The organism is Mycobacterium gordonae (assembly GCF_002101675.1).
GTDB classification, from domain to species: Bacteria; Actinomycetota; Actinomycetes; order Mycobacteriales; family Mycobacteriaceae; genus Mycobacterium; species Mycobacterium gordonae.
Genome location: NZ_LQOY01000207.1, coordinates 57,672 through 173,014, shown reverse-complemented (window position 1 = coordinate 173,014; position 115,343 = coordinate 57,672). Strand labels below are relative to the sequence as shown.

At 67.4% G+C, this 115,343-nt stretch carries 83 protein-coding genes and 4 pseudogenes (2 of these 87 cut by a window edge); 54 read left to right on the top strand and 33 right to left on the bottom strand.

Annotation, left to right across the window (positions count from 1 at the left end; translation table 11 throughout):
• From tig to AWC08_RS26520, 8 genes are all read left to right on the top strand, one after another.
• Positions 1 to 347, top strand: partial view of a trigger factor gene (gene tig / locus AWC08_RS26555; RefSeq protein WP_069435284.1) — the end only. Its footprint begins 1,156 nt before the window's first position; 347 of the gene's 1,503 nt are visible here — the last part of the coding sequence; the start codon falls outside the window, past its left edge; its stop codon occupies positions 345 to 347.
• Positions 348 to 454: 107 nt separating this feature from the next.
• Entirely contained in the window at positions 455 to 1,045 is a 591-nt protein-coding gene (locus tag AWC08_RS26550; protein WP_065137444.1) for an ATP-dependent Clp protease proteolytic subunit, read from the top strand.
• Positions 1,042 to 1,686 (top strand): ATP-dependent CLP protease proteolytic subunit ClpP2, encoded by a 645-nt coding sequence (gene clpP2, locus AWC08_RS26545; RefSeq protein WP_142283823.1) that lies wholly within the window; start codon positions 1,042 to 1,044, stop codon positions 1,684 to 1,686. The genes AWC08_RS26550 and clpP2 overlap by 4 nt, the downstream gene beginning before the upstream one ends.
• A 342-nt stretch (positions 1,687 to 2,028) precedes the next feature.
• Positions 2,029 to 3,309: an ATP-dependent Clp protease ATP-binding subunit ClpX gene (clpX, locus tag AWC08_RS26540; RefSeq protein ID WP_065137443.1), complete on the top strand. Its 1,281-nt coding sequence runs from the start codon at positions 2,029 to 2,031 to the stop codon at positions 3,307 to 3,309.
• A 375-nt stretch (positions 3,310 to 3,684) separates the two neighbouring features.
• Positions 3,685 to 5,631: a 2-oxoacid:acceptor oxidoreductase subunit alpha gene (locus AWC08_RS26535; protein WP_142283822.1), complete on the top strand. Its 1,947-nt coding sequence runs from the start codon at positions 3,685 to 3,687 to the stop codon at positions 5,629 to 5,631.
• Between the two features lie 7 nt (positions 5,632 to 5,638).
• Positions 5,639 to 6,757, top strand: a complete 1,119-nt coding sequence (locus AWC08_RS26530; RefSeq protein WP_174900791.1) for a 2-oxoacid:ferredoxin oxidoreductase subunit beta — start codon at positions 5,639 to 5,641, stop codon at positions 6,755 to 6,757.
• A 12-nt stretch (positions 6,758 to 6,769) separates the two neighbouring features.
• Positions 6,770 to 7,363 carry a molybdenum cofactor guanylyltransferase gene (gene mobA / locus AWC08_RS26525; protein WP_065137441.1) on the top strand — a complete coding sequence of 198 codons (594 nt, stop codon included), beginning with the start codon at positions 6,770 to 6,772 and terminating at the stop codon, positions 7,361 to 7,363.
• Between the two features lie 630 nt (positions 7,364 to 7,993).
• Positions 7,994 to 8,557, top strand: a complete 564-nt coding sequence (locus tag AWC08_RS26520) for a transglycosylase family protein (RefSeq protein WP_065137453.1) — start codon at positions 7,994 to 7,996, stop codon at positions 8,555 to 8,557.
• 71 nt (positions 8,558 to 8,628) lie between these two features.
• Here the strand turns inward: AWC08_RS26520 and AWC08_RS26515 are convergent, their stop codons facing one another.
• The gene (locus AWC08_RS26515) at positions 8,629 to 9,798 is read right to left on the bottom strand and encodes an FAD-dependent oxidoreductase (RefSeq protein ID WP_069433584.1); all 1,170 of its coding nucleotides are present in this window, start codon (positions 9,796 to 9,798) and stop codon (positions 8,629 to 8,631) included.
• A gap of 86 nt (positions 9,799 to 9,884) precedes the next feature.
• On the opposite strand from AWC08_RS26515, the gene AWC08_RS26510 reads away from it, so the two are divergent.
• From AWC08_RS26510 to proB, 12 genes are all read left to right on the top strand, one after another.
• Positions 9,885 to 11,141 carry a saccharopine dehydrogenase family protein gene (locus AWC08_RS26510; RefSeq protein ID WP_069433585.1) on the top strand — a complete coding sequence of 419 codons (1,257 nt, stop codon included), beginning with the start codon at positions 9,885 to 9,887 and terminating at the stop codon, positions 11,139 to 11,141.
• Positions 11,142 to 11,243: 102 nt separating this feature from the next.
• Entirely contained in the window at positions 11,244 to 11,831 is a 588-nt protein-coding gene (locus tag AWC08_RS26505; protein WP_065137452.1) for a DUF937 domain-containing protein, read from the top strand.
• A gap of 98 nt (positions 11,832 to 11,929) precedes the next feature.
• On the top strand, positions 11,930 to 12,580 hold the full coding sequence (locus AWC08_RS26500) for a LysM peptidoglycan-binding domain-containing protein (RefSeq protein WP_069433586.1): 651 nt from the start codon (positions 11,930 to 11,932) through the stop codon (positions 12,578 to 12,580).
• Positions 12,581 to 12,651: 71 nt separating this feature from the next.
• Positions 12,652 to 15,300 (top strand): valine--tRNA ligase, encoded by a 2,649-nt coding sequence (locus AWC08_RS26495; protein WP_085088447.1) that lies wholly within the window; start codon positions 12,652 to 12,654, stop codon positions 15,298 to 15,300.
• Positions 15,300 to 16,733 (top strand): bifunctional tetrahydrofolate synthase/dihydrofolate synthase, encoded by a 1,434-nt coding sequence (folC, locus tag AWC08_RS26490; RefSeq protein WP_085088444.1) that lies wholly within the window; start codon positions 15,300 to 15,302, stop codon positions 16,731 to 16,733. The genes AWC08_RS26495 and folC overlap by 1 nt, the downstream gene beginning before the upstream one ends.
• A complete protein-coding gene (locus AWC08_RS26485) occupies positions 16,730 to 17,107 on the top strand; it encodes a DUF4233 domain-containing protein (protein ID WP_069435514.1) in 378 nt (125 codons plus the stop codon). The genes folC and AWC08_RS26485 overlap by 4 nt, the downstream gene beginning before the upstream one ends.
• A 137-nt stretch (positions 17,108 to 17,244) precedes the next feature.
• Entirely contained in the window at positions 17,245 to 17,655 is a 411-nt protein-coding gene (gene ndk / locus AWC08_RS26480) for a nucleoside-diphosphate kinase (RefSeq protein WP_055577884.1), read from the top strand.
• A gap of 298 nt (positions 17,656 to 17,953) precedes the next feature.
• Positions 17,954 to 20,926 (top strand): ribonuclease E, encoded by a 2,973-nt coding sequence (gene rne, locus AWC08_RS26475; protein WP_069435515.1) that lies wholly within the window; start codon positions 17,954 to 17,956, stop codon positions 20,924 to 20,926.
• A gap of 203 nt (positions 20,927 to 21,129) precedes the next feature.
• A complete protein-coding gene (rplU, locus tag AWC08_RS26470) occupies positions 21,130 to 21,441 on the top strand; it encodes a 50S ribosomal protein L21 (RefSeq protein WP_069435516.1) in 312 nt (103 codons plus the stop codon).
• A gap of 13 nt (positions 21,442 to 21,454) precedes the next feature.
• Positions 21,455 to 21,721: a 50S ribosomal protein L27 gene (gene rpmA, locus AWC08_RS26465; RefSeq protein ID WP_065137432.1), complete on the top strand. Its 267-nt coding sequence runs from the start codon at positions 21,455 to 21,457 to the stop codon at positions 21,719 to 21,721.
• A gap of 52 nt (positions 21,722 to 21,773) precedes the next feature.
• The gene (gene obgE, locus AWC08_RS26460) at positions 21,774 to 23,216 is read left to right on the top strand and encodes a GTPase ObgE (RefSeq protein WP_085088441.1); all 1,443 of its coding nucleotides are present in this window, start codon (positions 21,774 to 21,776) and stop codon (positions 23,214 to 23,216) included.
• Positions 23,213 to 24,319, top strand: a complete 1,107-nt coding sequence (gene proB / locus AWC08_RS26455) for a glutamate 5-kinase (protein ID WP_065133818.1) — start codon at positions 23,213 to 23,215, stop codon at positions 24,317 to 24,319. Before obgE ends, proB begins: the two co-directional genes overlap by 4 nt.
• Here proB and AWC08_RS26450 read toward each other — a convergent pair.
• Complete coding sequence (locus tag AWC08_RS26450; RefSeq protein ID WP_065133817.1) at positions 24,316 to 24,960, bottom strand: TetR/AcrR family transcriptional regulator; 645 nt, start codon at positions 24,958 to 24,960, stop codon at positions 24,316 to 24,318. The genes proB and AWC08_RS26450 overlap by 4 nt on opposite strands.
• 66 nt (positions 24,961 to 25,026) lie before the next feature.
• Here AWC08_RS26450 and AWC08_RS26445 point away from each other — a divergent pair, with 66 nt between their 5' ends.
• Together AWC08_RS26445 and AWC08_RS36800 are read left to right on the top strand one after the other, a co-directional pair.
• A complete protein-coding gene (locus AWC08_RS26445) occupies positions 25,027 to 26,286 on the top strand; it encodes a cytochrome P450 (protein ID WP_069435460.1) in 1,260 nt (419 codons plus the stop codon).
• A 182-nt stretch (positions 26,287 to 26,468) separates the two neighbouring features.
• Positions 26,469 to 26,615 (top strand): hypothetical protein, encoded by a 147-nt coding sequence (locus tag AWC08_RS36800; RefSeq protein ID WP_156781225.1) that lies wholly within the window; start codon positions 26,469 to 26,471, stop codon positions 26,613 to 26,615.
• Here AWC08_RS36800 and AWC08_RS26440 read toward each other — a convergent pair.
• A complete protein-coding gene (locus AWC08_RS26440; RefSeq protein ID WP_065133815.1) occupies positions 26,599 to 27,432 on the bottom strand; it encodes an NAD-dependent protein deacetylase in 834 nt (277 codons plus the stop codon). The two genes, AWC08_RS36800 and AWC08_RS26440, sit on opposite strands and share 17 nt — an antisense overlap.
• An 83-nt stretch (positions 27,433 to 27,515) precedes the next feature.
• Between AWC08_RS26440 and AWC08_RS26435 the strand changes: the two genes are divergently transcribed.
• Positions 27,516 to 29,558: an NAD(+) synthase gene (locus AWC08_RS26435; protein ID WP_085088438.1), complete on the top strand. Its 2,043-nt coding sequence runs from the start codon at positions 27,516 to 27,518 to the stop codon at positions 29,556 to 29,558.
• A gap of 186 nt (positions 29,559 to 29,744) precedes the next feature.
• The gene (locus tag AWC08_RS26430; RefSeq protein ID WP_069435153.1) at positions 29,745 to 30,950 is read left to right on the top strand and encodes a Fic family protein; all 1,206 of its coding nucleotides are present in this window, start codon (positions 29,745 to 29,747) and stop codon (positions 30,948 to 30,950) included.
• A gap of 42 nt (positions 30,951 to 30,992) precedes the next feature.
• On the opposite strand, the gene AWC08_RS26425 is transcribed toward AWC08_RS26430, so the two are convergent.
• Positions 30,993 to 31,868, bottom strand: a complete 876-nt coding sequence (locus tag AWC08_RS26425) for a ribokinase (RefSeq protein WP_069435152.1) — start codon at positions 31,866 to 31,868, stop codon at positions 30,993 to 30,995.
• Between the two features lie 69 nt (positions 31,869 to 31,937).
• Here AWC08_RS26425 and AWC08_RS35840 point away from each other — a divergent pair, with 69 nt between their 5' ends.
• The 6 genes from AWC08_RS35840 to AWC08_RS26395 all read left to right on the top strand — a co-directional run bounded on the left by AWC08_RS35840 (position 31,938) and on the right by AWC08_RS26395 (position 39,758).
• On the top strand, positions 31,938 to 32,390 hold the full coding sequence (locus AWC08_RS35840; protein ID WP_065133811.1) for a hypothetical protein: 453 nt from the start codon (positions 31,938 to 31,940) through the stop codon (positions 32,388 to 32,390).
• A gap of 136 nt (positions 32,391 to 32,526) precedes the next feature.
• Positions 32,527 to 34,707, top strand: a complete 2,181-nt coding sequence (locus AWC08_RS26415; RefSeq protein ID WP_069435150.1) for an adenylate/guanylate cyclase domain-containing protein — start codon at positions 32,527 to 32,529, stop codon at positions 34,705 to 34,707.
• Positions 34,707 to 36,155 (top strand): mechanosensitive ion channel domain-containing protein, encoded by a 1,449-nt coding sequence (locus AWC08_RS26410; protein WP_069435149.1) that lies wholly within the window; start codon positions 34,707 to 34,709, stop codon positions 36,153 to 36,155. Before AWC08_RS26415 ends, AWC08_RS26410 begins: the two co-directional genes overlap by 1 nt.
• A complete protein-coding gene (locus AWC08_RS26405) occupies positions 36,155 to 37,414 on the top strand; it encodes a glutamate-5-semialdehyde dehydrogenase (RefSeq protein ID WP_065133808.1) in 1,260 nt (419 codons plus the stop codon). The genes AWC08_RS26410 and AWC08_RS26405 overlap by 1 nt, the downstream gene beginning before the upstream one ends.
• A 23-nt stretch (positions 37,415 to 37,437) precedes the next feature.
• Entirely contained in the window at positions 37,438 to 38,313 is an 876-nt protein-coding gene (locus AWC08_RS26400; RefSeq protein WP_065133807.1) for an AAA family ATPase, read from the top strand.
• Positions 38,313 to 39,758, top strand: coding sequence for a vWA domain-containing protein (locus AWC08_RS26395; RefSeq protein ID WP_085088434.1), 1,446 nt, complete (start codon positions 38,313 to 38,315; stop codon positions 39,756 to 39,758). Before AWC08_RS26400 ends, AWC08_RS26395 begins: the two co-directional genes overlap by 1 nt.
• A 73-nt stretch (positions 39,759 to 39,831) precedes the next feature.
• On the opposite strand, the gene AWC08_RS26390 is transcribed toward AWC08_RS26395, so the two are convergent.
• Complete coding sequence (locus tag AWC08_RS26390; RefSeq protein WP_142283827.1) at positions 39,832 to 40,824, bottom strand: class I SAM-dependent methyltransferase; 993 nt, start codon at positions 40,822 to 40,824, stop codon at positions 39,832 to 39,834.
• A 221-nt stretch (positions 40,825 to 41,045) separates the two neighbouring features.
• Between AWC08_RS26390 and AWC08_RS26385 the strand changes: the two are divergent.
• The 6 genes and pseudogenes from AWC08_RS26385 to AWC08_RS26360 form a co-directional block, all read left to right on the top strand.
• A pseudogene (locus AWC08_RS26385) lies at positions 41,046 to 42,509 on the top strand (PE family protein); the annotation flags it as partial.
• 102 nt (positions 42,510 to 42,611) lie between these two features.
• Positions 42,612 to 43,277, top strand: coding sequence for a nicotinate-nucleotide adenylyltransferase (gene nadD / locus AWC08_RS26380; protein WP_083271421.1), 666 nt, complete (start codon positions 42,612 to 42,614; stop codon positions 43,275 to 43,277).
• Entirely contained in the window at positions 43,274 to 43,657 is a 384-nt protein-coding gene (gene rsfS / locus AWC08_RS26375; RefSeq protein WP_065133804.1) for a ribosome silencing factor, read from the top strand. Before nadD ends, rsfS begins: the two co-directional genes overlap by 4 nt.
• Entirely contained in the window at positions 43,654 to 44,325 is a 672-nt protein-coding gene (gene gpgP, locus AWC08_RS26370) for a glucosyl-3-phosphoglycerate phosphatase (protein ID WP_069435357.1), read from the top strand. The genes rsfS and gpgP overlap by 4 nt, the downstream gene beginning before the upstream one ends.
• Complete coding sequence (gene octT / locus AWC08_RS26365) at positions 44,312 to 45,079, top strand: diglucosylglycerate octanoyltransferase (RefSeq protein WP_069435358.1); 768 nt, start codon at positions 44,312 to 44,314, stop codon at positions 45,077 to 45,079. The genes gpgP and octT overlap by 14 nt, the downstream gene beginning before the upstream one ends.
• Complete coding sequence (locus AWC08_RS26360; protein ID WP_069435359.1) at positions 45,067 to 45,897, top strand: DegV family protein; 831 nt, start codon at positions 45,067 to 45,069, stop codon at positions 45,895 to 45,897. The genes octT and AWC08_RS26360 overlap by 13 nt, the downstream gene beginning before the upstream one ends.
• 10 nt (positions 45,898 to 45,907) lie before the next feature.
• On the opposite strand, the gene AWC08_RS39230 is transcribed toward AWC08_RS26360, so the two are convergent.
• The 3 genes from AWC08_RS39230 to AWC08_RS37510 all read right to left on the bottom strand — a co-directional run bounded on the left by AWC08_RS39230 (position 45,908) and on the right by AWC08_RS37510 (position 59,295).
• The gene (locus tag AWC08_RS39230; protein WP_069435360.1) at positions 45,908 to 47,449 is read right to left on the bottom strand and encodes a PecA family PE domain-processing aspartic protease; all 1,542 of its coding nucleotides are present in this window, start codon (positions 47,447 to 47,449) and stop codon (positions 45,908 to 45,910) included.
• Positions 47,450 to 47,807: 358 nt separating this feature from the next.
• A complete protein-coding gene (locus tag AWC08_RS26350) occupies positions 47,808 to 53,942 on the bottom strand; it encodes a PE domain-containing protein (protein ID WP_085088431.1) in 6,135 nt (2,044 codons plus the stop codon).
• 91 nt (positions 53,943 to 54,033) lie between these two features.
• On the bottom strand, positions 54,034 to 59,295 hold the full coding sequence (locus tag AWC08_RS37510) for a PPE family protein (protein ID WP_244906543.1): 5,262 nt from the start codon (positions 59,293 to 59,295) through the stop codon (positions 54,034 to 54,036).
• 371 nt (positions 59,296 to 59,666) lie between these two features.
• On the opposite strand from AWC08_RS37510, the gene bla reads away from it, so the two are divergent.
• Positions 59,667 to 60,590 (top strand): class A beta-lactamase, encoded by a 924-nt coding sequence (bla, locus tag AWC08_RS26340; RefSeq protein WP_069434110.1) that lies wholly within the window; start codon positions 59,667 to 59,669, stop codon positions 60,588 to 60,590.
• Positions 60,591 to 60,607: 17 nt separating this feature from the next.
• Here bla and AWC08_RS26335 read toward each other — a convergent pair whose 3' ends face one another.
• The 6 genes and pseudogenes from AWC08_RS26335 to AWC08_RS26310 form a co-directional block, all read right to left on the bottom strand.
• Positions 60,608 to 63,517: an MMPL/RND family transporter gene (locus AWC08_RS26335; RefSeq protein ID WP_065133797.1), complete on the bottom strand. Its 2,910-nt coding sequence runs from the start codon at positions 63,515 to 63,517 to the stop codon at positions 60,608 to 60,610.
• On the bottom strand, positions 63,514 to 63,969 hold the full coding sequence (locus AWC08_RS26330) for an MmpS family transport accessory protein (protein WP_065133819.1): 456 nt from the start codon (positions 63,967 to 63,969) through the stop codon (positions 63,514 to 63,516). The genes AWC08_RS26335 and AWC08_RS26330 overlap by 4 nt, the downstream gene beginning before the upstream one ends.
• A gap of 168 nt (positions 63,970 to 64,137) precedes the next feature.
• Positions 64,138 to 65,195 (bottom strand): annotated as a pseudogene (locus AWC08_RS26325) (NAD(P)H-dependent amine dehydrogenase family protein).
• A 50-nt stretch (positions 65,196 to 65,245) separates the two neighbouring features.
• Positions 65,246 to 66,355, bottom strand: coding sequence for an acyltransferase PE (pe, locus tag AWC08_RS26320; RefSeq protein ID WP_069434109.1), 1,110 nt, complete (start codon positions 66,353 to 66,355; stop codon positions 65,246 to 65,248).
• An 83-nt stretch (positions 66,356 to 66,438) separates the two neighbouring features.
• Positions 66,439 to 69,450 (bottom strand): MMPL/RND family transporter, encoded by a 3,012-nt coding sequence (locus tag AWC08_RS26315; protein ID WP_069434108.1) that lies wholly within the window; start codon positions 69,448 to 69,450, stop codon positions 66,439 to 66,441.
• A gap of 141 nt (positions 69,451 to 69,591) precedes the next feature.
• Positions 69,592 to 71,013 carry a condensation domain-containing protein gene (locus AWC08_RS26310; RefSeq protein ID WP_065133793.1) on the bottom strand — a complete coding sequence of 474 codons (1,422 nt, stop codon included), beginning with the start codon at positions 71,011 to 71,013 and terminating at the stop codon, positions 69,592 to 69,594.
• Between the two features lie 329 nt (positions 71,014 to 71,342).
• Here AWC08_RS26310 and AWC08_RS26305 point away from each other — a divergent pair, with 329 nt between their 5' ends.
• The gene (locus tag AWC08_RS26305) at positions 71,343 to 82,382 is read left to right on the top strand and encodes a type I polyketide synthase (RefSeq protein ID WP_085088423.1); all 11,040 of its coding nucleotides are present in this window, start codon (positions 71,343 to 71,345) and stop codon (positions 82,380 to 82,382) included.
• Here the strand turns inward: AWC08_RS26305 and AWC08_RS26300 are convergent.
• The 6 genes from AWC08_RS26300 to AWC08_RS26275 all read right to left on the bottom strand — a co-directional run bounded on the left by AWC08_RS26300 (position 82,379) and on the right by AWC08_RS26275 (position 86,662).
• Positions 82,379 to 82,801, bottom strand: a complete 423-nt coding sequence (locus AWC08_RS26300; protein ID WP_065133087.1) for a PPOX class F420-dependent oxidoreductase — start codon at positions 82,799 to 82,801, stop codon at positions 82,379 to 82,381. The genes AWC08_RS26305 and AWC08_RS26300 overlap by 4 nt on opposite strands.
• 16 nt (positions 82,802 to 82,817) lie before the next feature.
• Positions 82,818 to 83,930 (bottom strand): acyl-CoA dehydrogenase family protein, encoded by a 1,113-nt coding sequence (locus tag AWC08_RS26295; RefSeq protein ID WP_069435094.1) that lies wholly within the window; start codon positions 83,928 to 83,930, stop codon positions 82,818 to 82,820.
• 7 nt (positions 83,931 to 83,937) lie between these two features.
• Positions 83,938 to 85,095 (bottom strand): acyl-CoA dehydrogenase family protein, encoded by a 1,158-nt coding sequence (locus AWC08_RS26290; protein ID WP_069435093.1) that lies wholly within the window; start codon positions 85,093 to 85,095, stop codon positions 83,938 to 83,940.
• A 111-nt stretch (positions 85,096 to 85,206) separates the two neighbouring features.
• Positions 85,207 to 85,467 (bottom strand): DUF3618 domain-containing protein, encoded by a 261-nt coding sequence (locus AWC08_RS26285; RefSeq protein ID WP_069435092.1) that lies wholly within the window; start codon positions 85,465 to 85,467, stop codon positions 85,207 to 85,209.
• Positions 85,454 to 85,864, bottom strand: coding sequence for a phage holin family protein (locus AWC08_RS26280; RefSeq protein WP_069435091.1), 411 nt, complete (start codon positions 85,862 to 85,864; stop codon positions 85,454 to 85,456). The genes AWC08_RS26285 and AWC08_RS26280 overlap by 14 nt, the downstream gene beginning before the upstream one ends.
• 15 nt (positions 85,865 to 85,879) lie before the next feature.
• Positions 85,880 to 86,662 carry an SDR family NAD(P)-dependent oxidoreductase gene (locus tag AWC08_RS26275; protein WP_065133092.1) on the bottom strand — a complete coding sequence of 261 codons (783 nt, stop codon included), beginning with the start codon at positions 86,660 to 86,662 and terminating at the stop codon, positions 85,880 to 85,882.
• A 141-nt stretch (positions 86,663 to 86,803) separates the two neighbouring features.
• Between AWC08_RS26275 and AWC08_RS26270 the strand changes: the two genes are divergently transcribed.
• Genes AWC08_RS26270 through holA form a run of 3 tightly spaced genes read left to right on the top strand, consistent with a single transcriptional unit; the run spans position 86,804 to position 90,156 of the window.
• Positions 86,804 to 87,625, top strand: a complete 822-nt coding sequence (locus tag AWC08_RS26270) for a ComEA family DNA-binding protein (RefSeq protein ID WP_065133093.1) — start codon at positions 86,804 to 86,806, stop codon at positions 87,623 to 87,625.
• 44 nt (positions 87,626 to 87,669) lie between these two features.
• Positions 87,670 to 89,166: a ComEC/Rec2 family competence protein gene (locus AWC08_RS26265; RefSeq protein ID WP_069435095.1), complete on the top strand. Its 1,497-nt coding sequence runs from the start codon at positions 87,670 to 87,672 to the stop codon at positions 89,164 to 89,166.
• Between the two features lie 30 nt (positions 89,167 to 89,196).
• Positions 89,197 to 90,156, top strand: coding sequence for a DNA polymerase III subunit delta (gene holA, locus AWC08_RS26260; RefSeq protein ID WP_142283826.1), 960 nt, complete (start codon positions 89,197 to 89,199; stop codon positions 90,154 to 90,156).
• Between the two features lie 36 nt (positions 90,157 to 90,192).
• Here the strand turns inward: holA and rpsT are convergent, their stop codons facing one another.
• Positions 90,193 to 90,456: a 30S ribosomal protein S20 gene (gene rpsT, locus AWC08_RS26255; RefSeq protein WP_065120287.1), complete on the bottom strand. Its 264-nt coding sequence runs from the start codon at positions 90,454 to 90,456 to the stop codon at positions 90,193 to 90,195.
• Between the two features lie 141 nt (positions 90,457 to 90,597).
• Here rpsT and AWC08_RS26250 point away from each other — a divergent pair, with 141 nt between their 5' ends.
• Genes AWC08_RS26250 through AWC08_RS26240 form a run of 3 tightly spaced genes read left to right on the top strand, consistent with a single transcriptional unit; the run spans position 90,598 to position 94,117 of the window.
• Positions 90,598 to 92,292 (top strand): circularly permuted type 2 ATP-grasp protein, encoded by a 1,695-nt coding sequence (locus AWC08_RS26250; RefSeq protein ID WP_065133095.1) that lies wholly within the window; start codon positions 90,598 to 90,600, stop codon positions 92,290 to 92,292.
• The gene (locus AWC08_RS26245; protein ID WP_069435089.1) at positions 92,292 to 93,278 is read left to right on the top strand and encodes an alpha-E domain-containing protein; all 987 of its coding nucleotides are present in this window, start codon (positions 92,292 to 92,294) and stop codon (positions 93,276 to 93,278) included. Before AWC08_RS26250 ends, AWC08_RS26245 begins: the two co-directional genes overlap by 1 nt.
• Complete coding sequence (locus AWC08_RS26240) at positions 93,278 to 94,117, top strand: transglutaminase family protein (protein ID WP_069435088.1); 840 nt, start codon at positions 93,278 to 93,280, stop codon at positions 94,115 to 94,117. The genes AWC08_RS26245 and AWC08_RS26240 overlap by 1 nt, the downstream gene beginning before the upstream one ends.
• A gap of 7 nt (positions 94,118 to 94,124) precedes the next feature.
• Here AWC08_RS26240 and AWC08_RS26235 read toward each other — a convergent pair whose 3' ends face one another.
• The 3 genes and pseudogenes from AWC08_RS26235 to AWC08_RS26225 form a co-directional block, all read right to left on the bottom strand.
• Positions 94,125 to 94,454, bottom strand: coding sequence for a PE family protein (locus AWC08_RS26235; RefSeq protein ID WP_069435087.1), 330 nt, complete (start codon positions 94,452 to 94,454; stop codon positions 94,125 to 94,127).
• Positions 94,455 to 94,606: 152 nt separating this feature from the next.
• Positions 94,607 to 95,983 (bottom strand): annotated as a pseudogene (locus tag AWC08_RS26230) (PE family protein); the annotation flags it as partial.
• 95 nt (positions 95,984 to 96,078) lie between these two features.
• Positions 96,079 to 96,921: a ribonuclease Z gene (locus AWC08_RS26225; RefSeq protein ID WP_069434934.1), complete on the bottom strand. Its 843-nt coding sequence runs from the start codon at positions 96,919 to 96,921 to the stop codon at positions 96,079 to 96,081.
• A 141-nt stretch (positions 96,922 to 97,062) separates the two neighbouring features.
• Here AWC08_RS26225 and AWC08_RS26220 point away from each other — a divergent pair, with 141 nt between their 5' ends.
• A complete protein-coding gene (locus AWC08_RS26220) occupies positions 97,063 to 97,491 on the top strand; it encodes a CBS domain-containing protein (RefSeq protein ID WP_065133101.1) in 429 nt (142 codons plus the stop codon).
• A gap of 96 nt (positions 97,492 to 97,587) precedes the next feature.
• Here the strand turns inward: AWC08_RS26220 and AWC08_RS26215 are convergent, their stop codons facing one another.
• Positions 97,588 to 98,199 carry a type II toxin-antitoxin system PemK/MazF family toxin gene (locus AWC08_RS26215; protein WP_069434935.1) on the bottom strand — a complete coding sequence of 204 codons (612 nt, stop codon included), beginning with the start codon at positions 98,197 to 98,199 and terminating at the stop codon, positions 97,588 to 97,590.
• Here AWC08_RS26215 and lepA point away from each other — a divergent pair.
• Positions 98,193 to 100,130 carry a translation elongation factor 4 gene (lepA, locus tag AWC08_RS26210; RefSeq protein WP_372513476.1) on the top strand — a complete coding sequence of 646 codons (1,938 nt, stop codon included), beginning with the start codon at positions 98,193 to 98,195 and terminating at the stop codon, positions 100,128 to 100,130. The two genes, AWC08_RS26215 and lepA, sit on opposite strands and share 7 nt — an antisense overlap.
• 2 nt (positions 100,131 to 100,132) lie before the next feature.
• Positions 100,133 to 100,873, top strand: coding sequence for a sensor domain-containing protein (locus AWC08_RS26205; RefSeq protein WP_232008075.1), 741 nt, complete (start codon positions 100,133 to 100,135; stop codon positions 100,871 to 100,873).
• A gap of 7 nt (positions 100,874 to 100,880) precedes the next feature.
• Here AWC08_RS26205 and AWC08_RS26200 read toward each other — a convergent pair.
• Positions 100,881 to 102,785, bottom strand: a pseudogene (locus AWC08_RS26200) (glycoside hydrolase family 15 protein); the annotation flags it as partial.
• Between the two features lie 248 nt (positions 102,786 to 103,033).
• Between AWC08_RS26200 and AWC08_RS26195 the strand changes: the two are divergent.
• The 5 genes from AWC08_RS26195 (at position 103,034) to AWC08_RS26175 (ending at position 107,377) form a co-directional block, all read left to right on the top strand.
• A complete protein-coding gene (locus AWC08_RS26195) occupies positions 103,034 to 103,237 on the top strand; it encodes a hypothetical protein (RefSeq protein WP_142283821.1) in 204 nt (67 codons plus the stop codon).
• A gap of 349 nt (positions 103,238 to 103,586) precedes the next feature.
• A complete protein-coding gene (locus tag AWC08_RS26190; protein WP_069434938.1) occupies positions 103,587 to 104,627 on the top strand; it encodes a sulfate ABC transporter substrate-binding protein in 1,041 nt (346 codons plus the stop codon).
• The gene (gene cysT / locus AWC08_RS26185; RefSeq protein ID WP_065132637.1) at positions 104,624 to 105,493 is read left to right on the top strand and encodes a sulfate ABC transporter permease subunit CysT; all 870 of its coding nucleotides are present in this window, start codon (positions 104,624 to 104,626) and stop codon (positions 105,491 to 105,493) included. The genes AWC08_RS26190 and cysT overlap by 4 nt, the downstream gene beginning before the upstream one ends.
• A complete protein-coding gene (cysW, locus tag AWC08_RS26180; RefSeq protein WP_065132636.1) occupies positions 105,490 to 106,302 on the top strand; it encodes a sulfate ABC transporter permease subunit CysW in 813 nt (270 codons plus the stop codon). Before cysT ends, cysW begins: the two co-directional genes overlap by 4 nt.
• Positions 106,303 to 106,324: 22 nt before the next feature.
• Positions 106,325 to 107,377 carry a sulfate/molybdate ABC transporter ATP-binding protein gene (locus AWC08_RS26175; protein WP_065132635.1) on the top strand — a complete coding sequence of 351 codons (1,053 nt, stop codon included), beginning with the start codon at positions 106,325 to 106,327 and terminating at the stop codon, positions 107,375 to 107,377.
• On the opposite strand, the gene AWC08_RS26170 is transcribed toward AWC08_RS26175, so the two are convergent.
• From AWC08_RS26170 to AWC08_RS39745, 5 genes are all read right to left on the bottom strand, one after another.
• Positions 107,378 to 107,614 (bottom strand): DUF6480 family protein, encoded by a 237-nt coding sequence (locus AWC08_RS26170; RefSeq protein WP_083271344.1) that lies wholly within the window; start codon positions 107,612 to 107,614, stop codon positions 107,378 to 107,380.
• Between the two features lie 121 nt (positions 107,615 to 107,735).
• On the bottom strand, positions 107,736 to 108,449 hold the full coding sequence (locus AWC08_RS26165; protein ID WP_069434939.1) for a sirohydrochlorin chelatase: 714 nt from the start codon (positions 108,447 to 108,449) through the stop codon (positions 107,736 to 107,738).
• Positions 108,446 to 109,186, bottom strand: coding sequence for a phosphoadenylyl-sulfate reductase (locus AWC08_RS26160; RefSeq protein WP_065132633.1), 741 nt, complete (start codon positions 109,184 to 109,186; stop codon positions 108,446 to 108,448). Before AWC08_RS26160 ends, AWC08_RS26165 begins: the two co-directional genes overlap by 4 nt.
• Positions 109,183 to 110,853: a nitrite/sulfite reductase gene (locus AWC08_RS26155; RefSeq protein ID WP_069434940.1), complete on the bottom strand. Its 1,671-nt coding sequence runs from the start codon at positions 110,851 to 110,853 to the stop codon at positions 109,183 to 109,185. The genes AWC08_RS26160 and AWC08_RS26155 overlap by 4 nt, the downstream gene beginning before the upstream one ends.
• Positions 110,854 to 110,965: 112 nt before the next feature.
• A complete protein-coding gene (locus AWC08_RS39745) occupies positions 110,966 to 111,067 on the bottom strand; it encodes an Ms4527A family Cys-rich leader peptide (protein WP_353806648.1) in 102 nt (33 codons plus the stop codon).
• A gap of 150 nt (positions 111,068 to 111,217) precedes the next feature.
• On the opposite strand from AWC08_RS39745, the gene hemW reads away from it, so the two are divergent.
• Positions 111,218 to 112,390: a radical SAM family heme chaperone HemW gene (gene hemW, locus AWC08_RS26145; RefSeq protein ID WP_085088417.1), complete on the top strand. Its 1,173-nt coding sequence runs from the start codon at positions 111,218 to 111,220 to the stop codon at positions 112,388 to 112,390.
• 2 nt (positions 112,391 to 112,392) lie between these two features.
• Here hemW and AWC08_RS26140 read toward each other — a convergent pair whose 3' ends face one another.
• Together AWC08_RS26140 and AWC08_RS26135 are read right to left on the bottom strand one after the other, a co-directional pair.
• Positions 112,393 to 113,634 carry a sodium-dependent bicarbonate transport family permease gene (locus tag AWC08_RS26140; RefSeq protein WP_065132630.1) on the bottom strand — a complete coding sequence of 414 codons (1,242 nt, stop codon included), beginning with the start codon at positions 113,632 to 113,634 and terminating at the stop codon, positions 112,393 to 112,395.
• 287 nt (positions 113,635 to 113,921) lie between these two features.
• A complete protein-coding gene (locus tag AWC08_RS26135) occupies positions 113,922 to 114,131 on the bottom strand; it encodes a hypothetical protein (protein ID WP_069432837.1) in 210 nt (69 codons plus the stop codon).
• Between the two features lie 337 nt (positions 114,132 to 114,468).
• Here AWC08_RS26135 and AWC08_RS26130 point away from each other — a divergent pair, with 337 nt between their 5' ends.
• Positions 114,469 to 115,343: the 5' portion of a salicylate synthase gene (locus AWC08_RS26130; RefSeq protein WP_069432836.1), read on the top strand. Its footprint extends 481 nt past the window's final position; the window shows 875 of its 1,356 coding nt (coding positions 1-875); the start codon lies at positions 114,469 to 114,471; its stop codon lies beyond the right edge, outside the window.

Below are 115,343 nucleotides of genomic sequence, written 5' to 3'. Positions count from 1 at the left end.
TCGAGCCGCAGCAGCTGTTCGCCTACCTGCAGGAGAACAACCAGCTCGCCGCCATGTTCGCCGACGTGCGGCGTGGTCTGGCCGTCGCGGCGGTGATCGAGAAGGCCACGGTCACCGACACCGACGGCAATCCCATCGACACCAGTGAGTTCTTCGGTAAGCGGCACGCGGACCACGACCACGAGCACGACCATGACCATGACCATGACCATGACCATGACCACGGTGACGAGGTCGACGAGGTCGACGAGGTCGACGAGGTCGAGGAGCTCGACGAGGTCGACGAGGCTGACGAAGCAGACCTCGGATCAGAGCAGGCCGACACCGCCGATGAACCCACCGCATGACGCTGTGAGCGAACGCGCCCGTTTCAGGGGGTCAAAGGGCGGGTCCGGTTGGTTAGTGTCGGTGCAACAAGCGATATGAGAAAGCAGGTAACCCGGTCGTGACTGACATGCGTGGGAACTCGGTGGGTCTGAACCTCACGGACTCCGTCTATGAGCGCTTGCTCTCCGAGCGCATCATCTTCCTGGGGTCGGAGGTGAACGACGAGGTCGCCAACCGGTTGTGCGCGCAGATTCTGCTGCTCGCCGCCGAGGACAGCGACAAGGACATCAACCTCTACATCAACTCGCCCGGTGGCTCGATCAGCGCCGGGATGGCGATCTACGACACCATGGTGCTCGCGCCCTGCGACATCGCCACCTACGCGATGGGTATGGCCGCCTCGATGGGGGAGTTCCTGTTGGCGGCCGGCACCAAGGGCAAGCGCTACGCGCTGCCGCACGCCCGCATCCTGATGCACCAGCCGTTGGGCGGCGTCACGGGTAGCGCGGCCGACATCGCCATCCAGGCCGAGCAATTTGCCGTCATCAAGAAAGAGATGTTCCGGCTTAACGCCGAGTTCACCGGCCAGTCCATCGAGCGCATCGAGGCCGACTCCGACCGCGACCGCTGGTTCACCGCCCCCGAAGCCCTGGAGTACGGCTTCGTCGACCACATCATCACTCGCGCCGCCCACATCAGCAACGGAGAAGCCCAGTGAACCCTCTGAACCCGCAGACCCAGCCGCAGGCGCGCTACATCCTGCCGTCGTTCATCGAGCACTCCAGCTTCGGCGTCAAGGAATCCAACCCGTACAACAAGCTGTTCGAGGAACGCATCATCTTCCTCGGTGTCCAGGTCGACGACGCGTCGGCGAACGACATCATGGCCCAACTGCTGGTGCTGGAGTCCCTGGACCCCGACCGCGACATCACCATGTACATCAACTCCCCGGGTGGTGGCTTCACTTCGCTGATGGCCATCTACGACACCATGCAGTACGTGCGCGCCGACATTCAGACGGTGTGCCTGGGTCAGGCCGCCTCGGCGGCCGCGGTGCTGCTGGCCGCCGGAACCCCGGGCAAGCGGATGGCACTGCCCAACGCGCGCGTGCTGATCCACCAGCCGTCCCTGTCAGGGGTGATCCAGGGGCAGTTCTCCGACCTTGAGATCCAGGCCGCGGAGATCGAGCGGATGCGCACCTTGATGGAGAGCACCCTGGCCCGTCATACCGGCAAGGACGCGGCGACGATCCGCAAGGACACCGACCGGGACAAGATCCTGACCGCCGAAGACGCCAAGGACTACGGCATCATCGACACGGTTCTCGAGTACCGGAAGCTCTCCGCGCAGAACGCCTGACCGCTCAACAGACGCAAAATCGCCCCGGAGCGCAAGATCCGGGGCGATTTTGCGTCTGCTCGCGGGCCGGGGCCACGGTAGGGTTGGTGCCGTGGCAGCGTCATTGGCGTAACGACCGCGACACGCCAGAGACACGTATTGCGCGTCTCGGCCAGTTGCGGACGCCGCCGGAGGATATGTTGCATTCACAACGAGAACTACCCATCGCAGTGAGCACCAGCAAATACCAAGGAAGCTATTCGGCGTTATCGGTCGCGACAGGCCGTGACAAACGGGTAGCGTCGTGGGATACACGCGGCAGGCAAGACGAACGGCGACACAGGAAGTAGGCCCTGAGGCATCATGGCGCGCATCGGAGACGGCGGTGACTTGCTGAAGTGCTCGTTCTGCGGGAAGAGCCAGAAGCAGGTCAAGAAACTCATCGCGGGCCCCGGGGTGTACATCTGCGACGAGTGCATCGACCTGTGTAACGAGATCATCGAAGAAGAGCTCGCTGACGCCGACGATGTGAAGCTCGACGAGCTGCCCAAGCCCATCGAAATCCGGGACTTCCTGGAGGGCTACGTCATCGGGCAGGACACCGCCAAGCGCACGCTGGCTGTCGCGGTCTACAACCACTACAAGCGCATCCAGGCCGGCGAGAAGGGCCGGGACTCCCGGTACGAGCCGGTCGAGCTGACCAAGTCCAACATTCTGATGCTCGGTCCCACCGGCTGCGGCAAAACCTATCTGGCCCAGACGCTGGCCAAGATGCTCAATGTGCCGTTCGCGATCGCCGACGCCACCGCGCTGACTGAGGCCGGCTATGTCGGTGAGGACGTCGAGAACATCCTGCTCAAGCTCATCCAGGCCGCCGACTACGACGTCAAGCGCGCCGAGACCGGCATCATCTACATCGACGAGGTCGACAAGATCGCCCGCAAGAGCGAGAACCCGTCGATTACCCGCGATGTCTCCGGTGAGGGCGTTCAACAGGCGCTGCTGAAGATCCTGGAAGGCACCCAGGCCTCGGTTCCCCCGCAGGGTGGTCGCAAGCACCCGCACCAGGAGTTCATCCAGATCGACACCACCAACGTGCTGTTCATCGTGGCGGGCGCGTTCGCGGGCCTGGAGAAGATCATCTACGAGCGCGTCGGCAAGCGGGGTCTGGGCTTCGGCGCCGAGGTGCGCTCCAAGGCCGAGATCGACACCACCGACCACTTCGCCGAAGTGATGCCCGAGGACCTGATCAAGTTCGGCCTGATCCCCGAGTTCATCGGGCGCCTCCCGGTGGTCGCCTCGGTCACCAACCTCGACAAGGAATCGTTGGTCAAGATCCTTTCGGAGCCGAAGAACGCTCTGGTCAAGCAGTACACCAGGCTGTTCGAGATGGACGGGGTGGAGCTCGAGTTCGCCGACGACGCGCTCGAAGCGATCGCCGACCAGGCGATCCACCGCGGCACCGGTGCCCGTGGTCTGCGCGCCATCATGGAGGAAGTCCTGCTGCCGGTGATGTATGACATCCCGAGTCGCGACGACGTCGCCAAGGTGGTCGTCACCAAGGAGACCGTCCAGGACAACGTGCTGCCGACGATCGTGCCGCGCAAGCCGTCCCGCTCGGAGCGTCGCGACAAAAGCGCCTGACCGGCAGAAGATCAGTCTGCGAAGTCGATGACCGCGGACGAAACGGGTGCCCCGGCGACGCGGTGTCGCGGCGAGGGGCCATCGAAGAAACGCGCCGCTTTTGGTACCGAAAACGGGGCTGGATGCCGCCACGCCGATAAAGTGACCAATACCACAGTTGCGATGCTGTCCCCGGCCGGCGCCAGCCTGACATCGGCTTTTACCTGCATACTCGCCGGTAACAAGTTTAAGAGGACGGCTGTACACCCTTAGAGAAGTGTCATAATTGGTACTTCCAGTGACATCAATCGTGACAGCGGAGACGGCACTCCGGCGCGCGTAATCTGGAGCTGCAGCGGAGTGCCTGTCCGGATATGCAAGTTGGAAGGCGGAGACGTGAATCCGAACGGCAACGGCGCCGGGGAAGAGTCTCAGAACGGGTCCGGTCGGCAGCGCCTGGAAAATGTTGTCATCCGATTCGCGGGAGACTCCGGCGACGGCATGCAGCTGACCGGCGACCGATTCACTTCGGAGGCGGCGCTTTTCGGCAACGACCTGGCCACCCAGCCGAACTACCCCGCCGAGATCCGTGCTCCCGCAGGGACCTTGCCCGGCGTCTCGTCTTTCCAGATCCAGATCGCCGACTATGACATCCTGACCGCAGGGGACCGGCCCGACGTCCTGGTGGCCATGAACCCCGCTGCGCTGAAGGCCAATATCGGGGACCTGCCGCGCGGCGGAATGGTGATCGCGAACTCCGACGAGTTCACCAAGCGCAATCTCACCAAAGTCGGCTACGTGACCAACCCGTTGGAGTCCGACGAACTCGAGGAATACGTCGTGCACGCGGTGCCGATGACCACGCTCACCCTCGGGGCCGTCGAAGCGATCGGGGCTACCAAGAAAGACGGCCAGCGCGCCAAGAACATGTTCGCCCTCGGTCTGCTGTCGTGGATGTACGGGCGGCCGATCCGCACCAGCGAGACCTTCATCAGGGAGAAGTTTGCCCGCAAGCCCGACATCGCCGAGGCCAATGTGCTGGCGCTGAAAGCGGGTTGGAACTACGGCGAAACCACCGAGGCGTTCGGCACCACCTACGAGGTGTCCAAGGCGTCGTTGCCGGCCGGCGAATACCGGCAGATCTCCGGCAACACCGCGCTGGCCTACGGCATCGTCGCGGCCGGCCAACTCGCCAGCAAGCAGGTGGTGCTGGGCAGCTACCCGATCACCCCGGCCTCGGACATCCTGCACGAGCTGTCCAAACACAAGAACTTCAACGTCATCACGTTCCAGGCGGAGGACGAGATCGGCGGCATCTGCGCCGCCATCGGCGCCTCCTACGGCGGTGCGCTCGGCGTCACCAGCACATCGGGTCCCGGTATCTCGCTGAAGTCCGAAGCGATGGGTCTGGCCGTGATGACCGAGCTCCCGCTGATCGTCATCGACGTCCAGCGTGGCGGACCGTCCACCGGTCTGCCGACCAAGACCGAGCAGGCCGATCTGTTGCAGGCGCTGTTCGGCCGAAACGGGGAGTCGCCGGTCGCGGTGCTGGCGCCGCGCTCTCCCTCCGACTGCTTCGACACGGCCCTGGAGGCGGTTCGGATCGCGGTGTCGTACCACACCCCGGTGATCCTGCTGTCCGACGGCGCCATCGCCAACGGCTCCGAGCCGTGGCGCATCCCGGACGTGAATTCGCTCAAGCCGATCAAGCACATTTTCGCCAAACCGGGTGAACCCTTCGAGCCCTACGCCCGGCACCGGGACACGCTGGCCAGGCAGTTCGCGGTGCCCGGCACCCCGGGCCTCGAGCACCGCATCGGTGGGCTGGAAGCGGCCAACGGATCCGGCGACATCTCCTACGACCCCACCAACCACGACCTGATGGTCCGGATACGCAAGGCCAAGATCGACGGCATCAGCGTCCCGGACCTCGAAGTCGACGACCCGACCGGTGATGCCGAGCTGCTGCTGCTCGGCTGGGGAAGTTCGTACGGTCCGATCGGCGAGGCCTGCCGGCGCGCGCGCCGCCGTGGCACCAAGGTGGCACACGCCCACCTGCGCTACCTCAACCCGTTCCCCGCCAATCTGGGCGATGTGTTGCACCGCTACCCGAAAGTGGTGTGCCCGGAGATGAACATGGGCCAGCTGGCGATGTTGTTGCGCGCCAAGTACTTGGTCGACGTCAAGTCGGTCACCAAAGTCAAGGGTGTCTCGTTCCTAGCCGACGAGATCGGACGATTCATTCGGGCAGCGCTGGCCGGCAGGTTGAACGAACTCGAGCAGGACAAGACCATAATCGCCAGATTGTCGGCGGCCCACGTCGAAGCGGGGGTCAGCGCATGATGGTCCGATGCGAAGCGATGAGGAGGACGCGGCGCTCATGACCAGCCTGATCGGCACCGACCTGGGAGTAACTCCCAAAGTGAACAAGAACGACGGGGTCCCCAGGCTGTCTGATGAAGACCAGCCACAAAAGGGCAAGGACTTCACCAGCGACCAGGAGGTGCGCTGGTGCCCGGGATGTGGTGACTACGTCATCCTCAACACCATCCGCAACTTCCTGCCCGAACTCGGGCTGCGCCGCGAGAACATCGTCTTCATCAGCGGTATCGGCTGTTCCAGCCGGTTCCCCTACTACCTGGAGACCTACGGATTCCACTCGATCCACGGCCGTGCGCCGGCCATCGCCACCGGCCTGGCCCTGGCCCGCGAGGACCTGTCCGTCTGGGTGGTTACCGGCGACGGTGACGCCTTGTCCATCGGCGGAAACCACCTGATCCACACGCTGCGCCGCAACGTCAACATCACCATCCTGCTGTTCAACAACCGCATCTACGGACTCACCAAAGGCCAGTACTCGCCGACCTCAGAGGTGGGCAAGATCACCAAGTCGACGCCGATGGGTTCGCTGGACCACCCGTTCAACCCGGTCTCGCTGGCGCTCGGGGCCGAGGCGACGTTCGTGGGGCGCGCGCTGGATTCGGATCGCGCCGGACTGACGGAGGTGCTGCGGGCCGCGGCCCAGCATCGCGGTGCCGCACTGGTCGAGATCATGCAGGACTGCCCGATCTTCAACGACGGCTCCTTCGACGCGCTGCGTAAGGAGGGCTCCGAAGAACGGGTGATCAAAGTCCGCCATGGGGAACCGATCGTGTTCGGCGCAAACGGCGAGTACTGCGTGGTGAAGTCGGGCTTCGGTCTCGACGTGGCCAAGACGGCCGATGTGGCCCAAGAGGAGATCGTGGTGCACGACGCCCACGGCGACGATTCCGCATACGCGTTCGCGTTGTCGCGGTTGTCGGACCAGAACCTCGATCACATGGTGATGGGCATCTTCCGCGACATCAGCCGACCCACCTACGATGACGCCGCTCGCTCGCAGGTAGAGTCCGCCCAGAATTCGATCCCATCGGATGAAACCGCGCTGCAGTCACTGCTGCGCGGGCGTGATACCTGGACCGTGGACTGAGGGGCAGCGTAAGTGGCTGAAGACGTTTCACTGGCCGGCGTCGTCGTCGCCGGCGGCGAATCGCGCCGGATGGGCCGAGACAAGGCCACCCTGCCGCTTCCCGACGGGTCGGGCACGATGGTGGAACGGGTGGTTGACGTTGTGTCGCAACGCTGTTCGCCGGTTTACGTGATGGCCGCGCCGGGCCAGCCACTGCCCGCGCTGTCGGTTCCCATCCTGCGCGACGAGGTGCGCGGGCTGGGTCCGTTGCCGGCGACCGGACGGGGGCTGCGGGCCGCAGCGGCGGCCGGCGCACGCTACGCGTTCGTCGCCGCTGTCGACATGCCTTCGCTCACAGCCGATTTGATCGACGAGCTGTTCCGCCTCGCCGTCGAGACCAACGCCGAGGTGGTGATGCCGTGGGACGGCCGCAGTCACTACCTGGCCGCGGTGTACCGCACGGATCTGGCCGACCGCATCGATGCGCTGGTGGCGGCCGGGGCGCGCAAGATGAGCGACCTCATCGACGCCTCGGACTCGCAGCAGATCGTGCTGACCGACTCCGTGGCGCTGACGAACGTCAACGCGGTTGACGATCTGCGGACACCGGTTCGTCCGGGCCGTTAAGACCTTTCCTTCGTGCCGCCGCCTCTCGCGCGGCCGGGCATTGTTTCCAGGAATTTGTGCGATCGGGCACAATTTTCAATTTGTGACGCCGATTTGCAGGGCGGCGAATTGTGTGCCATGTCACGCCGCACTGTTATCCGCTCGCGTTGTTGGTCGTGCGTCAGATAACGAAATTCGGTGGCGCAGCTCACAATATATGCGTGATTAGGCTCACGAAAGCGCAAATGTGGCAACGGATTGCGGGCAGCCTGTAACAGTCGTCTGACCTGCGCGGACCGCGGGGGTGAGTGGGCGTGACCGGTTCGTTATCGGTCCGGTATACCCATTCTGTCGAGGTGACGAATCCAAATCGTTATCGTACGGTCCTCTTAGCCCGAAAATGGGCACAAATTAGTAACCACGAAAATTGAATCCACGGACCCGCGTGTGAGCGGATGTGGGAGACGGCGCTGAATACCGGTGCCGCCCCACGGGCGTCGGCCAGCGGCCGCGCCGGGCAATCAGGCCCTTCGCTGTCGTGCCGAAACGAGACGGCACGCCCTGAAGCATCTCAGCGTCATTGACGCACCAAGCAACACCAACCCGCTGCGGCGGGCTGGCTTCAGCGCGCGCGCAACGAAAGGAACAGTGTTGAAGAACGTCCGCAAGACGCTCATTGTCGCCGCGATTACCGGAACCCTCGTGACCGTGCCGACCACCGGCATCGCTCATGCGGATGTCCAGGGCGTGGACCCCAACGTCGCTCCCGGCTTCGACCCAGGCCAGCCGGCTCCTGACGCGCCGCCGGCCCCGGAATTGGTGGGGTTCGACCCGAACCTGCCGGCGCCTGACGCGCCGCCGGCCCCCGACGCCCCTCCGGCCGACGCGCCGCCGGCACCGGAGCCCGCTGGCTTCGACCCGAACCTGCCGGCGCCTGACGCCCCGCCGGTGAACGAGGTGCCCGCGCCCGCCCCGGTCAAGGCGTACAGCGTGAACTGGGACGCGATCGCGCAGTGCGAGTCCGGTGGCAACTGGGCGATCAGCACCGGCAACGGCTACTCCGGTGGCCTGCAATTCACGGCGGGCACCTGGCGTGCCAACGGCGGCAGCGGCTCGGCGGCCAGCGCCAGCCGTGAGGAGCAGATCCGTGTGGCCGAGAACGTGCTGCATTCGCAGGGCATCGGCGCGTGGCCGGTCTGCGGCCGCCGCGGCTGATCAGCTGAGCAGCACCACACCCGCTAACGCTTCAAGCGAATGCCGGGCCTTCGGGCCCGGCATTCGTCGTCTCATGCCCGGTTGGCATCGCCGACGGTCGGCAGCACGAACGCCGGGCGGCCGGCCACCGACGCCAGGTGCCGGGTGAACGCGGCGTCCGGGATGAGCGCGCTGGTGCGGCTCAGCGCGGCGCTGAGGAATGCGGGACGCAGGTTGATGACCCGGCCGAGCATCGCGGACTCACGCACTACAGCTGAGGTCCGCGACCGGCGGAAGTCGGCGAAGGCGGCGAAGGCCGCCGGCAGGTCCGCGACACGTTCGACGAACGCCCCCAAGATCGCAGCGTCCTCCAAACCCTGGCAGCCACCCTGCCCGAGATGCGGGCGCATCGGGTGCGCCGCGTCCCCGACGACGACCACCGGCCCGCGGGCCCAACGACGGGCCGGCTCGCGGTCGTAGAGGTCGTTGCGCAACAGATCGTCGGGAGTTGTCGCAGCCAGCACGTCGGGAACCGGTTCCGGCCAGCCGGCCAGCTTGGCTCGAAGGTAGGGCAGGTCAGCATCGGTGGCCGACCGCCCCTCTGGGGCGCGTTCGGTGGTGTACCAATACGTCAGGTCAGGCCCGCACGGGATGTGGCCGGTCTCCACCCCGGGACCAAGCGTTGCTCCGGCGAGGTCGGGATCCATCCCACAAGCAGCTATGCCGCGCCACGCGGTGTAACCGGCATAGCGATAGCGCAGTGGACCGTTGAGGTGGCGAGCCACCATCGAACCGATGCCGTCGGCGCCGATCACCGCGTCCGCGCAGCGCACCGCCCCGTCTGACAATTCGATCCGGATTCCGTCGCCGCTGGGCTCCAATTTCGAGGCTGCCAACCCGTATTCGACGCTGATGTCAGCTGCTGCGGCGGTCAGTATGTTGCGCAGTGCCGAACGCCGCAGCACCACCAACGGCTCCCCGAGTGCACTGATCAGGGACTCGGTCGCGGGACGGCGCAGCCAGGAACCGTCCCGCCAGCGCAACGCACCGGTCGCGACGCGGGCGCCCGCGTCGCGCACCTCATCACCAAGCCCCAGTTCGTCCAGGGCCGCCAGCGCGTTGGGCCAGATGCTGATGGCCGCACCGGGCGTGGTGTCGGTGCGCTGCTCGACGATGCTCACGTCGTAACCACGCCGCCGCAACGCCACTGCGCTGGCCAACCCGGCGATGCCCGCTCCGACGACAACAATTCGTTGCGTCATTCCGCGGAAAATAGTCGGGCGGCGGGGTCTGTTCAAGGACCGGCTGCCCGACGAGGCCCGGCGGCGGCCAGGGTAGCGTCGGTCGGGTGACCGAGACGCCACGCGAATTCGACATCATCGTCTACGGGGCAACGGGCTTCGTGGGCAAGCTGACCGCCGAGTATCTCGCCCGGGCCGGGGGAGACGCGCGCATCGCCCTGGCCGGGCGGTCGACGGAGCGCCTGGACGCGGTCCGCAAGACGTTGGGACCCGCCGCTCAGGACTGGCCCCTGATCTCCGCCGACGCCACTTCCGAGTCGTCGCTCAAGGAGATGGCCGCCCGCACCCAGGTCGTCATCACCACTGTGGGTCCTTACACCCGCTACGGCCTGCCCCTGGTGGCCGCGTGCGCTGCGGCCGGCACCGATTACGCCGACCTGACCGGTGAGGCCAACTTCGTGCGCGAGAGCATCGACCTCTACCACAAGCAGGCCGCCGACACCGGCGCCCGGATCGTGCACGCCTGCGGATTCGACTCCGTCCCGTCGGACCTGACGGTCTACGCACTGTTTCGTGCCGCACGCGACGACGGTGCGGGCGAGCTTGGTGAGACGAACTTCGTGGTCCGCTCTTTCCGCGGCGGGTTGTCCGGCGGCACGTTCGCGTCGATGACCGAGATCCTGCGGCTCGCCTCGAGTGACCCCGAGGTGCGCAATCAGCTCAGCGACCCGTACACGCTGACCACCGACCGCGGTGCCGAGCCCGAGCTGGGCCCGCAGCCCGATCTCCCATTGCGTCGCGGCGGACAGCTCGCACCGGAACTGCGCGAGCTGTGGACCGCCGGATTCGTGATGGCGCCGTACAACACCCGGATCGTGCGGCGCAGCAACGCCCTGCTCGACTGGGCCTACGGCCGCAACTTCCGCTACAGCGAGTCGGTCAACCTCGGTTCTTCACCCGTCGCGCCGGTGGCGGCCGCCGTCGTCACCGGATTGAGCAACGCGGTGTTCGGACTGGGCAGCCGCTACTTCCGGCTGCTCCCGCGGAAACTGGTGGAACGGGTGGCTCCGAAGCCGGGTACCGGGCCGAGCGCCAAGGCCCGCGAGCGCGGCTTCTACAAGGTCGAGACGTACACCACCACGACCTCCGGCGCCCGCTACGTGGCGCGCATGGAGCAGCGGGGCGACCCCGGTTACAAGGCCACCTCGGTGATGTTGGGGGAGTGCGGCCTGGCGCTGGCCAAAGACCGTGACAAGCTCTCCGATCTGCACGGGGTGCTGACGCCGGCCGCGGCCATGGGTGACGCGCTGCTGGCCCGGTTCCCACACGCGGGTATCGAGTTGCGAACCGAACGGTTAAATTGACGTGTGAGTTGAAATCCGCCTGATCAAAGGGTGTTGATCCGGATGGGGTGCGTCTAGTGTCGTAGCTGCTCGCCTCCTATCCCAGCGACGAAGGTGGACACGATGGCCGGTCTCGACGATCTTTACGCGCAGATTCCCACCTCGGACATCGCGTCGAAGCTCGGGGCAGAACAGGGCGAAGTCGACAAAGCGGTGCACACCTTGGTGCCGGTGTTGCTCAGTGGGCTGCAACATAATTCGCAGGATCCCGAGCACGCCAGCAAGATCGAGGACGCCGCCAGTGGCCATGCCGCGCGTGGGCTGCTCGACGCCGGCGGCGGCGTCGACCACGTCGACGAACAGGACGGGCACCAGGCGGTCGCGACGCTCTTCGGCGGCAAGGACACCAACGAAGTCGCTACCGCCCTGGCCGGGGGCGGCGCCGGCAACAGTGAACTGCTCAAACAGTTGTTGCCCATCGTGCTGCCGATTGTGTTGGCGTACATCGGAAAACAACTCAATTCCGGCGCCCCGGCCGAGGCCCCCACCCCACAGCAACGCAGCTCAGGCGGCGGACTGGGCGACATCCTGGGCAGCATCCTCGGCGGTGGCAACGACAAGTCACTGGGCGGCATTCTGGGCAGTGTGCTGGGCAACAAGGGCGGTGGCCTCGGCGATATTCTCGGCGGCCTGCTCGGCGGCAAGAAATAACAGGCGGCACAACAAGATTGCGCTGAGCGCAAAGTCTGTTTCGGTCGCGGTGCGATCGGATTTTTCGAGGTCCCGTAAGAGTATGGAGAGGAAAACGCATGTCAGACAGGCTCACCGAAGGGCAGAAGCTGGTAAAGGGAGAGTCGCTGGTCTCCAACAACGGCGCCTACACCCTGACCCTGCAGGACGACGGCAACCTGGTGCTGGCCGTGTGGGGTAAGCCGATCTGGGCGACCGCCACCAACGGTCAGGACGTGGTGCGCGCCGAGGTGCAGACCGACGGAAATTTCGTGCTCTACACCGCCGACAAGCCGGTGTGGCACAGCGACACCAAGGGTAAGAAGCAGGTGCAACTCGTCCTGCAGGACGACCGCAACCTGGTGTTGTACGCGGCCGACGGGCCGGCCTGGTCCACCAAGACCGAAACCGACGCCCCGCCCCCGCCAAATCCCAGCGCGCAAGGGGCCGCAGACGACCTCGACGACAAAGGCAAATCCCAGGGCGAGCCCGCTCCCGTCGAGAACGCCGTCGCCGAGCAGGCCGAGCCGGCCGAACCGGCACCCGAAGCGCCGCCGGCCGAGCCCGAGCCCCCCGCCGCACGCACCTACACGGTCGAGTCCGGCGACACCTTGTGGGCGATCGCGGAGCGGTTCTACGGCGACGGCAGCAAGTACCAGATCATCGCCGACGCCAGCGCAATCCCGAATCCCGATTTGATTTACCCGGGGCAGGTGCTCACCATCCCGTAATCGGCCAATCCGCTCCACCTGCGGTTTCAGGCCCTTACACGGCGGCGGCGGGCGGTTCCTAGAATTGACCGGTGACCGCCAGCCCCCGCCCTGCCGAAGACCAGCTGCCCAAGTCCTGGGATCCGGCCGCGATGGAGGGCGCCATCTACCAGAAGTGGGTAGATGCCGGCTACTTCACCGCGGACCCGCACAGCACCAAGCCCGCGTACTGCATCGTGCTCCCGCCGCCGAACGTGACCGGCAGCCTGCACATGGGCCATGCCCTGGAACACACCATGATGGATGCGCTGACCCGGCGTAAGCGCATGCAGGGCTACGAGGTGTTGTGGCAGCCGGGGATGGACCACGCCGGCATCGCCACCCAGAGCGTGGTGGAGAAGCAGCTGGCGGTCGACGGCAAGACCAAAGAGGACTTCGGCCGCGAGCTGTTCGTCGAGAAGGTGTGGGACTGGAAGCGTGAGTCCGGCGGCGCGATCGGTGGCCAGATGCGCCGACTCGGCGACGGCGTGGACTGGAGCCGGGACCGCTTCACCATGGACGAGGGGCTGTCGCGTGCCGTGCGGACGATCTTCAAGCGCCTCTATGACGACGGCCTGATCTATCAGGCCGAGCGACTGGTCAACTGGTCGCCGGTGCTGGAGACGGCGATCTCCGACCTCGAGGTCAACTACCAGGACGTCGAAGGCGAGCTGGTGTCGTTCCGGTACGGCTCGCTCGACGACTCCCAGCCTCACATCGTGGTCGCCACGACCCGGGTGGAGACCATGTTGGGCGATACCGCCATCGCGGTCCACCCCGACGACGACCGTTACCGCCATCTGGTCGGCACCCGGCTGCCGCACCCGTTCGTCGATCGCGAGATGATCGTCGTCGCCGACGAGCACGTCGACCCCGAATTCGGTACCGGCGCAGTCAAAGTCACACCCGCTCATGATCCCAACGACTTCGAGATCGGGATGCGCCATCAGCTGCCGATGCCCTCGATCATGGACACCAAAGGCCGGATCGCCGGCACCGGGACGGAATTCGACGGGATGGACCGGTTCGAGGCTCGCGTCAAGGTTCGCGAAGCGCTTGCCGCCCAGGGCCGTGTCGTCGAGGAGAAGCGGCCCTACCTGCACAGCGTCGGGCACTCCGAGCGCAGCGGGGAGCCGATCGAACCGCGCCTGTCCCTGCAATGGTGGGTCCGGGTGGAGTCGATGGCCAAGGCTGCCGGTGACGCGGTTCGCAACGGCGACACGGTGATTCACCCGGCCAGCCTGGAACCGCGGTGGTTCGCCTGGGTGGACGACATGCACGACTGGTGCATCTCGCGCCAGCTGTGGTGGGGTCACCGCATCCCGATCTGGTACGGGCCCAACGGCGAGATGGTGTGCGTCGGTCCCGACGACACGCCGCCGGAGGGCTGGGAGCAGGACAGCGACGTACTGGATACCTGGTTCTCCTCGGCGTTGTGGCCGTTCTCCACCCTGGGCTGGCCGTCGAAGACCCCCGCGCTGGAAAAGTTCTATCCGACAAGCGTTCTGGTCACCGGCTACGACATCCTGTTCTTCTGGGTGGCGCGGATGATGATGTTCGGCACCTATGTGGGCGGTGACGACGCCATCACGCTCGACGGTAGCCGCGGCCCGCAGGTGCCGTTCACCGACGTGTTCCTGCACGGACTGATCCGCGACGAGTTCGGCCGCAAGATGAGCAAGTCGAAGGGCAACGTCATCGACCCACTGGACTGGATGGACAAGTTCGGGGCCGACGCCCTGCGGTTCACCCTGGCCCGTGGCGCCAGTCCGGGCGGCGATCTGGCCATCGGCGAGGACGCCGTGCGGGCGTCGCGCAACTTCGGCACCAAACTGTTCAACGCCACCAGGTATGCGCTGATGAACGGCGCTGCTCTGGCCCCGCTACCCCCGTTGCAGCAATTGACCGACGCCGACCGCTGGGTGCTCGGCCGGCTGGAAGAGGTCCGCGCCGAAGTCGATGCGGCCTTCGACAGCTACGAGTTCAGCCGCGCCTGCGAAGCGCTCTACCACTTCGCCTGGGACGAATTCTGCGACTGGTATGTAGAGCTGGCCAAAACACAGCTCGCGCAAGGTCTTTCGCATACCACCGCGGTGCTGGCCGCCGGCCTGGACACGTTGCTGCGGCTGCTGCACCCGGTGATCCCGTTCGTCACCGAAGCGCTGTGGCAGGCGCTCACCGGCCAGGAGTCGCTGGTGATCGCCGACTGGCCCGAGCCGTCCGGCATCGTGTTGGATTCGGTTGCGGCGCAACGGATCACCGATATGCAGAAGCTGGTGACCGAAGTGCGCAGGTTCCGCAGCGATCAGGGCCTGGCCGACCGGCAGAAGGTGCCGGCCCGGTTGGTCGGCGTCGACGACGCCGACCTGAGCAATCAGGTCCATGCCGTGACGTCCCTGGCCTGGCTCACCGCACCGGGCGACGATTTCCGTGCGTCGGCGTCACTGGAGGTCAGGCTGAGCGCCGCCACGGTCGTCGTCGAGCTCGACACCTCGGGCACCATCGACGTCGCCGCCGAGCGCCGGCGTCTGGAAAAGGACCTGGCGGCAGCGCAAAAGGAACTGGCGTCCACCGCGGCCAAACTCGGCAACGCCGACTTCCTGGCCAAAGCGCCCGAAGCCGTCGTCGACAAGATCCGCGCCCGCCAGCAGGTGGCTCAGGAAGAAACCGACCGGATCACCGCCAAATTGGCAGTCCTGTAATGAACCCGGAACCGCAGGACTGGGAGTCGAGCACCCGGTTGGCTCCCACCCCGGACGAGATCGCGGCTCTGCTGCAGGTCGAACATCTGCTGGACCAGCGATGGCCGGAAAGCCGCATCGAGCCCAGCCTGACCCGGATCAGCGCTCTGATGGACCTGCTCGGGTCGCCGCAACTCAGCTACCCGTCGATCCACATCGCCGGCACCAACGGCAAGACGTCGGTCGCGCGGATGGTCGATGCGCTGGTCACCGCGCTTTCGCAGCGCACCGGCCGAACCACCAGCCCGCACCTGCAGTCTGCGGTCGAGCGCATCTCGATCGACGGTTTGCCGATCACACCGGCGCGGTATGTCGAGGTCTACCGGGAGATCGAACCGTTCGTGCAGATGGTCGATCAGCAGTCGCAGGCCGGTGGAGGCCCTGCGATGAGCAAGTTCGAGGTGCTCACCGCGATGGCGTTCGCGGCGTTCGCCGATGCGCCCGTCGACGTCGCGGTGGTCGAGGTGGGCATGGGTGGCAGCTGGGACGCCACTAACGTGCTGAACGCACCGGTGGCCGTCATCACCCCGATCAGCGTTGACCACGTCGACTACCTGGGTTCCGACATCGCCGGGATCGCCAAGGAGAAGTCGGGCATCATCACCCGGGCGCCGCAGGGGGCGCCGGACACCGTCGCGGTGATCGGGCGACAGTCTCCGGAGGTGATGGACGTGTTGCTCGCCCAGACGGTGCGTGTCGACGCCGCGGTCGCCCGGCAGGACTCCGAGTTCGCGGTGCTGGACCGGCAGGTGGCCATCGGCGGACAGCTGCTGCAACTGCAGGGTCTCGGCGGGGTGTATCCGGACATCTATCTGCCGCTGCACGGCGAGCATCAGGCGCACAACGCGGTACTGGCGCTGGCCGCGGTGGAAGCGTTCTTCGGCGCGGGCGCCCAACGGCAATTGGATGTGGAGGCGGTGCGGGCCGGTTTCGCCGCGGTCACCAGTCCCGGACGGCTGGAGCGGATGCGCAGCGCCCCGACGGTGTTCATCGACGCCGCCCACAACCCCGCCGGGGCGGCTGCGCTGGCGCAGACGCTGGCCGACGAGTTCGACTTTCGGACGTTGGTGGGGGTGGTAGCCGTGCTGGCCGATAAGGATGTGGACGGCATCCTCGCGGCGCTGGAACCGGTCTTCGACTCCGTCGTCGTCACCCACAACGGCTCGCCCCGGGCTCTGGATGTCGAGACGCTGGCCCTGGCGGCCGAGCAGCGGTTCGGGCCCGACCGGGTGATCCCTGCCGACAACCTGCGCGACGCCATCGACGCCGCGACGGCTTTGGTCGACGCGGCCGACCAGGAGGATGAAATGTATTCCGGCACAGGGATTGTCATCACCGGCTCGGTCGTCACCGCCGGTGCCGCCCGGACGTTGTTCGGTCGTGATCCGCAATGACCGAACAGGCAGCCCCGCCGCCCGACCCCTGGAAGAGCTTCGCTGGGGTGATGGCCGGCACCCTCATCCTCGAGGTGATCGTGGTGCTGCTGGCGATACCGGTGGTGGGCGTCGTCGGGGGCGGACTCAGCGGCGCATCGCTGGGGTACCTGGTCGGATTCGCCCTGCTGCTCGTCGCGTTGACCGGATTGCAGCGCCGGCCGTGGGCGATCTGGGTGAACCTGGGCGCACAGCTGCTGCTGGTTGCCGGCTTCCTGCTGTACCCGGCCGTCGGATTCATGGGCGTGTTGTTCACCGCGGTGTGGGGGCTGATCGCCTATCTGCGCGCCGAGGTCCGGCGGCGCCAGGAGCGCTGGGCGCCGCCGCCGTCCTGACGGTGCGCGCCGAACCGTTGGCCAGGGCGGGTTCACCGCGCTCGCGGTAGCGCTCAGCGCAGCGTCGAGGCCTTCACCGCAGGCTCGTTGCTGGTGCCGGCTTGGGTATCGATTCCCCGCCCTCTACTCTGTGCACCGTGACCGAACGGACCCTCGTATTGATCAAGCCCGACGGCGTCGAGCGCCAGTTGATTGGCGAGATACTCAGCCGCATCGAACGCAAGGGCCTCACCATCGCGGCGCTGGAGCTCCGGACCGTCGGGGAGGACCTGGCCCGCCGCCATTACGCCGAGCACGACGGCAAGCCCTTCTTCGGATCGCTGCTGGAGTTCATCACCTCGGGACCGGTGGTGGCGGCCGTGGTGGTCGGAACCCGCGCGATTGCCGCCTTCCGGCAACTCGCCGGCGGCACCGACCCGGTGGAAAAGGCCACCCCCGGAACCATCCGCGGCGATTTCGGCCTGGAAACCCAGTTCAACCTGGTGCACGGGTCCGACTCCGCCGAATCGGCCCAGCGCGAGATCGAGCTCTGGTTTCCCGGCATCTGATCGGGCCTGCTCGAAGGGGAGCGTGATCCCCTGAAGTGATGTGGGATACTGACTCCGGGTGAACGTCGTCGATCTGGCGTCGGACGCCCGAATGAAGACTTGGGCAAGCGCGACCATCGCCAGTCCGCGGTGCGGCGCAGCATGTCGGGCCGTCATTCAGTACGGCACCGAGTGGGCTCGTCATGAGCTGCTCGGGGCGAGACCATCACAAGTCCGGGAGAAGTGGCCCGGACCCATAGCGAAGCCCTCGAGTGGCCGCGTCGATAGGACGACGCGCCCGGGGGCTTGAGGAGAATACGTGGTAGACGATGCCCCAACTTCAGACTCAGCAAACGAGCCGACCGAGCGGGAGGACCTGCCCGACCGCTTGAGGGTGCATTCGCTCGCGCGGACGCTGGGAACCACCAGCAGGCGGGTGCTGGATGCCCTGGCCGCCCTCGACGGGCGGATCCGCAGTGCCCACTCCAGCGTCGATCACGTCGACGCGGTTCGGGTACGCGATCTGCTGGCGGCCCAGCCGGACGCGCCGGAGACCGACGCCGACTCCACGGCCGTCGCCGAAGCCGGGCCGCCGGCCGAACCCGAATCCCGGCTGATGCTGGAAACGGTCGAGATCCGGGAGCTTCGCGAGACCCAGGAGCTGGTCGAGCGCCCGCACTACATGCCGCTGTTCGTCGCGCCGCAGCCGCTGCCCGAGCGCGTCGAGACCGACGACGAAGCCGGCGATGAGAGTGCGGCCGAGGATTCCGACTACGGCGATGACTCCGACACACAAGCCGGCGCGGACGATGACGATGACCAGTCGGACCGTCCCGCCAACAAGCGCCGTCGCCGCGGGCGCCGGGGCCGCGGTCGCGGTCGCGGTGAACAGAACGGCGCCGAGGGCGACAACCAGCCAGGCGACACGGTCGATCAAGGCGATGAGTCGGCCGAAGGCCAGGATTCCGACGACGAGGCCGATGACACCGACAACGGCGACGAGGACAACGGTTCGGGCGAAGGCGCGACCCGCCGTCGTCGCCGGCGCCGGCGCCGCAAGACCGGCTCGGGCGACGACAACGACGACAGTCCGTCGCCCGACGACCCGCCCAACACCGTCGTGCACGAGCGCGCGCCGCGCACCGGCGGCAAGTCCGGGGCTGAGGACTCCGGTTCCGGCGAGATCAAGGGGATTGACGGCTCGACCAGGCTGGAGGCCAAGCGGCAGCGCCGTCGCGACGGTCGTGACGCCGGCCGGCGCCGCCCACCGGTGCTGACCGAGGCCGAATTCCTGGCGCGGCGCGAAGCCGTGGAGCGGGTCATGGTGGTCCGCGACCGGGTGCGCACCGAACCGCCGCATCCGGGCGCGCGCTACACCCAGATCGCCGTTCTGGAGGACGGCATCGTGGTCGAGCACTTCGTGACGTCGGCGGCTTCTGCGTCCTTGGTCGGCAACATCTACCTCGGGATCGTGCAGAACGTGCTGCCCTCGATGGAAGCCGCGTTTGTCGACATCGGTCGCGGCCGCAACGGCGTTCTCTATGCCGGCGAAGTCAACTGGGACGCCGCCGGTCTGGGTGGGGCCGACCGCAAGATCGAGCAGGCCCTCAAACCCGGCGACTATGTCGTCGTCCAGGTCAGCAAGGATCCGGTCGGGCATAAGGGTGCCCGGCTCACCACGCAGGTGTCGCTGGCCGGGCGCTACCTGGTATACGTGCCCGGCGCAAGCTCGACCGGCATCAGCCGCAAGCTGCCCGACACCGAACGCCAACGCCTCAAGGAGATCCTGCGCGAGGTGGTGCCGTCCGACGCGGGCGTGATCATCCGCACCGCGTCCGAAGGCGTGAAAGAGGAAGACATCCGCGGCGACGTCACCCGGCTGCAGGAACGCTGGAACCAGATCGACGCCAAGGCCGCCGAGACCAAGAAGAAGGCCGCGGGCGCCGCGGTGGCGTTGTACGAGGAGCCCGACGTTCTGGTCAAGGTCATCCGCGACCTGTTCAACGAGGACTTCTCCCAGCTGATCGTCTCCGGCGACGAAGCCTGGACCACGATCAACGAGTACGTGAATTCCGTTGCACCCGATCTGGTTTCGAAGCTTACGAAGTACGAACCGGCCGGCGGCGAAGGTCAGCCGGGCCCGGATGTGTTCGCCGTGCACCGCATCGACGAGCAACTGGCCAAGGCGATGGACCGCAAGGTGTGGCTGCCGTCGGGTGGGACGCTGGTGATCGACCGGACCGAAGCCATGACGGTGGTCGACGTCAACACCGGCAAGTTCACCGGGTCCGGCGGCAACCTGGAACAGACGGTCACCAAGAACAACCTCGAGGCGGCCGAGGAGATCGTGCGGCAACTGCGGTTGCGCGACATCGGCGGCATCGTGGTCATCGACTTCATTGACATGGTGCTCGAGTCCAACCGCGACCTGGTGCTGCGCCGGCTGACCGAGGCGCTGGCCCGCGACCGCACCCGCCACCAGGTTTCCGAGGTGACCTCGCTGGGACTCGTGCAGCTGACCCGCAAGCGACTGGGCACCGGCCTGATCGAGGCGTTCTCGACATCGTGCCCGCATTGCGCCGGCCGCGGAATCGTGATGCATGCCGATCCGGTCGACTCAGCGCCGGCGACGGGACGCAAGACCGAGTCCGGCGGCCGCCGCAGCAGGCGATCGAAGAAGCCGCGATCCGAACAGCCGGCCGACAACGGTGTCGTGGCCAAGGTTCCGGTGCACGCGCCGGGTGAGCACCCGATGTTCAAGGCGATGGCCGCCTCGTCGCGCGACGAGGACGAGACCGGCGAGACCGACCTCGAGTCCGATGAGGAATTGACCGCCGAGACCGACGAGCAGGCCGAATTGCTGGCGGTGCCGGGGGGTGACGAGTTTGAGGATGTCGACGCCGAGGACGAAGACGACACCGAGGACGAGGACGACACCGAGGACGAGGACGTCGACGAGGACGAGGACGAGGACGTCGACGAGGACGAGGACGTCGACGAAGCATCCGACGATCTCGACGATGACGAAGATCTCGACGACGACGAAGACGACGACGAAGACGTGGACGACGACGAAGACGTGGACGAACTTGACGACGAGGAAGACCTCACCGACGAGGACGACGACGAGGACACCGAAGACGAGGACGACGACGGCGACGACAGAGACGACAGCGATGCCGAGGCCGCTATCGAGGTCCCATCCGTGGTGATTGCGGAGGTTTCGGCCGTTCCGTCGCGGCGCCGGCGCGCGGCCGGCCGTCCGGCCGGTCCGCCCATTCACGCCGAGTGAGCACCTCTAGGAGAAGGGCAAGCCCGGTTTGACCCTGTAGGTGCTGGTCACGTACCCTTGGACAGTTGTCGTCAGGGTCTAGGCGAATGGATGTGACCGACGACAGCGGGCCGGCACCGAGCCCGCACCCCAGACCACCACCCGCGCCGGGCTCACCCGCGCGCGAGTGTGACGCAGACAGACGAGAAGAGGCAGGAGCAACGATGGCGACGTACGCAATCGTCAAGACCGGCGGTAAGCAGTACAAGGTTGCCGTCGGCGACGTGGTGAAGGTCGAGAAGCTGGAGTCGGAGCCGGGCGCGAACGTGTCGCTGCCGGTCGCTCTGGTCGTCGACGGCGCCAACGTCACCACCGATGCTCAGGCGCTGGCCAAGGTCGCGGTCACCGGCGAGGTGCTCGAGCACACCAAGGGCCCGAAGATCCGTATCCACAAGTTCAAGAACAAGACCGGCTACCACAAGCGGCAGGGACACCGTCAGCAGCTGACGGTCGTCAAGGTCACCGGCATCAAGTAGCGGAGGCGCAGACATGGCACACAAGAAGGGCGCGTCCAGCTCGCGCAACGGTCGCGATTCCGCCGCGCAGCGGCTCGGCGTCAAGCGCTTCGGCGGTCAGGTCGTCAAGGCCGGCGAGATCCTGGTCCGTCAGCGCGGCACCAAGTTCCACCCGGGCGTCGACGTCGGTCGCGGCGGCGACGACACGCTGTTCGCCAAGGCGGCCGGCGCGGTCCAGTTCGGCGTCAAGGGCGGCCGCAAGACCGTCAACATCGTTCCAGCCGGACAGAGCGCCGACTGAGTGCTGCGGACGTGCCTCACGGCATGTCCGCGGCCAATTAAGGGGAAGCCCGATGCCTCGATTCGTCGATCGGGTGGTCATTCATACACGAGCGGGTTCCGGCGGCAACGGTTGCGCATCGGTCCACCGCGAGAAATTCAAACCGCTGGGCGGCCCGGATGGCGGGAATGGCGGCCGCGGCGGCAGCATTGTCTTCGTCGTCGACCCCCAGGTCCACACGCTGCTCGACTTCCATTTCCGCCCGCACGTCACCGCGCCGTCCGGCAAGCAGGGGATGGGCAACAACCGGGACGGCGCCGCCGGTGCTGACCTGGAAGTCAAGGTTCCCGACGGCACCGTGGTCCTCGATGAGAACGGCCGGCTGCTGGCCGACCTGATCGGCGCCGGCACCCGCTTCGAAGCCGCCGCCGGTGGCCGCGGCGGTCTGGGCAACGCAGCGCTGGCATCCCGCGCCCGTAAGGCCCCTGGCTTCGCGCTGCTCGGGGAACCGGGACAGGAACGCGACCTCACCCTCGAGCTCAAGACCGTCGCCGACGTCGGTTTGGTCGGGTTTCCCTCGGCCGGGAAGTCGTCGCTGGTGTCGGTGATTTCGGCGGCCAAGCCCAAGATCGCCGACTACCCGTTCACCACGCTGGTTCCCAACCTGGGCGTGGTGTCGGCCGGCGAGCATTCCTTCACCGTCGCCGACGTGCCGGGGCTGATTCCGGGCGCCTCCGAAGGCCGCGGCCTGGGCCTGGACTTCCTGCGCCACATCGAGCGCTGCGCGGTGCTGGTGCACGTGGTGGACTGTGCCACCGCCGAACCCGGACGCGACCCGATCTCCGACATCGACGCACTCGAGGCCGAACTCGCGGCCTACACGCCCACGCTGCAGGGTGATGCCGTACTGGGCGACCTGGCCGAGCGGCCACGCGCGGTGGTACTCAACAAGATTGACGTGCCCGAGGCCCGCGAGCTCGCGGAGTTCGTCCACGAGGAGATCGCCCAGCGCGGCTGGCCGGTGTTCCTGGTGTCGACGGTCACCCGGGAAGGCTTGCAGCCGTTGATCTTCGGACTATGGCAGATGGTGTCGGAATACAACGCCGCCCGGCCCGCCGTGATACCGCGGCGACCGGTCATCCGCCCGGTGCCGGTGGACGACAGCGGTTTCGACGTGCAGCCCGATGGTGAGGGCGGCTTCGTGGTTACCGGCGCACGGCCCGAGCGTTGGGTCGGCCAAACCAATTTCGACAACGACGAGGCGGTCGGCTACCTCGCCGACCGGCTGGCCCGACTCGGTGTGGAGGACGAACTGCTGCGCCTGGGCGCCCGTCCCGGCTGCGCGGTCACCATCGGTGAGATGACGTTTGACTGGGAGCCGCAAACCCCTGCCGGTGGCCCGGTTCCGTTGACCGGCCGCGGTACCGACGTGCGCCTGGAACGCTCCGACCGGATTGGCGCGGCCGAGCGCAAGGCCGCTCGGCGGCAGCGCCGCGAACGTGATGACAACCGATGACCAGTCCCTACCGGGAAAGAATCCGGACCGCGCGCAGCATCGTCGTCAAAGTCGGAACCACCGCGCTCACCACCGAGTCGGGCATGTTCGACGCCGGCCGGCTGGCCGAACTCGCCGACGCCATCGAGACCCGGATGCAGGCGGGGTCCGACGTCGTCATCGTCTCCTCGGGTGCCATCGCCGCGGGGCTGGAGCCGCTCGGATTGCCGCGTAAGCCAAAGGATCTGGCCACCAAGCAGGCCGCGGCCAGCGTCGGGCAGGTTGCCCTGGTGAACTCGTGGAGCGCGGCATTTGCCCGGTATGGCCGCACCGTGGGTCAGGTGTTGCTGACCGCCCACGACATCGCAATGAGGGTCCAGCACAACAACGCCCAACGCACGCTGGACCGGCTGCGTGCACTGCGCGCGGTGGCGATCGTGAACGAGAACGACACGGTGGCCACCAACGAGATCCGCTTCGGCGACAACGACCGCTTGTCGGCACTGGTGGCCCATCTCGTCGGCGCGGACGCGCTGGTGCTGCTGTCCGACATCGACGGTCTCTATGACTCAGATCCGCGAAAGTTCAAGGGCGCCAGATTCATCGCGGAGGTGACCGGGCCAGGGGATCTGGACGGCGTGGTCGCCGGCCAGAGCAGCCATCTGGGCACCGGCGGCATGGCCTCGAAGATGTCCTCGGCGCTGCTGGCCGCCGATGCCGGGGTGCCGGTGTTGCTGGCACCGGCCGCCGATGCCGCGACCGCGCTGACCGACGCGTCGGTGGGCACCGTGTTCGCCCCGCGGGCCGAGCGGATGTCGGCGCGCCGGTTCTGGGTGCGCTACGCCGCCGAGGCCACCGGCACGCTGTCGCTGGACGCGGGGGCGGTACGCGCCGTTATCGGGCAGCGCCGCTCGCTGCTTCCGGCGGGGATCGTCGCGGTGTCGGGCAAGTTCTTCGGCGGCGACGTCGTCGAACTGTGCGGCCCGGACGCCAGTGTGGTGGCGCGCGGCGTCGTCGCGTACGACGCTGCTGAGTTGACGACGATCATGGGTCGCTCCACGTCGGACCTGCCGGGGGAGATGCGCCGGCCTGCGGTACACGCCGACGACCTGGTGGCCGTCTAGGCTTCCGGCGCCGACGTGAGATACAACGCGGCCCAGATAATTTCGACCAACGTGTCGGTGAGTTCGGCGTCGTCGTCCAGCGGCTGCGCCGGCAGGGCCAGCTGGCAGGTCCGTTCGACCATCATGGTCAACGCGCTGGCTGTGGTGGCGGCCGGGAGGCTCGGCCGAATCGATCCGTCGGCCTGGCCGCGGTCGATGACACGGTGCACCCGCTGCGAGATCGCACTCAGCAGGTCGCGGTAAGTCTGGGCCGTCGCGGCGTCATAACCGGCCATTTCGCTGAGCGCGACCAACACCGGCTGGTGGCGGCGGTAACTGGCGACGATGCCGGCGATCGCCGCCCTGAGGTCATCGGGATCGCGTTGGTCGGCCACCGACCACCACCGCTCCCCGGCGGCGGCGAGGTCGTCGAATACCGCGGCCGCCAGGCGTCGGAGCAGGTGGCCCTTGTCTTCGAAGTAGATGTAGAAGCTGGCCCGGGAGATCCCGGCCTCACCGGCCAGCCGATCGACGCTGAGCTCGGTGAAGCTGGCGCCTTCACTCATCAGCCGTTCGGTGGCGTCGAGCAGTCTGCTCTCCAGCTGTTCGCGCCGCTGCTGGCGCGCCTGGCGCGCTTGCGGTTTGCGGGTGACCGACGGCATTCGCCCAGCATAGCCGCGCTGGGGACATATTGACTAGACAGTATGTCTAGTCATAGAGTCGGGCCCATGACAGCGACATATGCGAGCGGCCGCACCTACGACGCCATCGACCTGTCGTCACCGCAGTTCTGGTCGACCACCGCCGAGGATCGGGAACGCTCCTTCGCGGTGCTGCGCGCGGAGCGTCCGGTGAGCTGGCATTCTCCGGTCAAGGACACCCTGATGGATGACCCCGACGACCCCGGTTATTGGGCGGTCACCCGACGCGCCGACATCGTCGCGGTCAGTCGCAACAACGACGTCTTCCGGTCCGGCAAGGGCGTGATGTTCGCCAGCATCCCCGAGGAACTGCTCGAAGCGTCCCAGTCCTTCTTGGCGATGGACCCGCCGCGGCACACCAAGCTGCGCAAACTTGTCAGCGCCGCGTTCACACCCCGACAGGTCCGCCGTATCGAGCAATCCATCCAGGCCAACGCGAAGACCATCGTCGAGGAATTGCGTGCGGCCGGCAGCGGCGTCGACTTCGTCGAATACTGTGCCAAGGAACTGCCGATCCGGACGCTCTCGGACATGGTCGGCATCCCGGAGTCCGAACGGCAGCAGGTGGCACACGCGGCCGACGCCCTGGTGTCCTGGGCCGATCCGGAGTACCTCGACGGCCGCGAACCGCTGCAGGTGGTGTTCGAGAACCAGGTGTACCTGCACCAGGTCGCCGGCCAGTTGGCCGCCCAGCGCCGGGAGAATCCGGGCGAGGATCTGTTCAGCGCGCTGGTGAACGCCGAGGTCGACGGCGACCGGCTTTCCGATGCGGACGTCGCGGCGTTTTTCGTGCTGCTGGCCGTGGCCGGCAACGACACCACCCGCCAGACCACCAGCCACGCCTTGAAGGCGCTCACCGACTTCCCTGGCGAAAGAGCTTGGCTGCAAGCAGGTTACGAGGACCGCATCGGAACGGCGGTCGAAGAGTTCATCCGATGGGCCACCCCGGTGATGACCTTCCGCCGAACAGCGGCAACGGATTTCGAGCTCGGCGGGCAGCAGATTCGGGCGGGGGACAAGGTCGTCATGTTCTACGCGTCCGGAAACCGGGACACCGAGGCCTTCGACGAGCCTGGCCGTTTCGACCTGAGCCGCAGCCCGAATCCGCACCTGGGCTTCGGTGGCGGAGGCGTACACTTCTGCCTCGGCGCCCACGTCGCCCGGGCCCAGTTGCGCGCCATCTTCGGCGAACTGCTCAGCCAGCTGCCGGAGATCGCGGCGGGTGAACCGGTCTACGTCCCGGGCAATTTCATCCACGCGATCCGCAGCATGCCCTGCACTTTCTGACAGCTCGGGCCGAGAGGACTACAGTCGCGCTCGCTCGTGGCGCACTGTGCGCCTCCTGTCGTTTTTAGAGATCGTGGAGAATTCGCCGAGGATCCGCACAGGCGCCTCCGAAAAGCTCTTCGCATCAGCGGAGTTAGCCGAAATCGGAGAGAATCATGTGGGCTCTGACAACATCTCACGGCATGCGTGTCGACAACATCGAGCGGGAGCAGGACGCCCGGCAGGCCGTCTACATGCTGGGTCACCCGCGGCTGATCGGGCCGTCCTCCTGGCAGGTGGTGGACAACCGGGGACGCCAGTTCATCGCCGAGGTCAGAAGGGCGCGCTGAGGGCTAGTTCTGCGGCCAGCAGCGTCAGCATCTCCGAACAGCCGCCGTCGACCGTGACGGTGGCCAGGTCGTCGCCGCGGGTGCGGCCGCGGTTGACGATCGCGACGGGAATGTTGTGGGCGACGGCGTGGCGCACGAACCGGTAACCGGAGAACACCGTCAGCGAGGAGCCGGCCACCAGCAGCGCCTGCGCCTGATCGACGAGTGAATAAGCCCGATCGACAATGTCTTTGGGGACGCTCTCGCCGAAGTAGACGATGTCCGGCTTGAGCATGCCGCCGCAGCGCGGGCAGTCGAGGTAGCGGAACGAGGAGGTGTCGGCGACGACCGCGTCGGCATCCGGAGCCACCGCCAGGCCGCCGACGGCTTCGGAACGCTCGATGAATCCGGGATTGAGCGCCTCGAGTTGTTCGGCCAACGCGGCGCGAGTCATACGGTAGCCGCAGTCGAGGCAGGCCACCTGCGCGTAGGTGCCGTGCAGATTGACGACGTTGCTGCTGCCGGCCTTGGTGTGCAGCAGGTCGACATTCTGGGTGATCACCCCGGTCACCACGCCCGCCCGCTCGAGCGTCGCCAGTGCCCGGTGTCCGGCATTGGGCTGCGTGTTGTCCATGTGCCGCCAGCCGAGATGGTTGCGCGCCCAGTATCGCCGCCGAAACTCCGGGTCGGAGGTGAACTGCCGGATCGTCATCGGATTGCTGGGCGGGGAGTCAGGTCCGCGGTAATCGGGTATGCCCGAATCCGTGGACAGGCCCGCGCCCGTGAGCACCGCAATTCGGCGCCCGGACAGCAAGGCGATGAGCTCGGGGGACTCCACTCCACCGAGACTAGGCACTAGTCGGCACCCCGTCACCCGGCCTCGGGGTGGGCAATGCGACAGTAACGCGAGAATGGAGGGCGATGAGCTTTTACTCCGCATACCGGCACGGGTTCGTGCGCGTTGCCGCGTGCACGCACCACACGTCAATCGGCGACCCGGCGGCTAACGCGGCGTCGGTTCTGGGGTTGGCCCGCCAATGCCACGACGACGGCGTGGCGCTGGCGGTCTTCCCGGAACTCACCTTGTGTGGGTATTCCATCGAGGACATCCTGTTGCAGAATGCCCTGCTCGATTCCGTGGAAGAGGCGCTCGGCGAGGTCGTGGCCGCGTCCGCGGGCCTGCTTCCGGTGCTGGTCGTGGGCGCCCCGTTGCGGCACCTGCACCGCATCTACAACACCGCGGTGGTCATTCATCGCGGAGTCGTGCTCGGCGTGGTGCCCAAGTCCTACCTGCCCACCTACCGGGAGTTCTACGAGTACCGCCAGATCGCACCGGGTGACGGCGAGCGCGGCACCATCCGGATCGCGGACCGCGACGTCCCGTTCGGCCCCGATCTGCTGTTCAGCGCCTCGGACCTGCCGGATTTCGTGTTGCACGTCGAGATCTGCGAAGACATGTTCGTGCCGGTCCCGCCCAGCGCCGAGGCGGCCCTGGCCGGGGCGACCGTGCTGGCGAACCTGTCCGGCAGCCCGATCACCATCGGCAGGGCTGAAGACCGCTGCCTGCTCGCCCGCTCGGCGTCCGCACGGTGCCTGGCGGCCTACGTGTATGCCGCCGCGGGGGAGGGCGAGTCGACGACCGACCTGGCGTGGGACGGGCAGACCATGATTTGGGAGAACGGCACCGAGCTCGCGTGCTCGGAGCGCTTTCCCAAGGGGGAGCGCCGTTCGGTCGCTGACGTCGACACGGGACTGCTGCGCTCTGAGCGGTTGCGGATGGGCACGTTCGACGACAATCGGCGCCACCATCGAGCGGCCACGGACTCGTTCCGCCGTGTCGAGTTTCGCCTCGACCCGCCTTCTGACGACATCGGCTTGCTACGCAATATCGAACGCTTCCCGTTCGTGCCGTCCAATCGCGAACGGCTGGAACAGGATTGCTACGAGGCATACAACATCCAGGTCGCCGGACTCGAGCAGCGGCTGCGGGCACTGGACTATCCGAAGGTGATCATCGGCGTGTCCGGGGGGCTGGACTCGACGCACGCGTTGATCGTCGCGGCCAAGGCGATGGACCGGGAGGGCCGGCCGCGCAGCGACATCCTGGGGTTCACCCTGCCGGGATTCGCCACCGGCGACCACACCAAGAACAACGCCATCAAACTGGGCGAGGCGTTGGGTATCACGTTCGAAGAGATCGACATCCGCGAAACAGCCAAGCGGATGTTCGCCGAGATAGGCCATCCCTTCGCACGAGGGGAGAAGGTGTACGACGTCACCTTCGAGAATGTTCAGGCCGGGCTGCGGACGGACTACCTGTTCCGGTTGGCCAACCAGCGCGGCGGCATCGTGCTGGGCACCGGAGACCTCTCCGAACTCGCGCTCGGCTGGTCGACCTACGGTGTCGGCGACCAGATGTCGCATTACAACGTCAACGGCGGTGTGCCCAAGACACTCATCCAGCACCTGATTCGGTGGGTCATCTCCACCGATCAGTTCGAGAAGAGCGTCACCGATGTGCTGCAGTCGGTGGTGGACACCGAAATCACTCCCGAGCTAGTGCCGGCCGGCGAGGAAGAAGAGCTGCAGAGCAGTGAGGCCAAAGTCGGTCCCTACGCGCTGCAGGACTTTTCGTTGTTCCAAGTGTTGCGGCACGGCTTCCAGCCGTCCAAGATCGCGTTCCTGGCCTGGCATGCGTGGAGCGACCCGGAACGCGGCCAGTGGCCGCCCGGCTTCCCCGAAGGTAACCGGCCCACCTACTCGCTGTCGGAAATCCGGCACTGGCTTCAGGTCTTCGTGCAGCGGTTCTACTCGTTCAGCCAATTCAAGCGTTCTGCATTGCCCAACGGCCCCAAGGTTTCTCACGGCGGCTCGCTGTCACCGCGCGGGGACTGGCGCGCGCCCTCGGACATGTCCGCGCGGATATGGCTCGACGAGATCGAGCGTGAGGTGCCCGAAGGCTGAGTTCCCGCCGGCGTCGGTGGGGTGAATGTCGTGGGCGTCGCGCTGTATTGGCGGTCGAAGTGTGATCGTCGGTGCAGGCGCATCATCCCGCGCGCAACACTTGGCAACATTGTTCGGCGGTCGGGTTAACTGATAGCACCGCGCGCGCTTATTATCAGTTATGTTGCTAAATGATTATAAAAGCCCATGTCGTCATTGAGTTCCGGCACCAGAGTGGAGTACGAGGCGCTGACCTGGGAGCTGCCGACCGAGGCTGGCTACGGGCGGTCCGACCTGCGTGCGGCCCTACGTCAATCCGGTGAGTATCTGGCTGCCATTCCAGCCGAGATCGCCGACCTGGATGTCGGCCTGCCTTCCGGTGTGCTGGCTGATGCAGAGGAAGCCGCTCAGGAGATCGCGCGGTTCGATACCGAACTCGGTGGTGAGATCGCTCCCTTTGCAGCTGTGCTGCTGCGCACGGAATCGGCTGCCAGCTCCAAGATTGAGAATCTCACCGCCAACTCGCGCGCTATCGCCGAAGCGGAAACGCTCGGCACCAGTAAGCGCCCGAACGCGTCATTGATCGTTGCGAATACCAAAGCGATGCAAGCGGCTATCGACCTGGCGGACCAGATCAGCGGCGACGCCATTCTGGCGATGCATGCCGCGCTAATGCACGCCAGCGAGCCAGATATCGCCGGCAAATGGCGTACGGAGCAGGTGTGGATCGGCGGAAACAACTTCGGTCCGCGGGGCGCTGATTTCGTTGCACCGCACCAGAACAGAGTTCCACGAGCCATCGACGACCTGATCCAGTTCGCCAAACGCGGTGACATAGCGGTGGTTCCGCAGATCGCGATTGCGCACGCACAATTCGAAACCATCCACCCTTTCCCCGACGGCAACGGGCGCACCGGCCGCGCGATGATCCAGTCGATGTTGCGCAACAAGCGACTGGCTCGTCAGGTCACAGTCCCCGTCTCAGCCGGACTGTTAACGGACACCACTTCATACTTCGACGTACTGACGGCCTATCGCGACGGAGACCCCGCTCCGATCGTTGAGCGACTGTCTATGGCGTCGATGCTGGCCGTGGTCAACGGTCGACAATTGGTTGCCGACCTGAAAACGATTCGAGGAGGCTGGGAATCGCAGATCACAGCCCGCCGCGACTCGGCCGTATACCGTGTGGCGGGACTGCTGCTGAAGCGCCCGGTGGTCAATGCGCAGTTGATCAGCAGCGAACTGGGAATCCCCATCACCAACGTCTACCGGTACGTGGAACCGCTCGCCGGGTACGGAATCATCGTCGAGTTCACCGACCAGACCCGCAATCGAGCGTGGCGCGCGCCCGAAGTTCTGCGCGCCCTGGACGCCTTCGCCGAGCGCGCGGCAGGCGCGCTTCCCGGCTGATGTGCGCCGAGCGCGCGGCAGGCGCGCGAGCCCCGGGCTGGTTTATCGATATGACGACCGCGGAACCGCGGCGTCGATAGCGGCGGAGTCCGGCGCGCAATCGCCGGCACCAGCTACCAGCGTCGCCAACGCACCGGCCGCACAGGCGCGCCGCAACGCCGTCCGCCGGCCGTCGGGAGACCCGGAGCGCGCCGGCCAACTCGCGGCCAGGACACCGGCGAATACGTCGCCCGCTCCCGTGGTGTCCACCGCCGCCACGTCCGGGGCGGGCATCTCGAACTCGCCGTCGACACCGACATACCGCACACCGCGGGCTCCCATGGTGACGACGAAATGCTCAGGCCGCCAAGGCCACTGACCAGCCTCATGCTCGTTGGCGATGACGACGTCGGCAACGCCGGCCAAGTCGGCCAGCGCCTCACGGTCCTGCCCGGCAGGCGAGGCGTTCACCATGACGACCGCCCCGGCCGCCAGGGCGTGCCGGGCGGCCGCCAAAGCCGTCGGTACCGGAGTCTCCAACTGGCACAACATCACGTCGCAATCAACGAGGCCTACCGGCGACACCGATAACGCCGAGTTGGCGCCGGGAGCCACCACGATGGTGTTCTCACCGCCCGCATCGACCACGATGACCGCCGTTCCGCTGGGCCCACGGTGACGGACAACTCCGTCCACTGCGACACCGGCCGACCGCAGGTGAGCCAGCAACTGGTCAGCGGCGGCGTCGTCTCCGACCGCTCCGACAAAGCGCACCTGCGCGCCGGCACGGGCCGCCGCCACCGCCTGATTGCCACCCTTGCCGCCCGGCGCATACGCCAGCGACGACGCCAGCACCGTCTCGCCGGGACCGGGCAGTCTGCCGACATTCAGCGTCAGATCCCAGTTGATGCTGCCGACCACGCAGACCCGCGTAGACATGTCACCGAGACTAGATCCCTGCCCGAAAGTTGGGCTCGGTAGCCGGTCGGCCCCGGTTACCGTGCCGACATGAAGAAGGTTCGAATCCAGAAAGGAGGGCCGGTTCGCCGGACGACGCTCCCGCAGCCGCCCGATACGGCAGCCCTGGCTGCGGCGTACAACGCGCACAAGCAGCGGCACGGCGGCGCGTCGGGGCAATGGGCGTCGGCAGCGCAACTACTCGCTTCTGGCCAGCGTGCGCACGGTGTGCTCAGGTCCTTTGCCCCGACTGGAAACACGTTGCGACGCTTGGGTAGAGACGCAACGGCGATGCCCGAACTGCTCGACGCCCCGCAGTACGTCCTCGAGATGGAGCTTCAATTCCCGAATCTGACGCCGATCGTCGGCCGCAGCGTCCAATCGATACCCGAAGACCACGTGCCCTACCTCGCGGTCGGGCTCGAAGTCCCTTGTGCCGTCGACCCTTCAGACCCCGCGCGCCGGTTCGTCGTGGATTGGGAGCGTGTCAGTCACCGAGCATAGGCATCACCGTGCGATGACTACTCGGACACACACCGGCGTCGCTTTTGAGCAAAACGCCGATATCCGCCGGTCTGAGAGCTAGTCTGCAGCGTGATCGGGGACCCCGTGACAGACCGGTGGCGAGAAGGGAAGCCGATTGACGTCGGGTGAGCCAACAGAATCGGAGCCGGAGACGCAGAGCGCTCCGGCCAAGAAGCGCGCCCGCCGATTCCTGCCGAGGATACGTTTCCGGATCAGCATTCAGTCAAAGATCCTGGTCGCGCTGCTGATGTCGAGCATCCTGTCCGTCGCTGTCATCGGCCTGATCGGCGCCGTCTCCGGGCGCAACGCCCTGCAGCAGGTCGAGTCCGAACGACTCATCGAGTTGCGTGAGTCACAGAAGCGGCAGATCGAGGCTTTGTTCCGAGAGGTGACCAATTCGCTGATCGTCTACAGCGGCGGATTCAGCATCGACCAGGCCATCATCGCACTGACCGCCGGATTCAATCAGCTGAACAATGCGACCATCACCGGTCCGCAACAGCAGGCGCTGGCCAACTACTACGAAAACCGAATGATCAAACCCATTCAGCGGGTGACCGGCGAAGAACTCGACCTCAATGCGCTGATGCCGAAAACCCCCGCACAGAAATACCTTCAGGCCAATTACACCGCGGCCTCCAAGCCCAACACCGACCCGCCCGGTGATCCTGGCGATGGCAGCGCATGGTCGGCCGCCAACTCCCGATTCGATTACTATCTTCGCTCCATCGTCAGCCGCTTCAACTACCAGGACGCGCTGCTGTTCGACATGGATGGCAACATCGTCTACACGGTGGACAAGGGGCCCGACCTCGGCACAAATATCCTGACCGGGCCTTATCGCGAATCAAATCTGCGGGACGCATATTTGAAAGCCCTGCGCTCCAACGACATCGAGTTCGTCTGGATCACCGATTTCGAGCCGTATCAGCCGCAACTCGACACGCCCACCGCATGGGTGGTTTCGCCTATCGGCCTGGACGGACGAATCGACGGCGTAATGGCGCTGCCGGTCCCGATCGCCAAGATCAACTACATCATGACCGCCAACAAACAATGGAAAGCCGCGGGCATGGGTGCGGCGACCGAAACGTATCTTGCCGGCCCTGACGGTCTGATGCGTTCCGACTCAAGGCTTTTCCTGGAGAATCCGCAAGAATACCGGCGTGAGGTGGTCGCGGCCGGCACCGCGCCCGACGTGGTGGATCGGGCCATCCGGCTGGGTGGCACCACGTTGGTGCAGCCGGTGCGCAGCGCCGGCCTCAAGGCCGCGCAGCGGGGTGAAACCGGTGTGACGACCGGCGCCGACTACACCGGGAACAAAGAACTGGAGGCTTACGCGCCGCTGAACATCCCCAATTCCGATCTGCAGTGGTCGATTCTGGCGACCCGGGACGACTCGGATGCGTTCGCGCGGATCGGGCGGTTCACCAAAGCGCTCGCGATCGCCGTCGCGGCGATGGTCTTCGTCATCTCGGTCGCGGCGATGGTCATCGCACAGGCGGCGGTACGGCCGCTGCGTCGCCTGGAAAAGGGTGCGGAGAAGATCAGCTCGGGGGATTACGAGGTCAACATTCCGATCACGTCGCGTGACGAGATCGGCGATCTCACCGGTGCCTTCAATGAGATGAGCCGAAATCTGGCGATCAAGGAAGAGCTACTCAACGAGCAGCGGCGGGAAAACGACCGTCTGCTGTTGGCGTTGATGCCGGAGTCGGTGGCTCAGCGGTACCGCGAGGGCGAAGCCAACATCGCGCAGAAGCATCAAGACGTTGCCATCATCTACGCCGATATCGTTGGCCTGGACGAAATTTCGAACGACGTTGCGGGCGACGAACTGGTCGGCATCGTCGACGACCTGTTCCGCCAGTTCGATTCGGCCGCCGAAGCCCTCGGGGTGGAGCGAATTCGCACCTTCCACAACGGCTACTTGGCCAGTTGCGGAATGGTCACCCCACGACTCGACAGCATCAATCGCAGTGTGGAATTCGCTCTCGAGACGCGGCGGATCATCGAGCGCTTCAACAGCCAGAGCCGGCACCTGCTGAGCCTTCGCATCGGCATCAACACCGGCAATGTGATCAGCGGGCTGGTAGGCAAATCGGGCCTTGCCTTCGATATGTGGGGTGCCGCGGTCAGCATCGCCTACCAGATGAACAGTGGCGCACCGCAACCCGGCATCTACGTCGCATCGCAGGTGTATGAGGCCATGCGCGACACACGCCAATTCACGCCGGCCGGCACGATTTCGGTCGGCGGCGTCGAGCAGGCGATTTACCGCCTTTCGGAGCGGTGATGAACAGCTTCAACTCGCCGTGGTTCTACTGGGCGATCGGTGTGGCGATCGGATTTCCGGTCGGGTTGATTCTGCTCACCGAGTTGCACCACATCCTGACCCGCAAACGTAGCCGGCTGGCGCGCCAGGTCGGCGTGCTGCGCAACTGGTTGCTGCCTATCGGCGCCCTGCTGTTGCTGCTGGTCAAGACCGCGGAGATCCCGGCGGGCGACGTCCCGGTCCGGTTGCTGACCACGGTGTTCGGCTTCCTGGTGCTGGTGTTGCTGTTGTCCGGACTCAACGCGACGGTGTTCGAGGGCGCCCCGGAAGACAGTTGGCGCAAGCGGCTCCCGGCGATCTTCCTCGACGTCGGCCGGTTCGCGCTGATCGGGGTGGGGCTGACGGTGATCCTGTCCGTCATCTGGGGCGTGCGTGTCGGCGGGGTGTTCACCGCGCTGGGCATCACCTCGGTCGTGATCGGCCTGATGCTGCAGAATTCCGTCGGACAGATCGTCTCGGGCCTGTTCATGCTTTTCGAGCAGCCGTTCCGGATCAACGACTGGCTGGACACCCAGACCGCCCGGGGCCGAGTCATCGAGGTGAACTGGCGGGCGGTGCACATCCAGACCGGCGGCGGCCTGCGGATCATGCCGAACTCGATGCTGGCGACCACCGCGTTCACCAACCTCAGCCGCCCGGCCGGCCCGCACAAATGCTCGGTCACCACCACATTCGCGCAGGGGGATTCGCCGGACAAGGTCTGCGCGATGCTGACCCTGGTGGCCAGCGCGCTGCCTCTGATGCTGCCGGGGACCACGCCGACTTCCGTCGCCTTGGGCGCCGGGCAGTACCGCACCACGATCAGGGTCAGCTCCCCGGCCGACGAGGGCGCCACCGAGTCGACGTTCTTGCGCTGGATCTGGTACGCCGCACGTCGATGGGACCTGCATCTGGACGGCGAGGACGACGACTTCTCCACTCCGGAACGCGTGACCAAGGCATTACGTACGGTGGTCGCCACCGAACTGCGCCTCACCCTCGCTGACCAGCAGTTCCTGGCGCCGTACGCCCGGGTCGTGCGCTACGGCACCGACGAGATCGTGCAATACGCAGGGATGGTGCCGACGGCGATGACGTTCATCGTGGCCGGCAGTGTGCGATTGACGGTGACGGACGCCGACGGCACCGTCCTGCCTTTCGCCACGCTGAACGAGGGCTCGTTCATCGGGGTCACCGCGCTGACCAGGCAGCCCAACCTCGCCGGCGCCTATGCCCTCGAGGAAGTGACCGCCGTGGAGATCGAGCGCGAACACCTCGAGAAGATCGTGATGGACAAGCCGATGCTGCTGCAGGATCTCGGCCGGCTGATCGACGAGCGGCAGAACAAGGCGAGACTGACCCGCGGTGATCGCGCCAAGGCAGCGACCGCAGTCGCGCCCGGTGGACTAAAGCCCGATACCCTGGGGTAATGAGTCTGCAAGCACCGGCGCTGCCTGACTTGCGCCAAGAGGTGCACGACGCCGCCCGTCGTGCCCGGGTGGCCGCCCGCATCCTGGCGTCGATCCCGACGGTGGTCAAAGACCGCGCGCTGCACGCCGCCGCCGACGCGCTGCTGGCCCATGCCGAGGAGATCCTGACCGCCAACGCCGAAGACCTGGACACGGCACGGGCCGCAGGCACACCCGCGGCCATGCTCGACCGGTTGGCGCTCAACCCACAACGCGTCGACGGCATAGCCGCCGGTCTGCGGCAAGTCGCGGGGTTGCCGGACCCGATCGGTGAGGTATTGCGCGGTTCTACCCTGCCCAATGGGCTGCAGCTGCGCCAGCAGCGGGTTCCGCTCGGCGTGGTCGGAATGATCTACGAGGGCCGCCCGAACGTCACCGTCGACGCGTTCGGGTTGACGCTCAAATCCGGTAACGCCGCGCTGCTGCGCGGCAGCTCGTCAGCGGCGAGGTCCAATGAGGCGCTGGTCACGGTGCTGCGCGGCGCCCTGGAGAGCCAGGAGCTGCCCGCAGACGCCGTCCAGCTGCTGTCCTCATCCGACCGGGCCACCGTCACCCACCTGATTCAGGCCCGGGGCCTGGTCGACGTGGCGATCCCGCGCGGCGGAGCCGGTCTGATCGAGGCCGTCGTCCGTGACGCGCAGATACCCACCATCGAGACCGGCGTCGGCAACTGCCACGTCTACGTGCACGAAGCCGCAGATCTCGACGTCGCCGAGCGCATCCTGCTCAACTCCAAGACCCGCCGCCCCAGCGTTTGCAACGCCGCCGAGACGCTGCTGGTCGACGCCGCGATCGCCGCGGAAGCGATGCCGCGGCTGCTGAATGCGCTCAAGACCGCCGGCGTCACCGTGCACGGTGGAGCCGAAGGTGACGCCGAAGACGCAGACCTGCGCCGCGAGTACCTGGCCATGGACATCGCGGTCGCGGTGGTTGACGGGGTGGATGCCGCCATCGCGCACGTCAACGAGTACGGCACCGGCCACACCGAGGCCATCGTGACCACCAATCTTGCTGCGGCACAACGGTTCACTCAGCAGGTGGACGCCGCCGCCGTGATGGTCAACGCGTCTACCGCGTTCACCGACGGCGAGCAGTTCGGCTTCGGCGCCGAAATCGGCATCTCGACGCAGAAACTGCACGCCCGGGGCCCGATGGGCCTGCCGGAGCTGACTTCAACCAAGTGGATCGTGTGGGGTGACGGCCACACCCGTCCGGCCTGATTCCCTCGATCAAAGGAGCTCCTATGAGCGTGCCCGCGCGGCCCGTGCCGCTGTTCGCCGATATCGCTGACGTCTCGCGCCGGCTCGCCGAAACGGGCTACCTGCCCGACACCGCCACCGCCACCGCCGTCTTCCTCGCCGACCGGCTGGGCAAGCCGCTGCTGGTCGAAGGTCCCGCCGGGGTCGGCAAGACCGAACTGGCCCGCGCCGTGGCCCAGGCGACCGGGTCGGGCCTGGTCCGGCTGCAGTGCTACGAGGGCGTCGACGAGGCGCGAGCCCTCTACGAGTGGAATCACGCCAAGCAGATCCTGCGGATCCAGGCCGGCTCCGGGGACTGGCAGTCCACCAAGGATGACGTGTTCAGCGAGGAGTTCCTGCTGCAGCGTCCGTTGCTGACCGCGATCCGCCGCACCGAGCCGACCGTGCTGCTGATCGACGAAACCGATAAGGCCGACATCGAGATCGAAGGCCTGCTGCTTGAGGTGCTGTCCGATTTCGCCGTGACCGTCCCGGAGCTGGGCACCATCACCGCAACCCGCACACCGCTGGTCGTGCTGACCTCCAACGCCACCCGCGAATTGTCCGAGGCCCTCAAGCGTCGCTGCCTGTTCCTGCACATCGACTTCCCGACTCCGGAGCTGGAACGGCGCATCCTGCTCTCACGCGTGCCCGAACTGCCCGAACACCTCGCCGAGGAGTTGGTGCGCATCATCGGCGTGCTGCGCGGCATGCAGCTCAAGAAGGTGCCGTCGATCGCCGAGACCATCGACTGGGGCCGCACCCTGCTGGCGCTGGGCATGGACACCATCGACGACGCCGTCGTCGCCGCCACCCTCGGTGTCGTGCTCAAACACCAGTCCGACCAGCAACGCGCGACCGGCGAGCTGAGGCTGAACTGATGGCCAGCCGGCGCATCCGCCCGTCCCGGCCGCTCGCCCCGCACGGCTTGCCGGGGCATCTGGTCGGGTTCGTGGAAGCGCTTCGCGCGAGCGGGATTTCGGTGGGTCCGTCGGAAACGGTGGATGCCGGCCGGGTGATGGCGACCCTGGGTCTGGAGGACCGTATGGTGCTCCGCGAGGGCCTGGCGTGCGCGGTGCTGCGCCGGCCGGATCACCGCGAGACCTACGACGCCATGTTCGACCTGTGGTTCCCCGCGGCGCTCGGGGCCCGGGCGGTGGTCTCAGAAGGGGGAGACGGCGACTCCGATTCCGACGCGCTGCCCCCCGACGACGTCGAGGCGATGCGGCAGATGCTGCTGGACCTGCTGGCCGACAACCCGGACCTGGCCGACATGGACGAGCGGCTGGTCCGGATGATCGCCCGGATCGTGGAGGCCTACGGCAAGTACAACTCGAGCCGCGGCCCGTCGTTCTCGTCGTATCAGGCGCTCAAGGCGATGGCGCTGGACGAACTGGAAGGCAAGCTGCTGGCGGGGCTGCTGGCCCCCTACGGCGACGAGCCCACCCCCAGCCAGGAGCAGATCGCCAAAGCCATTGCGGCGCAGAAGATTTCGCAGTTGCGGAAGATGGTGGACGCGGAGACCAAGCGGCGCACCGCCGAGCAGCTGGGCCGTGAGCACGTCCAGATGTACGGCATCCCGCAGCTGTCCGAGAACGTCGAGTTCCTGCGGGCATCCGGTGAGCAGCTACGGCAGATGCGCCGCGTGGTGGCGCCGCTGGCCCGCACGCTGGCCACCCGGCTGGCGGCGCGGCGGCGCCGGTCCCGCGCCGGGTCGATCGACCTGCGCAAGACCCTGCGCAAGTCGATGTCCACCGGCGGCGTACCGATCGACGTCGTGCTGAAGAAACCCCGCCCGGCACGGCCGGAGCTGGTGGTCCTCTGTGATGTGTCAGGATCTGTCGCCGGGTTCAGTCACTTCACTTTGTTGTTGGTTCATGCGCTGCGCCAACAGTTTTCGCGGGTTCGCGTGTTCGCGTTCATCGACACCACCGATGAGGTGACGCACATGTTCGGGCCGGAGGCCGACCTGGCGGTGGCCATTCAGCGGATCACCCGCGAAGCCGGTGTGTACGCCCGCGACGGCCACTCGGACTACGGCAACGCGTTCGTCTCGTTCGTGCAGGCGAACCCGAACGTGTTGTCGCCGCGCAGTTCCCTGCTGGTGCTCGGCGACGGGCGCACCAACTACCGCAACCCGGCCGTGGATGTGCTCGCGGACATGGTCAACGCCTCCCGGCATGCGCACTGGCTCAATCCCGAGCCCAGACACCTGTGGGGCAGCGGGGACTCGGCGGTGCCCCGCTACGAGGAAGTCATCACCATGCACGAATGCCGCTCGGCCAAACAGCTGGCCACGGTGATCGACGCGCTGTTGCCGGTCTAGCTTCCCGGCGAGCAGACGCTAAAGCCCCCCGGAACGCGCGTTCCGAGGGGCCTTTGCGTCTGCTCGCCAACCCTCAGCGGGTCTTGCGGAACACCAGCCAGCGCATCTCGATCGGGCTCTGCTCGCGTGCGACCGGGAACACGTCGAGGCCGCTGACCCAGTCCGCGTACCAGCTGGTGGGGGGCCAGGCGCCCGACGGCAGGTTGGCCTGCTCGTATTCGTACACCGAGTCGTCGGCGACCAGCTCCAGCGGCAGCCCTTCGACCCCGGTTGCCAACTCCTGGCGGGAGAACATCCCTGTGTATGCCTGCTGCCCGAATTCGCGTGCGGCGTCGTCGATTTCGTAGCCGTAGCGGGGCAGGAAGGTGTTGAACACCAACTGCCCACCGGGTGCCAGGCAGGCGGCGGCCAGTTCGAACAGCCTGCGCAACTGCTGCGGCGACCGGAAATCCGGCACCACTTCCGACAGCAGGATCAACTGGTAATCCTGGCGCAGGTCGTCGGTGGTCTCGAAGACGTTGCGCACGATCACCCGCAGGTCGAGACCTTCCTGGCGGGCCTGCGTCCGGATGATCTCGGCGAACTTCGGCGTCAGCTCCACCACGTCGACCGGGTGTCCGCGCCGGGCCAGGGGCAGGGCGTTGCGCCCGGTTCCCGCGCCGATGTCGAGCACCCGATGGTCGCGAACGTCGGCGGCTTCATTGGCCAGCGCCCACACTCGCGCGTCGGGCTCGGTGCCGAACAGCGGTGGTTCACGCGTGCTGATCCAGTTTTCGTAGGCTTCGGCAACGGTGAACCACCGGGCGTTGACCTGGTAGTGCAGGGTCGGGCCGACGGGCGCGTTGTAACTGATCACGATGTTGGAGCGCTGCGAGATCGAGTAGGCCTCGGCCAGCTGATTCTGCAGCACGGTCCGCAGGTGGGCGAGTTCCTCGTCGTTGAACTTCCTGCCCACCGCGGCGAAGATGCGGCTGCACATTTCCACGTACTCGTCGAGCAGGCTCGGCACCGCTGGCAGTGAAATCTCGCCGGTGACTACAGAGCGGCTGTGGAACCGCCGGGTCATGGCGTCTTTCCACTCTTGTTGCTGATCTACGGCTGCTGGCAGCGAATTTTCCACAGCACTCCTTCTACACGATCGTCCGCTCTGATGGGGGTCATCGACGCAAATGGACGCCGAAACATAGACCCTGCCGATCTTGCTCGAACCGGCCAGAATGTCAGGCGATGGCGTTACGATCCGCCGATCGGCCTGGCTATCGCCAGGCCGGGCGACGGGAGCCAGATATGTCGTACGTGATTGCTGCGCCGGAATGGGTGACCGCTGCGGCTGGGGATCTGGCAGGCATCGGAACGACCATCAGCGCAGCCAACGCTGCCGCGCTGTTTCCCACAACGGGTGTGCTTGCGGCGGGCGCTGACGAAGTGTCGGCGGCCATCGCAGCGCTATTCGGCATTCACGCACAGTCCTATCAAGCATTGAGCGCCCATGCCGCGGATTTTCACTCGCAGTTCGTGCGGATGATGACCGGTGGGGCTGACGCGTACGCGGCGGCAGAGGCGACCAACGTCGAGCAGGCTTTGCTCAATGCGATCAACGCGCCGACGCAGGCGCTGTTCAACCGCCCCCTGATCGGCAACGGCGCCAACGGTGTCGACGGTACCGGCGAGGCGGGCCGTCCCGGCGGGATCCTGCTCGGCGATGGCGGCAACGGCGGCTCCGGCGGCATCGGTCAGAACGGCGGCGCTGGGGGTGCAGCCGGGCTGTTCGGTAACGGCGGTAGCGGCGGACGCGGTGGCAACAATCCGGCCGGCGACGCGGGCAGCGGTGGACTCGGCGCCGGAGGTGGTCTGTTGTGGGGCAATGCCGGCAGCGGCGGCGCGGGCGGCACCTCGAACACGGCTACCGCCGGCAACGGCGCCAACGGCGGGTCCGCCGGGCTGTTCGGAAACGGCGGGGCAGGCGGGGCTAGTGGGTTGTCCTTCGCCACCGCCGGGGGTAGCGGCGGTAGCGGCGGCAACGGTGGACTGCTGCACGGTAACGGCGGAAACGCCGGCGGCAGCCTCTCCGGAGTTGGTTACGGCGGTGCCGGCGGGAACGCCTATCTGTTCGGCGACGGCGGCGACGGCGGTGTCGGTACTCCCGGCGGCGTCGCGGGCCGGGCCGGGCTGCTGACCGGCGACGGCGGCAACGGCGGCAACGGGCTGCCTGGAGCAAAAGGCGGCTTCCTGTGGGGTGACGGCGGCAACGGCGGCAGTTCCATCAGTGCCGCGGTCGCTCCTGGGGCCGGTGGACATGCCGGGCTGTTCGGAAACGGTGGCGCCGGTGGCGCGGGCCTGGCGCAGGCCGGCGCAGACGGCGGGTCCGGCGGCTGGCTGTTCGGCAACGGTGGTGCCGGCGGCGCCGGTGGCAACAACGTCGGAACCAACCCTGGGTTCGCCGGTGGCAACGGCGGCAATGCTGGGCTGTACGGCAACGGTGGGGCCGGCGGCACCGGTGGGTTCGGCGGCATGCTCGGCAACGGCGGGACCGGCGGCAACGGCGGGCGCGGCGGAATCATCGGCGACGGCGGGCGGGGCGGCGATGGCGGACCCGCTTTCGGAACCACTGTTGCAATCGGGGGCAACGGCGGCAACGCACAGTTCATCGGTAACGGCGGAGCCGGCGGAAACGGGACCAACGGCGGCGCCGGCGGCAGCGGAGGAACCGGCGGCCTGCTCGTTGGGACAAACGGAGCTCCCGGACAGGGGTAACCGAACAGGGCCGGACCCGCGGGGCACCAGCGTTTCTGCTGCTGGCCCCGCAACCGCCGACCCGGCTATGGCGACGTCGCTCCAGTAAGCTGGCAAACCATGCAAAAGCAGCTGCGCAGGCTGGGGGTGATGGGTGGGACGTTCGATCCCATCCATTACGGCCACCTGGTTGCTGCCAGCGAGGTCGCGCACAAGTTTTCCCTCGACGAAGTCGTGTTCGTGCCCAGCGGGCAGCCGTGGCAGAAAGACCGCCAGGTGTCGGCCGCCGAGGACCGGTACCTGATGACCGTGATCGCCACCGCGTCCAACCCCCGCTTCTCGGTGAGCCGGGTCGACATCGACCGGGGTGGCCCCACGTACACCAAGGACACGTTGCGTGACCTGCACACCCTCAACGCGGACTCCGAGCTGTACTTCATCACCGGCGCCGATGCGCTGGCGTCCATCCTGACCTGGCACGGCTGGGAAGAGATGTTCGAGCTGGCGCGTTTTATAGGTGTCAGCCGGCCCGGCTACGAGCTGCGCCACGACCACATCACCGAAGTCCTGGGGGAGCTGCCCCGCGATGCGTTGACGTTGGTGGAAATCCCCGCTCTGGCGATTTCGTCGACCGACTGCCGGCGCCGCGCCCTGGAGCGCCGGCCGCTGTGGTACCTGATGCCCGACGGTGTCGTGCAGTACGTCTCCAAACGACGCCTCTACCGCAAACCCGAGAGGAGCGAGAACCCGGCCGCCCCCAGCGTGGCGGCCGGGAACAGCACATGAGCGCAAATCAGGAAGCGATCGACATGGCAACGGTGGCTGCCGCCGCTGCGGCATCCAAGCTCGCCGACGACGTCCTCGTCATCGACGTCTCCGGCCAACTGGTCATCACCGACTGCTTCGTGATCGCCTCGGCGTCCAACGAACGGCAGGTCAACGCCATCGTCGACGAGGTCGAGGAGAAGATGCGCCGGGCCGGCTACAAGCCCGCCCGTCGTGAAGGAGCCCGCGAGGGCCGCTGGACATTGCTGGATTACCGCGACATCGTCGTGCACATCCAGCACCAGGACGACCGCAATTTCTACGCGCTCGACCGGTTGTGGGGTGACTGCCCGCTGGTGGCCGTCGACCTGGGCGACCACCCTGACGGGGCTGCGGAATGAGGGCGCGCCGGCTGGTGATGCTGCGGCACGGGCAGACCGACTACAACCTCGGCAGCCGGATGCAGGGTCAGCTCGACACGGACCTGAGCGACCTTGGCCGCGCCCAGGCCGTGGCCGCTGCCGAAGTGCTGGGCAAACTGCAGCCGTTGCTGATTGTGTCCTCGGATCTTCGGCGTGCCTACGACACGGCGACCAGGCTCGGCGAACAGACCGGCATGCCCGTCAAGGTGGACCCGCGGCTACGGGAGACCCACCTGGGTGACTGGCAGGGCATGACGCACACCCAGATCGACGCCGAGGTCCCCGGCGCCCGACTGGCATGGCGGGAGGACGCCGCCTGGGCACCGCACGGCGGCGAAAGCAGGGTCGACGTCGCCGCGCGGAGTGTGCCGTTGGTGGCCGAACTGGTTGCCGCCGCACCGGAGTGGGGCAGCACAGGCCAGCCCGAGCGGCCCATCGTGCTGGTGGCTCACGGTGGTCTGATCGCCGCGCTGTCGGCCGCGCTGCTGAAGATTCCGGTGGCCAATTGGCCCGTCCTGGGTGGCATGGGCAACTGCAGTTGGGTCCAGCTGAGCGGTCATTCGGAGGATGCCGCACGTTTCGAAGACATCCGCTGGCGACTGGATGTGTGGAACGCGTCGGCGCAGGTGTCCAATGACGTCCTCTGATGCCGGGCCCAGGCCCACCCTGCTGATCTTCGCCGACTCGCTGTCGTACTACGGCCCTACCGGCGGCCTGCCCGCCGACGACCCGCGTATCTGGCCCAATATCGTTGGTGCTCAACTCGGTTGGGACGTGGAATTGATCGGCCGTATCGGCTGGACCTGCCGGGACGTGTGGTGGGCTGCCACTCAGGACCCGCGGGCCTGGGCGGCGCTGCCCAAGGCGGGCGCGGTGATCTTCGCCACCAGCGGCATGGATTCGTTGCCGTCGGTGTGGCCCACCGCGATGCGTGAGCTGATCCGTTACGTCCGGCCGCCATGGCTGCGGCGGTGGGTTCGGGAAGGCTACGGCTGGTTGCAGCCCCGGCTCTCGCCGGTGGCAAGGTCGGCACTGCCGCCCCAGCTGACCGCGTACTACCTCGAAAAGACCCGTGGCGCAATCGACTTCAACCGTCCCGGCATCCCGATCGTGGCGTCGTTGCCGTCCGTGCACATCGCCGAAACCTATGGCAGGGCGCACCACGGACGCGAGGGTACCGTCGCGGCGATCGCGGAATGGGCCGAGCGGCAGAACATTGCGCTGGTGGATCTCAAAGCCGCGGTCGGGGAAGAGATCATGAGCGGGCGCGGCAATCCGGACGGGATCCACTGGAACTTCGAGGCGCATCAGTGCGTCGCCGAGCTGATGCTCAAGGCGCTCGCCGAAGCCTTTCAGACCGGCACAGTTCCGAACGAGAAAACTCGCAGTTGTCCGTCGTAGTGGTCACCGACAGCTCGTCGCGCCTACCGACCGAATTGCGCGACCGGTGGGGGATTCGTGAAGTGCCGCTGCACATTCTGCTCGACGGTGCCGACCTGCGCGACGGTGTGGACGATGTTCCCGGCGACATCCACAAGCGCCACGCGACCACCGCGGCGGCCACGCCGGCCGAACTCTGTGCTGCCTATCGGCAAGCGCTGGCCGACAGTGACGGTGACGGCGTTGTCGCCGTGCATATTTCGTCCGGCCTGTCCGGAACATGCCGCGCCGCAGAGCTGACCGCCGCCGAATTCGGGTCCTCGGTACGGGTGATCGATTCCAAGTCGACGGCGATGGGTGCCGGTTTCATTGCGCTGACGGCCGCTCGGGCGGCCGCGGGCGGGGCCGATCTGGACACCGTCGCCGATGCCGCGACGGCCGCGGTGCACCGCACGCATGCCTACATGGTGGTGCACCGTTTGGACAATCTGCGCCGCAGCGGCCGCATCGGCGGCGCGAAGGCATGGCTGGGCACCGCGCTGGCGCTCAAGCCGCTACTACACATCGATGGCGGGAAACTCGTTCTGGCACAACGTATCCGGACCGCCAGAGGGGCCATTGCGGCGATGGTGGATCAGGTCTGCGAGATCGTGGGGGAGCGCTCTGCGGCAATCGCGGTGCACCACGTCGCCAACCCCGACGGCGCGCGCGAGCTGGCAAGCACGTTGGCCGAGCGGTTGCCTGCGTGCGAGCCCGCGCTGGTGACCCCGTTGGGCCCGGTGCTCGCACTGCACGTCGGCGATGGGGCGCTGGCCGTCTGCCTGCAATTGGGGGAGTGACCCGCAGGCCTCAGATCTGTCGGACGAAGATCACCCGCCCGATGCCGTCCGAGGTGTTCTGGAAGTACACGGGCAGCACCGAGAACGGGTAGGAACCGGTATTGAAGACATAGGATCCGGACTGGGGTATCGGTTGGGTGGCAGAGTTCACCACGAACGGTGTGTGGGCAGCGGTGACCGTCTGCGTATAGAGCGGGACACCGTTGATCGTGGTGACGGTGATGACGGTGCCGGCCGGCAGATGATTGCCGATGTTAAGGCCCGGCACCAATGATTGTGGGACAGCACCCAATTCACCACCCGAATCGATGAACGCGCCCACCGTTTGTGGTAGTTCATTGTTGATCTGCACCTGGATTGCCGTTCGCGGATTCCCGCCCAGGCTGACATAGGTCGGCAGTGAACTGGGCCCGACCTCGACCAAGCCACGCGGCAGGTTGACCAACAACCCGTCGTCCCACGCGTCGGGTAGCGCCTCGATGACGGATTCGGTGAACGGGAACTGGTTGTTCTGCCCCACGCCCAGGTAGACGGGCAACGTCGACAAGTCCGTGATTTGCTGGCCATTGACATAGGCCGAGGTGGCGACACCCACGGTGGTCGGATCGGTGACGATGCCGTTGCCGAGATTCACCGTCGTCAGATAGGTGTCGTAATTGACGAGAAGGGCTCCGCCGTAGGTGATGCTGCCGGTCCCGGTCACCGGCCCGAGATTTGTGCCCTGGACGAATGCCGGCGGCACCACCAAGCCCGAGGCGCCGGAATCCACCGTGACGGGGAAACTGGGTCCGCCACCCACCGAGACGTCCAGCATCGGGCTGCCCCATTGACCGGGCCGAATCAATGCTTGGTTCGGACCCAATGCCGTGCTGATTCCGGCGGTACCCGGCGCTCCCAGCAGGCCGCCCCGGCCGCCCATGCCACCCACGCCGCCTGGGCCGCTGGCCCCGCCGGTGCCGCCGAGGCCGATCAGGCCCGCCGAGCCGCCTGGGCCGCCGGGCATGCCGCCGTAGAGGTTGCCGCCGCCCGTTCCACCGTTGCCCACCAACAAACCGCCAGCACCCCCGGCGCCCCCGGCCACGCCGAATCGGACGCTGACGCCGCCGGTACCCCCATTGCCGAATAACCAGCCACCGGCTCCGCCGGGTGTTCCCACGCCCTGAGCGGTGGTGTGCCCGTCGGCGCCGTCACCGAATAGCGGGCGCCCCGTCGCCTGCAGAACAGGGTCGTTGATCAGGTGGGACACGTTGGAGGCCAGGTATCTGGCGAGGGCGGCCTCGGCGGTCGCATACTCGCGCGCCGTTTCCAGCAGCCTGGCCACGACCTGCTGGTAGGACGTGGTGAACTGCTCGGCGGCTTGCTGATATTGCTGGCCCTGCTCGGCAAAGAAAGCGGCTACGGCTTCGGATATTTCGTCGGCGCTTGCGGCCGCCAGCTGGCTGGTGGGCAGCGCCGCGGCAATATTCGTCCGCTGTAATGCCAGATTCAGGTTGCTCAGCTCTGTCGTCGCCGCGAACAGCGAGTCAGGCGTGACCAGCAATGACGACGACATGTCACGCCTCCTTTGCGTCGGGCGCTGTTCCGCGTCGGTCGCCGTGCACCACCGCTGCTGACAACGTGCTCGGACCTCAACTTTGCCGGGCGGCGTGGTGGCTCTTCGGAATAGATGAAATGTAACGCTGACTCGTTCTTTAGGTGGCGATCCCGAGCGGTTTTCCACCTCGTCCTGATACAGCCGGCGTTCATCATGCGGCCGCTAGGGCCACTCGCGCCCATATCGACCTCGCCGTGGACCGCTCAGGGTGCGGCGATGATCGGGTCTTACCGTGCCGATGCGTTGGCCTTGCTGATCTCCGCTTCTCCGCGTTCAACTTCGCTGTGGCGCTTGCGGCGCGCCGGCGTCTTGCGCTCTACACGCCGCCGGATCCGCCGGTGCCGCCCTTGCCGCCGTCGCCGCCGGCGATGCCGACGGCGTCAGTCCCGTCGTTGCCGTCGTCGCCGCCGCTGCCCTTGCCGCCTGAAGCGCCAGCACCGCCGGTGCCGCCCGAGCCACCGGTGCCGCCCTTGGCGCCGGCGCCGTTGATGTCACCGAATCCGCCGGAGCCACCGCGACCGCCGTTCCCGCCGGTACCGCCTTGCGCACCCGACGCGACAGTGGAGTTCCCGCCGTTTCCGCCGACGCCACCCATGCCGGCGACGCCGCCGCCACCGCCGGTCGCCCCCGGGCCGGCGGCATTTCCACCGTTTCCACCGCTGCCGCCGACACCACCGACGCCGCCCTTGCCGGGCGCAACCAAGCTGGTGCCCCGATTTCCGGTGGCGCCCGCACCACCGACACCACCGGTACCTCCGGCGCCGCCGGTGTTGGAGGTGACGCCACCCGTGCTGGTGCCGCCCGACCCTCCGTCGCCGCCGGCGCCGCCTTTGCCGCCCGGGGCGAAGATGGTCGTGTTGTTGTCGCCGCCCTTGCCACCGGCGCCGCCGTTGCCGCCCTTACCGCCGATCTCCACACCGTCTCCGGTGCCGCCGGCGCCGCCACTGCCGCCCTTCCCCCCGGCACCACCGGGAGCGGCCGGGCCGCCCGTGCCGCCCGCGCCGCCGTCTCCGCCGGCCCCGCCGGCGCCGCCCACGGGGCTTGTCGCGCCCCCTTTGCCCGCCGTGCCGGCGGCGCCGCCGCTGCCACCGTCGCCGCCGCGGCCGACGTCGTCGCCGTTCTTCCCGTTGCCGCCGTTGCCGCCCTTGCCTCCCGCCCCGCCGGCGCCGCTGGCGCCGTTGGTTCCACCCGGTCCGGAGTTGCCGCCGTCACCGCCCTTGCCGCCGGCGCCGCCAGTGCCGCCTGCGTCAGCGGCGAAAGTGGCGCCGGCGTCGATGCCCTGAGCGCCGTTGCCACCGTTGCCGCCCTTGCCTCCCGCGCCGCCGCTACCGGAGGTGGCGCCATTGGCGACAGTGCCCGCATTGCCGCCGTGGCCGCCGACCCCGCCGGCACCACCGGCCGGGGCGCTCACGCCGCCGGGGCCGGTGTCGTTGCCGGCGTTGCCGCCGTTGCCGGCGTTGCCACCGCGCCCGCCGCTGCCGCTGATGCCTCCGGTGCCGGTGGCGTTGCCGCCACTGCCGCCGTTCCCGCCGTTTCCGCCCATGTCACCGGCTTTGCCGGGCACACCGGTGAGGCCGTTGCCGCCGTTACCGCCGTTGCCGCCGTCGCCGCCTCGCCCACCGCTGCCCTGGGTAGTGCCCGCGCCGGTGCTGCCCGCGTTGCCACCGGCGCCGCCGGCACCGCCGTCATGACCGGCGCCGGCACCAGCGATACCGCTCCCGCCGTCACCGCCATTGCCGCCCGCACCACCGTCGCCGGCTTTACCGCCGATGCTGCCGACACCGGTCGCGTTGCCGCCGTTGCCGCCGGCGCCGCCGCTGCCGCCGGCGTCTCCCACGGTGCCGGCCGCACCACCGTTGCCATGGCTGCCCTTGCCGCCCTGGCCGCCGGTGCCGCCGGCGGCGCCGTTGCCGGCGGTGGCGCCGGTGCCGGCTTTGCCGGCGTCACCGCCATTGCCGCCGGCCCCGCCTGAGGGCGCCGCCACGCCGCCCTTTCCGGCGTCGTTGCCGCCGTTGCCGCCGTTGCCGCCATTCCCGCCGCTGCCTGCGCTACCACCGGTTGTGCCGCCGTTGCCTCCGGTGCCGCCGTTGCCGCCTCTGCCCCCGGCGCCGCCCACGGCGCCGCTGGCTTCGCTCACGCCGCTGACGCCACCGGAGCCACCGTCGCCGCCGCCACCGCCCCTGCCGCCGGTGGTGCCGCCGCTGCCGCCGTTGCCGCCATTGCCACCGAGTCCGCCGACGCCGCCGTTGCCGCCGGCCAATCCTGAGTTGAGGGCCGCGTCGCTGCCGGTGCCACCGGTGCCGCCCGCGCCGCCCTTTCCGCCGGCGCCGCCCACGCTGCCCGTGCCGGTGGCGTTGCCGCCGACCCCTCCGGCTCCACCGTGACCGCCGCCGCTGCCACTGTTGGCATTGGCTGCGCTGCCGGTGCCGCCGTCTCCGCCGGCCCCACCGACACCACCTTTGCCCGGAGCGGTACCGCCGGTTCCCGCCGCACCGGCGTTGCCGCCTTTACCGCCCGCTCCGCCGGAGGGGGCGGTGGTGCCGCCGGTGTCCGCGCCGCCGTCACCGCCGCGGCCGCCGGTGCCGCCGTTGCCGGCGTTGCCGGCCTTGCCGCCGGTACCGGACGCGTTGCCGCCGTTGCCACCGAGGCCGCCGACGCCGCCCACTCCGCCCTGGTCGCCCGCGGCGCCTGCGGCGCCGTTGCCGCCGTTGCCGCCGCTACCTCCGGTACCGCCGGTACCACCAGTGGCGCCACCGCTTGCCGCGCCCGGACGGCCACCCACTCCACCCCGGCCACCCGCGCCCCCGGCCGGGGCCGCCGTGCCGCCGGTGCCGGTGTCGGTGCCTCCGTGGCCGCCATCACCACCGCTGCCGCCCGAGCCGCCGTTGCCCGCCTTCCCGCCGACACCGGTGGCGTTGCCACCGTTGCCGCCGACCCCACCCAGACCGCCGGCATCGCCCGTCTTGCCGGCGATGTCGGCTCCGCCTCTGCCGGTGGCCCCGCTGCCGCCGTTGCCGCCGTTGCCGCCGAGTCCGCCGCTGCCCTTGGTGGTCCCGGTACCCGCCGCGCCCGCGTTGCCGCCGTTTCCACCGGCACCGCCCGCCGGCGCAGTGGCCCCGCCGGCGCCGATGTCGGCACCGCCTTTCCCGCCGCTGCCGCCGTGGCCACCGTTGCCCGCGTTGCCACCTTTGCTGCCCGCGCCGGTGGCAGTGCCGCCGTTGCCGCCGGCGCCGCCGTTTCCGCCGGCGGTTCCCGCCGCGCCGGCCGCGCCCTCGCTGCCGTTGCCTCCGTTACCGCCCGCGCCGCCGCTCCCGCCGACGCCGCCGGCGCCGGCGATTGCGCCGATGCCGCCCGTGCCGGCGTTGCCACCGGCGCCACCGGCGCCACCGGTGCCGCCATTGCTGCCGGCGCCGGAGTGACCGTTGCCACCGCTGCCGCCGGCGCCGCCGTTACCGGCTTTGCCGCCGACGCCGGTAGCGCCGCCGCTGCCGCCGTTGCCGCCGACACCGCCGGCGCCGCCGTTGTCACCGGTCGTACCGGGGCCGCCGGTGTTGCCGTCCGCGCCCTTGCCACCGGTTCCGCCGGCGCCGCCGACGCCGCCGCTACCCGCGGTGGCGCCGGTACCGGCCTTGCCTGCGTCCCCGCCGTGGCCGCCGTTGCCTCCGGCCGGGGCAGTGGTTCCGCCGGTGCCGGTATCGGGCCCGCCGTCCCCGCCGGTGCCGCCGGCCCCCCCGTTACCGGCGTTGCCACCTTTGCTGCCGGCGCCGGCGGCGTTGCCGCCGGTGCCGCCGGCCCCGCCGCCCCCGCCGTTGGTTCCGATGCTGCCGGCCGCGCCCGCGCTGCCGCTGCCGCCGTTGCCGCCGTTGCCGGCGTTACCTCCGGCGCCGCCGCCGCCGGTGACGGCGCCACCGCCGGCCGCACCGGCATTGCCGCCGTTGCCGCCCGCACCCCCGTTGCCGCCGGGTGCCCCGGCTTCGGAGTGCCCGTTGCCGCCGTGGCCACCGGCGCCGCCATTGCCGGCTTTGCCGCCGGTACCGCTGGCGCCGCCGCTGCCGCCGTTACCGCCGGTCCCGCCGTCGCCACCGGCGTCGCCCGCAGCGCCGAGGACGCTACTGGCGGCGCCGTCGGCGCCCTTTCCGCCGGTACCGCCGTTGCCGCCGGTGCCGCCACTGCCCGCGGTGGCACCAGTGCCGGCTTGGCCGGCATCGCCGCCGTTGCCGCCGTTGCCGCCGGACGGCGCCGTCGCTCCGCCGGCGCCCGTGTCACTGCCGGCGTTGCCGCCGTTACCTCCCGTGCCGCCATTTCCGGCATTGCCGCCGGTCCCGCTGACGCCGCCGGATCCGCCGTTGCCACCGGCCCCGCCGCCGCCACCTCTGGTTCCACCGACGCCGGCAGCGCCGTCACCGCCGATGCCCCCGTTTCCGCCGTTTCCGCCACCGCCGCCAGTACCGCCGCCGCCCAGGACGGCGCCGCTACCTGCGGCACCGGCGTTGCCGCCGTTGCCGCCGGCTCCGCCTTTGCCGCCGGGTATGCCGGAGTCGGCTTTACCGCCACCGGCGCCGCCGTTGCCGCCGGCGCCACCGCTGCCCGCGACGCCGCCGGTGCCGGTAGCGCCGCCGCTGCCGCCGTTGCCGCCGGCCCCGCCCGCACCGCCGTTGTCGCCAGAAGTACCGGCGATGCCGCCCGCGGCGCCATCGGCCCCTCGGCCACCGCTTCCACCGGAGCCGCCGACGCCGCCGCGACCCGCCAAGAGACCGGTGCCTGCCTTTCCGGCGTCGCCGCCGTTGCCGCCGTTGCCGCCAGACGGCGCGGTGGCGCCCCCGCCGCCGTTGATGTCCCGGCCGCCGTTCCCACCGGCTCCTCCTGCTCCGCCGTTGCCGGCGTTGCCGCCGGTGCCCGCCTCGCCACCGTCTCCGCCGTTGCCGCCGATCCCGCCATTGCCGCCCACGAAGCCGGCTTTGCCGAATCCGCCGCCGCTGCCGTCACTGCCGGCCCCACCATTGCCGCCATGGCCACCCGTGCCGCCATGGCCGGTGGCGGCGCCGGTGCCGGCGGCTCCCGCCGCGCCACCGTTTCCGCCCGCGCCGCCGGCGCTGCCGGCTGCCTCACCGGCGCCGGCCTTTCCGCCGTCACCGCCGGTACCGCCGCTTCCGGCGTTGCCGCCGATGCCGGTGGTACCGGATCCACCGGCGCCACCCATGCCGCCGTCACCGCCCTGGCCGCCGGCCCCGCCGGGCAGGCCGGAGCCCGAAGCAGTGTTGCCGCCGCTTCCGCCGCTGCCGCCGGCGCCACCGACCCCTCCGCTGCCCGCTGTTCCGCCGGCCCCGGAGCTGCCACCGGCGCCACCGGCTCCGCCGTGACCTCCCGCGAACCCGACCACGCCCGCGGCGCCGCTGGCCCCGTCCGCCCCGGCGCCGCCGGCGCCGCCGTTGCCGCCGCGCCCGAAGCCGCCGCCTCCCACGCCGCTGCCACCGGCCCCGGCGTCCCCGCCACGCCCGCCGGCTCCGCCGTCACCGCCGGCCCCGCTGGTGCTGATGCCCGATCCGCCCGCGCCACCAACACCACCATCACCGCCGACACCGGCGACACCCGAGTTCCCGGCGATGCTGCCCGGACCTCCGGATCCGCCCAGCCCGCCGGCTCCACCGGCCCCGCCGGAAGCACCTGGAAGACCGTGACCTCCTGCACCGCCGACGCCACCGGCACCGCCGGTGCCTCCGCTGGCGAGCGCGATCATCTGGCTGGCCCCGCCGGCCCCGCCGTTGCCGCCGGCCCCGCCGGGTTGCCCTGCAGCGCCGGGCGCACCGGCTCCTCCTGCCCCCCCGGTGCCGGCATAACCGGTCGTCGTTCCGCTGTTGCCGCCGCGCCCCCCGTCGCCGCCGCGCCCACCGGGAGCCACTGCATCGCCCCCCGCACCGCCGTTGCCGCCGTTGCCGTTAGCGCCGGCGTTCCCACCGGCACCACCCTGCTGGCCTGGCGCGCCCGACCCGCCGTTGCCGCCGTTGCCGGACAACCAGCCACCGTCCCCGCCGTTCTGACCAGTGCCCGGCGCGCCGTCGGCGCCATTACCGATCATGGGCCGGTCGGTGATCAGTTCGCTGGGCGCATTGATGAGGCCCATCAGACCCGTGGCCAGCGGGCTGTCCAGCAGCGGTTGCAGCAGCCCGGCGTTGCTGAACTCGATGCGCTCATATGCTGCCGCGCCGCTCTGAAATGCCTGAACGAACTCGTCGTTGGCCGCCGCGGCCTGCGCGCTGGCCAGCTGATACTGGTGGCCGAACGTGCCGAACAACCGCGCTATGGCCGCGGAAACCTCGTCCGCGGCCGCCGCCGCGATGCCCGTCGTGGGCGAGGCGGCGGCCGCGGTGGCCGCCCGGATGGCCTCGCCGATGTCCGACAGGTTCGTCGACGCCGCGGCCAGAGCGGCGGGTGTTGCGATCACGTAAGACATCGTCGGCACCTTTGGATCAGTCTTCGGCGGACGCGAAGCGATGGACTGTGTGGCAGATCGGACCGGGCATCATCGACACGCCTTGCTCGTTCTAGAACAGCGTGAGCGGGCCGGCGAAGTTGATCGGAATCCGGTCGATCGTGATCGACGGCAGGTCGAAGGCCGGCAATGCACCGGAGAGCGACTGACCCAACGGAATGCGTGGAATCGAGAGGCCCGGGAAGGTCAGCGACGGGATGGTGACCGACAGAGGCAGCCCGACTTCGATCGGATCCACCGGGATCGAGAATCCCGGAATCCCCCCTGGCGGGGTCGCCACCGTAAACCACGGGATGGCCCACCCGGGCGTCGTGCTGGTGCTGGAACCGCTGAGATCGATCGTCGGGACGAGGCCTCCGCTGAAGTAGATTCCGCCGGTCGTCGTCGAGAGTCCGGTCTTGATCTCGTCGAAAGTGAGGAACGCGTCGACGCCGAGCTGGGGGATGCTGATGGGCTGGACCGAGACGGGCCCCGCGTGGGCGGTCGGGTCGAGTCCCAAGTGGATGGGCGGCGTGGAGAAGGACGGAATGGTGATGGGACCGATGCCCCCGCCGAGGTCGAAACCCAGCGGAATCGACGGAATGTGGAACGACGGGAAGACGGCCGGGCCGACGCCCCCGGTGGCCGTGACGTACAACAATTTGTACGGCGGCAGGAGGTTGTCCGGGGTAGCCAGCTTGATGATCGCGTCCAGGTTGGCCTGGATGGCTGGAATGGTTCGAGCGGGGATGGTGAATCCCTTCGGCCCAGCGGACAGATTCAAGTCCAGCAGGTTGTTGGCCGGGACAGTCAGCCCGTTCGGGAAGATCGTGGCGCCGTCCAGGCCGCCCGGCAGCTGGAAGCTCAGCGGGATCTTGTCGATCATGACTGCCGGGGTGCTGAACGCGTGCGTGCCGCCACCGAAGGTGATCGAATACGGATCCTGGGTGGCGCTGCCGACAATGAGCGGGTTGGTGAAGGCCAGGTCAACCAGCGGGTTCGAGCCGATGGAGATATAGGCCCCGGTGGGCGCCGGGATCGGATCCCAGGGCGCATTTCCGCTGGTCCAGATGTAGAACGGGGAAATCTTCATCACCGACGTCTTGAACGCGTCGAAATGCACGACTGCCAGCGGGTCGTTGAAGATCGCCGGAATCGTCTGAGACGGGATGCCGATGGGACCCAGGCCGATGTCACCGCTGATGTCGATCGGGATGTTCGGCAGCTCGATCGGTGGGACGGTGAACGCCCCGTGGCTCAGGCTGGCGTTGAGTCCGAGCGGAATGGTGGGAATCGGCAGGTCCGGGATGGTTACCGGGCCCATGCCGCCGGAGAACTGGAAATCCACCAGCTTGAGCGACGGCGGGATACCGTCGATCGGGTTGAGCAGGGTGGCGTCCAGCCGCAGATGCAGCGGGATCGGGTCGATCGTGTAGCCGTCCGGGAAGATCGTGAACGGCTGCAGCCCGCCGGTCAACGTGTAATTGACCGGTATTGAGTTCTGCGGAATGGACAGGCCACCGGGGAAGAGAGTGAAGGCCGGGATGCCGCCGTGGATGTCGATGTTCAGCGGCACCGGGGCCGTCGCGATCTTCGGAATGTTGATCGCTGGAAGGTTCAGCGTGACGCTTCCCGTCCGGCCTTCGGTCGCCCCATTCTGAATACTGATGCCCGCGGTCGGGCCCAAAGTGTTCAACTGCTGGCTGATGGCGTATTGCCCGAATTGCCATGGGGGCAGATTGTCGGGTTTGAACTGGGCGTTGAAGCCGATGGACGGCAGCTGCAGCGTTGACCCGCTACTGGCGGGGATGTTGAGCGGAATCACCAGTTGTTGCGCCGGACTGCTGAGACCCTCGAACAGGGTGATAGCAGGCAGCGAGAGACCTTGTTGAATGTTCATCGGCAGACCGGGAACGTCGACCTGAGGGATGGTGAAGGGACCGAGATAAATGGTCTCGTCGATGTTGATCGGCACCCCGGGGACGTGAATGGGGTCGATGTGGACGGGCCCTAGGTTCTGGTTGATATCCAGCAGATTGATGCTCAGATTCGGAGCGAGCAGATTCTGGTAGTCGCTGGTATACAGGGCGCCGGCGCTGTGATCGCCGGTGATCAGGACACCGGTGTTGAAATCGCCCGAATTGGCCAGCCCGATGTTCGCGTCACCGTTGTTGAACAGGCCCGTATTGATGTGGCCGGCGTTGAAGGCGCCGACATTTGCGCTACCGGCGTTGAAGACGCCGAGGTTGTGATCGCCGGCGTTGCCCAGCCCGCTGCTTTGGACACCGGCGTTGAACAGGCCGGTGCTGCCCTGCCCGGAGTTGCCGAGGCCGGTGTTGTGGCTGCCTGAGTTGAAGAACCCGACGTTGTTGTCGCCGGAGTTGAACAAGCCGATGTTGCCGCTGCCGGAGTTCCAGCCACCGAATCCGGTCTGGTTGCTGCCTATCAGCCCGACGCCGATGTTGCCTGAGCCGGTGTTGCCGAATCCGATGTTGCCCGACCCGGTGTTGCCGAAACCGATGTTGCCCGCGCCGGAATTGCCAAACCCGGTGTTGTGGCCCATGAGAGCGCCGAGCGCCGCGTTACCCCATCCGATGTTGGCGTTGCCGATATTGCCGCCGCCCAGGTTGTAGCTGCCGAGGTTGCCGTTGCCGAGGTTGAGATCGCCCAGGTTGCCGCTGCCCAGGTTGTACACACCGGCGTTGCCCAGGCCGGCGTTCATCAACTGCTGCTGGAGCCATGTCGCACCGGAGGTCACCGCATTGCCGAGCTGCGGTCCGATAGAACCCGGCAGCGCCAGGTTCGACCCGATCGGGATCGCAGGAATCGTCGTTTCGGGGATGACGAATTTCGGGACGTCGTACGCGAAACCGAGCGGGATTGTCTGGGTATGAGTGATTCCAGGAATGGTGGATGCGGAGACGATGTCGAGCGGAATATCGAGTGGTACCGAGCCGGTGAGGGACAGCGGCGGAATGGCGATGGGCGAGGTCATGAAATCAAGCGGCACCGTCATCGGGTCGATGTTCTGATTGACCACAAAGGAGAAGACGTTGCCCTCGAGCTGGCCGGCGAGGACCGGTATCCGGAGGCTGAACGGTATCGACCCGATTATGGCGTTGATCGCGATTTTGTCGGTGATCAGGTTGCCAGTGGTGCCAAATGGAGGAATCACGATCGGCTCGTGCGTGACGAACCCATAGTTCGTGGTGCCGTTCAAACCCAGGGAGATGGCCGGGGTGGGAATGGGTGGCAAGCCGAGGTTCAGATTGATCGTGCCGGCTACGCCCGCGTGGAGCCCCTGGATGAGCGGCGCCGCCGGGATATGAATGGGGCCGATGCTGCCGGTAGTGGGAACCGGCACCGGTGCGAGAGCCGTGGCTTTCACCTGGAACGGGAATTGGTCGATGCGGAAGCCATCGGGAAAAATTGTGACCGGATCGGTGCCTGCCGAAAAATTGGTGAGGCTGACCGAGTTCTCTGGGAAAGTAAGTCCGCCCGCGAATAAAGTGATGGGATTAATGCCACCATTCATGCTGAGGTTGACAATGTCCTGCGCGGGAATGCTGATGTCCGGCAGACTCAGCGCGGTAGTCGCGAGATCAAGATTGGCAGGTCCGTAGAAAAGGGCTTCGACCGCGACGTTCATGTTTCGCAGGATGAGATAAGGCGCGTTGGCACCGCTGCCCACGGTCATGCTGGCCAGGTCGACGCGTGCGGAGGGGCCGTTGATCGGGCCGAGCTGAAGGTGCCCGGCGAAATTCAGCGGGTCGAGAAGGTTGACCGACGAGATCGTGTTCTGGGCGAGGGCCACGGTTCCCGTCGCGTGGAGTGGGACTTGAGGAATGGTGATCTCGGGAATGGTGAAGCTGCCAACGCTGATGCTGGCGTTGGTGATTGCGGCGTGCGCTTGCGGCAGGGCGATGGGGGCGACGTGGAGTGGTCCGACAGTGCCGCTGGCCGTGATCGACAACGGTATCGAGGGAAGTGGAAACAGGGGTACCACCCGGTCGGCGCTGACGACGGCATGCAATGACGCCGGGATCGCGTCGATGGTGATCCGCGGCGTGCTGAAACCGTCGATCTGGCCGGCCGTGCTGATGGTCAGCGGAATGGCTTGCTCGGGCAACGAGAAGCCGGGGATGGTGAAGGCTCCGGTGCCCGCCCTGATGCCGATATCGAAGTGGAGCGGCGCGTCGGGGACGCTCAAACCGCCCGGGAACAGGGTGAGTGCCGGGGTCGTGAAACTCAGCTCGGCCGCGATGGGATTGACATTGGGGTTGATGAAAATGCCCTGGCTCAACAAGAGGGGACCCGCCCACAACCCGGACGTTTGAATGCCGCCCGGCACGAGGTTGAAGCCGGGAATGGTGATGTACTGGCTGGGGAAGTTGACTGCCGGCACCAAGGTGATGGGCGACAACGTCAGCGGCCCGATATCGATGGGAATGCTGAAGTCCACCAACGGAATTGCCGGTACCTGGACGGGTGGAACGGTCAGCGGACCCAGCAGGAAGGTCTGGTTGAAGTTCAGTGGGATGGTCGGGAGTATCTGAATCGGTTCGATGGCGATCGGGCCGATCCCACCGGCAACGTTGAGGTCGAGCGGAAGGGTGATCGGGAAGAGGTCGAAGGTGGGACCACCGGTCGCGCCCAACAAACCTGAAAGCAGTCCGCCCGGATTCAGCAGGCCCGGGCCGGTGGCCGCGCCGAGTGCACCCGTAGCGAAGCCCGTGCTACCCGAGTTGAGCAATCCTTGCGCGGCCCAGCCCGCGGCACCGGCGGCATTCGCCGCGTTTCCGAGCCCGCGGAGCACCTGAGCCGGCTCGGTGAACGACTGCAATGCCGACGCCACCGCTGACGCGTTCAGGTGGTAACCGGCCATGGCGGCCACGTCTTGAGCCCACATCAGTTCGTAGTCGAACTCCGTGGCCGCGATGGCCGGTGTGTTCTGGCCGAAGATATTGGACAGGGCCAACGAGACGAACTGCGACCGGTTGGCCGCGATGACCTCGGGGTGCACGGCCGTGGCCACCACCGCTTCGAAGGCGGCCACCACCGCCTTGGCCTGGACGGCGGATGACTCGGCCGAGGCGGCCGCCGCGCTCAACCACCCCGCATACGGCGCCGCCGCGGCGGCCATTGCTGCGGCCGAGGCGCCCTGCCATGACCCGGACACCAGGCCGGAGGTCACCGACGAGAACTCCGTCGCCGCCGTGCCCAGCTCCGCGGACAATCCTTCCCAGGCCGCCGCTGCCGCCAGCATGGGTGCTGGCCCCGCACCGGCGTGCAACAACGCGGAGTTGACCTCTGGCGGGAGAATGAAGAAACTCACCTGTGCGCCCTCTACTCGGACCGTAAGCCGCCGTCTAGCCCTCGACGGCACCGTCAATTTCGGGCCAGTTTATTGCGCCGAGCCATGGCCTCACTGCGTTATCAGAATTATTTGTACACGCAGAACTGAGTACGCCCAGGTGACTGCCGAGCTTCATATTATGGCTGTGCGTTCTGCCCAATGAATTTGTGCATATTGCCTATTCGCGCTGTGCAGAATGCCTATCTGACTGTGCACAATGCCCAGTCGCCGATTTTGAATTCAGGTGGTGGTCCTCCGTGATACTCGCCACGCCCCGCCGCGCCAACCCCGGTCCGTGCCACCGGTGCCGGTAACGTCGGTGAACTTTGCACCCCGACACGAGGAGCGTCATGGATCTTCCCCGTCGACGAATGATCGCGGCCGGCGCCGCACTGGCGGCGCTGGTGGCGACCGGGAGGCCCCGGTTAGCCGACCCCCCGATCCTGCTGGACACCGAGGAACCGTTGCCGCCGATCGACACCGAACTCGCCGCGCTGGAGGAGCGCTACAACACCTCGATCGGACTGTTCGGACTCAATACGGCTTCCCAGCGCGCACTGGCTTTTCGCGCCGACGACATGTTCGCGACCTGCTCGACGTTCAAGGCGTATGTGGCGGCGCAGATCCTGCAGCAAGATCAGCGCGGCGAACTGCGGCTCACCGACACTGTCTACATCGACCCGGCCGCCGCCGTCCCCGTCGCCTCACCGGTCACCGAACCCCACATCGGGGGACGAATGCCGCTTTCGGAATTGTGTGCGGCCGCGGTGCGGCACAGCGACAACACCGCCACCAACCTGATGCTCGCCATGCTGGGCGGACCGGCGTCGGTCACCGCATTCGCCCGCTCGGTCGGCGACGACCGGACCTCGATGGTCCGCTGGGAAACCGAGCTGAACACCGCCTACCCCGGCGACCCCCGGGACACCACCAGCCCGCGAGCGATGGGCACCGGCTTCCTCAACATGCTCACCGGGGATGTGCTGGACGCACCGCACCGGGCACAACTACAGGAGTGGATGCGCACCATCGTCACGGGGGACCGTCGCATCCGGGCTGGCCTGCCGCCCGGATGGTCGATCGCCGACAAAACCGGCTCTGGTGACTACGCCAGCACCAATGACATCGGGGTGGCTTCCAGGCCCCACGGTGAGCGGCTGCTGCTGGCAGTGATGACGCGGAGTCGCTCGGATGATCCCAACGCGGTCGCCTCGGAGACTCTGATAGCCGACGTGACGAGGCTGGCCGTGCCCTGGCTGCTGGCGCCCGGCTAGTGGTTATTCCGGCCGAGTCAGCGGGATACCGTCTTGGCCGGGATGAACACGTTGTCGCTGCCCCGCGGGTGCACCACCTGCGGCCACCAGAACCACCGGCCCAGCAGCGTCGCGATCGAGGGCATCAGCAGCGTGCGCACGATCAAGGTGTCGAGCAGCAGCCCGATGCAGACGGTGGACCCGAACTGGCCGAGCACCCGCAGGTCGCTGCCGAGCATCGACGCCATGGTGAAGGCGAACACCAGGCCGGCGGCGGTCACCACCCCGCCGGTCCCGGCCATCGACCGGATGATCCCGGTCTTGAGACCGGCGTGGATCTCCTCTTTGAACCGCGACACCAGCAGCAGGTTGTAGTCCGAGCCGACGGCCAACAGGATGATCACCGACAGCGCCATCACGATCCAGTGGATCTTGATGCCGAACAGGTCCTGCCAGATGAGCACCGAGAGCCCGAACGACGCGGCGATGGAGCTGGCCGCGGTGCCGACGATCACCAGCGCGGCCACCACGCTGCGGGTGAGTAGCAGCATGATCATGAAGATCAGCGTCAGTGCCGACACCACGGCGATCATCAGGTCGTATTTGGCGCCGTCGTGCATGTCCTTGAACGTCGCGGCCGTGCCGCCCAGGTACACCTTCGCGTCCGACAGCGAGGACTGCTTGAGTCCCTCCTGCGCGGCGGTGCGTTCCGAGTCGACGCGCGAAATCCCTTCCGGTGTCATGGGATCGCCCTGGTGGGTGATGAAGAACCGCGCTGACTTGCCGTCCGGTGACAGGAACATGCGCAGGCCGGTCTGGAAGTCCGGGTTGTCGAAGGCCTCGGGCGGCAGGTAGAAGAAATCGTCGTTCTTGGAGGCGTCGAAACTCTGGCCCATGACGACGGCGGTGTCGCTGAGCGCCTTCATCTGGTCCAGCATCGCCGAGAACGTCGCCTGCATGGTCAGCGTCAGCGCTTTGGTCGTCTTCATTGTGGTGATCATCGGCGGGATCAGCACCAGCATCGAGTGGGTGGCATCCGCCGTGCGCTGGATGTCTTTGGTCAGCAAGTCGAATTGCCCTGCCAATTGGTCGAATCCGTCCAGCGACTCGAACAGCGAGCGCAACGACCAGCAGATGGGAATGTCGAAGCAGTGCTTTTCCCAGTAGAAGTAGCTGCGGATCGGACGCCAGAAATCGTCGAAGTCGGCGATGTGGTCGCGCAGCCGGTTGGTGATCTCGGCGGTCTCCGCGGTGGTCCTGGCGCTGTCGTCGGCGGCGTTGGAAAGTTCCGTCGTCACCTTGTACATGCGCTCCATGGTCTCGATCATGAACTGCATCTCGTCGGCCATCTTGGTGATGTCCTTCATGCGGTCCTGCAGGAACGCCATGTTCTGCATCGTCGTCTGGCTTTGCATGCTGTTCTGAAAAGGTATGGAGCTGTGCTGAATTGGGATACCCAAGGGCCGGGTGATGTCCTGCACCATGGCGATTCCCACGGTGCGCATCACGTTCTTGGCCACCCGGTCGAGCACCAGCATGTCGGCCGGGTTCCGCATGTCGTGGTCGGCCTCGACCATCAGCATGTCCGGGTCCATCCGTGCCTGCGAAAAGTGCCGGTCGGCGGCCTGCTGGCCGAGGTTGGACGGGGCGGACGCCGGCAGGTAGTAGCGGTCGTTGTAACTCGTCACGAAGCTGGGCAGGGCCACCATCCCGATGAGGACGATCGCGGTGCTGACCGCCAGAATCGGTGCGGGCCAACGCACCACCGCGGTGCCGACGCGCCGCCACATCCGCCCCTGCCGGGCCGTGCTCTTGGATTCGAAGAGTCCGAACTTGCTGCCGGCGAACACCACCGCGGGCCCGAGCGTGACACCGGCGAGCACCACCACCAACATGCCGATAGCCACCGGCGCGCCCATGGTGTTGAACCAGGGCAGCCGAGTGAAGCTCAAGCAGTACGTCGCGCCGGCGATGGTCAGACCCGAGCCCAGCACCACGGGAGCAACCCCGCGAAAGGTGGTGTAGTACGCGGTTTCTCGATCCTCGCCCGCGCGCAGCGCCTCCTGATAGCGTCCGATCAGGAAGATGCCGTAGTCGGTTCCCGCGGCGATCGCCAGCATGGTCAGGATGTTCGCGGCGAACGTGGTGAGACCGAAGACGTTGTGGTACCCCAGAACTGCCACGATTCCCCGTGACGAGGCGAGCGCGACGAACGTCATGAACAGCTGGACCAAGGTCGTGACGATCGACCGGTAGACCAGCAGCAGCATGATCGCGATCGCCCCGAGGGTGAACAGGGTGATGGTGGCCAGGCTGGCGTTGCCGATGATGTGCATATCGTCGGACAGTGCCGCCGGCCCGGTCACATACGACTTCACCCCCGGCGGTGGTGGGTTGTGCTCCAACACTTTTCGCACGGCTTCCACGGAATCGTTGGCCAGCGTGGTGCCCTGGTTGCCCGCGAGATTGAGCATCACGTAGGCGCCCTTGGCGTCGGCGCTCTGGGCTCCGGCCGCGGTCAGCCGGTCACCCCAGAAGTCCTGGATGTGCTGAATGTGCTCGTGGTCCTGGCGCAATTGGCGGATCACGTTGTCGTAGTAGCGGTGAGCGTCATCGCCCAGGGGCTGCTTACTTTCCAGCACGATCATCACCGTGCTGTTGGAGTCGAATTCCTTGAAGTTGTGGCCCAGGCGCATCATCGCCACCATGGACGGCGCGTCCACCGGCGTCATCGGCGCAGAGTGCTGCTCGCTGACCTTCTCCAGCGTCGGAACGACGACGTTGACCAGGACGGTCAGCACCACCCACCCGATGATGATCGGCACGGCGAAGATGCGGATGGTATGCGGGATCAGGGGCCGGTGGCCGCGTTTTTCCTTCGGGTCGGTGGGCGCCGTCGTGATCGGTGCCGTGTCGTCGATGGCAACTCGGTGGTTGAGGTCGCTCATGCCGACTTCACCAGGCAGAAGGTCTGCGGATTGACGCCGTCGGACTGCTTTTCTTCCTTCACCACGTTGTCGACCGTGATGCGGCAGCCGATCCGGCTCCCGTCGCTCTGGGCCATGATGTTGGCGCTCACCGACGGCAGCGTCGTCGAGATGGTGAAAGTCCATGGCAGCGGCGCCGCGTCGACCTGGTGCGTGTTGGCATCCGCATCCCAGTAGTTGATGTTCGCGGTGGCTCCGGGCGGCCCGAAGATCTCGTATTTGACGACCTTGGGGTTGAACTGCACGATCTCGATGCCGGCCCCGGCGTTGGCGTTGAGGTCCTCGGATCCGAAGATCTTGTGCAGCCGGGACACCACCAGTCCCGCGACGGCCAGCACCACGATGAGAACCAGGGGTATCCACGCCTTCCGGAGAAAGCGGGTAGTGGGACCCGCGATCGCACCAGCCTTCATCGCCACCGCCCTTTACGTCTCCGGCCCCAACTCAGGGTTGCAACACCCCGCGGGAGAGCTTGCTTCCCCGGCGCGACAAATCCGCAGAATGTTTGCTCGGCTAAGTATGTTAGCTCTTAGTGGACGCCAACGTTCCTCGGGGTGCGGGTGGTGTGCTCAACGACACAATCAGCGTGCTACCCGGCCGGTCACCGGCGGCAGGTCGGCGAGCGTCACGATGCCCGGCCTGGCGGCGACCACTGCGGGGACGGCGTTGGTGACCGGCATCGCCGTGTAGATCATGCCCAGGCCCATAAAGCCGGGTTCGGTCCAGTCTTTCGGTGGCAGGCAGTGCAGCACCGTGCGCATGTTGGGCAGTCCGAAAACCTGGATGACGTGCCGTGCTCGAGCGGTTTGGGCGGGACGACGTGATCGCCCATGGTCCAGTTGAAGCCGACGCTGACGACATTGCGGTCGCCCTCCCAGCCGCGGTGGTATCCGTAGACGCCGCCGACGGTTCCGGCGGGGATCTTCATGAAGCCGAGATCGGTGTCGCCGGTGGCGGCGGTGAACGTGACGTCGAAGGTCATCCGGTCCAGTCGGGCGCCGATGGCGTCGGCCATCATCGCGGCGGACTCGGCGAACACCTCGCTCTCCCGTCGCACGCTCTCGGCCAGTCCGGGCGTGTCGGGGTCCTGTGAGAAGCCCATCGCCGTCTGGGTTCCCGCCGACTCGTAGGTCGAGCAGTCGACCGACTCGGTGATGCGGATCTCGTCGACGCGCTCGCAGGACGCCGACAGCACCATGCCGACCATGTTCGTCATTCCCGGATGCGCACCGCTGCCGAAGATGCTCGACCCGCCGCGTTCGCAGGCCGCGGTAACACGTTCACGGTCCTGCGGCGTCTGCTTGCCGCCGGTGATCCACGCCGCGCTGGTGCACACGTTGACTCCCGCCTCCAGCAGCCGCACCAGCTCATCGATGTTGGGCCACAACGGGTTATAGCAACACGCGTCGGCGCCCAGCGCGATCAGCGCGTCGATGTCGTTGGTGGCCTGCACCCCGGTCGGCTCCGGCCAGCCCGCCAACTCGGCGGCATCCACCCCGACCTTGTCCGCGCCGTGGGCATAGACCCCGACGAGCTCCATGTCGGGGCGTCCGATGATCGCGTGCAAGGAACGACGCCCGATGTTGCCGGTGGTCCACTGGATCACGCGCAGGGGACGGTCGGTGCTGGCTGTGCTCATCGGGCTCCTTTGCGCCGGTTTGACGGGAGCCATATTGCCGTACGCGTCTGCTAGCGGGCACCCCGGTTCAGTACCGACATCGCCCCCGACAAGATCTGCGACAGGGGGTCGGCGCCGCCGCCGAAGGTGGCCTGGGTGGCCGGCGCGGTGACGGCGGCCGGGTCGTATCCGTTGACCGGGTCCACCTGCACCGGAGCGGTCAGCGGATCGTCATTGCGCGAGTACCCGGCGTTGACCATCGGCAGCAACACCGCGTCGAGCTCGTTGAGCGTCTGCTCGGGAACGCCGGCGTACTGGAACGGCAATACCAGCGGAAGGTGCCGCTCGGGAATCAGATACGTGGTGGTCGTCGCGCCCCGTGAGTTGACCGTCGTCCGGATGTTCTGCGGCGGGACCATTCTCGGGTTGGTGAACGCCACCGCGGTATGGCCTGTCATCAGCCCGACCAGCGTGTTGGCCAGTGACATCCAGTTGTCCGGACGGTCGGGGAAGTCCGCGATCGAGTCATAGGCGGAGATGAACATCTTGGTGTCGTACTGGCTCTCGACGGGAGGCGGGACCGTGTAGTCGAGCGCGGGCACGACGCTGCCCGCCGGGAACATGGCGGTCAGAAAGCTCTGGCCGAAGGCATGACGCGCGACGGGGTCGCCGAATGTGGCGAAGGTCAGTTGATCTGGCGGTGGAGCGGTCGGGTCATTGGCCAGCCGGGCCTGCAGAGCATTCAGCACCAGCGCACCCTCGGACAGACCGATCGTGGTGCCAGGACCACCCCGGCGGATGGCCGCATCGAGGTTGTCCGCGCCGACGTCGACCGATTCGCCGACGCTGGGTCCGTCCACGCCCAGGCCGGGGAACATCTCGTCGAGCCGGCCGATGCCCGGAAACAGTCGTCCCAGCACGTGGCCCTGCACCTGGCCGGCGGGGTAGTCGACGATCTGTCGCCGCAATCCGGGGAACCATTCGGCGCCCTCGCGGCGGATGTACTCGTCATAGGGGATACCCAGTACGTGCGCGCCGCCCAGCGCGTACGCCGTCCCAGGGCTGGGCGGGGGGTCGGCCGGGGTTTCGTCTGCGGTGGCCGCCGGACCCCCGAAACATCCTGTCGTCACCTGCATTCCCAGGATCCCCAGCGCGAAAATTCCCGCGAGTAGCTTCTTCATCCCCACTCCTCGCCTGATCGAGGGCCTGATCGGCTTGGTTCCGCGAGTCTCGCACACCTCGCGTGGTCCCGCTAATTGCCTTGTCACGCGGCGCCTCCGGACAGCGAGCGCCGGGGGCTCAGCCGCGCAGGCCACCAACTCGCCCGTCCGACCAGGGTTGCCACAGCCGGCACCGTGATGGTCCGTACCAGGAAAGTGTCCAGCAAGATGCCGACGCCGATCACGAAACCGCCCTGGACCACCGTGCCGATGCTCGAGAACAGCAGGCCACCCACCGAGGCGGCGAAGATCAAGCCCGCCGCGGTGATCACGCCGCCGGTCGAACTCAGCGCGCGAATCACGCCATAACGCACGCTGTGCGGTGATTCGTCGCGCATTCGCGAGATGAAAAGCATGTTGTAGTCGGCACCCACCGCGACCAACACGACGAAGGCCAACGGCGGCACGGACCAGTGCAATTGCTGGCCGAGCAGGAATTGAAACACCAGGACGCCGATCCCGACCGCGGACAAGAACGAAATGACCACGGATCCAACCAAATACAGCGGCGCGACAACCGCACGCAAGAGCGCCATCAAGGTCAGTAATACAACCACCAGGGTGACGAAGATGATGAACCGAATGTCGTGCTGGTAATAATCGCGGGTGTCGCGCAGTGTGACCGGGTATCCCGCCATCGAAATTGACGCGTCCGACAGCGCGGTGTTCGGTTGAGCGCTCCGGGCGGCGTTGGTGATGGCATTGACCTGATCCATCGCTTCCGCGCTGAATGGGTTGAGTTTGGTTTGAACCAGGTAGCGCACCGAGTGCCCGTCCGGTGAAATGAAAATCCGGGCCGCCTTCTTGAATTCATCCATGCGCAGCAACTGAGCCGGAATATTGAAGCCCGCCATCGACGGTTCCGCCGCGTCGTCTTTCAGCGACAACAGGAACGCCGCCGCCTCGGCCAGGCCGGCGCCCATGTCCTTGACCTGGCCGACGAGCTGTTCCACCCCGTCGGCCACTTGCCGGCTGCCGCCCGCGGCGCGGTCGGCGCCGTGCTGGAGGTTGTTCAAGCCGGTCTGCAGGCCACCGGGCTGGTCGAGGCCCATGGCATGCATCGCCTTGGTGAGGCCGTTCAGGGCGTTGCGCAGGCGGTCCACCGTCGCGTTCAGGGTTTGCCGATCCTGAAAGGTCTCCAGTTGGCGAGCAAGATCGTTGATCTCGTCGAGGCTCCCGTCGTTGCGCGCGGCGACCACCCGTTCGAACTGCGCACGGGTGGCGCTGCACGAGGTGTCGAGGTCGCAGACCGGGTTGCCCTGCAGTGCGATCAGCACCGGGCCCACCCAGGCGAACATGTCCTTGACGGCGGTGAAGCTCAAGCCCATGGAGTTGCCGAGCGCGTTGATGCTGTTGACCAGCTTGGCTGCCGTCGCGACCTCCTTGACCAGCTTGTCACCGCCGTACTGGCTCCGCATGGACGAAAACGAGTCGAGCAGACCCTGCATGCCCGAAACCATCTGGTTGACCTGGCCGCGCACGTCCCCGAGATTGTCGGCCAGCGTGTCGGCGCCTTTGACCAGCCGGTTCAGGTCATCGTTGTGGTCGCGGATGACCGTGGACCCTTCGCCCAGCCGCGCGCCGACGGCGCCCGCCTGATAGGTGGCCCGGAACTCCTCGGGGACCACCCCGGTGGGCCGCGTGATGCCGCTGACCGCGGCGATATTCGGCAGCTGGCTGACACGGTCGGCCATCTGTTCCAAGTCGGCAAGGGCCCGCGGGGTGCGCAGGTCATGCGGCGACTGGACGAGGATGTATTCGGGAATGGACTGGTTGACCGGGAAATGCCGGTCCAGCGCGGCATAGCCGCGGGAGCTGGGAGCGGATGCCTGCACGGCCTTGCGGTCGTCGTAGTTGTAGCGCACCAGGCCAGCGCAGCTCGCCAGGATGATCAACACCAGCAGGCTGGCCACCAGGTGAGTCTTCGGCCGCCGCACGATGCGGATCCCGGAGCGCCGCCAGAAGTTAGCGGTCAGTTCGCGACGGGGTTTGACCCAGCCGCGCGGCCCGGCCACCACCAGGATCGCCGGCAGCAGCGTGACCGCCGCCAGGAACGCCACGCCGACGCCGATCGCCGAGGACACTCCTACCGTGGAGAACACCCCCATCCGGGCGAAACTGATGCCGAGAAAGGTAAGTCCGACCGTGGCGGCGGACGCGGCGATCACCTTGCCGATGGACATCAGGGCCCGCCGTACGGCTTGGTCGTAATCCGGGTCGTGATCCGGGTCGGAATCCGATCCGCGCCGCAGGTAGTCGTGATACCGGCTGATCAGGAACACCGCGTAATCGGTTCCGGCGCCGGCGATCATCGCGCTCAGGAACACGATGGACTGGTTGGACACGCCAAGGCCGCTGGCTTGGGAGAATCCGGCGACCACGGCTTGGGCGATCACCATGGATATCCCGATCGCCAGCAGCGGTAGCAGCATGGTGACCGGGTTTCGGTAGACCACCAGCAGCACCACGAGCACCAGGACGGCGATCGCCACCTCGATCGGGAGTCGATCTCTTTCTCCCGCCACGGTCAGATCGGCGACGGTGGCGGCCGGTCCGGTCAGGTTCGCCGTCAAGGGGCTGCCGGCGAGGCTCTGTTTGACCACGCCGGTGACCTGGTTGAAAGCCGCGTAGGACCGCGGGGTGCCCAACTCGCCGGCAAGGCCGACCGGTAGCACCCACGATTTGCGGTCCTTGCTGGTCAGGACGGACCGCAGCGGCGGTGTGCTGACGAAATCCTGCAGCATGACGACGTTGCGGCTGTCCGCGCGCAGCGCGCCGACCAGTTTGCGGTAGGCGGCTTCGTCGGCGGGACCCAGGCCCTTCTCGTTGGTCAGCACAACCAGCAGCAGATCCTCGCTGCCCGACTCGTGGAACGCCTCGGTCATCTTGCGCGCGGTGACCGCAGATGGCGCGTCGTCGGGCAGGATGGCCAGCGGGTGCTTCTGGGCCATCTCGTTCAGGGACGGCAATGTCAGCGGCAGGGCAACCGCAATCGCGACCCAGAGCCCAATTACGGCCCAGGGCCACCGCACCACAAAATCGGCTAGCCGTCGCAAATTGCCCCCACCTCAGGTTCTCGCGGTCCGCCTCCGATGCTCACCGCCGGTCGCTCTGCTCGATTATGTGTCGCCCCCGCCGCGACTTCGGGCATTTCACTAAAAACAGCGGTCATCGGAAAACTCCCAAGTGCTCCCAGACTACGTGACGCGTCCCCAATGGCCGCTATCGGCGACCCGCGTGCACACGGATTTCATTGCCTCGACATATCGGGCCACCGATTTTTGGGCGATCGGATTGTCCGGGAACATGACCGCCATGGCGGTGCCCTGCTCGTACCTGAATATGTAGATGGTCAATTGATAGGAATACCTGCGGTCGGAATATATTCCGATGCTGTTGGCGGCGCTCATTTCGGCGGCGGCGAGGACGCTATTCAGTGGAGCGGCGCCGCCGTGCAGAAAGTTCGAAACCGGAAAGTTAGGCCGGGGCCAATCGAGCCAGGGCGCCAATTCCAGCACCCGGTAATACGGCACCTTGGCCATATCGAGGCTCGAATCGAATGATTCCTGCGCCGCCCAGGCGGCTTCACCGAAAGACGCGGCAGCGATGGGAATGGTGATTGGCACCAGGCCGGTGAACCAGCCCTGAGTCATGAAATTCTCGTCGCTGCGGCGGGCGTCTCGGGGAGTGAGTGCGTAATAGGTGGCCGCCCCGGTGAACTCGTGGTCGACCAAGGCCATGCAGGCGAACAGGCCGCCGACGAACCGCGCGCCGGCTGCTGTGCAGGCCGAATCGAATCTGGCCGTCTGTGCGGCGTCCATCAGGATTTCGGTCACCATGTCGCTGTTGGTCAGCTCCAATGGGTTGCCCAGCGGCAGCGGAAATTCGGGAAGGCTGCCATTGTTATTCTCGGCGAAGTCGATCCATTTGCGGACCTGTGGCGAATCCAGGTTCAACTCCGACGTGCGCTCGCGCTCCCGGACGCAGTAGTCGTCGTAGCTGCCGCTGTCAGGCAGCGCCAGGGACCCGTCGCCGCCCACCATCGAGGCATACACGGCGTTGGATTCCAGCATCGTGATGCCGATCAACGTCGCGTCTCCGTGCACGTGGTCGATGCTCGCGTAGAAGGTGAAGTGGTCTTCGCTCTGCACGATCCCGAACGAGAAGCAGCCCCACTGCAGTGGATCGGGTGTCGCCACGACATGGTCGTGAATTTGTTCGACGCTCACCTGGCCGTGGTCGACGGGGGCGAACTCGATATCGGCGGGATCTGTCATCGTATGCCTGACGATGTCGCCGCTGTCGGTGAACTCGAACCAGCTGCGGTATGTGTCGTGGCGGCGCAGGTATGTGTTGAGCGCCTGATTCATGATCGCCGTATCGCAGTGCCCCGGTACCTCACAAGTTGCGATCAGCAGCCGGGAAAAGTCGAGGCCGGAACCTTTTCTCTGGTGATAATTCCGAAGATGCTGGCCCTGCATGTAACTAACCGGAACAGAACTGACGGGCGCCTGTTGCGCCTTTTCCCGTGCGGCCGGCGTAGGGTGCCAGGAAATGAGGGTGCCGGGGCGCACCGTCCAATCCTCGAGTGAACCGATCGTTATTTTCCCTATTTGCAAATCTTTCCTCCCGGTCGCGCCACCTTTCGCTGGCTTTCCCTGGCTGTGAGTCGGCGCCGATATCACGATAACCGCTTCGGCAATCACTCTAGCGGCCACGCGCTAATGCGAGCGGCGGCTCGCATTGCGCCAGCGGCTATGGTAAAGGAGCGGCGCCGCGCTCTAGGCCGGCCGCACTACCTGGTAATTTTCCGATGTCGGCGCGCGGCGCATTCGTGCTTGTAATAATTGTGCTGGGGGAGATCTGTCTGCTGCTCGACCGGGCCCTGGCACACGGTGAGCACAGGGGGAACCAGTCTCCGCCGGCCAAGTCAGCGAGAGGACAGTGCATGGCAACCGCCGAGGTGACGGAGCCGCCAGCCGGGTTTGCGATCGTCGGCTACGCGGCGCGCTTTCCGGGCGCCGGCGACGCGGACGAGTTCTGGGAGTTGCTGCGCCAGGGGCGCGACGCCGTGTCGGAAGTGCCCCGGGACCGGTGGGACGCCGACGAATTCTTCGACCCGGATCCTGACGCGCCCGGCAAGGTGGTGACCCGCCGGGCGGGCTTCATCGACGACGTCACCGGTTTCGACGCTCCGTTCTTCGGCTTGTCGGCGCGTGAAGTTCGGTTGATGGACCCACAGCACCGGCTGCTGCTGGAGACGGCGTGGCGCGCGGTGGAGCATTCGGGCACCGCGCCCACCGCGCTGGCGAACACCAACACCGGGGTGTTCATCGGCCTTTCCACCCACGATTACCTCGGCATGGCCTCCGACGAACTCGACTATCCCGAGATCGAGGCCTACATGGCGATCGGGACGGCCGCCGCAGCGGCGGCAGGCCGGATCAGTTACCGGTTGGGCCTGCAGGGCCCGGCGGTGACGGTGGACACGGCCTGCAGCTCGTCGCTGGTGGCGATTCATCAGGCCTGCCAGGCGCTGCGGCTGGGCGAGTGCGATCTCGCGTTGGCCGGCGGCGCCAACGTGCTGCTCAGCCCGGCGACCATGATCACCTTCTCCCAGGCGCACATGCTGGCGCCGGACGGCCGGTGCAAGACCTTCGACGCCGCCGCCGACGGTTACGTGCGTGGCGAGGGTTGCGGTGTCATCGTGGTCAAGCGGCTGGCGGACGCGCTGCGCGATGGCGACCGTATCCGTGCGGTGATCCGCGGCAGCGCGATCAACCAGGACGGCGCATCGGGTGGCCTGACGGTTCCCAACGGAGTCGCTCAGCAGCGGGTCATCGCCGAGGCGCTGCACCGGGCCGGCGTCGCGCCTGCCGACATCGGGTATCTGGAGGCACACGGAACCGGGACGTCGCTGGGTGACCCGATCGAGGTTCAGGCCGCCGGCGCCGTGCTCGGAGCGGGACGCGAGGGCGCCCCGCCGCTGCTGATCGGGTCGGCGAAGACGAATATCGGACACTTGGAGGCCGCCGCCGGGATCGCCGGTGTCATGAAGGTGGTCCTGTCGCTCGAACACGAACTGTTGCCGCCGCACCTGAACTTCCAGGACCCATCCCCGCACATTCCCTGGGACCGCCTTGCGGTGCAGGTCGTCAAGGAGGCCACTCCCTGGGAAAGAAACGGCCGGCCGCGCCTGGCCGGCGTCAGCTCGTTCGGGTTCTCCGGAACCAACGCGCACGTCATCCTCGAGGAAGCGCCCTCGCAGCGCAATGACGTTGAGGTGGAGCCGGATTCGGCCGGGCAACGGTTCAGCCTGCTGCCGCTGTCGGCGCGCACGCCGGCGGCGTTGCTTCAACTCGCCGAGCACTATCGCGGCTGGTTGAGCGAGCATCCCGAGGCCGCGCTGGCCGACGTGAGCTTTTCGGCAGCCGTCGGACGGTCTCACTTCGAGCATCGTGCCGCGCTGGTGGTCAATTCGACGGACTCGGCACGTGAGTTGCTCGGTGCGCTGGCCGACGACCGCCCGGCGCCGGGACTGGTGCGCGGAGAATGCGCCGACCCGCCGAAGACGGCATGGTTGTTCCCGGGGCAGGGTAGCCAGTTCCCGGGCATGGCCCGCGAATTATTCGACAGCGAGCCGATTTTCGCCGAGACCTTAACCCGGTGCGCGGCGGTGGTCGACGACGTGCTGGAACGGCCGTTGCTGGACGTCATCTTCGACACGGACAGCCCGGACGGCCAGGACATGTTGCGGCAGACCGCCTACGCACAGCCTGCGTTGTTCGCGGTCGAGATGGGCCTGGCGCGGCTGTGGCGGTCCTGGGGCTTCGAACCCGACGTGGTGCTGGGGCACAGTGTCGGCCAGTATTCGGCCGCATGTGTGGCCGGCGTATTCAGTCTCGAGGACGGGGCGTTGCTGCTCGCCGAGCGCGGCCGCCTGTTCGGTAACCTGCCGGACGGCGGGCGGATGGTGGCGGTGTTCGCCGACAGCGAACGGGTCGAGGGCCGCACCGAGGAGTTTCCGCGCCTGTCGGTGGCCGCCTACAACGGCGCCAACACCGTGCTGTCCGGGCCTGCCGAGGACTTGGACCGCGCGGTGGCCGGACTGAGGGCGGACGGAGTCCGCTGCGAATGGCTGGACACCAGTCACGCCTTCCACTCGGCGCTGTTGGATCCGGCCCTCGACGAGTTCGAGGAATTCGCGAACAGATTCGAATACGCTGCGCCGCAGCGGATTCTGGTGTGCAACCGGACGGGCGCGGCGCTGGGCAGGCAGGTGAAACTCGACGGCCGGTACTGGCGCCGCCATGCCCGGCAGCCGATCGAATTCGCCAAGAGCGTCGCCACCCTGGCCGAACTGGGCTGCAAGCTGCTGCTCGAGGTCGGCCCGCAACCGGTGTTGACCGCAGCTGCGCTGCGCGCCTGGCCCGATCCGGCGACCGCGCCGCGGGCGATCGCCTCGATGCGCCGAAACGGCGCCGACAACCGTCAGATCACCGAAGCCCTGGCCGACGCCTACGTCGCCGGTCACGTGCCCGCGTTCGATGCGCTGCAGCAGAGGCGGCGTCGCAAGCTCGACCTGCCCACCTATCCGTTCCAGCACCGCCAGTACTGGTACCGGGACAACCGGACCCAGCCGGCCGGGAAAGCCGACCGGTCGGCGGCCCTGCGCACCGAAGCCGTCCGGCTGCTCGAGGACGGCCGCATCGACGAACTTGCCGCATTGCTCGACGGGGCAAGCGGCAATCAGCAGACCATCGAGGTGCTGACAAAACTTGCCGCCCAACACAACCGACAGCGCGAGACACAGTCCATCGCGCAGGACCGTTACGAGATCCGCTGGGAGAAGACGGTTGTCGCGGCGAGCACTGCCGACGCGACCTGGCTGCTCGTCGCTGACGACCCCGGTGTCGTGGCGCCGCTGCTCGACGTGCTGACGGCCCGGGGGCACCGGCACCGCGTCGTCGGGCTACCGGCGTCCGACGCCGACGAGAAACGCCTCGAAGGCCTGCTGCGCGAAGCGGCCGACGACGAACCGGCGCAGCGCATCCTGGTCCTGTCGGCCGTCGAATCGGACACGGCGCCTTCGATGCGGTCACTGCTGCGGATGCAGCACCGGGTGCTCGGTGGGGCACGGCGACTTTTCCGCGCCGCGGCCGCCGCCGAACTTCGCGTCCCGATCTGGCTGATAACCTCTGGTGCGCAACGGGTTACCCCGAGCGACGTGGTATCGCCCGTGCAGAGCTGCCTGTGGGGGTTCGGTCGGGCCGCTTCGCTGGAGCATCCGCAGGTGTGGGGTGGACTGGCGGACCTGTCGGCCGGCAGCGCCGAGGAGTGGTCGCGGCTGATCGACACCGTCACGGCCGGTGGTGCCACGGAAGACCAAGTGGCGCTGCGTGATCAAGCGGTCTACGTCCCGCGCCTGGTGCGCCGGGCCGGCGCGCCGATCGGGACACCGCTGACACTTCGCGCCGAGGCGACGTACCTGGTGACCGGTGGCCTGGGCTCGGTCGGTCTGGAGATCGCCGGCTACCTGGCCGCGCACGGCGCCCGTCAGCTGGTGCTGACCGGCCGGCGCGCGCCGAACAACGACACCCAGCAGCGCATCGATGCGCTGCGCCAGCAGACCGGCTGCCAAATCCGGACCATCGCCGCCGACGTCGCCAACCCGCACGACGTCGCCCGCCTGATCGCCACCATCGAAGCCGAACTACCGCCGCTGGCCGGCATCGTGCATGCCGCGGGTGAGATCGGCACCACCGTGCTGCGCAGCCTGGACGACGCGGAAGTCGATCGAGTTTTTGCCGGAAAGGTCTGGGGCGCATGGAATTTGAGTGAAGCGACGGCCGACATTGCGCTGGACTTCTTCCTCAACACCTCCTCGATCGCATCGGTATGGGGCAGCTTCGGCCAGACCGCCTACAGCGCGGCCAACGCCTTCCTCGACGGGCTGTCGTGGCGGCTGCGCGAGCAGAACTACCTCAGCGTCAACTTCGGTCCGTGGTCGGCGGGCATGGCCGACGAACAGGCCCGGGCGCAGCTGAAGAAGCGCGGAGTGGTGACCCTGGCGCCCGGCGATGCACTGGCCGGCATGGCCGAGCTCATGGTCACCCACTCGACGCAAGGGGTGGTGGCCCGCATCGACTGGGCGCGGTTCCTGCCCATCTACCAGCAGACCGGTCGGCGGTCCTTCCTGGCCGAACTCGAGCGTGAGCTGCCCGATTCGGCGACGGCACCGGCAGCGTCGGGGACCACGAAGCTGGTCGAGCAGCTCACCATCGCTCCGGTGCAACAACGCAAGAAACTCGTCGTCGACTACCTGCGCGACGTCGTCGCGGAGGTCACGCGGGTCGATGCCGCCGAGATCCGCGACGAGGCCGGCTTCTTCGACCTCGGCATGGATTCGCTGATGGCCGTCGAACTGCGGCGCCGGGTCGAGCACGGTGTCGGCAAGGCACTGCCGGCGACGCTGGCGATGGACTACCCGCGGCTGGTCGACGTGGCGGATTACCTGCTGACCGATGTACTGCAGCTGAGCGCACCCGCAACCGCGAAAACCGCGACACCGGCCCCGGCCGCGGCGACCGCCACTCCCGTGGACGAGCCGATCGCCATCGTCGCGGTGGCCTGCCGCTTTCCCGGGGCCGCCGATCCCGAGGCGTACTGGGACCTGCTGGCCAACGGGGTCGACGCGATCCGCGAGATCCCCGACGATCGCTTCGACGTCGATGAGTACTACGACCCCGATCCTGAGACGCCGGGCAAGATCTACAGCCGCTGCGGCGGATACCTCGACGGTATCGACGGATTTGATCCGGAGTTCTTCGGCATCTCACCCCGGGAAGCCGTGTGGATGGATCCGCAGCAGCGGTTGATGCTCGAGATCGCCTGGGAAGGGCTGGAACGTGCCGGCTATTCGCCGGCCTCGTTGCGCGGCAGCCGAAGCGGCATCTTCGTCGGAGTGGCGGCCAACGAATACTCGCATCTGTTGACCGCAGAGTCGGTCGACAGCATCGAAGCTCACTTCATCACCGGCAACGCCCTGAACGCGATCGCGGGCCGCGTCGCGTTCGCGCTCGGTCTGGAGGGGCCGGCGGTGGCGGTCGACACCGCCTGCAGTTCCTCGCTGGTGGCCGTGCACGAAGCCTGCCAGGCACTGCGTTCGGGGGACTGCGATCTGGTGCTGGCCGGCGGGGTGAACGTGCTGTTGAGCCCGGCGTCCCTGATTGCCGCATCCCGCGCCAGGATGCTGTCGCCCGACGGCCGGTGCAAGACCTTCGACGCCGCCGCCGACGGGTACGTGCGCAGCGAGGGCTGCGGCATTCTGGTGCTCAAGCGACTCAGCGATGCGGTGCGCGACGGCGACCACATCCAGGCGGTCATCCGGGGCAGCGCGGTCAACCAGGATGGCGCGTCCAGCGGCCTGACGGTGCCCAATGGTGGGGCCCAGCAACGACTTATCGCCGCGGCGCTGGCGCGGGCCCACGTCGCGGGCAACGACGTCGACTATCTCGAGGCGCACGGCACGGGCACGTCGCTGGGTGACCCGATCGAGGTGCAGGCCGCCGCGGCGGCCTACGGGGCCGGCCGGGACCCGAGCCACCCGCTGCTGATGGGATCGGTGAAGACCAACATCGGGCACCTGGAGTCGGCTGCCGGGGTCGCCGGCCTGATCAAGATCGTGCTCTCCCTGCGGCACGAAACCCTGCCGCGCAACCTGCATTTCGAGAACCCGTCGCCACATATTCCGTGGAGCTCGCTGCCGGTGCGCGTGGTCGACGAAGCGACGCCCTGGCAGGCCAACGGCCGCCCGCGGCGCGCCGGTGTCAGTTCATTCGGGTTCACCGGCACCAACGCCCACGTCCTTCTCGAAGAGGCGCCAACGGCACCGGCGATCGAATCACCAGCCGCGCCGGACGGTCCCGTTCAGGTGTTGCCGCTGTCCGCACGGTCAGAGCAGGCGCTGGTGTCGTTGGCGCAGCGGTACGCGTCGTGGCTCGACGCTCATCCCGAGGCCGACATCAATGACGTCTGCTACACCGCCGGCGTCGGGCGATCGCATTTCGAACACCGCGGTGCGCTGGTGCTGGATTCCGGTGCGGCGTCGATCAGCGCCGCCCGCGACCTGCTGTCCGACCTGGCAGCCAATCGGTTGCGCCCCGGCGTGGTTCGCGGGGTGTGCGGCGACCGGCCGACGACGGCGTGGTTGTTCACCGGGCAGGGCAGCCAGTATCCGGGCATGGCGCGCGAGCTTTTCGACAGCGAGCCGGTGTTCGCCGAAACCGTGCGACGGTGCGCGGACGCGATCGACGGCATGCTGCCGCGTCCGTTGCTGGAGGTGCTGTTCGCCGCCGACCGGGAGACCGGAGAAGCCTTGCGGCACACCTCTTTCGCGCAGCCTGCGCTGTTCGCGATCGAGATGGGTCTGGCCCGGCTGTGGCAGTCGTGGGGGATCGAGCCCGACGTGGTGCTCGGGCACAGCGTGGGCCAGTACGCGGCGGCGTGTGTGGCCGGAGTGTTCAGCCTCGAAGACGGTGCGCGCCTGATGGCCGAACGCGGCCGGCTGTTCGGCAGCCTGCCCGAGGGCGGCCGGATGGTGGCGGTCTTCACCGACGCTCGCCACGTCGAGGACGTCGCCCAACAGTGCCCGCAGGTGTCGGTCGCCGCCTACAACGGCCCCAACACCGTGCTGTCGGGCCCCGGTAGCGACCTGGAACGGATCGTCGCCACGCTGAACGACGAGGGCATCCGCTGCACGTGGCTGGACACCAGCCACGCCTTCCACTCCGCGTTGCTGGACCCGGTGCTCGACGAATTCGAGGCTTACGCGGCACGGCTGGACTTCAACGTTCCTACCCTGCCGTTGGTCTGCAACCGTACCGGCACCGTCCTGACCGCCGAAACCCCACTGAATGGCCAGTATTGGCGCCGGCACTCCCGCCAGCCCGTGCAGTTCGCCGACAGTGTGCGCACGGTGGCGGCGCTGGGCTGCACGGTGCTGATGGAGATCGGCCCCCAGCCGATTCTCACCGCGGCGGCGGTGCAGGTCTGGCCGGAGCACTCGGCTCCGCCACGCGCCATCGTCTCGTTGCGCAAGGGCGCCGATGCGCGCCGGCAGATCGCCGAAGGCTTGGCGGCCGCCTACGTCGCCGGGCACCGGCCGGACTTCGCCGCCCGCCAACAGAGACCGGGTCGCAGGCTTGAGCTGCCCACCTACCCCTTCCAGCGCCGGCATTTCTGGCCCAAGAGTTCCGGTGTCACGCCCGGCGACGGCGCTGTGGTGTCCGGAATCTTGGGTAGTGCAAAGGATCTCGCTTCCGGTGACGCCGTCTACACCAGCCGGCTGTCGGTCAAGACGCAGCCCTGGCTGGCTCATCACGTCATCTACGGCACCGTCGTGGTCCCGGGAGCGACGTACGCGGCGATGGCGCTGGCCGCCGTCGGTGCCCCGGCGCACGTGCGGGACGTCTTCTTCTATGAGCCGATCATCTTGCCGGACAAGAGTTCTCGTGAGGTGCAGCTGACCTTGCATCCGCTCGAGGACGGCGGCGGCTGGACGTTCCGGGTGCACAGCCGCCCCTATGGCGTCCGCGAGGCCGAGTGGTCGCTGAACGCCGACGGCACCGTCGTCAGCGGTGTCCTGGATGAGCCCGCCGAGCCGGCGGCCGGATCGGATGCCGTCGAGTCGGCCACCGAGCGGTTGAACCGCACCCAGACCCAGCAATTGTTCGACACTTTCGCCGACATGGAACTGGCCTGGGGCCCAACTTGGTCGACCTCCCTGAAGTCGTTGTGGGTGGGCGAGGGTGAGGCGATCGGAGACGTCGCCATCGGCGAGGAACTCGCCGAGCACCTCGGCGGCGAGCCGATCCACCCGGTGCTGCTGGACTTGTGCACCGGAGTCGCCTTCCCGGCGTTCCCGGCGCTGCTGGCGGCCGAACACGGCGTCGCGGATCTGTTCTTGCCGTTGCGGTATGGGCGGGTGATGCTGGCCGAGCGGATGCCGCGGCGGTTCTATTGCCGCGCCCGCTGGCACGCCGGCGGCCTGGACAGTGAAACGCAGGTCTTCGACCTCGATTTCGTGGACCGCGACGGTCGCTTCCTGGGCGGGATCCGCGAATTCACCGTCAAGCGCGCACCGCGGGAGGCGTTGCTGCGTGGGCTCGGTGGCGACGCCACCCGGCTGCTGTACACCCTCGGCTGGAACGAGATACCCGCGCCGGCATCCGAGGCGCCGGAGAATGCCGGCACCACGTGGTTGGTGGCCGGGTTCGACGAGCTGGCGGCCGATGTGCCGAACAGCCTGCGCACCAACAATATTGTGGACCCGGAACTCTGGTCGGAGCTGTTCGCGCAGGCCAAGGAGCGTGGCGCCCCGATCTCCGGCATCGTGTGGCGCGCCGGCCGGCGGCCGGACACCCAGGAGCCCAGCGCCGATTTCGCCGAACGGCTGGAGGGCGAACTCGACGGGTTGCTGACTCTGGTGCGCACCGCGCTGGGCCAGCAGGACCTGAAACTGCCCGGCGGGCTGTGGATCGTCACCGAACGCGCGGTGGCGACGGAGCCCGGCGAACCGGTCGACCCCGTTCAGGCCGCGTTGTGGGGGCTGGGGCGCACGGTCATCGCCGAGCAGCCACAATTGCGCTGCCGGCTGGTCGACCATGACGGCTCCGCGGATGCCGTGCAGTGGCTGGCAAAACTGATGGCCGCGCCGGACGCACCCGTCGCCGAACCCGAACTCGCGCTGCGCCAAGGCAAGTTCCTGGTGTCGCGGCTGCTGCCGTGGGCGCGCGGCGGGCATCTCACGGTGCCCCGCGCGTCCGACTATGTGCTGGCGCCGACCGAACGCGGTGCCATCGACAACCTCCGTCTGGTCGAGGCGGAGGTGCCGGCGCCGGCGCCGGGCCAGGTGCAGGTCCGGGTCGAGGCTGCCGGCCTGAACTTCAGGGACGTGCTCAATGTGCTGGGTCTTTATCCCGGCGACCCGGGGCCGATCGGCGGTGACTTCTCCGGCCTCGTCACCGAGTTGGGCGACGGCGTAACGGGACTCGAGGTCGGCCAGCGGGTCTTCGGGTTCATGCAGGGTGCGTTCGCCAGCCGGGTCAACGTGCCGGCCCAGTTGCTGGCGCCGGTGCCCAAGGGTCTGGGTGCGATAGCGGCGGCGAGCATACCGGCGGCGGCGCTGACCGCCCGCCTGGCGTTCGACTGGGCCAAGCTGCGGCCGGGAGACCGGGTGCTGGTACACGCCGCCAGCGGCGGTGTCGGCTTGGCGGCCGTCCAACTGGCGCGCCAGTGCGGTGCAACGGTGTTCGCCACCGCCAGCACCTACAAACGTGCGACCCTGCGCGAGCTGGGTGTGGAATATGTGTACGACTCGCGCACTACGGATTTCGCGGATCAGATCCTGGCCGACACCGACGGCGCCGGAGTCGACGTCGTGCTCAACAGCCTGACCAACGAGGGATTCCTCGAGGCGACCGTGCGCGCCACTGCCCACAACGGCCGGTTCGCCGAAATCGCCAAGCGCGACATCTGGACGCCCGAGCAGATGGCCGCGGTGCGACCTGACATCGACTACGAGATCGTGGCGTTGGACGGCACCATCATGAGCGACCCCGAGCACATCCATCGGCTGCTGGGTGAGGTGTCCGACGGGCTGGGCAGCGGGGAGTGGGAACCGCTGCACGCCGAGATCTACCCGCTCACCGAGGCCAAGACGGCGTTCCGCCGCATGCAGCAGGCGCGGCATATCGGCAAGATTGTGGTGCAGATGCCCAATCCTCTTGCGCCACGCGCAGATCGAACCTATCTCGTGACCGGCGGTCTCGGTGCGCTCGGTCTGCACACCGCGTCGTATCTGGCTGCGCTGGGGGCCGGCGACATCGTGCTGACCAGCCGGCATCTGCCTGACGCGGAGGCGCAACAGGCCATCGACGCCATCACCGAGCGTTACCGGTGCCGGATCCACGTGTTCGGGGCCGACGTCGGCGACGAGTCCCAGCTCGCAGATCTGCTGGGGCGGATCCGCGCCGAGCTGCCGCCGCTGGCCGGGGTGGCCCACCTGGCGGGTCTGCTCGACGATGCGCTGCTACCCCAGCAGAACCTGGAGCGATTCCGGACGACGCTGGCGCCCAAGGCTTTTGCGGCGTGGCATCTGCACCGGTTGACCGAGAACGACGATCTGGAATTCTTCATCATGTATTCCTCGATCTCCAGCGTCCTGGGTTCACCGGGTCAGGCGAACTACGCCGCCGCCAACGCCCTGCTGGACGGACTGGTCGCCGACCGCAACGCGCAGGGCCTGACCGCGACCAGCGTCAATTGGGGACCGTGGGCCAAGGGCGGCATGGCCGCCTCGCACGCCGCGCGCGTCAATCTCGGTGCGCAAGGCCTGATTCCGCTGGACCCCACCGCCGCGCTGAGCGCCCTGGGCGAGCTTTTCGCCGAGGGAACCGGACAGGCGACCGTCATCAAGGCCAACTGGCAACGCACGGCGAAGGTGCTGGGCGGTTCCCGTCCGGCGATTCTCGATTACGTGCTGCCGAGCGCTGTCACCGCCACACAGGGTGACAGTGAGCTGCTTCGCCAGCTGCACGAGATACCTGAGTCGCAGCGGGCCGATTTCCTGACCGAGTATCTGCAGCAGGAGGTGCAGAGCTTCTTGCGGCTGGCCCAGCCGCCGGCGGCCACCAGCCGGTTCCTGGACCTGGGCACCGACTCCCTGATGGCGGTGGAACTGCGCAACCGGTTGCTCGGACAATTCGGTGGCAAGCTGACTATCAGTGCCACCGCGGTGTTCGACTATCCGACCATCAGGGCGCTCGCCGAGTATCTGGCCGAGCAGCTGCCGGAGATCATGTCGGGGTCGGACCCGGCCTCAGCCTCTGCTGCGACGGAGGACCCGGCCGAGGCTGCAACGGAAACCTCAGGGGAGGCCCCTGCCGAAGACGCGACTGAGGCGGCCGCGCAGCCCGCGGGTGGCTAATTGCTGATGTCGAAACCGGCGATGACCTTGGTCGGGCGCACCCGCACCACCAGTTCGCCGGGAACCGCATTGCGGCGGCCGTATTCCTCGGCGCGCTCGGCGCCCATGTAGCGGGCGCCGGCGCGGGTGGCGATGTCGAGCAACTCCACGGGATCCTCGCTGACCGTCGCCACGCCCTGCACCTGCACGAACGAGTATGGCGGATGGGGGTCGTCCACGCAGATCACGGTTCGCCGATCCCGTTGCAGAGCACGGCCTTTCGGCGTTTCGCGGTGAGTGGTGAACACCAGCTCACCACCGTCGACGACGAACCAGACCGGCGCCACCAAGGGCCGTCCGTCGGAGGCGGCGAACCCGAGCATCCCGGTGCGGGTGCCCGCTGACAGGAACCCGGCGACTCGGTCCGACAGTTCGGCCATGGTGTCGAAGCTTGGCTCAGATCTTGGCCAAGTCGTATTCACCGATGTGGTCGATGAGCACCCGCAGCTGATCTCGAGCCGAGCCCAGCGTGTGATCGATCGCGGTCAGCCGGGCCGTGTAGTGGCCCACCGGGTATTCGGCGGTCATGCCGATGCCGCCGTGCAGCTGGATCGCCTCTTGTCCGATGTGCCGGCCCGAGCGGGCGATCTGCAGCTTGGCACGCGCGGCGATCACCGGGTCGTAATTGCCGTCGGCGATCGACATCGCCGCATACAGGTTCATGCTGCGCGCGAGCTCCAGTGACACATACATGTCCGCCGCCCGCTGCGTGAGCGTCTGAAACTTGTTCAGGGTGACGCCGAACTGCTTGCGGGTCTTGAGGTAATCGGTGGTCAGGCGCAGCGCTTCCTCCATCGCCCCGAGCGCCTCGGCACACAGCGCCGACTGGATCCGGATGATCGCGCGAGCGATGGCATCCGAGGCGTCGGCCGCATCGTCACCCCCCAGCGGTTCGGCGGCCGCTTCGTCGAAGTCGATCTGGGCGCCGCGCTGACCGTCGAAGGTCGAGTACGGGGTGCGGCTGACCGTCTCGGCGTCGACCAGGAACAACCCCGTCCCGCCCTCCGGCAACGCCGCGCTGACCACCAGCGTGTCGGCGCTGTCCCCGGCCAGCACCGGATTCTTGCGTCCGTTGACGATCCACGAATCACCTTGCCGCACAGCGCGAGTAGCGGGCTGTGTCGAACCGCCGCGCTGACCCGGTTCCAGGTGGGCGAAGGCCAGCAGTCGCTGGCCCCCGGCAACCTCGTCCAACAACTCTTTCTGCGCGTCGTTGCCCAGTTCGGCGATCAGCGACCCGGGTGCCAGCGCGCCGTGCACGATCGGTTCGGGTGCCAGCCGGCGTCCGACCTCGATGAGGACGGCCATGATTTCCAGCTGCCCGGCCTCCTCCGGGTCGAAACCGAGACCCAGGATTCCAACTTCGGCGAGCTGGTTCCACACCTCGCGGCTCCAGCCCAGCTCGGACTCGAGCACCTTGTTGCGGCTTTCGGCGTCGTAGGTACGTGACAGCAGTTCCCGGGTGGTGTCGCGGAGTAGGCCCTGCTCTTCGCTCAACTGAAAGTCCATGACTGCCTCACAATCCGAGAATGGTCGAGGAGATGATGTTGCGCTGAACTTCGTTGCTACCGCCGTAGATCGAGGTCTTACGGTAGTTGAGGTACGTCGGGGCACTGGCTTGCGCCCAGTCCGGAGAGGCGATGCCGTCACCGCCCACCGGCAGCGCGTCCGGACCGGCCACCTCGACCATCAGTTCGGTGGCGATCTGCTGCAGCTGGCTACCGCGCAGCTTGAGCACCGACGAGGCCGGATTGGGTTTGCCGCCGGACGAACTCGACACCACCCGGGCCTGGGTGAGTTCCAGTGCCAGCACCTCGTTTTCGGCCTCGGCCAGCCGCGCAGCGAACAGCGGGTCCTCGAGTAGGCCGTTCTCCGCGGCGCGCCGCTTCACCTCGGCCAGCCGCACTTTGGTGCGGCCCACCTGGGCGATCCCGGTTCGTTCGTTGCCCAGCAGGAACTTCGCGTAGGTCCACCCCTGATTCTCTTCTCCGACAAGCTGATTCGCCGGTACCCGGGCGTCGGAGAAGAACACCTCGTTGACCTCGACGCCGCCGTCGATCAGCTTGATCGGCCGCAGGGTGATGCCCGGGGTGTCCATCGACATGAGCAAGAACGAGATACCGGCCTGCCGTTTGGGTGCCTGCGGGTCGGTGCGGACCAGGCAGAAGATCCAGTCCGCGTACTGGCCGAGCGTCGTCCAGGTCTTCTGTCCGTTGACGACGTAGCTGTCACCGTCGCGGACCGCGGTGGTGCGCAGCGAGGCCAGGTCGGATCCGGCCTCGGGTTCGGAGAAACCCTGGCACCACCAGATGTCCAGGCTGGCCGTCGGGGGGAGAAACCGTTCCTTGACCTCCTGCGAGCCGAACTCGGCGATCACCGGGCCCACCATCTTGGTGTTGAAGTTCAACGGTTCCGGGACGCTGGCCAGCTGCATCTCGTCGGTCCAGATCTGGAACTGGGTGGGTGTCCAGTCTTTGCCGCCCCACTCGGCGGGCCAGTTCGGCACCGCGAGCCCGCGCTCGTGCAGCAGCTTGTGGTTGGCGACGATCTCATCGCGGGTCAGATGGCCGCCCTCGCGAACTCGGTCCCGGATATCGGCCGGAATCTGGGTGGTGAAGAACGTTCGCAGTTCGTCGCGGAACGCGGCTTCTTCGGGGGTGAGTGCCAGCTTCATCGGCAGCCTCCTGTGTCCGGGGTGGCCGCCGGCGCAGGGGTTACGGCGGTCCTGCACTGCACGTTAGGCGCAGCACGAGCGCATTCGTCAACCGGGTCGGGCAGCTAGACCTCAGCGCCGCCGGCGTCGCCACCACAGCAGCGCGAGGAGCGCGACGCCGGCGGCCGAGGCGGTCAGTATCAGCGTCGGTTTTGCGGCGCGCGCGCTTTCTTTCGCCCGCTCGGCCACGTTGGCCTTGGCCGAAAGGGCCTCGACGGTGTCGCCCAGTTCGGAGCGGGTTCGCTCGATGTCGCGCTGGATGTCTGCTACGTCAGCCTCCGGCCCGGGCTCGGGTGGCTGGGCTGCGGGCGGTGTGGGTTCAGCTCCGGCCATGGCGGGCGTCCTTCACTTCCTTGATGTCCTGCTTGACACTTTCGACCGTCCGCGGGGCGGCGGGAGTCACCTCTTTGGTCTGCTTTCTGCTGATCAACGCCGCTACTCCCGCGGCGGCGAGTAGCGCGGCCCCCACGATCAGCGCCGCCGCCCATGTCGGCAAGGCCACCGCCAATCCGGCGATCGCGGCGGCAATCAGGCTCGCCAAACCGAAGAAGGCGAGCAGCCCGGCCGCGCCGAACAGGCCGGCACCGGCCCCGGCGTGCTTGGCCGATTGCACGAGTTCCTTTTGCGCCAGCCGCATTTCGTCGCGGACGAGTCGCGAGGTCTGCGACGAGAGCTGAGATATCAGCTCGCCGATCGAGGCGTCGGCGTTGGGATTTGCGTTTACGCTCATCGGTTTACCTCCCTGCTATTTGTTGCTGACCGGTGTGGACATCACCCGGTTGGCCGTGGCTTTCACCGAATCGGGAAGCAGCCTGTTGCCGATGCCCATGGCCTTGGTCAGCAACGACTCCGCGACCACCTTGCGATCGCCGTCCATCAACGCGTCGAAGCCTTCTCGGGCCACTTCGGCCGGGTCGTCCTTGCGGCTCATGCGGCCCATCCGAGTGCCCGCCATGCCCGCGCGCCGGAAGAAGTTGGTGTCGGTGGGGCCGGGCATCAACGCCGTGACCGTGACTCCGGTCTTGCTCAGCTCGTCGTGCAGCGCTTCGGACAACGACTGGATGAACGACTTGGACGCGTTGTACACCGCCTGGTAGGAGCCGGGCATGGTCGAGGCGATCGACGAGGTGAACAGCAGCTTGCCGCTGCGGCGCTGCACCATGCCGGGCAGAATCAGTTTGGCCAGATGGACGGTGGACCGCACGTTGAGGTCGACGAGTGCCAACGCGTCGTCCACGCTGCTGTCCAGAAAGGATCCCCCGAGGCCCACCCCGGCGTTGAGCGCCGCGGCGTCCAGCGGTTGACCCTCCGCACTGACCTGCCGATAAAGCTCGTCCACTCCTTTGCCGGTGCGCAGGTCCACCTGCACGGGGCGGACGTGGACGCCCAAAGCCCCGAGTTGTTGTGCGGCGACGTGGATGTCGGCGTTCTCGGCCGCGACGATCAGGTCATAGCCGTGCTCGCCGAACCGTCTGGCCAGCTCCAGACCGATTCCACTCGACGCGCCGGTGATCAATGCCAAACTCATGGCGTCGTGGCTACCCGCGCGATGGGCCGCCAAACCTGCTCGGCGAGCAGCTTTTCCACAGCCCGGGATTGATCCACAATCAGCCCGGGCGGCCCACCTGCGCGGGCCGGTCGTGGCAGTGGCCCTGCGTACGGTCACCGCATGCGAACTGAACTACCCGCTGAGCGCTTGCAGCGACGGCTGGCCGGCGATCCGGAGGCCGAGTCCGCCGAGTCCGATCCCGACGAAGACGACCCGAACTCGTTGCTGCCGCGGTGGCTTCCCGCCACCGGCGCGCAGCAGAACTGGATCACCCGCCTGCGCGCCGACCCGGGCCGCGGCGGCGCCATCGCATTGGCCGTCATCGCCGCCCTCGCGGTGCTGATCACCGTTTTCACCCTGGCTCGCGACCGGCCCTCGCCGGTGACTTCGGCCAAACTCCCACCGGTAGAACGGGTCTCGTCGACCGGCCCGAAGGCCTCGAGCACCCCGGGGCCGGACCGGCCGGTGGTGGTCAGCGTCGTCGGCCTGGTGCACAAGCCGGGACTAGTCACCCTGGCGCCCGGCGCACGGATCGCCGATGCGCTGCAGGCGGCGGGCGGACCGGTGGACGGGGCCGACACCGTCGGGCTCAACATGGCGCGCCCGCTCGGTGACGGTGAACAGATCGTGGTCGGGTTGGCGCCGACGGCGGGCAAACCGCCCGTCCTGGGCAGCTCGGTCGGTACCGGCGGCCCCGCGGCGCCCGCGGGGGGCCCGAGCACGTCGGGAAGACCGAAGCCTGGGCCCAGGGATGCGGTGGATCTCAACACCGCGACCGTCGAGCAACTGGACGGCCTGCCCGGGGTCGGTCCCGTGATGGCCGCGGCGATCGTGGCCTGGCGGCAGGCCCACGGCCGGTTCACCAGCGTGGATCAGCTCGCCGAGGTCGACGGGATCGGACCGGCGCGGCTGGACAAGCTGCGTTCGCTGGTCCGTGTCTGATCCACGTGCCCCAGCCGCAGCCGGAGCCGCCCGAACGTTTGGATGTGCGACTGGTTCCTGCCGCGCTGACCGGCTGGGTCGTGACGGCGGCGGGCACGGTATGGCCGGTCGGTGCCGCACTGGCCGCGTGCTGCGCGGTGGCGGCCGTCGTCGCGGCCGTGGTGTGGCGGCGGGCGCGGTCGCGGTCGACGCTCGCAGCGATCTGCGCCGGGCTGGCGGCGGCCGGGATAGTCGGCGCGGGCTACGGGATGGCGATCGCGCTGCGCACGCACGCGCTCGCTCACCACCGCATCACCGCGGCCTTCGGCACAGTGGCGCCGGTGACGGTCGTGCCCAGCGAGACCGCGCGGCCGCTCGGACGCGGCCGGCTGATGTTCCGGGCCAGTCTGCACCGGCTCGGTGATGACGAGATATCCGGCAGGGTAACGGTTTTCGCGAGTGCCGCGGATTTCAGCGAGGTGACGGCGGGCCGGCCGGTGCGGTTCACCGCGCGCCTCACCCGACCCACCCGCCGTGAGTTGACGGTCGCCGTGCTCACCGCGGTGGGCCAGCCGGAGTGGGGCCGCGCTCCGCCGGTATACCGGGCGGCAGATCGCGTCCGCGTCAGGTTCGCGGCCGTGGTCCGTCAGGTGCTCCCCCCGGAGCAGGCCGCCATGTTGCCCGCTCTGGTGCTCGGCGACACGTCGCTGGTGCCCACGGTCACCAGTGGGGAATTCCGTGCGGCGGGCATGAGCCATCTGACGGCCGTATCAGGGGCCAACGTCACGATCGTGTGTGCCACGATGCTGCTCTCGGCGCGGCTGGTGGGGCCGCGACCGGCTGTGCTGCTGGCGGCACTGGCCCTGGTCGCCTTCGTGTTCGTCGTGCAGCCGACGGCCAGCGTGTTGCGGGCTGCGGTGATGGGCGCCATCGCGCTGGTGGCGATGCTCTCGTCACGCCGGCGCCAAGCGATCCCGGCGCTCGCGGCGACCGTCCTGGTCCTGCTGGTGGCGGCTCCGCAGCTGGCGGTCGACCTCGGCTTCGCGCTGTCGGTGGTAGCGACCGCGGCGCTGGTGGTCGTCGCCCCCAGGTGGTCGCGCCGGCTCGTCGGGCGGGGGTGGCCGAAACCACTCGCTGACGCGGTCGCGGTCGCCGGGGCGGCCCAGGTGGTGACCGCGCCGCTGGTCGCCGCCATCTCCGGCCGGTTCAGCCTGGTGGCCGTGCTGGCCAATCTGGTGGTGGCCCCGGTGGTGGCCCCGATCACCGTGCTCGGCACCGCGGCGGCGGCGTTGGCGGTCTACTGGCCCGCCGGTGCCCAGTTGTTGATCCGGTTCACCGGCCCCGAAGTGTGGTGGGTGCTGCATGTTGCGCACTGGGCGGCCGGCGTCCCTGGGGCCAGCGTGCCCGTGCCGGCCGGAGTTGCCGGCCTGCTGGTGGTGGCGTGTGCCACCGTGCTGCTCCTCGTCCTGGGGCGGTCGCGGCGTTGCCGCGGGTGGCTGGCCTGGATCACTGTCGGATGCGCGGTGGCCTGGTCGGTGTCGGAGGCCGTCGCACCCTCGTGACACCATCGTGGCGTGAGCGGTGATTCGTCGTTGCACCTGGTTCTGGGCGAAGAGGAACTGCTGATCGAGCGGGCCGTCGCGCAGATACTGCGGTCCGCCCGAAAGCGGGCCGGGGCATCTGCGGTGTCGGGTATCGCCGACGTTCCGGTCAATCGGATGCGGGCAGGTGACGTCAGCACCTATGAGCTGACCGAGCTGCTCAGCCCGTCGCTGTTCGCCGAGGAGCGGATCATCGTGCTGGAGGCCGCCGGCGAGGCTGGCAAGGATGCGGCGGCACTGGTCGCGTCGGCCGCCGCGGACCTGCCCGCGGGCACGGTGCTGGTGGTGGTGCACTCCGGCGGTGGGCGGGCCAAGGCGCTGGCCGCCGACCTGCGGTCGCTGGGCGCCCAGGAGCACCCGTGCGCGCGGATCACCAAGGCCGCCGAGCGCAGCGACTTCGTCCGCGGCGAGTTCCGCACGCTGAAGGTCAGGGTGGACGACCAGACCGTGACGGCATTGCTGGATGCTGTGGGCTCCGACATCCGCGAGCTCGCGTCGGCCTGTTCGCAACTGGTCGCCGACACCGGTGGGGCCGTCGATGCCGCCGCCGTCCGGCGCTACCACAGCGGCAAGGCCGAGGTGAAAGGGTTCGACATCGCCGACAAGGCCGTGGCCGGCGATGTCGCCGGTGCCACCGAGGCGCTGCGGTGGGCGATGATGCGCGGCGAGCCGCTGGTCGTGCTGGCCGACGCGCTGGCCGAAGCGATCCACACCATCGGCGTGGTGATGCCGCTCTCCGGCGACCCGTACCGGCTGGCCGGGCAACTGAAAATGCCGCCGTGGCGGGTGCAGAAGGCGCAGAAGCAGTCCCGGCGCTGGTCGCGTGATCGGCTGGCCGTCGCGTCGCGGGTGGTGGCCACGCTCAACGCGAACGTCAAGGGCGCCGTGGTGGACGCCGACTATGCGCTGGAGTCCGCGGTGCGGCAAGTGGCGGAGCTGGCCTCGGCCTGACGGCCTGACGACGCTGCGGAGTTAGCGGGAGAAGGCTCAGCCGAGCTTGTTGAGCGAGCGCGCCAGCGCCGACTTCTTGTTGGCGGCCTGGTTCTTGTGGATGACGCCCTTGCTGGCCGCCTTGTCCAGCTTGCGGCTGGTCGACACCAGTAGTTCGGCCGCCTTTTCCTTCTCACCTGCGTGGGTGGCCTCGCGGAACGCGCGGATGGCCGTGCGGAGCGAAGACTTCACCGACTTGTTGCGCAGCCGCGCGCGCTCGTTAGTGCGGTTGCGCTTCTGCTGCGACTTGATGTTGGCCACGCGTCAGTTCCCTATCCCGTTTCGTTTTGGCTTTGCTCGGGGTACCTGCAACCCGATAGCGACTGCTCAGGTTATCAGTCGGTTACGTTTTCGCCCAAAAGCGGAACTCTCGGTCTGCCGGGATGGGGGAATTGAGGCAGCATGACACAGGTGAGTGTTCCGAACCAGATCGAGGCAACCCAGCGGCGGTCGCGCGTCCGTTCCGAGCGCATTTTCGAGGGTTACAACACCTCAGATGCCTACGCGATGGCCTTTGACGAGATGTTCGACGCCCAGGGCAACGTCCGCGGCCCCTACAAGGGCATCTACGCCGAACTCGCGCCCACTGACGCCTCCGAACTCAAGGCCAGGGCCGACGCGCTGGGCCGCGCGTTCATCGATCAGGGCATCACGTTCTCGCTGTCCGGTCAGGAACGGCCGTTCCCGCTGGACCTGGTGCCGCGGGTGATCTCGGCCGCCGAGTGGACCCGGCTCGAGCGCGGCATCACGCAGCGCGTGAAGGCCCTCGAGATGTACCTCGACGACATCTACGGCGACCAGGACATCCTGCGCGACGGGGTGATCCCACGCCGGTTGATCACCTCCTGCGAGCACTTCCACCGCGAGGCGGTGGGAATCGTCCCACCCAACGGGGTGCGCATCCATGTGGCCGGCATCGACCTGATCCGCGACGACAAGGGCGACTTCCGCGTCCTCGAGGACAACCTGCGCTCGCCCTCGGGTGTGTCCTATGTGATGGAAAACCGGCGGACCATGGCTCGTGTCTTCCCCAATCTGTTCGCCACCCATCGGGTGCGTACGGTCGACGACTACTCCTCACACCTGCTGCGGGCGCTGCGCAACTCCGCGGCCACCAACGAGGCCGACCCCACCGTGGTGGTGCTGACTCCCGGGGTCTACAACTCGGCCTACTTCGAGCACTCGCTGCTGGCCCGCCAGATGGGCGTCGAACTGGTCGAGGGCCGCGACCTGTTCTGCCGTGACAACCAGGTCTATATGCGCACCACCGAGGGGGAGCGTCAGGTCGACGTCATCTACCGGCGCATCGACGACGCATTCCTGGACCCGCTGCAGTTCCGGGCCGACTCGGTGCTCGGGGTGGCCGGGCTGGTCAACGCCGCCCGCGCCGGCAACGTCGTGATCTCCAGCTCGATCGGCAACGGCGTCGGCGATGACAAGCTCGTCTACACCTACGTGCCCACCATCATCGAGTACTACCTCGGTGAGAAACCGCTGCTGGCCAATGTCGACACCTACCGGTGCTGGCTGGACGACGAACGCGAAGAAGTGCTGGACCGGATCAGCGAACTGGTGATCAAGCCGGTGGAGGGCTCCGGCGGTTACGGCATCGTGTTCGGCCCGGAAGCCTCCGAAAAGGAGCTCGCCGCGATCAGCAAGAAGATCCGTGACGACCCCCGCGCCTGGATCGCCCAGCCGATGATGGAGCTCTCGACCGTGCCCACCCGGATCGAAGGGAACCTGGCGCCGCGCTATGTCGACCTGCGGCCGTTCGCCGTCAACGACGGCAACGAGGTGTGGGTGCTGCCCGGCGGCTTGACCCGCACCGCCCTGGTCGAGGGGTCTCGGGTGGTCAATTCCAGCCAGGGCGGCGGGTCGAAGGACACCTGGGTGCTTGCGCCGCGGACTTCGGTGGCCGCTCGCGAGCTGGGCCGCGCCCAGGTGGTGCGCTCGCTGCCCCGCTCGGTGCCCGAACAGCATCCGGACGGCAAACGGCCGGCGCAGACCCAGCCGCAGCAGCAGCCGCTCCAGTCGCTGGACGGGTCACCGAAGAAGGAACAGCAACAGCAGCAGCAACAGCAGAAGGCGATCGACTGATGCTTGCCCGTAACGCCGAGGCGCTGTATTGGATCGGTCGCTACGTCGAACGCGCCGACGACACCGCCCGCATTCTGGATGTCGCGGTGCATCATCTACTCGAGGACTCCAGCGTCGACCCCGACCAGGCCTCCCGGCTGCTGCTGAAGGTGCTCGGCATTGCACCGCCCGAGCACCGCCTCGACGTCTGGTCGCTGACGGATCTGGTGGCGTTCAGCCCCAACACCGAAGGCGGATGCTCGATCGTGGATGCGATCTCGGCCGCGCGGGAGAACGCGCGATCGGCGCGCGAGGTCACCTCCAGCGAGACCTGGGAGTGCATCAACACCACCTACCACGCCTTGCCCGAACGCGAGCGGGCCGCCAAACGCCTTGGGCCGCACGAGTTCCTGTCGTTCATCGAGGGCCGCGCGGCGATGTTCGCCGGGCTGGCCGACTCCACGCTGTCGCGGGACGACGGTTACCGCTTCATGGTGCTGGGCCGCGCGATCGAGCGGGTGGATATGACGGTGCGGCTGTTGCTGTCCCGGGTGGGGGACAGCGCGTCGTCGCCGGCGTGGGTGACGCTGCTGCGTTCGGCCGGTGCGCACGACACCTATCTGCGCACCTACCGGGGCGCGCTGGATGCCAGCCGGGTGGTCGAGTTCATGTTGCTGGACCGGCTTTTCCCGCGCTCGGTTTTCTACTCGCTGAGGCTGGCCGAACATAATCTGGAGGAGTTGCTGCACAACCCGCACAGCCGGATCGGAGCCACCACCGAGGCCCAGCGACTGCTCGGCCAGGCGCGCAGCGAGCTGGAGTTCGTGCAACCCGGGGTACTGCTCGAAACGCTGGAGAGCCGTCTGGCGGGGCTGCAGCGAACCTGTCGGGATGTCGGAGATGCGTTGGCGCTGCAGTACTTTCACGCTGCGCCCTGGGTGGCCTGGACGGATGCCCGACAGCGCGACGAATTGGCCGACGCGCTGGAAACTCAAGGAGAATCCTGATGTGGCGGATGCGGGTGGTGCACACCACCGGGTATGCGTACCGATCCCCGGTGACGGCGTCCTACAACGAGGCGCGCCTCACGCCGCGATCCAACACCCGGCAGAACGTCGTGCTCAACCGGGTGGAGACGATCCCGGCCACCCGGTCCTACCGCTACATCGACTACTGGGGGACGGCGGTCACCGCATTCGATCTGCATGCGCCGCACACCGAGTTGACCGTGACGTCCTCGTCGGTGGTGGAGACCGAGCGTCCGGAGCCGCCGGCGGCCAAGACGAGCTGGGAGGAGCTGCAATCGGCAGCCGTCATCGACCGCTTCGACGAGGTGCTGCGTCCGACCGACTACACGCCGAACAGCAAACGTGTTGCCGCCGTGGGCAAGCGGATCACCAAGAATCATGACCCGAGTGAGGCCGTCGTCGCCGCGGCCGGGTGGGCACGCAACGAGCTGGATTATCTGCCCGGCACCACCGGCGTGCACTCGTCGGGCCTGGACGCGTTGGAGAAAGGCAAGGGTGTCTGCCAGGATTTCGCACATCTGACGCTGATCTTGTTGCGCAGCATGGGGATCCCCGGCCGCTACGTGTCCGGGTATCTGCATCCGAAGCCCGACGCCGCGATCGGCAAGACGGTGGCGGGTCGCAGCCACGCCTGGATCCAGGCGTGGGTCGGCGGGTGGTTGTACTACGACCCCACCAATGACACCGAAATCACCGAGCAGTACATCAGCGTGGGCGTCGGACGCGACTATGCCGACGTGTCGCCGCTGAAGGGGATCTACTCCGGGCTGGGCGCGACGGACCTCGATGTCGAGGTTGAGATCACCCGGTTGGCTTAGTCTGCGGTCAGGCCGACGGGCCCAGGAGGTCGCGGACGCCTCCCAGCGACGAGGCGGCGGCCGACTCGGCATTGGCGTAGGCTGCACCCCCGGCGGTCAATGCCTGGACGAACTGGTCGTGAAACGCCGACATCTGGGCGCTGATGTTCCGGTAACCCTGGGCGTGCGCGTCCCAGAACGTCGCGACGGCCGCCGAGACCTGGTCGGCCGCGGATGCTGGAACGCCCGTCGTCTGCTGCGCCGCGGCGGTGTTGGAGTCGCCGATAGCCGATCCGATGCGGGAGAGGTCGCTCGCCGCAGCGGCCATCGCCTGCGGCCCTGCGACAAACCACGACATCAGACAACCTCGAGTCCGCTAACGGCGGGTGGACGGAATTTCGCCCCTTCGCCTCGCTAACATTATTACGCGTCCGGAGGCCCTATCGGTGCACGAAATTCCAGATCGCTGGAAATTATCTGCTCCGGCCACCAGACGACGCGGCCAGCTTAGCCGGGTAGGCCGGGGCTGCCCAAAATGCCCGGCGCACCACCGGCCCCACCTGCCCCATTAGAACCAGGTGCTACACCGATCCCGCCGGGGCCGCCGTTGCCGCCGTTGCCGATGAACTGGGCATCACCGCCCGCTCCGCCCGGGCCGCCGCTCGGGCTGGTCGCAGTCCCGACACCGCCGGCGCCGCCGTTACCGGCGTTGCCGATCAGCAGTGCGCCGCTGCCGCCCTGGCCGCCGAAGCCGCCACCGGCCCCGCCGTTTCCGCCGTCGCCGGCGATGCCGAACAGGCCGACCAAGCCGCCCGCCCCGCCGCTGCCGCCGAAGTTGACGCCCGCGCCGCCGTCGCCACCATGTCCGGCGAAGCCGAAGAACAGCGCCGAGCGGCCACCGTCGCCGCCGTTGTTGCCCAGAGCTGTGCCGTCACCGCCGTGCCCGCCGTGGCCGCCATTTCCGAATGCGTATCCCGCCCCACCACCGGCTCCGCCGGCCCCGCCGACGCTGCCGTTTCCACCGGCGCCGCCGATACCGCCATTGCCGAACAATGCCCCGCCAGAGCCGCCGTCGCCGCCCTGACCGCCGGAGGTGGCGTTCCCGCCACCGGCGCCGCCGGCGCCGCCATTGCCGAAGAACTGCGCGTCGCCACCCAGTCCGCCGACTCCGCCGGCGTTAGTCGGGCCGCCAACCCCGCCGGCACCACCGGCGCCGCCGTTTCCGTAGAACAGGCCGCCCATGCCGCCGTTTCCGCCGATGCCGCCGTTGAGGCCGACGGCATTGACGCCACCGTTGCCCCCGGCTCCGCCCGTCCCGAGCAGCCAGGCGTTGCCACCGGCCCCGCCGGCCGCGGCACCGCCGCCGTTGCCGCCGGCCCCGCCGTTACCAATCAGGCCGGCGGCTCCGCCGTTGCCACCGGCCGCTCCGGTGTTCGTGCTGTTCCCGCCGCGGCCGCCGTTGCCATACAGGAGTCCGCCGGCACCGCCGGCCTGGCCGACGCCGCCGACGGTTCCGCCATCGGCGCCGTCACCGATCAGTGGCCGCCCCAGCAACTGCTGAGTGGGCGCATTGATGACCCCGAGCAACTCCTGCAGAGGTGACGCGGCTGCCGCCTCGGCGTTGGCGTAAGCGGCGCCGCTGCCGGACAGCGCCTGGACGAATTGGTCGTGGAACGCTGACATCTGAGTGCCGATGTTCTGGTAGCCCTGGGCGTGCGATCCCCAGAACGCCGCTATGGCGGCCGAGACCTGATCCGCCGCGGCCGCCGGCACGCCTGCCGTTTGCAGAGCCGCCACGACGTTGGCCTCGCTGATGGTGGATCCGACGCCTGCCAGGCTGTTCGCAGCGGCTGCGACTGCCTCTGGCCCCACGGCGAACCACGACATGCGGCACCTTTCGACGAAGCGGCAGGAGCGGATCGTACCGCGATGTCAGTGCGGAAACACCCTTTTCCACCCCCGTGACGGAAGGGTGGCGGCGATCATCGTCGCGCCGCGACCTCGACCCGGTGCAAGTCGTCGCCAAGCTCGATCCGTCCGCCGAATTCAGCGGCGGCCAGAGCCCGCCACTGCTCCTCCTGTCCCGGCGCGATCGCGGGTACGTAGTGCGTCATGATCAAGGTGGCCACGCCCGCCCGGCTGGCCGTCGCAGCCGCCTCCTGCACCGACGAGTGGTAGTCGCAGACGTCCTTGACCCGCTGCTGCGGAACGTGGGTCAAGATGTCCTTGCGGATCACTGTGTGAACCAAAGCGTCTGCGCCAGAGGCTAATTCGTCCAGGCTGGCGCACGGCACCGTGTCGCCGGCCAGCACCGCCGACGCGCCGTCGAACTCGATCCGGAACCCGATGGTCGGCGCTACCGGCCGATGATCAGTGGGGGCCACCCGGATCGTCACGCCGTCGCGGTCCCACACGAGCCCGTCGGTGTGCTCATGCACCTCGATCGGAGGCGGTGAGTTCAGGTCGGCATGGTGGGCGATCCGATATCCGATGTCGTGGCCGAATGCCTTGAGCGTGGCCTGCACCACCTCGGCGGTCCCGGGCGGCCCGATGATCTGCAGCGGCGGCGGATCCGGGGCGAAGTTGGTGACCCAGCTGGTGATGAGCACGTCGCCGAGTTCGGCGATGTGGTCGCTGTGCAGGTGGGTGAGCAGCAGGGCCGACAGGCCGGCGGCGCCCACTCCCACCGCCGCCGCACGCTGCAGCACCCCGCGGCCGCAATCCACCAGGAACACCTGGCCGCCGGCGCGTACCAGCGTTGCCGGTCCGGCGCGATTGGGATCGGGAATGGGGCTTCCGGTTCCGAGCAGGGTGACCTCGATCATGGGGCCATCCTTGCAAGCCCACCCGACGCGTTTCACCGCAATCGCCTGATTCGGGCATCCACGGCGTCAGATGCGTCCTTTCCCGCCGGGCGAGTTAGTCGTAGCCTGTGTGAATCAGATCACCACCGACGGGAGGCATTGATGCGGATCGCGGACGTCTTGCGGAACAAGGGTGCGGCGGTGACGACGATCAACCCAGATGCGACGGTCCGGGAACTGCTCGCCGGCCTTGCCGAACAGAACATCGGCGCCATGGTGGTGATGGGCGACGAGGGTGTGGTCGGGATCGTGTCGGAACGCGACGTCGTGCGCCAATTGCACGTCCACGGTGCCAGCGTGTTGTCTCGCCCCGTTTCCAAGATCATGACCAGCGCCGTCGCCACCTGCACCAAGGCGGACACGGTCGACAGCATCAGTGTGCTGATGACGGAGAACCGGGTGCGTCACGTACCGGTGCTCGACGGCCGCAAGCTGATCGGCATCGTCAGCATCGGTGATGTGGTCAAGACGCGGATGGGTGAGCTCGAGGCAGAGCAGCAGCAGCTGCAGTCCTACATCACCCAAGGCTGAGTCCCCCGGACCCGCCCACCTCGCCGAACGTGAACTGACGGCGAAAAAACGCCGAACTCCCGCCGTGGCTTCACACTGGGCGAGGAGCCTTGAGGCTCAGCGCCAGGAATACTGCGTGCGCAGCCGGGCGGCCACCACCTCGAAGGTTTCGCGTTCCAGGATCGCGCCCTCGCGGCGGATGCCTTCCTCGGGTACGTCGAGCACCCGGTCCAGCCGCACCCAGCTCGGCCTGCCCTCGTAGTCCCAGTCACCTGAACCGATGGCGACCCAGTCCCGGTCGTCGGAGTGCCGTTCCTGGCTGGACAGCATGAGCCCGAGCAGGACACTGCGGTCCCGGCCCACCACCAGGACCGGACGGTCCTTGCCGCGGGTCGGGTCGTCCTCGTAGACCACCCAGGTCCACACGATCTCACCGGGATCGGCCCGACCGTCGAGGTCGGGTGAATAGATCACTTTGCGGGCCCGCTGCGCAGTGGGAAAACTCGTCTTGGTCACCGGCCGGCCGGCCGTGATCTCGGGGGGCGGCGCCGGCAGACCCATCGCCATGATGTTCGCGGTGACCTTCACCGCCTGCTGGATGGTCTTCAGCGTCTCCTGCGTGTTCTGCAGACGCTGCACTACCTTGGGAGCCTCGTTGACCAAGTTCTCCGCGAACCGCTGGAACGACTTCCACTGTGACTTGCCGGACGACTTCTTACCCGGTGCCATGCTCGCAGCATAACCGTGTGATTGTGCCCCGGCTGCCGTGCACCGATACGCTGGGCATACTCGTTGACCGCTCGACCAGGAGATTTCCCATCGCCAGTTTCGCCGACAAGACCTTCACCCCGCCGGCGCAGATTCGGAACTTCTGCATCATCGCTCACATCGACCACGGCAAGTCGACGCTGGCCGACCGGATGCTGCAGTTGACCGGGGTGGTCGACGAGCGCTCGATGCGCGCCCAATACCTGGACCGGATGGACATCGAGCGCGAACGCGGCATCACCATCAAGGCGCAGAACGTCCGGCTGCCCTGGAAAGTGGATGAAACCGAGTACGTCCTGCACCTGATCGATACACCGGGCCACGTCGACTTCACCTACGAGGTGTCCCGCGCCCTGGAGGCCTGCGAGGGGGCGGTGCTGCTGGTCGACGCCGCCCAGGGCATCGAGGCGCAGACCTTGGCCAACCTGTATCTGGCGCTGGATCGCGACCTGCACATCATCCCCGTGCTCAATAAGATCGACCTGCCGGCCGCAGACCCGGACCGGTACGCCGGTGAGATCGCGCACATCATCGGCTGCGAGCCCGGCGACGTGCTGCGGGTGTCCGGCAAGACCGGCGAGGGCGTCGCCGACCTGCTCGACCATGTGGTGCGTGAGGTGCCGCCCCCGCAGGGCGATGCCGCCGCGCCCACCCGCGCCATGATCTTCGATTCCGTCTACGACATCTACCGCGGCGTGGTCACCTATGTCCGTGTGGTCGACGGCAAAATCGTCCCGCGCGAACGCATCGCGATGATGTCCACCGGCGCCACCCACGAACTGCTCGAGGTCGGCATCGTGTCGCCCGAACCTAAGCCGAGCGAGGGCCTCGGGGTCGGTGAGGTGGGTTATCTGATCACCGGCGTGAAGGACGTCCGCCAGTCCAAGGTGGGTGACACGGTGACGACGGCCCGGCACGGCGCCAAGGAAGCGCTGACCGGATACCGCGAACCCAAACCCATGGTTTATTCGGGGCTGTATCCCGTCGACGGCTCGGACTACCCGAACCTGCGTGACGCCCTGGACAAGCTGCAACTCAACGACGCGGCCCTGACCTACGAGCCGGAAACCTCGGTGGCACTCGGCTTCGGGTTCCGTTGCGGCTTCCTGGGCCTGCTACACATGGAGATCACCCGCGAACGTCTCGAGCGCGAATTCGACCTTGACCTGATCTCGACTTCGCCTAACGTCGTCTACCGCGTCGAGAAAGAAGACAACACCGAGATCGTGGTGACCAACCCGTCGGACTGGCCCGAGGGCAAGATCCGCACCGTCTACGAACCCGTGGTGAAGACCACCATCATCGCGCCCAGCGAATTCATCGGCACCATCATGGAATTGAGCCAGTCGCGCCGCGGCGAGCTCGGTGGCATGGACTACCTGTCGCCCGAGCGCGTGGAGTTGCGCTACACAATGCCGTTGGGAGAAATCATCTTCGACTTCTTCGACTCGCTGAAGTCACGCACCCGCGGTTATGCCAGCCTCGACTACGAGGAGGCCGGCGAACAGGAAGCGCAGCTGGTCAAGGTCGACATCCTGCTGCAGGGCGAGGCGGTCGATGCCTTCAGTGCGATCGTGCACAAGGATTCGGCTTTCGCCTACGGCAACAAGATGACCACTAAGCTCAAGGAGCTGATTCCGCGACAACAGTTCGAAGTGCCGGTGCAGGCCGCAATCGGCTCCAAAATCATTGCGCGCGAGAATATCCGGGCTATCCGCAAGGACGTGTTGTCCAAGTGCTACGGCGGTGACATCACCCGCAAGCGCAAACTGCTGGAAAAGCAGAAGGAAGGCAAGAAGCGGATGAAGACCATCGGGCGGGTCGACGTGCCGCAGGAAGCGTTCGTTGCCGCCTTGTCCACCGAAGCCCCGGGGGACAAGGGCAAGAAATAGCAATGGTTTTCGCCGGCCCTGCGCGCATCGTCGCCTTGTTGAGCGTGGCCGTGCTGGGAACCGGATGTGCCGGCACCGTCGACGGCACAGCAACACGCACGTCGCAGCGCTCGGGTGCGACGGTGATGCCGCTGGCTCGAATCCTGCCCGGCGACGAAGACATTCGCACCGCGGTCGGCAACGAGATGGGTCAGAGTCCGTCGCCCAGAACGGGTGGAATCGACTTGCTGCCAGACGGATTCCGCAGCAACCATGAGGCGTCGCCAATCGACTGTGTCGGCCCGGCTTACCCGGGGCTGCGCGTCGTCTACGAAAAGGGACCGGCCCGCGAGGTTGCGGTGCAGGACTACTGGAATTACGACCTCGACGTCGTGGCGTCGAGCGCGACGGCAGCGGCGGTGCGACTGGCCTCGGCGGCCGACGCGCAACGGCTGTTCACGTCGTTCGTTGAGCAGTGGCAGAACTGCGCGGGCACCACGGTCACCATGACGACCCTGGACTCCAGCAAGACGCAGTGGTACTCGAAAGTCACCGACGTCGCGGTGCACGGGTCGATCCTGGCGGCCACCATCGAGAGCTGGGACACTCACCAAACCCCGCCTTACCCGGTCGAGCGGGCGGTGGGTGTGGAATCCGACGTCATCGCCGATGTCAACGTCTCGCTGCGGCCACACATCGAAACCGGCAGCAGGGCAATCGATCTCGTCAAGGCGATGTTGCGCAGACTCACCGCCGTCAACTGACGCGACGTCACACGGGCGCGTTGGCCGGCTGGAACGTGCCTGAACCGTCGGCTTCCTCTTCGGCCCTGATCACATGCACCACCGCGTTGATCAACGCCAGGTGGGTAAACGCCTGCGGGAAGTTGCCCAGGTGCCGGCCGGTCCGCGGCTCGATCTCCTCGGCATACAGGTGCAAGGGGCTGGCGTACGCCAGCAGCCGCTCGCACAGCCGCTTGGCCCGGGCCACCTCACCGATCTCGACCAGCGCCGACACCAGCCAGAACGAGCAGATGGTGAACGTGCCTTCCTCCCCGGACAGCCCGTCGTCGGTCTCGTGCACCCGGTAGCGCAGCACCAGGCCTTCCTCGGTGAGTTCGTCGGCGATCGCCAGCACGGTCGCGCGCACCCGCGGGTCATCCGGCGGAAGGAACCGGGTCAGCACCACCAGCAGCAGCGACGCATCGAGCGCGTCGCTGCCGTAGCGCTGGGTGAACACACCGCGGGAGTCCACTCCGTGCTCGAGGATGTCGGCTTTGATCTCGTCGGCGATCTCCCGCCACTGCTGGGCATAACTCAGTTCGCCCTGCTTGTCGGCCAGCTTCGCCCCGCGGTCCAGCGCCACCCAGCACATCACCTTCGACGAGGTGAAGTGCTGCGGCTCGCCGCGCACCTCCCAGATTCCGCGGTCGGGCTCCCGCCAGTGCTTGATCGCCTCTTCCACCTGCTTTTTCAGCACCGGCCACAGCGTCTCGGGGACCTGCTCGCGGGATTTGGCGTGCAGGTAGAACGAGTCGAGTACCGAGCCCCAGATGTCGTGCTGCACCTGGTCGTAGGCGCCGTTGCCGATGCGGACCGGGCGCGCGTGGTCGTAGCCGGAGAGGTGGTTGAGTTCTTCTTCGACCAGGCTGCGCTCGCCCCCGACGCCGTACATCACCTGCAACGGGTGGCGCTCGTTGCTGTTGGCGCCGGACACGTCGGCGATGAACGCGAAGAAGTCGTCGGCCTCGCGGTCCAGGCCCAGCGTGTACAAACCCCACAGGGCGAAGGTCGAGTCGCGGATCCAGGAGTAGCGGTAGTCCCAGTTGCGTTCGCCTTGTGGTGTCTCGGGCAGCGACGTGGTGGCGGCGGCCAGCAGGGCGCCCGTCGGGGAGTACGTCAGGCCCTTCAGGGTCAGGGCGCTGCGCTGCAGGTAGGCGCGCCACGGGTGGTCCGGGAAGTTGCCGATGTTGATCCACTGCCGCCAGCACTCGGTGGTCTGCCACATCTTGTCGGCGGCCTCTTGGTAGGTCTGTGGCGGCGGATGCTTGGTCCAGCTCAGGGCGACGAACACGTCGTCGCCCTCTTTCATCCGGGTGCGGGCGCGCGCCTCGCGGCCCTCCAGCCCGATGCGCAGGTTCGTGGTGAGACGCAGCGTCGGGTGCGCGTCCGGTTGCTTGGTGGCCCGGGCGATGGCCTCGCCATATGCGTTGGACGAGTACTCCCAGGTGGCGCCCAGGCGGTGGTAGTCGAAGGCCGGTTCGCAGCTCATCATCAGTTCGACGGTGCCGCTGACGCAGCGCACTGTCCTCAGCAAAATGTGTTCGGCGTCCCAGTCCATCGGGGTGCGGCGGTGAGTCCGGGAACGCCGTTCGATGTCATGCCAGGGCCCCATCACCAGCGCGTCGCGCACGATCAGCCAGCCGGTGTGGGTCTGCCAGGTGGTCTCCATGATCAGGCTGCCGGGTAGATACCGCCGCGCCGAGGGTACCGAGACGCCGTAGGGGCCGAGCCGGAAGTGGCCGGCGCTGCGGTCGAGGATCGCGCCGAACACGCTGGGGGAGTCCGGCCGCGGCACACACAGCCACTCCACCGAACCGGCCGGCGAGATCAGGCAGGTCGTCTCCCAGTCCGACAAGAAGGCGTAGTCGGCGATCGGCGGGAACGGGTTGCGCGACGACGACGTGGACGGGTACGGCAGGGATGACTCGATTTCGACCGGCATCGACGGGTCGAACGCCTGAAGCTCAGTGGAGGTGGAGATCTTCTGGGTCTCCTCGACCAGCGTGACCATCTCGTCGTCAGCTGTATCGGCGGCATCGGGGTGCAAAGCCATCCCGACATCATCGACCGTGGACCCGCTTCGCGTCCACCACTGCAACCGAGGTGTTACGTGGGCGCGAAGCACCGCGAGCCGGGACTAGGGTGGTCACGGTGAACGGCTTCCTGAGTTGGTGGGACGGAGTAGAGCTGTGGCTCTCCGGTCTGCCGTTCGTGCTGCAGGCGCTGGCGGTGATGCCGGTGGTGCTTGCTCTGGCGTATCTAGCGGCGACGGTGCTGGACGGGTTGCTCGGCCGGGGCATCCAGTTGCTGCGGCGCGCCCGGCACTCCGATGAGACATCGGGGTGACGGCGATGCCCCGTTCGCACGTCACGCTCGTCCTGGTCGCGCTCGTCGCGTTGGTCCTCGTCACGTGGCTGGTCACACACTGATTCGCCCGCCGAATTGCCAGTCGCGCGAACTCTGTTAGGCTTCGCGACATGCAAGCCGCAGCCACCGTTGTGGAGCGCCGCGTCTCGGCGTTCGGCTGCGCTTTTTTCGCCGTGGCGGGTTGCGCCGCGGTCGACGCTCGCTGTTGTCGCTGACTCCTGAACCCGTGTGCGGTCTGGTGTGGAGTTCGTGATCTCCGTCGTTCCTGACTAATCGCCTTTCCGCAGCACGGGACCGCAATCCCCAGTCCCGTATCGAGAGGCATTCAATGTCGAAGAGGTTCTCCGGCAACCGATCGCGCTGGCGACAGTGCGTGGCTTCGGCGCTGATCACCAGCGTGGCTGCCGCGTGTAGCGGTGGCCCCAGCGATGTGGTCGGCGGCGGGGGTCTGGCAGGCGCCAAATCGAGCATCACGCTGGTCGCCTATTCGGTCGCCGAACCTGGCTGGAGCAAGGTGATTCCCGCGTTCAACGCCTCCGAAGAGGGCAAGGGCGTGCAGGTCATCACCTCCTTCGGCGCATCCGGAGACCAGTCACGCGGTGTCGCGGAGGGCAAGCCCGCCGACCTGGTGAACTTCTCGGTCGAGCCGGACATCACCCGGCTGGTCAAGGGCGGCAAGGTCGCCAAGGACTGGGATACCGGCGCCACCAAGGGCATTCCCTTCGGCTCGGTGGTAACGCTGGTGGTGCGCAAGGGAAATCCGAAGAACATCCGTGACTGGGACGACCTGCTGCGCCCCGGCGTGGATGTGGTGACCCCCAGCCCCCTGAGTTCGGGCTCGGCCAAATGGAATTTATTGGCCCCGTACGCCGTCAAGAGTGAAGGCGGCCGCAATGGCCAGGCCGGTATCGAGTTTGTCAGTCGATTGGTGCGGGAACACGTCAAAGTGCGTCCGGGCTCGGGACGTGAGGCGACGGACGTTTTCGTCCAGGGCAGTGGAGATGTTCTGATCAGCTACGAGAATGAGGCCATCGCCGCCGAGCGGGCGGGCAAGCCGGTCGAACACGTCACGCCGCCACAGACATTCAAGATCGAGAACCCGATGGCCGTCCTAAGCACCAGCACTCATCTCGCCGCGGCCGTTGCATTCAACAACTTCCAGTACACCGCGGCGGCGCAGACTTTATGGGCCAAAGCCGGCTTCCGGCCGGTCGATCCGTCCGTCGCGGTGTCGTTCCGCGATCAGTTCCCGGTGCCGCTGAAATTGTGGACGATCACCGACCTGGGCGGGTGGGGCACCGTCGACCCGCAACTGTTCGACAAGAACTCGGGCAGCATCACCAGGATCTATACGCAGGCCACCGGATGACCGTGACGACAACCCCGAATCCCGAGGCGATCCGGCCTGAACTCGAGGCCGACGCCGAGGCGCCCGCCGGAGGGCGCGCGGGCAGTACCTCACTGCGGGTCGGCGTGGCGACCATCTGGCTGTCGGTGATCGTGCTGCTGCCGCTGGCCGCCATCGTCTGGCAGGCCGTCGGAGGCGGTTGGGACGCCTTCCGCCTGGCGGTCACGTCGCATGCGGCGCTGGAGTCGTTGCGCGTGACGCTGACGATTTCGGCCGGGGTGACGCTGCTCAACACCGTGTTCGGTCTGCTGATCGCGTGGGTGCTGGTGCGCGACAACTTCTTTGGCAAGCGCATCGTCGACGCGGTGATCGACCTGCCCTTCGCCTTGCCGACGATCGTCGCCAGCTTGGTGATGCTGGCGCTATACGGCAACCACAGCCCCGTCGGTCTGCACCTGCAGCACACCGAGTGGGGCGTGGGGGTCGCGCTGGCCTTCGTCACGCTGCCGTTCGTGGTGCGCGCCGTCCAGCCCGTGCTGCTGGAGATCGATAAGGAATCCGAGGAGGCCGCCGCATCCCTGGGTGCCAGTGGCCCCAAGATCTTCACCTCCGTCGTGCTGCCGTCCCTGTTGCCGGCGCTGTTGTCCGGTGCGGGCCTGGCTTTTTCGCGTGCCATCGGCGAGTTCGGGTCGGTGGTGCTGATCGGCGGTGCGGTCCCGGGCAAGACCGAAGTGTCCTCGCAATGGATCCGGACCCTGATCGAAAACGACGACCGTACCGGAGCGGCCGCGATTTCCATTGTGCTGCTGTCGATCTCGTTCATCGTGCTGCTGGTTCTGCGGATCGTCGGCGCCCGGGCGGCCAAGCGTGAGGAGATGTCGGAATGACCTCGTCGCGCACTGTCCGCTACCTACTTCGCTACACCGCGTTGGCGTACATCTTTGTGCTGCTGCTGGTTCCGGTAGTGCTGATCCTGTGGCGCACCTTCGCGCCCGGGCTGCACCAGTTCTACGACTGGGTCAGCACGCCGGCGGCCGTGTCGGCGCTGAACCTGTCCCTGCTCGTCGTGGCGATCGTGGTGCCGCTCAACGTGGTCTTCGGCATCCCGACGGCATTGGTGCTCGCCCGCAACCGCTTCCGCGGCAAAGGTGTGCTGCAGGCGGTCATCGACCTGCCGTTCGCGGTGTCGCCGGTCATCGTCGGCGTGGCGCTGATCGTCCTGTGGGGCAGTGCCGGTGCGCTGGGCTTCGTCGAGCGCGACCTCGGTTTCAAGATCATCTTCGGCCTGCCGGGGATCGTGCTGGCCAGTATCTTCGTCACCCTGCCTTTTGTGGTGCGCGAAGTCGAACCGGTGCTGCACGAACTCGGAACCGACCAGGAACAGGCGGCCGCGACGCTGGGTTCGGGCTGGTGGCAGACGTTCTGGCGGATCACGCTGCCGTCCATCCGGTGGGGCTTGACGTACGGCATCGTGCTGACCGTCGCGCGCACGCTCGGCGAATACGGCGCGGTGATCATGGTGTCGTCCAACCTTCCGGGACAGTCGCAGACGCTGACGCTGCTGGTGTCGGACCGCTATAACCGGGGGGCTGAGTACGGCGCGTACGCGTTGTCGACACTGTTGATGGGGGTTGCCGTGCTGGTACTGATCGTTCAAGTGGTGCTCGATGCCCGTCGGGCACGAGCAAGCAAATAGGCCGGACAAGGAGAATGCGAACATGACCGCGACCGACCAGGGCAAGAACGCGATCGTCGTGCGGGACGCCTACAAACACTACGGCGACTTCGTCGCCCTGGACCATGTGGACTTCGTGGTGCCCACCGGGTCGCTGACCGCGCTGCTGGGTCCCAGCGGCTCGGGCAAGTCGACGCTGTTGCGCACCATCGCCGGCCTCGACCAGCCCGACTCGGGGACCGTCACCATCAATGGCCGCGACGTGACCCGGGTTCCGCCGCAACGCCGGGGCATCGGGTTCGTCTTCCAGCACTACGCGGCGTTCAAGCACCTTACCGTGCGCAACAACGTGGCCTTCGGGCTGAAGATCCGCAAGCGGCCCAAGGCCGAGGTCAACGAGAAGGTCGACCACCTGCTGGAGGTGGTGGGGCTCAGCGGTTTTCAGAACCGCTATCCCAACCAACTGTCCGGCGGGCAACGTCAGCGCATGGCGCTCGCGCGGGCGCTGGCGGTGGACCCGGAGGTGCTGCTGCTCGACGAGCCGTTCGGCGCCCTGGACGCCAAGGTGCGCGAGGACCTGCGGTCGTGGTTGCGGCGTTTGCACGACGAGGTGCACGTCACCACCGTGCTGGTCACCCATGACCAGGCCGAGGCGTTGGACGTGGCCGACCGGATCGCCGTGCTCAACAAGGGCCGCATCGAGCAGATCGGATCACCGACCGACGTGTACGACGCACCGGAAAACGCCTTCGTCATGTCCTTCCTGGGCGCGGTGTCGGCTCTGAACGGCGCACTGGTCCGACCGCACGACATCCGCGTCGGACGCAATCCCGAAATGGCGGTGGCCGGCGGTGACGGCACGGCCGAGTCGATCGGTGTGGTCCGTGCGACGGTCGACCGGGTGGTGACGCTCGGCTTCGAGGTGCGGGTCGAGTTGACCAGCGCCGCCTCCGGGGGCCCGTTCACCGCTCAGATCACTCGCGGCGACGCCGAGGCGCTGGCCTTGAAGGAGGGCGACGTGGTGTATGTGCGGGCCACCCGGGTGCCGCCGATCGCCAACGAGGTCTACGAAGAAACGACGCTCACCTCGGCGTGATCAAGGCAGGTGCGCCAGCATCCACATCGCGACCACGACGAACAACAAGGCGAAGACGATCACCGCGACGATGGCGGTCAGCACCAACGGTGTGAGCATCCGCTTGGGGCGTGGCTGCTGCGCCGACACACCCGAGGTCTGCGCTGAGTCAGGAGGCGTCGAGCCGGGTGGGACACCCCCGCCGGGCTCGAGGCCCGGCACTTGAGCCGGGTTGGGATCTGGTGGCATAGCGGTCATGCATGCGCGGATACCCGGTCGCGCTCGCGTCACACCGGACGCGCTTCGCCGAGCCTGAATTTTCGCAGGGGTGCACTCCTTGGATTCAGGCTTTCGCTGCAGATTTTCACAGTGGGCGACGTCAGGCGGCGACGCGCTCGGCCAAGGCCTGATCGAAGCGGTCCAGCACGGTCTCGGCGACCAGGGGATGTGCGCCCAGCGGGGCGGCCATGGCCAGGCCGGCGTCGACGGCGAAGCGCTGCACCCGGTCCGGTATCCGACCCGGCGCCAGGAACCACGGCGCGATGACCACCCGCGCTGCGCCCTGGTGGCGCAGCAGCTGCACCGACTCGGCCAACGAAGGCTCCCGGTGCGTGGCGAACGCGGTTCCCACTGCGGCCCAACGACTTCCGGCAGCAAGTCGGGGTGCGACCTCCGCCGTACGGCTATTGGCCGCCGGGTTCGACGACCCGATGGCCACCACCAGCACGCCCAGGGAGTCGTCGAGAGGGGAGATCCCCAACTCGATGACCCGCTGGCGGGTCACCGAGATCAGACGGTCGTCCTCGCCGAGGACGCCGGCCTGCCGGATCCGGTCGCTGGCAACACAACTGGCGATCTGGCCCGGGATGTCGACACGGGCGTGGTAGGCGTCGGCCAGCAGCAGGGGAGTGACGACGGCTTCACCGGGGCAACCATTCAGCACCTCGACCAGCCCCGGCGAATTGTGCTCGCAGAAGGCGACGCGCACATCCAGGCCTGGACGCAGCCAAGCGACCTGGCGCGCGACGGCCCGGGCATTGGCCGCCGACCGCACATCCGAGCTGCCGTGCGCCGCTAGAACAAGCGCGGTCACGACGCGTGCAGACCGCACTCGGTCTTGGACAATCCCTGCCAGCGTCCGCTGCGCGGGTCGGCGCCCTCGACCGGCTTGGCCGTGCACGGGGCGCAGCCGATGGACGGATACCCTTCGTAGACAAGGGGATTGACCAACACGTCGTGCTCGTCGATGTAGTTCTGCATGTCCTGGTCCGACCAGGCCGCCAGCGGATTGATCTTCACCAGCTTGAACGCCTCGTCGAAACTGATCAGCGGGGCGTTGGCTCGGGTCGGCGCTTCCACCCGCCGGATGCCGGTCACCCATGCCGAATAGCCGCGCAACGCTTTGCCCAGCGGAGCGACCTTGCGCAACCTGCAGCACTCGCCGGGGTCACGGGCGAACAGGTCCTTGCCCAGCAGCTTGTCCTGCTCGGCGACCGTGTGCTCGGGGTTGACGTTGACGACGCGGATGTCGTAGACGGATTCGACCGCGTCGCGGGTGCCGATGGTCTCCACGAAGTGATATCCGGTGTCCAGGAACATCACCGGCACACCCGGTCGTACCTTGGCCGCCATGTCGACCAGCACCGCGTCCTGCATGTTGGAGGCCACCACGTAGTTGCACGTCGCCCAACCGCGCGGTCCGTTGATGTTGCCGAAGTTCTCTTCGGTCCACTGCAGCAGCTCGACGGCGTCGGCTCCGGCGAGCTCCGCCGCGCCGCGCGCCGCCAGCTCGCGCAGCTCGTCTTCGGTCAGTTTGGGCGCCTGGCTCATCGCAAATCGTCCTCCTCGGCTCGGACGGCCCACTGCGCGAAGCGCTCGCCTTCCTGGCGGTGCTTGAGGAAGTTGCGGGTCACCCGCTCGATGTAGTCGCCCAGCTCGTCGCTGGTGACCTTGTGCTGACGAAGTTTTCGCCCGAATCCGCTGTCCAGGCCCAAGCCTCCGCCCAGGTGCACCTGGAACCCCTCGACGGAGCCGCCTTCGCCGTCGTCGACCATCTGGCCTTTGAACCCGATGTCGGCGACCTGGATTCGGGCGCACGAGTTGGGGCAGCCATTGATATTGACGGTGATCGGCACGTCCAGGCCGGAGTTGACGTCTTCCAGGCGGCTCTCCAGCTCGGGCACCAAAGACTGCGCGCGCACCCGGGTTTCGGCGAACGACAACTTGCAGTACTCAATTCCGCTGCAGGCCATCAGGTTTCGACGCCACTGCGATGGCCGCACTTGCAGACCCAGGCCTTCCAGCCCGGCCACCGTCTCGTCGACCTTGTCGTCGGGGACGTCGAGCAGGACCAGCTTCTGATACGGGGTGAAGCGGATCCGGTCTGAGCCGGCCCGCTCGGCAAGCTCGGCGACCGCGCTCAGGATGGTGCCGGACACCCGCCCGGCGATCGGGGAGGCCCCGATGGCATTGAGTCCGTTCTTGGTGCGCTGCACGCCGACGTGGTCGATGGGATGGGCGAGCGGGGCGGGCGCCGGGCCGTCGATCAACGGGCGCTTGAGGTATTCCTGTTCGAGAACTTCACGGAATTTTTCTATACCCCAGTCCTTGACCAGGAACTTCAGCCGCGCCTTGGCCCGCAGTCGCCGGTAGCCGTAGTCGCGGAAGATGGAGGTCACCGCCTCCCACACTTCGGGTACCTCCTGCAGCGGAACCCAGACGCCAAGCCGCTGGGCCAGCATCGGGTTGGTCGACAGGCCTCCGCCGACCCACAGATCCAGGCCCGGCCCGTGCTCGGGGTGGTTGACGCCGATGAAGGCAATGTCGTTGATCTCGTGCGCGACATCCTGCAGCCCCGAGATGGCGGTCTTGTATTTGCGTGGTAGATCGGCGTATTCGGGCTTGCCGATGTAGCGGCGCACGATTTCGTCGACGGCCCAGGTCGGGTCGATCACCTCGTCGAGCGACTCGCCGGCCAGCGGTGAGCCCAGCACCACGCGGGGGCAGTCGCCGCAGGCCTCGGTGGTCTGCAAGCCGACCTCGTCCAGCCGCTGCCAAATCTCCGGGACGTCCTCCACCCTGATCCAGTGGTACTGAATGTTCTGCCGATCGGAGATGTCGGCCGTGTCGCGGGCGAACTCGGTCGAGATCTGGCCCAGCGTGCGCAATGCGGCCGCCGAGATCGCCCCGCCGTCGCAGCGCACCCGCATCATGAAGTACTTGGCCTCGAGCAGATCCGCATTGTCGTCGCCGGTGAATGAGCCGTCGTAGCCCTGTTCGCGCTGGGTGTAGAGGCCCCACCACCGAAAGCGCCCACGCAGGTCGCTCTTGTCGATGCTGTCGAATCCGCCCTTGGCGTAGACGTTCTCGATGCGTTCGCGCACCTCCAGCGGCGCGCCCGCCTTCTTCATCTCCTCGTTGGGGTTCAGCGGCTCGCGATTGCCCAACGCCCACTGGCCCTCATTGCGGGGCGCCTTTGCGGGGCGAGCTGTGGTCATGGGGCAGTTCTCCTTCGGAACATGCCGGCTGGAACGCGCGCAGCTCACCGTTGATTGCGGCGGCGCAGATCCGGCAGCCAGCAGGTGGTACGGGTGGGCTGGGTCTACGACATCAAGGCAGACAGCAACAGCTGCAAACGCGCTTGAGGTCGATATGCCGTCGCACCACCAGCGCAACGCGCGGGTTCGAGTTGGCGACGGTCACGGGTGCCATTCTGCCATGGATCCAGACCAGCCGTGCTACCAGGTCAAATTTCTCCTCACAGTGATTAAAACTACGGGCCGAACCTGGGTGGTTCGGTAAACGAAACCGGGAACAGCCTGGGAAAACGATGCTGCCGGGGCCGTCGTGCCAAGATTTGGCATGGCTCCCGTCGAGGCGCCGGTGAAACTGCCGGCCATCCAGCCCACCCCCGGACGACCGTTCGGCCTCTACGTCCACGTGCCGTTCTGCATCACCCGGTGCGGTTACTGCGACTTCAACACCTACACCCCGGCGGAGCTGGGCGGGGTAAACCCGGACGCCTGGCTGGTGGCGTTGCGCGTCGAGCTGGAGCGGGCCGCCGCGCGGCTCGGCGGCCCGGTGGTAGACACGGTCTTCGTCGGCGGCGGCACTCCCTCATTGCTGGGCGGCGCTCGCCTGACGACGTTGCTGGACATGGTGCGCGACCACTTCACGGTGGCGCCCACGGCCGAGATCACCACCGAGGCCAACCCCGAATCGACATGGCCGGAGTTCTTCGAGGAGATCCGCGAGGCGGGATACAACCGGGTGTCGCTGGGCATGCAGTCGGTGGTGCCCCGGTTGCTGGGTGTGCTGGACCGGGTGCACACGCCCAACCGGTCGGCCGCGGCGGCGCGCGAGGCGCTGGCGCTAGGTTTCGAGCACGTCAGCCTGGACCTGATCTACGGCACCCCTGGCGAGTCCGACGACGACCTGCTGCGCTCGGTGGATACGGCGATCGAGACCGGCGTCGACCACCTGTCGGCCTACGCGCTGGTGGTCGAGGAAGGCACGGCGATGGCCAGACGGGTGCGCAGCGGCGAGCTCGAACCGCCGGACGACGACGTGCTGGCGCACCGCTACGAGTTGATCGACGAACGACTTTCGGCCGCCGGGCTGGGCTGGTACGAGGTATCCAACTGGGCCCGGCACGGCGGGGAGTGCCGGCACAATCTCGGCTACTGGAACGGCGGTCAGTGGTGGGGCGCCGGACCGGGCGCGCATAGCTACGTGGGCAGTACGCGTTGGTGGAATGTCAAGCACCCGAACACTTATGGGTCCAAACTCGCCGAGGGTGGGCTACCGGTGGCCGGCTTCGAGGAGCTGGGCTCCGACGCGCTGCACACCGAGGAGGTGATGCTGCAGATCCGACTGCGCCAGGGCCTGCCGCTGGCCCGGCTCACTGCCGCCGAACGTGACCGCGCCGAGGAGGTGGTCGCCGACGGGTTGCTGGAGTCTGACGGCGACCACCTGGTCCTCAGCGACCGCGGGCGGCTGCTGGCCGACGCGGTCGTGCGCGCCTTGCTGGGCTGACGTCAGACGCCGAACCACTGCTCGAAGACACGGGCGATCTCGATGTAGAGCGGAATGCCGATGGTGACGTTGTAGGAGAACGTCAGGGCCAGGGACGCGGCCAACGGCAGCGTCGGACTGGCCTCGGGAATGGCCAGCCGCTGCACCGCCGGAACGGCGATATACGACGCGGCGCCGCACAGCACGGCGAACAGCACGTACGTGCCCGGCTTGAAGTCGGTGCCGGTCAGGGCGGCGTAGCTGCAGGCGACCGCAATCCCGATGGTGGCAAAGAGATTGGGCGCCAGCAGGCCGAAGAAAATGAAGCCCATCCCGGCCGATCGCAAATCTTTGAGCTTGCGCGACGCGGTCATGCCCATCTCCAGCAGGAACAGGCACAGCACGCCCTGGAACGCCAGGACGAAGAACCGGTCGTCGTCGGCCACCACCTTCTGCCCCTGCATCCCACTGATCAGGCCGATCACGATGCCGCCGATCAGCAGCACCAGCCCGGGGTTGAGGAACACTTCCTGAAACAGCTCACGCGAGAAGATCGGCATCCGCTTGCCCCGCGGCGGGCGTGGAAGCTGGTCGGGCTCCCAGTCCGGATGGTCCAGCTTCTCCATCGACAGTTCCCGCTCCAGGTCGATCGCGGCCTGGGCTTCGTCATCGAGGCTCTGGCCCGGCGCCGGTTTGGCCGGCGTGCCCGGACCAATCCCGGCCCGGACGGGCGGGGTATAGCCGGCTTCGTCGGGCATGTAGCCCGCCGCGTCCATCCCGCGGTGCCGCAACCGGGCCACCAGGTACAGGGCGACCAGGCAGCCCGGAATCTCCATGACCGCCAGCATCACCGGCATGTAGGCGTTGAACGCGATGTTCACGGCGGTCAGGACCGCCACGCAGGTGGCGAAGGTCCCCGCCGAATCCGACCCGTAATAGCCGGCCACCGTCGCTTTATCGACCGCGCGCATGGTGCTCAGCCGGCTGAGCAGCAGGTAGGCCAGGCCCCCGATCAGAAAATTCAGCACGAAGCCGAGCACCATGAAGCCCGCGATCACGCCGATGCTCGAGGCGTTGACCTTGGCGAGTTCCTCGCCGCCGTGCCAGCCGATGGCCAGCAACAGATACATGGTCAGGCCTTGATAGATCACATAGGGAAACTCGAACCGCACCTTGAGAATCGGAATCAGGAAGCCGAAGTAGAAGAACAGCAGCAAAGGCTTGAACAGGTTGTGGGTGAAGTTGTCCCAGAACTCGTGCAGCATTGAGCACCTCTCGAGCGTCCTGCGGCGATTCGAAGGAAGTACTGACCGTCGTGGCGGCCACGAACAGTCCAGATAACGCTGCGAACTTAGCTTGGGCCGTCGCCCGGCCGCCACTCAGAATGCGCGTCTAACAGCCGTTTTTGGTGCCGTTTTCGTGCTGTTGCGGTCGCCGAAACACCGACGTAACGAGTGCAGAGCACAAGTGCGCTGGCTGCGGCGTTTCGGCGCCTGTCTGTGTGGATTAGGTGCGAATTTCCTGTTAATTTGCTGGGAGATTTCGTGTCGCGTCAGCGAACAGACGACAGGCGCGATGACTTGACGTCGATGTCGCGCTTGCGGTGCGTGACCGAGAGCCAGGCGGCCGGTGAGTAGTGGGTGGTGGTCTCTTCGAACCCGTCGACGGTGCACACGGTCAGCACCCCGGTCTCCTGGTTCAACGTCAAGTTCTCGACGTCGCCTTTGATCTCTTCACCGTCGGTCATCCGGATGACGAACATTGGGACGGTCCTCCCCTGTGGTGGCGGCCGCGGCGGGGGTGAATTCCGCCGCGGTTTCCTTGGGGGATGGTAGGAGCGCGCGGGGTTGCCGACTCGTCGCGGTGGCCGACGGTGGGTAAACGGTGGGGAAACGTTTGGTGTGCGCAAGCATTGGGGCCCCACCGCCCGCCCCGCGTTTCAGGGCCCCTGCCAGCACCAACGGGGGTAGGTCCGGAAGCCGGCCGCCGGCGGTGGATATGCGGCTGCTGTTAATTCGGTGTGAGACCTGGACGACCCTCGAAACGAAAAGAGGGCGGGGGTAGCGCGCGCGGTAGTAGGTTAGGCTACATTTACTTTCGTGACAGACACCGGCGTGCAGACGAGTTCTGTCAGCTCGGCGTCGTTGCGCCTACCTCTGCCCGCCGACCTCGAGCCCGCCGATCTTGCGGCCGAATTGGCCGCGGTGCTGATCGAGCCGGTCGGCGAGGAGTACCTGCTGTATGAGCGCGACGGGCAGTGGGTGCTGGCCGCCGGCGTGCAGGCGATGGTGGAGCTGGACAGCGACGAACTGCGGGTCATCCGCGACGGTGTGATCCGCCGGCAACAATGGTCGGGTCGCCCGGGTGCCGTTCTCGGGGAAGCGGTCGACCGGCTGCTGCTGGAGACCGACGAGGCGTTCGGTTGGGTGGCTTTCGAATTCGGCGTCTACCGCTACGGTTTGCAGACGCGGCTGGCGCCACACACGCCACTGGCGCGGGTGTTCTGGCCGCGGCTGCGCATCGCGATCACCCGCGATGACGTTCGGTTGTTCGGGGGCGGACCTCGCGAAAGCGAGGTCGTGGAGCGGTTGCTCAGCGGTGGGGTGCGCGACCTGCGGCGCGCCCGCGCGGTCGATCTGTTCGACGATCCGTCCGGCTATCGCAACCGGGTGGCGGTAGCCGTCAGCGAAATCGCCGCGGGCAGTTATCACAAGGTGATCCTGTCCCGCTGTCTGGAAGTGCCGTTCGCCCTTGACTTTCCGGCGACATACCGGCTGGGTCGGCGCCATAACACGCCGGTACGGTCATTCTTGTTGCGGCTCGGCGGTATTCGTGCGCTGGGTTACAGCCCGGAACTCGTCACCTCGGTGCGGGCCGACGGCCTGGTGATCACCGAGCCGCTGGCTGGCACCCGCGCGCTGGGACGCGGGCCGGTGCCCGACAAGCGGGCTCGCGACGACCTGCAGTCGGACTC

What these genes read in the sequence shown, in the direction of transcription:
- clpX (WP_065137443.1), top strand. Translation starts at nt 2,029, where the DNA reads ATGGCGCGCATCGGAGACGGCGGTGACTTGCTGAAGTGCTCGTTCTGC.
- octT (WP_069435358.1), top strand. Translation starts at nt 44,312, where the DNA reads ATGACGTCCTCTGATGCCGGGCCCAGGCCCACCCTGCTGATCTTCGCC.
- folC (WP_085088444.1), top strand. Translation starts at nt 15,300, where the DNA reads ATGAACCCGGAACCGCAGGACTGGGAGTCGAGCACCCGGTTGGCTCCC.
- AWC08_RS26140 (WP_065132630.1), bottom strand. Translation starts at nt 113,634, where the DNA reads ATGCTGCACGAGTTCTGGGACAACTTCACCCACAACCTGTTCAAGCCT.
- AWC08_RS26285 (WP_069435092.1), bottom strand. Translation starts at nt 85,467, where the DNA reads ATGGCCGGAGCTGAACCCACACCGCCCGCAGCCCAGCCACCCGAGCCC.
- AWC08_RS36800 (WP_156781225.1), top strand. Translation starts at nt 26,469, where the DNA reads ATGCGTGTCGACAACATCGAGCGGGAGCAGGACGCCCGGCAGGCCGTC.
- cysW (WP_065132636.1), top strand. Translation starts at nt 105,490, where the DNA reads ATGACCTCGTCGCGCACTGTCCGCTACCTACTTCGCTACACCGCGTTG.
- nadD (WP_083271421.1), top strand. Translation starts at nt 42,612, where the DNA reads ATGCAAAAGCAGCTGCGCAGGCTGGGGGTGATGGGTGGGACGTTCGAT.
- AWC08_RS26400 (WP_065133807.1), top strand. Translation starts at nt 37,438, where the DNA reads ATGAGCGTGCCCGCGCGGCCCGTGCCGCTGTTCGCCGATATCGCTGAC.
- obgE (WP_085088441.1), top strand. Translation starts at nt 21,774, where the DNA reads ATGCCTCGATTCGTCGATCGGGTGGTCATTCATACACGAGCGGGTTCC.
- AWC08_RS35840 (WP_065133811.1), top strand. Translation starts at nt 31,938, where the DNA reads ATGAAGAAGGTTCGAATCCAGAAAGGAGGGCCGGTTCGCCGGACGACG.
- AWC08_RS26550 (WP_065137444.1), top strand. Translation starts at nt 455, where the DNA reads ATGCGTGGGAACTCGGTGGGTCTGAACCTCACGGACTCCGTCTATGAG.
- rplU (WP_069435516.1), top strand. Translation starts at nt 21,130, where the DNA reads ATGGCGACGTACGCAATCGTCAAGACCGGCGGTAAGCAGTACAAGGTT.
- AWC08_RS26405 (WP_065133808.1), top strand. Translation starts at nt 36,155, where the DNA reads ATGAGTCTGCAAGCACCGGCGCTGCCTGACTTGCGCCAAGAGGTGCAC.
- AWC08_RS26515 (WP_069433584.1), bottom strand. Translation starts at nt 9,798, where the DNA reads ATGACGCAACGAATTGTTGTCGTCGGAGCGGGCATCGCCGGGTTGGCC.
- AWC08_RS26500 (WP_069433586.1), top strand. Translation starts at nt 11,930, where the DNA reads ATGTCAGACAGGCTCACCGAAGGGCAGAAGCTGGTAAAGGGAGAGTCG.
- AWC08_RS26245 (WP_069435089.1), top strand. Translation starts at nt 92,292, where the DNA reads ATGCTTGCCCGTAACGCCGAGGCGCTGTATTGGATCGGTCGCTACGTC.
- AWC08_RS26425 (WP_069435152.1), bottom strand. Translation starts at nt 31,868, where the DNA reads ATGTCTACGCGGGTCTGCGTGGTCGGCAGCATCAACTGGGATCTGACG.
- pe (WP_069434109.1), bottom strand. Translation starts at nt 66,355, where the DNA reads ATGAAGAAGCTACTCGCGGGAATTTTCGCGCTGGGGATCCTGGGAATG.
- AWC08_RS26190 (WP_069434938.1), top strand. Translation starts at nt 103,587, where the DNA reads ATGTCGAAGAGGTTCTCCGGCAACCGATCGCGCTGGCGACAGTGCGTG.
- AWC08_RS26170 (WP_083271344.1), bottom strand. Translation starts at nt 107,614, where the DNA reads ATGACCGCTATGCCACCAGATCCCAACCCGGCTCAAGTGCCGGGCCTC.
- AWC08_RS26135 (WP_069432837.1), bottom strand. Translation starts at nt 114,131, where the DNA reads ATGTTCGTCATCCGGATGACCGACGGTGAAGAGATCAAAGGCGACGTC.
- AWC08_RS26430 (WP_069435153.1), top strand. Translation starts at nt 29,745, where the DNA reads ATGTCGTCATTGAGTTCCGGCACCAGAGTGGAGTACGAGGCGCTGACC.
- AWC08_RS26240 (WP_069435088.1), top strand. Translation starts at nt 93,278, where the DNA reads ATGTGGCGGATGCGGGTGGTGCACACCACCGGGTATGCGTACCGATCC.
- bla (WP_069434110.1), top strand. Translation starts at nt 59,667, where the DNA reads ATGGATCTTCCCCGTCGACGAATGATCGCGGCCGGCGCCGCACTGGCG.
- AWC08_RS39745 (WP_353806648.1), bottom strand. Translation starts at nt 111,067, where the DNA reads ATGGCACCCGTGACCGTCGCCAACTCGAACCCGCGCGTTGCGCTGGTG.
- AWC08_RS26305 (WP_085088423.1), top strand. Translation starts at nt 71,343, where the DNA reads ATGGCAACCGCCGAGGTGACGGAGCCGCCAGCCGGGTTTGCGATCGTC.
- AWC08_RS26250 (WP_065133095.1), top strand. Translation starts at nt 90,598, where the DNA reads ATGACACAGGTGAGTGTTCCGAACCAGATCGAGGCAACCCAGCGGCGG.
- proB (WP_065133818.1), top strand. Translation starts at nt 23,213, where the DNA reads ATGACCAGTCCCTACCGGGAAAGAATCCGGACCGCGCGCAGCATCGTC.
- AWC08_RS26445 (WP_069435460.1), top strand. Translation starts at nt 25,027, where the DNA reads ATGACAGCGACATATGCGAGCGGCCGCACCTACGACGCCATCGACCTG.
- AWC08_RS26155 (WP_069434940.1), bottom strand. Translation starts at nt 110,853, where the DNA reads ATGACCACAGCTCGCCCCGCAAAGGCGCCCCGCAATGAGGGCCAGTGG.
- AWC08_RS26530 (WP_174900791.1), top strand. Translation starts at nt 5,639, where the DNA reads ATGCGAAGCGATGAGGAGGACGCGGCGCTCATGACCAGCCTGATCGGC.
- AWC08_RS26175 (WP_065132635.1), top strand. Translation starts at nt 106,325, where the DNA reads ATGACCGCGACCGACCAGGGCAAGAACGCGATCGTCGTGCGGGACGCC.
- AWC08_RS26335 (WP_065133797.1), bottom strand. Translation starts at nt 63,517, where the DNA reads ATGAGCGACCTCAACCACCGAGTTGCCATCGACGACACGGCACCGATC.
- AWC08_RS26395 (WP_085088434.1), top strand. Translation starts at nt 38,313, where the DNA reads ATGGCCAGCCGGCGCATCCGCCCGTCCCGGCCGCTCGCCCCGCACGGC.
- AWC08_RS26435 (WP_085088438.1), top strand. Translation starts at nt 27,516, where the DNA reads ATGAGCTTTTACTCCGCATACCGGCACGGGTTCGTGCGCGTTGCCGCG.
- AWC08_RS26160 (WP_065132633.1), bottom strand. Translation starts at nt 109,186, where the DNA reads ATGAGCCAGGCGCCCAAACTGACCGAAGACGAGCTGCGCGAGCTGGCG.
- AWC08_RS26300 (WP_065133087.1), bottom strand. Translation starts at nt 82,801, where the DNA reads ATGGCCGAACTGTCGGACCGAGTCGCCGGGTTCCTGTCAGCGGGCACC.
- AWC08_RS26225 (WP_069434934.1), bottom strand. Translation starts at nt 96,921, where the DNA reads ATGATCGAGGTCACCCTGCTCGGAACCGGAAGCCCCATTCCCGATCCC.
- AWC08_RS26290 (WP_069435093.1), bottom strand. Translation starts at nt 85,095, where the DNA reads ATGAAGCTGGCACTCACCCCCGAAGAAGCCGCGTTCCGCGACGAACTG.
- gpgP (WP_069435357.1), top strand. Translation starts at nt 43,654, where the DNA reads ATGAGGGCGCGCCGGCTGGTGATGCTGCGGCACGGGCAGACCGACTAC.
- AWC08_RS26215 (WP_069434935.1), bottom strand. Translation starts at nt 98,199, where the DNA reads ATGGCACCGGGTAAGAAGTCGTCCGGCAAGTCACAGTGGAAGTCGTTC.
- hemW (WP_085088417.1), top strand. Translation starts at nt 111,218, where the DNA reads ATGGCTCCCGTCGAGGCGCCGGTGAAACTGCCGGCCATCCAGCCCACC.
- AWC08_RS26270 (WP_065133093.1), top strand. Translation starts at nt 86,804, where the DNA reads ATGCGAACTGAACTACCCGCTGAGCGCTTGCAGCGACGGCTGGCCGGC.
- AWC08_RS26275 (WP_065133092.1), bottom strand. Translation starts at nt 86,662, where the DNA reads ATGAGTTTGGCATTGATCACCGGCGCGTCGAGTGGAATCGGTCTGGAG.
- AWC08_RS26295 (WP_069435094.1), bottom strand. Translation starts at nt 83,930, where the DNA reads ATGGACTTTCAGTTGAGCGAAGAGCAGGGCCTACTCCGCGACACCACC.
- AWC08_RS26505 (WP_065137452.1), top strand. Translation starts at nt 11,244, where the DNA reads ATGGCCGGTCTCGACGATCTTTACGCGCAGATTCCCACCTCGGACATC.
- AWC08_RS26410 (WP_069435149.1), top strand. Translation starts at nt 34,707, where the DNA reads ATGAACAGCTTCAACTCGCCGTGGTTCTACTGGGCGATCGGTGTGGCG.
- AWC08_RS26390 (WP_142283827.1), bottom strand. Translation starts at nt 40,824, where the DNA reads ATGACCCGGCGGTTCCACAGCCGCTCTGTAGTCACCGGCGAGATTTCA.
- rpmA (WP_065137432.1), top strand. Translation starts at nt 21,455, where the DNA reads ATGGCACACAAGAAGGGCGCGTCCAGCTCGCGCAACGGTCGCGATTCC.
- AWC08_RS26205 (WP_232008075.1), top strand. Translation starts at nt 100,133, where the DNA reads ATGGTTTTCGCCGGCCCTGCGCGCATCGTCGCCTTGTTGAGCGTGGCC.
- AWC08_RS26350 (WP_085088431.1), bottom strand. Translation starts at nt 53,942, where the DNA reads ATGTCTTACGTGATCGCAACACCCGCCGCTCTGGCCGCGGCGTCGACG.
- AWC08_RS26220 (WP_065133101.1), top strand. Translation starts at nt 97,063, where the DNA reads ATGCGGATCGCGGACGTCTTGCGGAACAAGGGTGCGGCGGTGACGACG.
- AWC08_RS26330 (WP_065133819.1), bottom strand. Translation starts at nt 63,969, where the DNA reads ATGAAGGCTGGTGCGATCGCGGGTCCCACTACCCGCTTTCTCCGGAAG.
- rsfS (WP_065133804.1), top strand. Translation starts at nt 43,274, where the DNA reads ATGAGCGCAAATCAGGAAGCGATCGACATGGCAACGGTGGCTGCCGCC.
- AWC08_RS26485 (WP_069435514.1), top strand. Translation starts at nt 16,730, where the DNA reads ATGACCGAACAGGCAGCCCCGCCGCCCGACCCCTGGAAGAGCTTCGCT.
- AWC08_RS39230 (WP_069435360.1), bottom strand. Translation starts at nt 47,449, where the DNA reads ATGTCGTCGTCATTGCTGGTCACGCCTGACTCGCTGTTCGCGGCGACG.
- AWC08_RS26450 (WP_065133817.1), bottom strand. Translation starts at nt 24,960, where the DNA reads ATGCCGTCGGTCACCCGCAAACCGCAAGCGCGCCAGGCGCGCCAGCAG.
- cysT (WP_065132637.1), top strand. Translation starts at nt 104,624, where the DNA reads ATGACCGTGACGACAACCCCGAATCCCGAGGCGATCCGGCCTGAACTC.
- AWC08_RS26235 (WP_069435087.1), bottom strand. Translation starts at nt 94,454, where the DNA reads ATGTCGTGGTTTGTCGCAGGGCCGCAGGCGATGGCCGCTGCGGCGAGC.
- AWC08_RS26280 (WP_069435091.1), bottom strand. Translation starts at nt 85,864, where the DNA reads ATGAGCGTAAACGCAAATCCCAACGCCGACGCCTCGATCGGCGAGCTG.